At 73.3% G+C, this 115,343-nt stretch carries 101 protein-coding genes (1 of these 101 only partly in view); 61 read left to right on the top strand and 40 right to left on the bottom strand.

Going from position 1 to position 115,343, the window contains the following annotated elements:
• The first annotated feature begins 443 nt into the window (after positions 1-443).
• Positions 444-1,499 carry a DNA cytosine methyltransferase gene (locus tag F0L17_RS02970; RefSeq protein WP_338017933.1) on the top strand — a complete coding sequence of 352 codons (1,056 nt, stop codon included), beginning with the start codon at positions 444-446 and terminating at the stop codon, positions 1,497-1,499.
• Positions 1,500-1,607: 108 nt separating this feature from the next.
• On the opposite strand, the gene F0L17_RS02965 is transcribed toward F0L17_RS02970, so the two are convergent.
• A complete protein-coding gene (locus F0L17_RS02965) occupies positions 1,608-2,039 on the bottom strand; it encodes a DNA mismatch endonuclease Vsr (protein ID WP_162465708.1) in 432 nt (143 codons plus the stop codon).
• 399 nt (positions 2,040-2,438) lie between these two features.
• Between F0L17_RS02965 and F0L17_RS02960 the strand changes: the two genes are divergently transcribed.
• The 7 genes from F0L17_RS02960 (at position 2,439) to F0L17_RS02930 (ending at position 7,620) form a co-directional block, all read left to right on the top strand.
• Positions 2,439-3,056: a DUF6230 family protein gene (locus F0L17_RS02960; protein ID WP_155069842.1), complete on the top strand. Its 618-nt coding sequence runs from the start codon at positions 2,439-2,441 to the stop codon at positions 3,054-3,056.
• Positions 3,047-3,433, top strand: coding sequence for a DUF6114 domain-containing protein (locus tag F0L17_RS02955; RefSeq protein ID WP_155069840.1), 387 nt, complete (start codon positions 3,047-3,049; stop codon positions 3,431-3,433). The genes F0L17_RS02960 and F0L17_RS02955 overlap by 10 nt, the downstream gene beginning before the upstream one ends.
• Entirely contained in the window at positions 3,430-4,149 is a 720-nt protein-coding gene (locus F0L17_RS02950; RefSeq protein ID WP_162465707.1) for a hypothetical protein, read from the top strand. The genes F0L17_RS02955 and F0L17_RS02950 overlap by 4 nt, the downstream gene beginning before the upstream one ends.
• A 445-nt stretch (positions 4,150-4,594) precedes the next feature.
• Positions 4,595-4,849 carry a DUF1876 domain-containing protein gene (locus F0L17_RS02945; RefSeq protein ID WP_155069839.1) on the top strand — a complete coding sequence of 85 codons (255 nt, stop codon included), beginning with the start codon at positions 4,595-4,597 and terminating at the stop codon, positions 4,847-4,849.
• A 312-nt stretch (positions 4,850-5,161) separates the two neighbouring features.
• Positions 5,162-6,022 (top strand): universal stress protein, encoded by an 861-nt coding sequence (locus tag F0L17_RS02940; protein WP_155069837.1) that lies wholly within the window; start codon positions 5,162-5,164, stop codon positions 6,020-6,022.
• 127 nt (positions 6,023-6,149) lie between these two features.
• Positions 6,150-7,142, top strand: a complete 993-nt coding sequence (locus tag F0L17_RS02935; RefSeq protein WP_155069835.1) for a universal stress protein — start codon at positions 6,150-6,152, stop codon at positions 7,140-7,142.
• 97 nt (positions 7,143-7,239) lie between these two features.
• Complete coding sequence (locus F0L17_RS02930; protein WP_155069833.1) at positions 7,240-7,620, top strand: hypothetical protein; 381 nt, start codon at positions 7,240-7,242, stop codon at positions 7,618-7,620.
• Between the two features lie 34 nt (positions 7,621-7,654).
• Here F0L17_RS02930 and F0L17_RS02925 read toward each other — a convergent pair whose 3' ends face one another.
• The 3 genes from F0L17_RS02925 to F0L17_RS02915 form a co-directional block, all read right to left on the bottom strand.
• Positions 7,655-8,659: an NAD(P)-dependent oxidoreductase gene (locus tag F0L17_RS02925; RefSeq protein ID WP_162466728.1), complete on the bottom strand. Its 1,005-nt coding sequence runs from the start codon at positions 8,657-8,659 to the stop codon at positions 7,655-7,657.
• 205 nt (positions 8,660-8,864) lie between these two features.
• Positions 8,865-9,602 (bottom strand): peptidoglycan-binding domain-containing protein, encoded by a 738-nt coding sequence (locus tag F0L17_RS02920; RefSeq protein ID WP_155069830.1) that lies wholly within the window; start codon positions 9,600-9,602, stop codon positions 8,865-8,867.
• A complete protein-coding gene (locus tag F0L17_RS02915; protein WP_155069827.1) occupies positions 9,599-9,850 on the bottom strand; it encodes a hypothetical protein in 252 nt (83 codons plus the stop codon). The genes F0L17_RS02920 and F0L17_RS02915 overlap by 4 nt, the downstream gene beginning before the upstream one ends.
• A 231-nt stretch (positions 9,851-10,081) precedes the next feature.
• Here F0L17_RS02915 and F0L17_RS02910 point away from each other — a divergent pair, with 231 nt between their 5' ends.
• Entirely contained in the window at positions 10,082-10,477 is a 396-nt protein-coding gene (locus tag F0L17_RS02910) for a DUF1330 domain-containing protein (RefSeq protein ID WP_155069825.1), read from the top strand.
• A 219-nt stretch (positions 10,478-10,696) separates the two neighbouring features.
• On the top strand, positions 10,697-10,909 hold the full coding sequence (locus F0L17_RS02905) for a hypothetical protein (protein ID WP_155069823.1): 213 nt from the start codon (positions 10,697-10,699) through the stop codon (positions 10,907-10,909).
• Positions 10,910-11,035: 126 nt separating this feature from the next.
• On the opposite strand, the gene F0L17_RS02900 is transcribed toward F0L17_RS02905, so the two are convergent.
• The 4 genes from F0L17_RS02900 to F0L17_RS02885 all read right to left on the bottom strand — a co-directional run bounded on the left by F0L17_RS02900 (position 11,036) and on the right by F0L17_RS02885 (position 14,812).
• Entirely contained in the window at positions 11,036-11,233 is a 198-nt protein-coding gene (locus tag F0L17_RS02900) for a DUF2795 domain-containing protein (RefSeq protein ID WP_155069821.1), read from the bottom strand.
• Positions 11,234-11,334: 101 nt separating this feature from the next.
• Positions 11,335-12,828, bottom strand: coding sequence for a DEAD/DEAH box helicase (locus tag F0L17_RS02895; RefSeq protein WP_155069818.1), 1,494 nt, complete (start codon positions 12,826-12,828; stop codon positions 11,335-11,337).
• A gap of 292 nt (positions 12,829-13,120) precedes the next feature.
• Positions 13,121-13,324 (bottom strand): cold-shock protein, encoded by a 204-nt coding sequence (locus F0L17_RS02890; protein ID WP_009715709.1) that lies wholly within the window; start codon positions 13,322-13,324, stop codon positions 13,121-13,123.
• Positions 13,325-13,648: 324 nt separating this feature from the next.
• Complete coding sequence (locus F0L17_RS02885) at positions 13,649-14,812, bottom strand: S1 family peptidase (RefSeq protein ID WP_155069816.1); 1,164 nt, start codon at positions 14,810-14,812, stop codon at positions 13,649-13,651.
• A gap of 556 nt (positions 14,813-15,368) precedes the next feature.
• Between F0L17_RS02885 and F0L17_RS02880 the strand changes: the two genes are divergently transcribed.
• Genes F0L17_RS02880 through F0L17_RS02870 form a run of 3 tightly spaced genes read left to right on the top strand, consistent with a single transcriptional unit; the run spans position 15,369 to position 18,996 of the window.
• Positions 15,369-16,571: an IS701 family transposase gene (locus F0L17_RS02880; protein WP_338017932.1), complete on the top strand. Its 1,203-nt coding sequence runs from the start codon at positions 15,369-15,371 to the stop codon at positions 16,569-16,571.
• Between the two features lie 53 nt (positions 16,572-16,624).
• The gene (locus F0L17_RS02875) at positions 16,625-18,214 is read left to right on the top strand and encodes an FAD-dependent monooxygenase (RefSeq protein ID WP_338017931.1); all 1,590 of its coding nucleotides are present in this window, start codon (positions 16,625-16,627) and stop codon (positions 18,212-18,214) included.
• Positions 18,215-18,225: 11 nt separating this feature from the next.
• Positions 18,226-18,996, top strand: coding sequence for a glucose 1-dehydrogenase (locus tag F0L17_RS02870; RefSeq protein WP_162466727.1), 771 nt, complete (start codon positions 18,226-18,228; stop codon positions 18,994-18,996).
• Positions 18,997-19,097: 101 nt separating this feature from the next.
• Here F0L17_RS02870 and F0L17_RS02865 read toward each other — a convergent pair whose 3' ends face one another.
• Positions 19,098-20,072: a ScbA/BarX family gamma-butyrolactone biosynthesis protein gene (locus tag F0L17_RS02865; protein WP_155069814.1), complete on the bottom strand. Its 975-nt coding sequence runs from the start codon at positions 20,070-20,072 to the stop codon at positions 19,098-19,100.
• 137 nt (positions 20,073-20,209) lie between these two features.
• Here F0L17_RS02865 and F0L17_RS02860 point away from each other — a divergent pair, with 137 nt between their 5' ends.
• Positions 20,210-20,830 (top strand): ScbR family autoregulator-binding transcription factor, encoded by a 621-nt coding sequence (locus F0L17_RS02860; protein WP_155069812.1) that lies wholly within the window; start codon positions 20,210-20,212, stop codon positions 20,828-20,830.
• A 47-nt stretch (positions 20,831-20,877) separates the two neighbouring features.
• Here the strand turns inward: F0L17_RS02860 and F0L17_RS02855 are convergent, their stop codons facing one another.
• From F0L17_RS02855 to F0L17_RS02840, 4 genes are all read right to left on the bottom strand, one after another.
• On the bottom strand, positions 20,878-21,459 hold the full coding sequence (locus tag F0L17_RS02855; protein WP_155069810.1) for a TetR/AcrR family transcriptional regulator: 582 nt from the start codon (positions 21,457-21,459) through the stop codon (positions 20,878-20,880).
• A gap of 144 nt (positions 21,460-21,603) precedes the next feature.
• Complete coding sequence (locus tag F0L17_RS02850) at positions 21,604-23,265, bottom strand: FAD-binding oxidoreductase (RefSeq protein ID WP_155073065.1); 1,662 nt, start codon at positions 23,263-23,265, stop codon at positions 21,604-21,606.
• A gap of 81 nt (positions 23,266-23,346) precedes the next feature.
• Positions 23,347-24,987, bottom strand: coding sequence for an FAD-binding oxidoreductase (locus F0L17_RS02845; protein ID WP_155069808.1), 1,641 nt, complete (start codon positions 24,985-24,987; stop codon positions 23,347-23,349).
• Positions 24,988-25,121: 134 nt separating this feature from the next.
• A complete protein-coding gene (locus F0L17_RS02840; protein ID WP_162465705.1) occupies positions 25,122-25,580 on the bottom strand; it encodes an AtaL-like protein in 459 nt (152 codons plus the stop codon).
• Between the two features lie 301 nt (positions 25,581-25,881).
• Here F0L17_RS02840 and F0L17_RS02835 point away from each other — a divergent pair, with 301 nt between their 5' ends.
• From F0L17_RS02835 to F0L17_RS02770, 14 genes are all read left to right on the top strand, one after another.
• Positions 25,882-27,312: an MFS transporter gene (locus tag F0L17_RS02835; RefSeq protein ID WP_155069804.1), complete on the top strand. Its 1,431-nt coding sequence runs from the start codon at positions 25,882-25,884 to the stop codon at positions 27,310-27,312.
• A gap of 89 nt (positions 27,313-27,401) precedes the next feature.
• The gene (locus tag F0L17_RS02830) at positions 27,402-28,163 is read left to right on the top strand and encodes an SDR family NAD(P)-dependent oxidoreductase (protein WP_155069802.1); all 762 of its coding nucleotides are present in this window, start codon (positions 27,402-27,404) and stop codon (positions 28,161-28,163) included.
• 479 nt (positions 28,164-28,642) lie between these two features.
• The gene (locus F0L17_RS02825; protein ID WP_155069784.1) at positions 28,643-28,924 is read left to right on the top strand and encodes a helix-turn-helix domain-containing protein; all 282 of its coding nucleotides are present in this window, start codon (positions 28,643-28,645) and stop codon (positions 28,922-28,924) included.
• 6 nt (positions 28,925-28,930) lie between these two features.
• Positions 28,931-30,781: an asparagine synthase (glutamine-hydrolyzing) gene (asnB, locus tag F0L17_RS02820; RefSeq protein WP_155069782.1), complete on the top strand. Its 1,851-nt coding sequence runs from the start codon at positions 28,931-28,933 to the stop codon at positions 30,779-30,781.
• A gap of 176 nt (positions 30,782-30,957) precedes the next feature.
• Positions 30,958-32,118 carry a 3-deoxy-7-phosphoheptulonate synthase gene (locus tag F0L17_RS02815; protein WP_155073064.1) on the top strand — a complete coding sequence of 387 codons (1,161 nt, stop codon included), beginning with the start codon at positions 30,958-30,960 and terminating at the stop codon, positions 32,116-32,118.
• 62 nt (positions 32,119-32,180) lie between these two features.
• Positions 32,181-32,954, top strand: coding sequence for a 2,3-dihydro-2,3-dihydroxybenzoate dehydrogenase (locus tag F0L17_RS02810; RefSeq protein WP_155069780.1), 774 nt, complete (start codon positions 32,181-32,183; stop codon positions 32,952-32,954).
• Between the two features lie 55 nt (positions 32,955-33,009).
• Complete coding sequence (locus F0L17_RS02805) at positions 33,010-33,624, top strand: isochorismatase family protein (RefSeq protein WP_155073063.1); 615 nt, start codon at positions 33,010-33,012, stop codon at positions 33,622-33,624.
• Positions 33,621-35,531, top strand: coding sequence for a chorismate-binding protein (locus F0L17_RS02800; protein ID WP_162465704.1), 1,911 nt, complete (start codon positions 33,621-33,623; stop codon positions 35,529-35,531). The genes F0L17_RS02805 and F0L17_RS02800 overlap by 4 nt, the downstream gene beginning before the upstream one ends.
• A complete protein-coding gene (locus F0L17_RS02795) occupies positions 35,519-35,851 on the top strand; it encodes a YdhR family protein (RefSeq protein WP_162465703.1) in 333 nt (110 codons plus the stop codon). Before F0L17_RS02800 ends, F0L17_RS02795 begins: the two co-directional genes overlap by 13 nt.
• 7 nt (positions 35,852-35,858) lie before the next feature.
• On the top strand, positions 35,859-37,166 hold the full coding sequence (aroA, locus tag F0L17_RS02790; protein ID WP_338017930.1) for a 3-phosphoshikimate 1-carboxyvinyltransferase: 1,308 nt from the start codon (positions 35,859-35,861) through the stop codon (positions 37,164-37,166).
• 88 nt (positions 37,167-37,254) lie between these two features.
• Complete coding sequence (locus F0L17_RS02785) at positions 37,255-38,454, top strand: 3-hydroxybenzoate 6-monooxygenase (protein WP_155069779.1); 1,200 nt, start codon at positions 37,255-37,257, stop codon at positions 38,452-38,454.
• Positions 38,451-39,635 carry a chorismate synthase gene (gene aroC, locus F0L17_RS02780; RefSeq protein WP_155069778.1) on the top strand — a complete coding sequence of 395 codons (1,185 nt, stop codon included), beginning with the start codon at positions 38,451-38,453 and terminating at the stop codon, positions 39,633-39,635. Before F0L17_RS02785 ends, aroC begins: the two co-directional genes overlap by 4 nt.
• Positions 39,632-40,156, top strand: coding sequence for a shikimate kinase (locus F0L17_RS02775; RefSeq protein WP_162465702.1), 525 nt, complete (start codon positions 39,632-39,634; stop codon positions 40,154-40,156). Before aroC ends, F0L17_RS02775 begins: the two co-directional genes overlap by 4 nt.
• Before the next feature lie 132 nt (positions 40,157-40,288).
• A complete protein-coding gene (locus F0L17_RS02770; RefSeq protein WP_162465701.1) occupies positions 40,289-41,155 on the top strand; it encodes an alpha/beta fold hydrolase in 867 nt (288 codons plus the stop codon).
• Positions 41,156-41,163: 8 nt separating this feature from the next.
• On the opposite strand, the gene F0L17_RS02765 is transcribed toward F0L17_RS02770, so the two are convergent.
• The gene (locus F0L17_RS02765; RefSeq protein WP_155069777.1) at positions 41,164-42,924 is read right to left on the bottom strand and encodes a bifunctional 3'-5' exonuclease/DNA polymerase; all 1,761 of its coding nucleotides are present in this window, start codon (positions 42,922-42,924) and stop codon (positions 41,164-41,166) included.
• A 256-nt stretch (positions 42,925-43,180) separates the two neighbouring features.
• Here F0L17_RS02765 and F0L17_RS02760 point away from each other — a divergent pair, with 256 nt between their 5' ends.
• Entirely contained in the window at positions 43,181-44,353 is a 1,173-nt protein-coding gene (locus F0L17_RS02760) for an acyl-CoA dehydrogenase family protein (protein ID WP_155069776.1), read from the top strand.
• 228 nt (positions 44,354-44,581) lie between these two features.
• Here the strand turns inward: F0L17_RS02760 and F0L17_RS02755 are convergent, their stop codons facing one another.
• A complete protein-coding gene (locus tag F0L17_RS02755) occupies positions 44,582-44,983 on the bottom strand; it encodes a hypothetical protein (RefSeq protein ID WP_155069775.1) in 402 nt (133 codons plus the stop codon).
• Positions 44,984-45,190: 207 nt separating this feature from the next.
• Between F0L17_RS02755 and F0L17_RS02750 the strand changes: the two genes are divergently transcribed.
• From F0L17_RS02750 to fxsA, 5 genes are all read left to right on the top strand, one after another.
• Positions 45,191-45,631: an AsnC family transcriptional regulator gene (locus F0L17_RS02750; RefSeq protein ID WP_162465700.1), complete on the top strand. Its 441-nt coding sequence runs from the start codon at positions 45,191-45,193 to the stop codon at positions 45,629-45,631.
• A gap of 125 nt (positions 45,632-45,756) precedes the next feature.
• Positions 45,757-47,397, top strand: coding sequence for an amidohydrolase (locus tag F0L17_RS02745; RefSeq protein WP_155069773.1), 1,641 nt, complete (start codon positions 45,757-45,759; stop codon positions 47,395-47,397).
• A 563-nt stretch (positions 47,398-47,960) separates the two neighbouring features.
• Positions 47,961-49,643 (top strand): apolipoprotein N-acyltransferase, encoded by a 1,683-nt coding sequence (gene lnt, locus F0L17_RS02740; protein WP_162465699.1) that lies wholly within the window; start codon positions 47,961-47,963, stop codon positions 49,641-49,643.
• Positions 49,640-50,410, top strand: a complete 771-nt coding sequence (locus F0L17_RS02735) for a glycosyltransferase (protein ID WP_162465698.1) — start codon at positions 49,640-49,642, stop codon at positions 50,408-50,410. The genes lnt and F0L17_RS02735 overlap by 4 nt, the downstream gene beginning before the upstream one ends.
• A 1-nt stretch (position 50,411) precedes the next feature.
• Entirely contained in the window at positions 50,412-51,104 is a 693-nt protein-coding gene (fxsA, locus tag F0L17_RS02730; RefSeq protein ID WP_155069772.1) for an FxsA family membrane protein, read from the top strand.
• Positions 51,105-51,268: 164 nt separating this feature from the next.
• On the opposite strand, the gene F0L17_RS02725 is transcribed toward fxsA, so the two are convergent.
• The 4 genes from F0L17_RS02725 to yczE form a co-directional block, all read right to left on the bottom strand.
• Entirely contained in the window at positions 51,269-51,649 is a 381-nt protein-coding gene (locus F0L17_RS02725; RefSeq protein WP_155069771.1) for an RNA polymerase-binding protein RbpA, read from the bottom strand.
• A gap of 265 nt (positions 51,650-51,914) precedes the next feature.
• Positions 51,915-53,408, bottom strand: coding sequence for an MFS transporter (locus F0L17_RS02720; RefSeq protein ID WP_338017929.1), 1,494 nt, complete (start codon positions 53,406-53,408; stop codon positions 51,915-51,917).
• A gap of 77 nt (positions 53,409-53,485) precedes the next feature.
• Positions 53,486-54,271: a glycerophosphodiester phosphodiesterase family protein gene (locus tag F0L17_RS02715; protein ID WP_155069769.1), complete on the bottom strand. Its 786-nt coding sequence runs from the start codon at positions 54,269-54,271 to the stop codon at positions 53,486-53,488.
• Positions 54,268-54,930 (bottom strand): membrane protein YczE, encoded by a 663-nt coding sequence (gene yczE, locus F0L17_RS02710; protein ID WP_476691286.1) that lies wholly within the window; start codon positions 54,928-54,930, stop codon positions 54,268-54,270. Before yczE ends, F0L17_RS02715 begins: the two co-directional genes overlap by 4 nt.
• A 209-nt stretch (positions 54,931-55,139) precedes the next feature.
• Here yczE and yczR point away from each other — a divergent pair, with 209 nt between their 5' ends.
• Complete coding sequence (gene yczR / locus F0L17_RS02705) at positions 55,140-56,711, top strand: MocR-like transcription factor YczR (protein ID WP_155069767.1); 1,572 nt, start codon at positions 55,140-55,142, stop codon at positions 56,709-56,711.
• 65 nt (positions 56,712-56,776) lie between these two features.
• Here the strand turns inward: yczR and F0L17_RS02700 are convergent, their stop codons facing one another.
• A complete protein-coding gene (locus F0L17_RS02700; protein WP_155069765.1) occupies positions 56,777-58,363 on the bottom strand; it encodes a hypothetical protein in 1,587 nt (528 codons plus the stop codon).
• A 146-nt stretch (positions 58,364-58,509) separates the two neighbouring features.
• Positions 58,510-58,704, bottom strand: a complete 195-nt coding sequence (locus F0L17_RS02695) for a hypothetical protein (protein ID WP_155069762.1) — start codon at positions 58,702-58,704, stop codon at positions 58,510-58,512.
• Positions 58,705-58,904: 200 nt separating this feature from the next.
• Between F0L17_RS02695 and F0L17_RS02690 the strand changes: the two genes are divergently transcribed.
• Complete coding sequence (locus tag F0L17_RS02690) at positions 58,905-59,735, top strand: hypothetical protein (protein WP_155069760.1); 831 nt, start codon at positions 58,905-58,907, stop codon at positions 59,733-59,735.
• 85 nt (positions 59,736-59,820) lie between these two features.
• Here F0L17_RS02690 and F0L17_RS02685 read toward each other — a convergent pair whose 3' ends face one another.
• Complete coding sequence (locus F0L17_RS02685; protein WP_155069758.1) at positions 59,821-60,048, bottom strand: DUF2277 domain-containing protein; 228 nt, start codon at positions 60,046-60,048, stop codon at positions 59,821-59,823.
• A 185-nt stretch (positions 60,049-60,233) separates the two neighbouring features.
• Here F0L17_RS02685 and F0L17_RS02680 point away from each other — a divergent pair, with 185 nt between their 5' ends.
• On the top strand, positions 60,234-61,289 hold the full coding sequence (locus tag F0L17_RS02680; protein ID WP_162465697.1) for an alcohol dehydrogenase catalytic domain-containing protein: 1,056 nt from the start codon (positions 60,234-60,236) through the stop codon (positions 61,287-61,289).
• On the opposite strand, the gene F0L17_RS02675 is transcribed toward F0L17_RS02680, so the two are convergent.
• Entirely contained in the window at positions 61,283-63,151 is a 1,869-nt protein-coding gene (locus F0L17_RS02675) for a glycoside hydrolase family 15 protein (protein ID WP_162465696.1), read from the bottom strand. The two genes, F0L17_RS02680 and F0L17_RS02675, sit on opposite strands and share 7 nt — an antisense overlap.
• Before the next feature lie 200 nt (positions 63,152-63,351).
• Here F0L17_RS02675 and F0L17_RS02670 point away from each other — a divergent pair, with 200 nt between their 5' ends.
• The 10 genes from F0L17_RS02670 (at position 63,352) to F0L17_RS02625 (ending at position 71,328) form a co-directional block, all read left to right on the top strand.
• Complete coding sequence (locus F0L17_RS02670) at positions 63,352-64,158, top strand: DUF2382 domain-containing protein (protein WP_155069756.1); 807 nt, start codon at positions 63,352-63,354, stop codon at positions 64,156-64,158.
• A 218-nt stretch (positions 64,159-64,376) separates the two neighbouring features.
• Complete coding sequence (locus F0L17_RS02665; RefSeq protein ID WP_155069754.1) at positions 64,377-65,114, top strand: hypothetical protein; 738 nt, start codon at positions 64,377-64,379, stop codon at positions 65,112-65,114.
• 1 nt (position 65,115) lies between these two features.
• Entirely contained in the window at positions 65,116-65,550 is a 435-nt protein-coding gene (locus tag F0L17_RS02660) for a phage holin family protein (protein ID WP_155069752.1), read from the top strand.
• On the top strand, positions 65,526-66,176 hold the full coding sequence (locus F0L17_RS02655; protein ID WP_155069750.1) for a DUF3618 domain-containing protein: 651 nt from the start codon (positions 65,526-65,528) through the stop codon (positions 66,174-66,176). Before F0L17_RS02660 ends, F0L17_RS02655 begins: the two co-directional genes overlap by 25 nt.
• Before the next feature lie 271 nt (positions 66,177-66,447).
• The gene (locus F0L17_RS02650) at positions 66,448-67,491 is read left to right on the top strand and encodes a YihY/virulence factor BrkB family protein (RefSeq protein WP_155069747.1); all 1,044 of its coding nucleotides are present in this window, start codon (positions 66,448-66,450) and stop codon (positions 67,489-67,491) included.
• Between the two features lie 234 nt (positions 67,492-67,725).
• On the top strand, positions 67,726-68,076 hold the full coding sequence (locus tag F0L17_RS02645; RefSeq protein ID WP_155069745.1) for a phage holin family protein: 351 nt from the start codon (positions 67,726-67,728) through the stop codon (positions 68,074-68,076).
• A 130-nt stretch (positions 68,077-68,206) separates the two neighbouring features.
• The gene (locus tag F0L17_RS02640; protein WP_155069743.1) at positions 68,207-68,401 is read left to right on the top strand and encodes a hypothetical protein; all 195 of its coding nucleotides are present in this window, start codon (positions 68,207-68,209) and stop codon (positions 68,399-68,401) included.
• A gap of 247 nt (positions 68,402-68,648) precedes the next feature.
• Positions 68,649-69,398, top strand: a complete 750-nt coding sequence (locus tag F0L17_RS02635) for a VTT domain-containing protein (protein WP_162465695.1) — start codon at positions 68,649-68,651, stop codon at positions 69,396-69,398.
• A 253-nt stretch (positions 69,399-69,651) separates the two neighbouring features.
• Positions 69,652-70,536 (top strand): RNA polymerase sigma factor SigF, encoded by an 885-nt coding sequence (locus tag F0L17_RS02630; protein WP_155069739.1) that lies wholly within the window; start codon positions 69,652-69,654, stop codon positions 70,534-70,536.
• Between the two features lie 228 nt (positions 70,537-70,764).
• Complete coding sequence (locus F0L17_RS02625) at positions 70,765-71,328, top strand: hemerythrin domain-containing protein (RefSeq protein WP_155069737.1); 564 nt, start codon at positions 70,765-70,767, stop codon at positions 71,326-71,328.
• A gap of 151 nt (positions 71,329-71,479) precedes the next feature.
• On the opposite strand, the gene F0L17_RS02620 is transcribed toward F0L17_RS02625, so the two are convergent.
• A complete protein-coding gene (locus F0L17_RS02620; protein ID WP_155069735.1) occupies positions 71,480-74,053 on the bottom strand; it encodes an ATP-dependent Clp protease ATP-binding subunit in 2,574 nt (857 codons plus the stop codon).
• A gap of 284 nt (positions 74,054-74,337) precedes the next feature.
• On the opposite strand from F0L17_RS02620, the gene F0L17_RS02615 reads away from it, so the two are divergent.
• Positions 74,338-78,873 carry a cation-translocating P-type ATPase gene (locus F0L17_RS02615; RefSeq protein ID WP_155069733.1) on the top strand — a complete coding sequence of 1,512 codons (4,536 nt, stop codon included), beginning with the start codon at positions 74,338-74,340 and terminating at the stop codon, positions 78,871-78,873.
• A 159-nt stretch (positions 78,874-79,032) separates the two neighbouring features.
• Here the strand turns inward: F0L17_RS02615 and F0L17_RS02610 are convergent, their stop codons facing one another.
• The 7 genes from F0L17_RS02610 to F0L17_RS02580 all read right to left on the bottom strand — a co-directional run bounded on the left by F0L17_RS02610 (position 79,033) and on the right by F0L17_RS02580 (position 88,670).
• On the bottom strand, positions 79,033-79,482 hold the full coding sequence (locus F0L17_RS02610) for an SRPBCC family protein (protein ID WP_155069731.1): 450 nt from the start codon (positions 79,480-79,482) through the stop codon (positions 79,033-79,035).
• A 97-nt stretch (positions 79,483-79,579) separates the two neighbouring features.
• The gene (locus tag F0L17_RS02605) at positions 79,580-80,464 is read right to left on the bottom strand and encodes an SDR family oxidoreductase (protein WP_155069729.1); all 885 of its coding nucleotides are present in this window, start codon (positions 80,462-80,464) and stop codon (positions 79,580-79,582) included.
• Positions 80,465-80,708: 244 nt separating this feature from the next.
• Entirely contained in the window at positions 80,709-81,128 is a 420-nt protein-coding gene (locus tag F0L17_RS02600) for a DUF2795 domain-containing protein (protein WP_155069726.1), read from the bottom strand.
• 132 nt (positions 81,129-81,260) lie between these two features.
• Positions 81,261-82,973, bottom strand: coding sequence for an aa3-type cytochrome oxidase subunit I (gene ctaD, locus F0L17_RS02595; RefSeq protein WP_155069724.1), 1,713 nt, complete (start codon positions 82,971-82,973; stop codon positions 81,261-81,263).
• A gap of 274 nt (positions 82,974-83,247) precedes the next feature.
• Positions 83,248-84,357, bottom strand: a complete 1,110-nt coding sequence (locus tag F0L17_RS02590; RefSeq protein WP_155069722.1) for a CPBP family glutamic-type intramembrane protease — start codon at positions 84,355-84,357, stop codon at positions 83,248-83,250.
• A gap of 264 nt (positions 84,358-84,621) precedes the next feature.
• Positions 84,622-87,081, bottom strand: coding sequence for a SpoIIE family protein phosphatase (locus tag F0L17_RS02585; protein WP_162465694.1), 2,460 nt, complete (start codon positions 87,079-87,081; stop codon positions 84,622-84,624).
• Between the two features lie 164 nt (positions 87,082-87,245).
• Complete coding sequence (locus F0L17_RS02580; protein ID WP_162465693.1) at positions 87,246-88,670, bottom strand: GntT/GntP/DsdX family permease; 1,425 nt, start codon at positions 88,668-88,670, stop codon at positions 87,246-87,248.
• Between the two features lie 792 nt (positions 88,671-89,462).
• Between F0L17_RS02580 and F0L17_RS02575 the strand changes: the two genes are divergently transcribed.
• Together F0L17_RS02575 and F0L17_RS02570 are read left to right on the top strand one after the other, a co-directional pair.
• Positions 89,463-90,449 (top strand): glycoside hydrolase family 6 protein, encoded by a 987-nt coding sequence (locus tag F0L17_RS02575; RefSeq protein WP_155069717.1) that lies wholly within the window; start codon positions 89,463-89,465, stop codon positions 90,447-90,449.
• Positions 90,450-90,481: 32 nt separating this feature from the next.
• Complete coding sequence (locus tag F0L17_RS02570) at positions 90,482-90,922, top strand: DoxX family protein (RefSeq protein WP_155069715.1); 441 nt, start codon at positions 90,482-90,484, stop codon at positions 90,920-90,922.
• A 75-nt stretch (positions 90,923-90,997) separates the two neighbouring features.
• Here F0L17_RS02570 and F0L17_RS02565 read toward each other — a convergent pair whose 3' ends face one another.
• Positions 90,998-92,284: an ROK family protein gene (locus F0L17_RS02565; RefSeq protein WP_162465692.1), complete on the bottom strand. Its 1,287-nt coding sequence runs from the start codon at positions 92,282-92,284 to the stop codon at positions 90,998-91,000.
• 394 nt (positions 92,285-92,678) lie between these two features.
• On the opposite strand from F0L17_RS02565, the gene F0L17_RS02560 reads away from it, so the two are divergent.
• From F0L17_RS02560 to F0L17_RS02545, 5 genes are all read left to right on the top strand, one after another.
• Positions 92,679-94,364, top strand: a complete 1,686-nt coding sequence (locus tag F0L17_RS02560) for an ABC transporter substrate-binding protein (RefSeq protein ID WP_155069713.1) — start codon at positions 92,679-92,681, stop codon at positions 94,362-94,364.
• A 90-nt stretch (positions 94,365-94,454) separates the two neighbouring features.
• Positions 94,455-95,444: an ABC transporter permease subunit gene (locus tag F0L17_RS02555; protein WP_162465691.1), complete on the top strand. Its 990-nt coding sequence runs from the start codon at positions 94,455-94,457 to the stop codon at positions 95,442-95,444.
• An 18-nt stretch (positions 95,445-95,462) separates the two neighbouring features.
• Positions 95,463-96,539, top strand: coding sequence for an ABC transporter permease (locus F0L17_RS26950; protein WP_338017927.1), 1,077 nt, complete (start codon positions 95,463-95,465; stop codon positions 96,537-96,539).
• 17 nt (positions 96,540-96,556) lie between these two features.
• The gene (locus F0L17_RS26945) at positions 96,557-97,423 is read left to right on the top strand and encodes an ABC transporter ATP-binding protein (protein ID WP_338017926.1); all 867 of its coding nucleotides are present in this window, start codon (positions 96,557-96,559) and stop codon (positions 97,421-97,423) included.
• A complete protein-coding gene (locus F0L17_RS02545; RefSeq protein ID WP_155069711.1) occupies positions 97,420-98,427 on the top strand; it encodes an ABC transporter ATP-binding protein in 1,008 nt (335 codons plus the stop codon). Before F0L17_RS26945 ends, F0L17_RS02545 begins: the two co-directional genes overlap by 4 nt.
• Before the next feature lie 679 nt (positions 98,428-99,106).
• On the opposite strand, the gene F0L17_RS02540 is transcribed toward F0L17_RS02545, so the two are convergent.
• Complete coding sequence (locus F0L17_RS02540; RefSeq protein ID WP_155069707.1) at positions 99,107-101,302, bottom strand: alpha-galactosidase; 2,196 nt, start codon at positions 101,300-101,302, stop codon at positions 99,107-99,109.
• 216 nt (positions 101,303-101,518) lie between these two features.
• Here F0L17_RS02540 and F0L17_RS02535 point away from each other — a divergent pair, with 216 nt between their 5' ends.
• Both F0L17_RS02535 and F0L17_RS02530 read left to right on the top strand, forming a co-directional pair.
• Positions 101,519-104,005 carry a glycoside hydrolase family 2 protein gene (locus tag F0L17_RS02535; protein ID WP_155069705.1) on the top strand — a complete coding sequence of 829 codons (2,487 nt, stop codon included), beginning with the start codon at positions 101,519-101,521 and terminating at the stop codon, positions 104,003-104,005.
• A gap of 24 nt (positions 104,006-104,029) precedes the next feature.
• A complete protein-coding gene (locus F0L17_RS02530; RefSeq protein WP_162465690.1) occupies positions 104,030-104,929 on the top strand; it encodes a substrate-binding domain-containing protein in 900 nt (299 codons plus the stop codon).
• A 105-nt stretch (positions 104,930-105,034) separates the two neighbouring features.
• Here the strand turns inward: F0L17_RS02530 and F0L17_RS02525 are convergent, their stop codons facing one another.
• Positions 105,035-105,406: a chaplin gene (locus F0L17_RS02525; RefSeq protein WP_155069702.1), complete on the bottom strand. Its 372-nt coding sequence runs from the start codon at positions 105,404-105,406 to the stop codon at positions 105,035-105,037.
• Between the two features lie 206 nt (positions 105,407-105,612).
• Here F0L17_RS02525 and F0L17_RS02520 point away from each other — a divergent pair, with 206 nt between their 5' ends.
• Both F0L17_RS02520 and F0L17_RS02515 read left to right on the top strand, forming a co-directional pair.
• Positions 105,613-106,422, top strand: coding sequence for an SDR family oxidoreductase (locus tag F0L17_RS02520; protein ID WP_155069700.1), 810 nt, complete (start codon positions 105,613-105,615; stop codon positions 106,420-106,422).
• 183 nt (positions 106,423-106,605) lie between these two features.
• Complete coding sequence (locus tag F0L17_RS02515) at positions 106,606-107,391, top strand: VOC family protein (RefSeq protein WP_338017925.1); 786 nt, start codon at positions 106,606-106,608, stop codon at positions 107,389-107,391.
• Between the two features lie 56 nt (positions 107,392-107,447).
• On the opposite strand, the gene F0L17_RS02510 is transcribed toward F0L17_RS02515, so the two are convergent.
• The 6 genes from F0L17_RS02510 to F0L17_RS02485 form a co-directional block, all read right to left on the bottom strand.
• Positions 107,448-109,226, bottom strand: a complete 1,779-nt coding sequence (locus F0L17_RS02510) for a RecQ family ATP-dependent DNA helicase (protein WP_155069697.1) — start codon at positions 109,224-109,226, stop codon at positions 107,448-107,450.
• A 40-nt stretch (positions 109,227-109,266) separates the two neighbouring features.
• Positions 109,267-110,049, bottom strand: coding sequence for a metallophosphoesterase family protein (locus F0L17_RS02505; protein WP_155069695.1), 783 nt, complete (start codon positions 110,047-110,049; stop codon positions 109,267-109,269).
• On the bottom strand, positions 110,046-110,369 hold the full coding sequence (locus tag F0L17_RS02500; RefSeq protein ID WP_155069693.1) for a BON domain-containing protein: 324 nt from the start codon (positions 110,367-110,369) through the stop codon (positions 110,046-110,048). Before F0L17_RS02500 ends, F0L17_RS02505 begins: the two co-directional genes overlap by 4 nt.
• The gene (locus tag F0L17_RS02495; RefSeq protein ID WP_420802461.1) at positions 110,356-111,072 is read right to left on the bottom strand and encodes a hypothetical protein; all 717 of its coding nucleotides are present in this window, start codon (positions 111,070-111,072) and stop codon (positions 110,356-110,358) included. Before F0L17_RS02495 ends, F0L17_RS02500 begins: the two co-directional genes overlap by 14 nt.
• 294 nt (positions 111,073-111,366) lie before the next feature.
• On the bottom strand, positions 111,367-112,041 hold the full coding sequence (locus F0L17_RS02490) for a DUF4360 domain-containing protein (protein ID WP_155069691.1): 675 nt from the start codon (positions 112,039-112,041) through the stop codon (positions 111,367-111,369).
• Between the two features lie 353 nt (positions 112,042-112,394).
• Positions 112,395-113,045, bottom strand: coding sequence for a DUF4360 domain-containing protein (locus tag F0L17_RS02485; RefSeq protein WP_155069689.1), 651 nt, complete (start codon positions 113,043-113,045; stop codon positions 112,395-112,397).
• 995 nt (positions 113,046-114,040) lie between these two features.
• Between F0L17_RS02485 and F0L17_RS02480 the strand changes: the two genes are divergently transcribed.
• Together F0L17_RS02480 and F0L17_RS02475 are read left to right on the top strand one after the other, a co-directional pair.
• Positions 114,041-114,715 carry a DUF4230 domain-containing protein gene (locus tag F0L17_RS02480; protein WP_155069687.1) on the top strand — a complete coding sequence of 225 codons (675 nt, stop codon included), beginning with the start codon at positions 114,041-114,043 and terminating at the stop codon, positions 114,713-114,715.
• Between the two features lie 139 nt (positions 114,716-114,854).
• Positions 114,855-115,343, top strand: the 5' portion of a protein-coding gene (locus tag F0L17_RS02475; RefSeq protein ID WP_155069685.1) for an alpha/beta fold hydrolase. 405 nt of this gene lie beyond the right edge of the window; only the first 489 of its 894 coding nucleotides appear in the window; its start codon is at positions 114,855-114,857; the stop codon falls past the right edge of the window.

Genomic DNA, 115,343 nt, shown 5'->3' with positions numbered 1-115,343 from the left:
GCACACGCGTGTCCGGCGGGGGGCCGAACAGCCGGTCCAGATCACCGGCCGCCGCGGACTGCTGTCGCGCCGAGGCCGGCCGAGCAGCGCGGTCTCGTGACGGCGCACCAGTTGTTCGCCGACCGGAGCGACACCCCACCGGAGGCCGACGCCGTCCACAGGGTCGTGACCGCGGTCGTCGCCGGCGTCGTGCGGGAGTCGGGCCGTGAACGGCCCCGGTGCCGGCCGGCTTCCCGCGGGAGCCGCGCCGCCGTCGCGCACATCCGACGGTGGCCGGTCGCCGTCCGCGGGTGCAGTAGCATGACGGCGCTCGGGCGCGGTGGGCCGCGGGTGGTCCGCGCGGCCGGCGCGGTGATGTTCGAGACGGAGCCACGGAGACCGACGACACGATGCCCTCCCGTCAACCGCCTCCGTCCCGACGACCGGGAGCCCGCGCCGGGATCGTGGACCTCTTCGCCGGTCCCGGTGGACTGGACGTGGCGGCCCACCGGTTGGGCGTGCCCGTCGTCGGCGTCGAGTGGGACGAGGACGCGTGCGCCACCCGCCGAGCGGCGGGGCTGCCGACGGTCGAGGGCGATGTGCGACGCCCGCACGAGGCGAGGTCCTGGTACCGGTGCGAGCCCGCGGACCTGGCGGACGCCACCGTCCTGGCGGGCGGGCCGCCGTGCCAGACCTACACCGTCGCGGGGACCGGCGCCGGGCGTCGGGCCCTGGAGGAACTGCGCGGTCTCGTCAAGCGCATGGCCGTGCGCGAGGACATCACCGCCGAGCTGGCCGGGCTGGACGACGAACGCACCGGGCTGGTGCTCGAACCCCTCAGGTGGGCCCTCGCCGCGATCGACGACGGTCGTGCCTACGAGGCGGTCGTACTGGAGCAGGTGCCGGCCGCGCTGCCGGTGTGGGAGGCGGTCGGCGAGGTCCTGACCGGCGAGGGGTACTCGGTGGCCCACGGTGTGTTGCGGGCGGAGGAGTTCGGGGTGCCGCAGACCCGGCGCCGTGCCATCCTGATCGCCCGCCGCGACGGCACGGCCGCGCTGCCCGAGGCGACGCACCGCCCGTACCGCAAGGGCGTTCCCCGCTCGGACGGGGCTTCCGCCCGGAAGCCGTGGGTGTCGATGGGCGAGGTCCTCGACCGGCCCGGTCCGTTCGTGGTGGTCTCCAACTACGGCACCGGCGGCGACCCCAGGGCCCGGGGGCGGCGCCGGTCGACCGAACCGGCCGCCACCGTCACGGGGAAGATCTCCCGCAACCGTGTGGTGGGCCCCGACGGCGTCGAGGAGCCCCGGTTCAGCTTCTCCGAGGCGGGGCGGTTGCAGACCTTCCCGGCGGACTACCCGTGGCGGGGCCGCGCCGTCGCCCAGCAGATAGGCAACGCCATTCCGCCGCGCCTGGCCCTGCACGTCCTGTCCGCAGCACTGGGGCTGGGCGAGGAGGAACGGGACGGGCACCTGGCGGCGTTGGACTCGGCCACGCGCGGCGAGACCTCCTGGGCGACCTGACGGTCCCACCGGGTGGGAGCGGCGGCGGGACGGGCGGGCCCGTGCGGGGGCGTGCCGCCTCCACCGGGTCCCGGCCGGACGGGGGCGTGCCGACGCTCCGACGGGTTCTCAGGCTCCGGGCCCGCCGCCGCGTCTCTCCGCCACCAGCGCGGCGATCCTCGCCGCGGCCTCCGCCGGGTCCTCGTGCTCCCAGACCCGCACCGCGGCCCAACCGGCGTCCGCCAGCCGGGCGTCGGTGTCGAGGTCCCGGGTGCGGTTCCCCTCGATCTTCCGGCGCCAGAACTCGGCGTTGTTCTTCGGCCAGGTCGCGTGCTGCGGGCAGCCGTGCCAGAAGCAGCCGTCCACGAACACCGCGACGCGGGCCGGCCCGAACACGATGTCGGCCTCCCGCCGCACGCCCTTCACCGGCCGCCGGTGGACCCGGTACCTCAGGCCGGAGGCGTGCAGGGCCCGTCGCAGTGCCAGTTCCACCTCGGTGTCGCGGCTCCGCTGCCGGCTCATGCGGGCACGGGTCCGCGCGGTCGTCTCCAAGCGCCTCACGCGCCCATTCTGCCGATCCGCTCCGGCCCCGGGGGCACGGGCCGCGACCGTCTCCGCGTCCCGGCGGGCTGCCGGTCCGCGTGGCGTGGATCCGTCGGCCCCGACAGGTCGGCGACGGGGCGGGCCTGTCGGAGCTCCTCGGTTCTCCGGAGACGCGGGACGGGCTCCGAATGGCCGAAAAGGAGCTGTGAGGATTCTTGCCGGTGACCACCGGCACACCTACAGTCATGCTACTCGCCGGTATTGACATGTCCACTAATACCGGATGGCCCCCGTGCGCGATCCACGGCCGCGGGTGGAGCCGCACCACCGAGCACAGATCCGACGAGCCACCGATCCGTCGCAGTTCGATGCCAGAGGCGCGTCCGCGGGCGTCGCGGACCGCCGGAGGGGTGTGTGATGAAGGACGTTCAGGAAAGACCCGTCACCGGCCGTGTCGGATGGCGCCGGTTCGCCGCCGTGTCCGTGCCCGGCTTCGCCGTCACCGGAGCGCTGGCCGTCGCCCTGGCCCAGGGCGCGCTCGCGGCGTCGTTCGCGGTCTCCGGGCAGCAGTTCAAGGTCTCCGCGGAGCGGCTTGAGGGAACCGGTTTCGTCCAGTACGGAAGTGTGGACGTCAACGCCCGCGAGGACCTGCTCCCCGTGGCCGTGACCGGCATCAAGGAAGCGGACCTCCACGGCCTGTGCCAGTCGGTCGTCACCACCCTGCCCCTCCTCGGGGACATCTCGCTGAACCTGACCGCCGGCAAGAAGAAGCCGGTCGAGGCCACCGACCTGTTCGTGGACGCCACCCAGCTCTCCGGCGACGCGTCCTTCGAGAACATCGAGATCGGCCGTGACGCCTCCACGCTCGACAAGGGCCCCGAAGGCGCCCAGGGCATGCAGGACGCCTTCTCCCAGCAGGCCGACACCATCGAGATCTCCGACCTGAGGCAGGTCGCCTGGGCCACCAACGCCGGGACCTTCAAGCTCCCCGGCCTGAGCATGAAGATCACCCGGGGCAAGCGCGAATGCTTCTGAGGTGGCGGCGCTGGCGTCGCGGCAGGCCCTTCTGGGGCGGACTGATCACCGTCGTCGCGGGCGTGGAGATCGCCGTCATCCCCCTGGCGCCGATGAAGGTGATGCTGCATCAGGGGGTGGCGGGGGCCGGGTCCGTCCTCCTGGGCGCCGTCATGGTCGTGATGGGACTGTCGGCCTGGTTCGCGCCCCAGTACCGCTCGCTCGCCGGAATCCTCACCGCCATGGTCGCCGCGACGGCCCTGGTGCTCTCCAATCTCGGCGGCTTCCTGATCGGGACGGTCGCCGGTGTCATCGGCGGCGCGATGCTCTTCGGCTGGCAGCCGGACGCACCGCCGTCCCCCCACCCCTCGCCCCAACCATCAGAGGAGACAGTGTGACGCACCGTTCGCCAACCCCCTCCACCCTCCGCCGTGCCGCCCGCGGAACGGTCGCGGCCGGCGCCGGACTGGCCGCCGCGGCCGCCCTGGCGCTGGCCGGGACCGGGACCGCGACGGCTCGGCAGGCCGTCGCGGGCTCCACCACGGTCGGCCCCGCCGGCCACTACTTCGCGGCCGACCTGACCGGCAACGCCACCTTCAAGGCGGGCAGCGTGACCGTGACCTGCACGGTCTCCAGTTCCCGGCCCACCTCGCCGACGGGCACCGACGACGCCAACCGGATTCCGGACGCTCCGGACAACAGCAACGCCGCGGGCCCGGTCGGCGGTCCGCTCAACGCGCCCACCTACGGTTCGTGCCGGACCAGCATGCCGGGCGTGTGGGCCACCATCACCACCTCCGGCTCCTGGGGCGTCTCCGTCCGACACGGCGACCCCTCCACCGCGAGCCTGGCCATGCCGCGGGGCGGCTTCGTCCTGAAGACCAGCGGGCTGGCCAACTGCACGGTGACCGCGGCCCCCGACGGCGGTGCCACCGTGGCGGGCGGCTGGACCAACGGATCGCCCTCCAAGCTGTCCTTCGTCAACGCCGCCGTGCCGGTGGACGTCGTCGGCGGGTTCGGCTGCCCGACCAGCGCCACCAGCTCCATCTTCAACGCCGTCTACGACATCACGGACGTGACCGACCCCGCGTCGCAGATCACCGTGACCGAGTAGTCCGGCGGAGCACGGCCCCACAGGAGGGCCCCGGACGGTGACCAGGCTGCCGCCCGGGGCCCGTGCCGTGCCCTCGCGCGCTCCCGTGCGATGGAACCCCGACGACCCCGGGGTTACGGTGGAATCGAGGAGCCCAAGGCGCGTCGACGCCGAGGAGGTGCCGTCGATGCCGGACGCGGCGACGGCCGAAGCGGCCCGGACGGTCGGCATCCACGCGGATGTCGGACCCGAACCGGTCGGTCGCGCGTCCACGCGGCGATCGGCGCGTTCCCGCCGCCGCGGGCCGCTTCGGTCTTCCCCGCGGGTCCGGGCCCGGTCGGCGGATCCCCGTCCCCGTCCCGTCTCGACCCGGTCTCCGTCGCCCTTCCCGGAGGGAGGGGTCCGGCCGTACCGGCCCGTCGAGCTCCGGACCGCGTCGGCCCCACGTCACCACAGGGAGCAGACGATGACGCACACACAGGACTGGAAGGTACGCCTCCACCTCTTCGAGGACGGCGGGACGACCAAGGCGCGCGCGGTGTTGGACATCGGCGACACGGCGATCACCGGACAGGGCGTCGCACGGCGCAACCCGCACGACCGGGACATCCCGGAGATCGGCGACGAACTCGCCGCGGGTCGGGCCATGAACGATCTGGCGCGAAAGCTGCTGAGCGTCGCGCAGAGCGACATCGAGGGCATCTCGCACCCCGGTCCCTGAGCTCCGGGGTCCGGCGTTCCCCGAGCGGTCGCCGGTGTCCGGCCGTGGGGCGTCGGGGTCGAGTGTCTTCCCCCGCCCGAACGGAGGCGGGGGAGAGGGAGGACGACACCGTCGAAATAATGTGCCAAGCAGATCATATGGCGAACCAGGGAGGGCGGAACGCCGCCTCCTGAAGAAAGCGACCCCACGAACGCCGGGCGAGGGCGGAGGGTTCTCCCGCCCCGCCCGTATCCCCCACCCACCGGGGTACCCGGCATCGGCCCGGAGTCGGGGCGGACCACCGCTCCCGGGAGTGTTGGAGGTGCATGGCCCATGACCCGCACCGTCACCGTGGGGCTGGACGGATCACGCGAGAGTCTGGCCGCGGCGCGCTGGGCGGCCCTGGAGGCGACGCGCCGCGGACTGCCGCTGCGGATCGCACAGGTGTGGGAGACCCGCGCCCACCCGCCTGTGGACCCCCGGGCGCAGGAGCGGTGGGAGCGGATCCCGGACGAGGTGACGGCCGAGCTCGTGCGCCGGCATCCAGGGCTGGAGGTGGTGGTCGACCGCCTGGCCGGGCGTCCGGCGGAGGTGTTGCGGGACTCCGTGGACGAGGCCGAGGTGCTGGTGCTGGGGAGCCGCGGCAGGGGGGCGCTCGCGGGTTTCCTGGTCGGTTCCGTGGCGTTGTCGACGGTGGCCCACGTCGCGTGTCCGGTGGTGCTGGTGCGGGCCGGCGCCGAGGGCGAGGAGATTTCCGCCGAGCCGGCGGGGGACGTGGTGGTGGGGGTGGACCTGACCAGGCCGCACGAGGAGGTCGCGGCGTTCGCGTTCGGCGCGGCCGATCGGCGCGGGGTGGTGCTGGAGGTCCTCCACGGTTGGGACCCGCCGCCGGTCTACGGCATCAGCCCGGTGGCGGTCGGCCCGCACCTGCTGGACGACCTGGCCGAGGAGAAGGCTCTGGCGCTGGAGAACGCGGTGCGGCCCTGGCGGGAGCGGTACCCGGACGTGGAGGTCAGGACCCGGGCGGTGATCGGACGGGTCTCGCACCACCTGCTGGACGCGTCGGAGCACGCCTGCCTGGTGGTCGTGGGTCGTCGCGGCCGCCGTTCGCCGCTGGGCTTCCACACCGGGCCGGTCACCCACGCGGTGATGCACCACTGCGCGGCACCCGTGGCGGTGGTCCCGCACGCCTGACCGGCTCACCGGTCCGGGGGCCAAGGGGCCGGCAGATCAGGCGGAAAGTGGATTTACCGGTCAGTCTGGTGGAGTGGGACGCGCACCCGCGTTCCGCCGCCGTGCGGCCGGACGGGAGGTGAGGACGATGGACGCCGGCCCCGACACCGGTGCCCGACTTCGAGGTCACGTGGCCGTCGGGGTGGACGGTTCCCGGCGCTCCGGGCTCGCCCTGGAGGAGGCGGTGACGCAGGCCGGGCGCCGCGGGGTGCCCTTGGAGGTGGTGCACGGTCGGCCCTGGTCGGTCCCCCCGAAGGGCGGGCCGGTCGGCTCGGGCGGCTGGGAGGACGGGACGCCGGACACCGCCGTGCACACCCGCTCCCCCGAGGAGGCGCGGGAGCTGGCGGAGGCGGCCGTGGCCCGGGTGCGGGAGCTGGCGCCGGGGTTGGAGGTGACGGCCTCGGTGGTGGTGGAGGACGCCGCCGACGCCCTGGTGGAGCTGAGCCGTCGGGCGGCGTTGACGGTGGTCGGCTCCCGGGGGCTGGGCGGTTTCCGGGGGCTGCTGCTGGGCTCGGTGAGCCTGCGGGCCGCCGCCCACGTGGTGGGGCCGCTGATGGTCGTGCGCGGCGAGCTGCCGCCGGAGCACGAGCGCGTTCCCCGCGGCACCGTCCTGCTGGGGCTGGAGGGCGAGGACGACCACGCCGCGGTGGAGGCGGCCTTCGAGGAGGCCAGGACCCGGGACGCCGCGTTGACGGTGCTGCACGCCTGGATCTACCACCGTCTGGCGCCGCCCGGCGAGCCGCTGATGCCCACCGGTCCGCTCCGGCAGGACATGGCCCGGATCGGGCGGAGCGAGGAGGTGCTGGTGGAGCAGGTGTTGGATCCGTTCCGCGAGCGGTACCCGGAGGTGACCGTCCGGGCCAGGACGGTCACCGGCGGTGCCGCTCGCCTCCTGGTGGAGGCGAGCGGGGAGGCGGACGTGGCGGTCGTGGCCGCCCACCGCGGACGCGGCAGGGCGGCGCTGCGGCTGGGACCGGTGGTGCACTCGCTGCTCCACCACGCCCACTGTCCGGTGCTGCTGGTGCCGGCCGTGCGCGGGGGCGGCGGTGTCGGCGGTGTAGGCGGCGGTGGAGTGCGGTGACGGTCGCGCCGACGGCGTCGCCCGCGCCCCGTCTCCGGCCGGAGCGGGGCGGCACCGAACCGGGGGGAGACGGACGGGAGCGGAAGGGGGCGACGGTGTGATCAGAGCCCTGGTGGTCGTCCTGTTGCTCGCCCACGCCCTGGTGCACCTGAGGGTCTGGGCGACGCCGGCGGATCCCGAGCATCCTCCCCTCTTCGTGCCCGGCCACTCCTGGGCGCTGGCCGTGGCCCACCTGAGCGAGGAGACCGCCAGGGCGGGTGCGGTGGGCCTGGCCTCGATCACGGCCCTGCTGTACGCCGCGGCGGGCGTGGCGCTGGCGGCGGGCCTGGGCTGGTGGGCGCCGGCGGCGGTGTTGGCGGCGGCGAGCGGGCTGGTGCTGAAGACGCTCTGGTTCAACCCCTGGTTGTCGGTGGGCGTCGCCGTCGACGCGGGGGTCGTCCTGGCGGTGACGGTGGGGTGGCCCGCCTCCCTGTACTGAGTCCCCGTGCCGAGTCCCCGGCGGCGCCGTTCGGTCAGTGGGGGGCGGGCGGGGGCACCAGGAAGTTCTCGCTCACGCGTCCCGCCAGGTGGTCCTCGACGGTGCGCGCGGTGGCGTCGACGATCTGTCCCACCGCGTCGCGGGTGAAGTACGCCTGGTGGGAGCTGACCAGGACGTTGCGGAAGGTCATCAGGCGGGCGAGGGTGTCGTCGGTCATCACCTCCAGGGAGCGGTCGAAGAAGAAGACCCCGGCCTCCTCCTCGTAGACGTCCAGGCCCACCCCGTCCAGGCGGCCCGCCCGCAGGGTCTCCACCAGGGCCTGGGCGTCGATCAGGCCGCCGCGGCTGGTGTTGACCAGGATCGCGTCGTCCTTCATCCGGCGCAGGGCGGCGGCGTCGACCACGTGGTGGGTGTCGGGCAGCAGCGGCAGGTGCAGGCTGACCAGGTCGGCTTCGGCGAACAGTCGGTCGCGGTCGACGTACTCCACGCCCAGGGCCTCGCACTCGGGGTTGCGGGCGACGTCGGCGCCGAGCAGGCGCATGCCGAAGCCCGCGGCGATCCGGGCGAAGGCGGCACCGATCCTCCCCGTGCCCAGGATCCCGGCGGTGCGTCCGTGGAAGTCGCGTCCCAGCAGTCCGTCGAGCCGGAAGTCGAAGTCGCGGGTGCGGGACACCGCTCGGGGCACCCTGCGGTTGACCGCCAGGGCCAGGGCCCAGGCGAACTCGGCCACCGAGTGGGGGGAGTAGGACGAGACGCGGGCCACCGACAGGCCCAGCCTCCGTGCCGCCTCCAGGTCGATGTTGTTGTGGCCGGTGGCGCGCTGGGTCACCAGGCGGGTGCCGCCGTCGGCCAGGGCGGTCAGCACCCGTTCGTCCAGCACGTCGTTGACGCTGCTGCACACCACCGCGCACCCGGCGGCCGTGGTGGCGGTGTCCCGGTCCAGGACCAGGTCCAGGCAGCGCAGTCGGTGTCGGCCGCGGAACGCGTTCTCCAGCAGGGGGCGCTCGTCGGCCACGACTCCGTAGGCGACGACGTCCACCGTCGTGGGCGTCCCACCGTCCGCCGTACCGCCCGTGGGTCTCTCCATCGTGCCTCCTCGTGTCCGGTCGTCCGGTCGTCCGCTCTTCCGGTCGTCCGGTCGTTCGGTTCCGGTCCGGGCGTGGGCCGTCGCCGTTGGGGGCCGGGCGCTGTGCGGACCGTTCCGCGTCCGGCCCCGGACGTCGGCGGGGAGCGGTCGGGTCCGGTCAGGCGAAGGCGGCTTCCCAGGTGTGCGGCCCGACGACGCCGTCGACCACCAGCCCGTGCCGGGTCTGGAAGCTCTCGCACACGCTCCGGGAGCGGGCGCCGTACCGTCCGTCCACCCCGATGGACCAGCCGCGGTCGCGCAGCCGCGACTGCCACACGCGCACTCCGGGGTGTTCGGTGGTCGGCGGGTGGGAGAAGTGGACGCCCGGCCAGGCGGGCGGTCCCGCGCCGGGTTCCAGCGAACCGTCCAGTACGTGGGAGGAGAGTCCGCCCGGACAGGAGGTGGGCAGGTGGTCGGCGTGCCGGTTGATCCCGTGTCCCGCGCCGCCGATGTCGCGCAGGTTGCCGATCGACCAGCGCAGGGCGTCCAGGAGTCGGTCGGTGACGGGGTCGTAGTCGGAGGGCGAGCCGCCGGTGAGCGCGCACACCGCGTACCAGTTCTGGTTCCCGGCGTCGGTGCCGTTGGCCGCGGTCCGCACTCCCGGCCCCCGACCCTCGAAGACGTGCCCGTGGACGCAGACCAGGTAGGTGTAGGCGATGTCGGCCCAGCCGTTGCCGTCCATGTGGTGGTTCTGGATGCCGCGCACCTGTCCGGCGCACGAGCCGTGGTCGGTCTGGGCGGTGCGGGAGCCGCCCACGTGGTGGACGGTGGTGCCACCGTTGCCGGGCGTGATGTTGGCGGATCGGTTGCGGGGGGCTCGGGCGCCCCACTCCGAACGGGGGACGAAGACCGTCATCGGACCTCCGTCGGGTCCGCGCCGCACCGCACTCCGGCGTTCAGGGGTTCGGTGTCGTCGTCGCAGTCCTCGGGGTAGAGGGCGGTGGGGTGGTGGGGGTGGGTGGCCGCCGGGAAGCGGTGACCGGCGGGTCCGGCCGTGAGGGCGCCCAGGGTGGGGAGGGCCGCGGCGCAGGCGGCCAGCGCCGCCGTGGTGCCGGTGATGCCGAGGAAGCCGCGTCGGTTCGGTCTGGGTGGGGTGGGGGACAACGTGTTCTCCTGCCGCCGAAGGGGTGTACCGGCGCTGGTTCGCCGCGGTGCGGGGAGGGGCCTACCCGGTCGGGGAGCGGGCAGGCTCGGCCGTCGCGGTGAACAGTGCGGGGCTCGATGCGGACCGACCGGACGGTATGCAAGAGGCGGGTCGCGGGGTTAGGCTCCTGCCGGATGTCCGGTCCGCCGCAGTCGGCTGCGGCACATCGACATGACGACAAGGAGTCACCCATGGCCGTCGACCCCTCGGGAGCCGACCTCAAGCGCATGTTGGACGAGGACCCGGGCGGTCCGGTCGTCATGCTCAACCTGCTGCGGTTCGCCCCGGACGGCAGGGCCTCGTACGAGGAGTACGGGCGTCTGCTCCAGGAGCGTTTCCTGGGTCGCTACGGGGCCCGGGTCCTGTACGCGGGGGACGGCGCGACCGCTCTGGTCGCCGAGGACGGGCAGGCGTGGGACGCGGTGCTGCTGGTGCGCTACCCCAGTCGGGAGGCGTTCAGCCGCATGGTCGCCGATCCCGAGTACCAGGAGGTCACGGCCCTGCGGACCCGGGCGTTGAGTGAGGCCGTGCTCCAGCCGACCACACCGTGGCCGGCCTACCGCGGCTCGGACGCCGAGCGGCCCTGACGTCCGCTCGGTCGCCCTCGTGCGGAGGCGGGGCGTGGGAGCGGTGTCCTCCGCGGCGGGGGTCGGGCACACCGGTCGGGGACATCGGTTCCCCCGCCGGCCCGCATGCGTCGTCCACAAACGGGTACGGCGTCCTCCTGTCACCAACGATCACAATCGATCGCGACCGACCGGATCGGGTGGACCGATCACGGACGTCGCGGAGCCGAGGAGGCCGACATGACCACGCCCGAGGAGAACCGGCCCAAGACCGAGAAGACCGACCAGGTCGTCTTCGACGAGCAGGGGCAGGAGTCCGCGCGTCGGGCCGAGGCCGCCAACAAGGACCGGGGGAACGTCGGGCGGCAACTGGAGGACGCCATGTCCGAGGCCGGTGTGGACCGCGAGGACCTCACCGGCGAGCGCGAGGACGAGGAGGGCCGGGACCGGTGACCGGCGAGAGGTGACGGACGGCCGGGGCGGGACCGCGCCTGCGGCCGTCCGTCGACACGGCTTCGGGGCGCGGCCGCAGGGGCGGCCGCGCCCCGGACGGCTGCCTCGGCGGCCGTCCGGTGGGGCTCAGCCCTTGCCGAAGACCGCCTTGCTGACGTCGTCCGGACCGTCGAAGCGGTCCTCCTTCAGCGAGGAGAGCTCCTTGACCACCTCTTCCTTCGCGCCCTTCTTCTTGGCGTGCTCCACCAGCGACGCGCGGTCGGTGGGATAGTCCACGCCGCCCAGTGCCTTCTGCAGTTCGATGGGGTTGTCGAGCTTGCCCATGGAACACCTCCCGGTTCTCGTGTGGGCCGTCTGGGTACCCGGCGGCCCCGGGAGGCATTCACGGTGGAACGGTGGACGCGGAGGGTCGGGGAGGAGCGGTGTCACGAGGCGCCGCGCGAGCCCTTGGCCGAACGGGGGGTCCGGCCGCGTCCGTGTCGCTCGGCGCCGGGGGCGGGCGTACGGCGGCCGCGCGCGGGACGACGGGAACGGCCCCGGGCACCGGACGCCTCGCGCCGGTTCCGCTCGGGTTCCGGCGCGGGAAGGGTGACGGGGACGCCGGAGGGCTCCCTCGCCCCGGTGATGAGGACGAGTTCCTCGCCGGTGGAGCGGACCGGGGTGACCCGCGGCGACACACCGGCGGCGGCCACCATGCGGTCGACCTCCCGGCGCTGGTCGGGCAGGACGAGGGTGACGACCCGGCCGGACTCGCCGGCCCGGGCGGTGCGACCGCCGCGGTGCAGGTAGTCCTTGTGGTCGACGGGCGGATCCACGTTGACGACCAGGTCGAGGCTGTCGACGTGGATGCCGCGGGCGGCGACGTTGGTGGCCACCAGGACGGTGGCCTGTCCGGCTCTGAACTGTTCCAGCGTGCGGTTGCGCTGGTTCTGCGACTTGCCGCCGTGCAGCGCGCCGGCCCGCACACCACTGGCCAGCAGGCGCCTGACCAGGCGGTCGACGGCGCGCTTGGTGTGCACGAACATGATCACGCGACCGTCACGGGCGGCGATGCGCGCGGTGGTGGCGTTCTTGTCGTCGACGCTCACCCGCAGGATGTGGTGTTCCATCGTGGTGACGGCACCCGCCGGAGGGTCCACCGAGTGGACCACCGGGTCGGACAGGAAGCGCCGCACCAGCCGGTCCACGTCGCGGTCCAAGGTGGCGGAGAACAACATCCGCTGGCCGTCGGGGCGCACCCGGTCCAGCAGATCGGTGACCTGCGGAAGGAAGCCCATGTCGGCCATCTGGTCGGCCTCGTCCAGGACGGTGGTCCGCACCTCGTCCAGCCGGCAGTGACGGCGCTCGACCAGGTCCCGCAGCCGTCCGGGGGTGGCGACGACCACCTCGGCGCCGTCCTTGAGCACGGCGGCCTGGCGGCCGATCGACAGGCCGCCCACGACGGTGGCCACCCGCAGGCGCACGGCCCGGGCGTACGGCGTCAGGGCTTCGGTGACCTGCTGGGCCAGCTCCCGGGTGGGCACCAGCACCAGGGCCAGCGGGCGACCCGGCTCGGCGCGCTGGCCGGCGGTGCGGGCGAGCAGGGCCAGCCCGAAGGCGAGGGTCTTGCCCGAGCCGGTCCGTCCACGGCCCAGCACGTCGCGGCCGGTCAACGAGTCGGGCAGGGTGGCCGCCTGGATGGGGAACGGCACGGTGACGCCCTGCCGACCGAGCGTCTCCAGCAGGGCGGCGGGCATGTCGAGCTCGGCGAACGAGGTTACCGGGGGCAGACCGGGCGTTCCGGTCGGTGTGGTGGGTTCCTCGCGCCGCGGGGCGCCGGAGCGGCCGCGGTTCCGGGACGGCGCGGACTGCCGCGCGGGGGCGCCGGAGCGGGCCGGGCGACGGCGGGGGGAACGGGGGGAGCGGACGGGGGATGTCATGGGGAAGAACCTTCCTCGGGGCGGCGCGTGCCGAGGAAGACCCCGCGGTGGAACCGGGCGGAGCATCGTGGGAACGAGCCGGGGAGATGAATCGGGTCCCGCCGCCGGGCGGCGGGGAAGCCGTGCGGTCGTCGTCGGGGCCGCGTGCGCCGGGCCGCGGTGCGGCACGGGGAGTCCGTGTGCGCGAAACGGCGGTGCGCCGGTGTCCGCGGACACGGCACAGAGCCGGGGCCCGCACCCATGGTGCGGGCCCCGGCTCTGTGGTGCTGTGTGTTCAGGAGCGTCGCGGCGTTCAGGCCGGGACGATGTTCTCCGCCTGCGGGCCCTTCTGGCCCTGCGTGACGTCGAAGGTGACCTTCTGGCCCTCCTGGAGCTCACGGAAGCCCTGGGTGGCGATGTTCGAGTAGTGGGCGAAGACGTCGGCGCCGCCGCCGTCCTGCTCGATGAAGCCGAAGCCCTTTTCGCTGTTGAACCACTTCACGGTACCGGTGGCCATGTCTTTCTCCTCCATACAGGGGCAGTGCGGGAGATCCGCACCGTGCGGATCTCCGTGTCGCCGCGTTGAGACCCCGCCGGAAGAGCCGGAAAAAACAAAGACGCCTGAAGGTCACTACCGTCAGGCGCACACAGGTTCATGGGTACCAAAACTGCAACGTGATCCAACCTAGCACACTCCCGCTCCGGAGGGGCCCCGGACGTGAGCGGTCGGACGTGGGCGCGCTCGGGTGGGGCCGAGCGCGCCCACGTCCGAGGCGGGCCGCCCGGTCGCACCGGGCGGCCCACCGGGTGCGCACCCCCCGGTGCGCGGTGCGGGGAGGCGTCAGGCGGTGTGCAGCGTCAGGCCGTACACCGACAGGATCTCGTTGACCGGCTGGAACCAGGTCTCGCCGCCGCCGGAGCAGTTGCCCCAGCCGCCCGACGTCACGCCCTGGGCCTGGTCGCCGCTGATGAACGAGCCACCGGAGTCGCCGGGCTCGGCGCAGACGCTGGTCTTGGTCATCTGGTGGACGGCGCCCTGGCTGTAGTTGACCGTCTCGTTCTTGGCCAGCACCTGACCGCAGTGCCACTGGGTGGTGGAGCCCGAACGGCAGATCGAGGCGCCCACCGGGGCCTCGGCCGAGCCGCGCACCAGCACATCGGAGGTCTTCCCCCAGCCCAGCACCACCGGCACCGTCCACCAGCCGTGGCCGGTGCTCACGAAGGCGTAGTCGTTGCCGGGGAAGGACGAACCCTGGAAGTGCCCCATCTGGGAGCCGTCCCAGCCGCGCACCGAGTCGCCGGCCCGGCCGCAGTGCCCGGCGGTGACGAAGCCGCCGTGCACCGAGAAGCCTATGGAGCACCGGGCGTTGCCGGTGTAGTACGGGTCGCCGCCGACGACACCGGCGGCGAAGGTGCGCGGCGCCTCGCCGGCGCTCTCGCGGACGGTCACCGGGCCGGCCTCGCGCGCTTCGTCGAGGAAGGCGCGCACGGCGCCGTCGCGTTCGGTCCCCTCGACCAGGTTGACCACCACGCTGTTGGACCGGGGGTCGACATGCCAACTGCTCACCCCGGAGGGGGCGGACTCCTCCTCGGCGTGGGCGTCGAGCCGCTCCTTGGCGGCTTCCAGCTCCTTCTCGCTGTGCTCGACGACCCGGGGGGCGGCCCCGGTCCGACGCACCTCGTCGGCCTTGTCGCGGCTGGTCACGCCGACGACCAGCTCTCCGGACCGGGTGTCGAACCAGGAACCGCCGAAGGCGGCGCCGGCCGCCTTCTCGGCCCGGGGCGCGATCTCGGCGGCCCGCGCCTCCCGGCGCAGCCGCTCCCGGGCCTCGTGCTCGGTCAGGCCCAGGTCGCGTTCCATGGCGTCCACCAGGGCGGGGGCGGGTTCGGCGGAGGGGGAGGAGGGGGCCGCGACGGCGGTGGACAGGCCGGTGCCCGCGGCGGTCAGGGTGCCGAGCACCAGGAGCGCGGACAGGGCGGTGCGCACACCGGAAGTACGTCTCATGACGGTTTCTCCGTTCACTGTCGCCCGGCCGGAGGGGCCGGGGTGGGGTCGGTCGACGGAGGGGCGCTGAGAGGGACGAGGTAGTGAGAGCGCTCTCAGCGGGTTCGGGGAGACTCTAGGGGCGCCGCCGAGGTCATGTCCATACCAACAGGGAGGGGCGGAGCCGGGCTCCATCCCCTCGCGGTGGTCGATTCTCCGAGGCGGAGTTGGCTGGATTATGAACCTGTTGTGAATTGAACGGTCGGTTTGGTACCGGCCGCGGTCGGTACGCTTCCCGCGCTCGACACGGGAGCGCTCCCATGAGGTCGTCGACCTGTGGGCGACAGGCGAAAACATCGCGGGAAAGCGCTCTCACCAGCAGGTACGCACGCACCGGACGGCCATGGGAGACGGTCCCGCCCGGGACCCGAGGCCGCCCCGGAGGGGCGCGTGAAGCGGATGACCGTGGTCAAAATCCAAAACGTATGTTCAACTAGAGCCCGCCAACGGACAAGGGGGCTCCTGATCCAGCGTGGTGGGACGACTGGATCCGGTGTCCGGGGGAGGGATTCTCGTCGTGGTCTTAGACCGCTTCCACAGAACGCACGAGATCGTCTGGAGCGAGGTCGCCGACGACTTCGTCACCGAGTACAGCCGGCGGATGCTGATATCGCTGCCACGCCGCGACCAGCGGGAGAACGGCGAGCTGTACATCTCCGGGTTGCTGTCGCTCACCAGTCGCAAGTCGATGCGCTCGATAGCGGCGACGGCCGGAGGCGGCGCGGCCGAGCAGCGACTGCAGCACTTCATCAGCAAGTCGTCGTGGGACTGGGGACCGGTGCGCAAGGCACTGGCCGCGGATCTGGACCGGGCGCTCGACCCGCTGGGGTGGGTGGTGAAGCCGATGGTGGTCCTCAAGACGGGCGAACACACCGTCGGAGTGACCGAATCGCTCGTCCCACGCCTCGGACGCGTCGTCAACAGCCAGCGTTCGTACGGCGTCTGGCTGACCGGTGACACACAGAGCGCCCCGGTCAACTGGCGGCTGCGGTTGTCCGGGGAGTGGCTCACCGATGCCGGGCGCAGGCGGCGCGCGGAGATCCCGGAGTGGGTCGACGCCGACGAAGGGGAGGTCCCGTCCGCGGCGGCGGTGGCGCTGGAGTTGACGCGGGGGTGGTCGCTGCGGCCCCGTCCGGTGATCGTGGACGCCCGTGAGGAGGACGCGGGGGCGTTGGCCCGGACCCTGTCGGCGGCGGAGATCCCCTTCGTGCTGCGGATCGGTGGTGCCACGCGGCTGATCTCGTGGAGTGCCGCGCGGGAGGGCAGGGCGGTCCGGTTGATAACGGCGCAGCACCTCGCCGAGGGGGCGATCCGCGGCGGGCGTCCGGCCCGGTGGGTCGGCCGTGTCGGCCCGGCCGACCGGGGCGCCCGGATCACCGGCACCGACGTCGTGCTGCCGCCCGGAGCCGGGACCCCGCCGCTGCGGCTGGTCGGCGTCCGGCGGCCGGGGGAGCGCAGGGCGCGGGAGCTGTGGCTGTCGAACATGACCGAGGTGCCGTTCGAGCTCGTCGTGCGCCTGGGCCGCCTCAGCGAACGCGTCGACCGGGACTTCGCGGAGATCAGCACCAAGGTCGGTGCGATGGACTTCGAGGGGCGCACCTTCGGAGGCTGGCACCGGCACATCACCCTCAGCGCCGTGGCGCAGGGCATCGTGACCCTGTCCGCCGCGCACGACCAGGCGGTCGACCGGCCGAGCGACGACCACCTGCAGATCGTCTGACGGCGCCGGCCCGACCACAGGAACAGCTCGACAGGGAGAGGAGTCCGGCGGCAGTGGACGCGGACGTGGTGATCGTGGGGGGCGGGCCGGTCGGCATGCTGCTGGCCGGCGAACTGGCCCTGCACGGGGTCCGTACGACCGTACTGGAGAAGGAGGTGAAGCCCTCGGGCGAGTCGAAGGCGGGGACCCTGCACGCCAGGACCGCGCAGTCGTTGCACCGGCGCGGGCTGCTGGAGGCCGTGCAACCGGGCCGGTACGTGGCCGGGCGGGCGCCGCAACGGCACGTGCCGTTCCACTTCGGTGGTCTACCGCACCTCGATCTGGCCCCGGTGGTCGAGGAGTTCCCCGCGCTGGTCGGCAGCCCGCAGGCCTACGCGGAGGCGGTCTTCGCCCAGCGCGCCGTCCGGTTGGGCGCGCAGGTGGTGCGGGGCGCCGAGGTGACCGACGTACGGGAGGACGACCGGCACGTCGAGGTGACGGTTCGCCGCGGGCGGCACGAGGAGCGGCCGGTACGGGCGAGCTGGGTGGTGGGCTGCGACGGGGCCCGCAGCGTGGTGCGGCAGAAGGCCGGCATCGCCTTCACCGGCACGCTGCCGACGATCTCCTGCCTGATGGGGGACGTCCGGCTGGCCGACCCCCACGGCGCGCCGCGCGGCTGGAACCGCACCCCGCGCGGCTGGACCATCTTCTGGGTCGACCCCGCGGGCCACAGCCGCATCGGCACCTACGACTTCCGCGGCCCGCACCCCGACCGCGGGTCCCCGGTCACCTTCGAGGAGTTCAGGTCCGAGGTCGAGCGGATCACCGGCCACCCCGTCGAGATGGACGCGCCCCGTCACCTCTCCCGGTTCGGTGACGCCGCTTTGCAGGCGGAGCACTACCGCGTCGGACGCGTCCTGTTGGCCGGGGACAGCGCGCACGTGCACTTCCCCGCCGGCGGCCAGGGACTCAACACCGGTCTGCAGGACGCCGTCAACCTGGGGTGGAAGCTGGCCGCCCGGGTGCGGGGGGACGCGCCGACCGGGCTGCTCGACACCTACCACACGGAACGGCACCCCGTCGGGGCACGGGTGTTGGAGAACGTCCGCGCCCAGGTGGCGCTGATGCGTCCCGATCCGTCCACCGACGCGCTGCGTCGACTGTTCACCGACCTCATGGGCGTCGACGAGGTCAACGCGTACCTGGCCGGCATGGTCAGCGGGTCGGACATCGTCTACGACGTCGGGCGGCCCGCGGACGCGCTGGCGGGGCGTTTCGTCCCGGAGACACCGCTGAGGACGGCCGAGGGCACGACCGGTCTGGCGGCGCTGCTGCGTCCCGGACGGCCGGTGCTGCTCGACCTGGCGGACCGGGCGGATGTGCGGCGGGCCGCCGAGGGCTGGGCCGGGCGGGTGGACGTCGTGACGGCCCGCGCGGAGGGGGGACCGCCCGCGGACGCGATCCTGCTGCGCCCCGACGGCTACGCGGCCTGGAGCGCGCCGGTCGGCGGGTCCGGCACCGAGGGACTGCACGCGGCGCTGCGGCTCTGGTTCGGCGAACCGGCCGAGGGCGCGCGGGAGGAGGCGCTCCGGGGCGGCGCCGCTCCTCCCGGCCGGCGGAGCACACCGGCCGCGCGGGGTTCCGACGCGTCCCCGGGAGTGTGACCGTGACGGACATCCACCGGTCGCACCGACTGCTGAGCGACAAAGTGGCCCTCGTCACCGGGGCCAGCAGTGGCATAGGTGCCGCCGCCGCCCACGTCTTCGCCCGCGAGGGGGCCGCCGTCGTCCTCGCCGCCCGTCGGGAGGAGCGGCTGGCCGGGCTCGTGCGGGACCTGCGCGACGACGGACACGAAGCCTCGTACGTGGTGACGGACGTGACGCGCCCCGAGGACACCGCGCGCGCCGTGCGGCACGCCGTCGAACGGTACGGACGGCTGGACGCGGCGTTCAACAACGCGGGCGTGGGCGGTGACCAGACGCCGCTCCACCTCATGGACGACGTCGTGTACGACACGGTGATGGACACCAACGTGCGCGGGCTCTGGAACTGCCTGCGGCACGAGATCGCCGCGATGCTGGACGGCGGTGGCGGGGCCGTGGTCAACACGGCCAGCGTGGGAGGGTTGGTGGCGATCCCCGCCGCGGCGCCCTACGTGGCCGCGAAGCACGCCGTCGTGGGACTGACCAGGGCGGCGGCGGGCGAGTACGCGGCGCGCGGCATCCGGGTCAACGCGGTCGCGCCCGGGGCCACCCGCAGCGAGATCACCGAGGACTGGTTCGGCCGCAACCCGGGTCTGCGGGACGCGGTCGTCGGTGTCACACCGCAGGGCAGGATCGCGGCGCCCGAGGAGATCGCCCAGGCGGCCGCCTGGCTGTGCAGTGACCGCTCCCCCTTCCTGACCGGCGCCGTGGTGCCCGTCGACGGCGGCTTCACCAACGGCTGAGCGAAGGTGTGGACCCTGTCGTGGGGAGAGCGCGGTCGGGCGGGGCGGGGGGCGGCCGCGGTCGCCTGACGGCGACCGGGCCGCTTCCCGGGCGGCTCCGGTCAGCTCGCCGGTCGGCCGGACACGGTGCCGCGGAAGCACACCCGTCCGGTCTGTCGGCCCACCACGTCCACGATGACGGTGCCGCCCCCGTCCGCCGGCCGGGCCGTCGCCTCGACCAGACAGGGCGCGTCCAGTTCGACGTAGTTGTCGAAGGTGTTGGCGGCGGACACCGGCCGGAAACCCGGACCGGCCAGGGCACGGGCGGCCTGCTGGACGGCCTCGACCAGGACCAGGCCGGGGACGTGATCGACCCGGTGGTCGAACAGCAGTGGGTTGCGCGTCTCGTTGCGCAGCCGCCAGCGTCCCGGCGCGGCGGGGGCGAGCAGGACGTCGCGGGCGGTGGCGCGGCCGACCGACGCCGGGTCCACGGGCTCGGGCGGCGGTGTCGGGTCCCAGGCCGCGTCGGCCTTGTCGCCGCGGAGCCGGCGGTAGACGGCCCGCGACATCCAGGAGAAGTCGGAGTCGATCCGGGCGAGCAGCGCCCCGTCGGCGTGCCGGATCTCCGCCTCGATGTGCAGCCCGGTCGGTGCGCCGCCGCGGCGACCGAGTTCGGCGCACCGGGCGAGGACGTCCAGCGCGACGGGACCGTGGGCCGGCAGCGGCCGGTCCGGGTCGACGGTGAGGTTCAGGTTCTGCAGCAGGGTCTCGTTGGCGCGGGGCACCGCGTACGCGGAGTGCGCGATGAGCAGGCCGGCCTGCCGGTAGGTGGCGGCCACGAGCATCGGGTCGGGGCCGGCGTGGCGCGCGGGGACGGGCGCGCGGCCGCCGCGCGCGTCGGGCCAGACGGCGGTGAACCGGAACTCCGCCGGTCCGGTCCTGGTCCAGCGTCTCAGGTGGACCGAGGAGCGGTGGGTGAGGTGCAGGTGGTCCATGGGTATGTCACCGGACCACCGGGGCCCGGGAGCGTCGTGCGGTTCGGTTCCGGTGCTCTCTCGCCCCCACCGGTCGCCGTGCGCGGACAGCAGCTCAGGCACGTCCTTGTTCCCCCCATACGCCGAATCCGGGGCGGGGACCTGGCCGGGTCGTGCCCCGGAGTAGATTGCATAATCAACGTTCCATTATTCCATCCCAAGCCGAAGACGAGGATGCAGTGGCATCGCAAGCACGTGGCATGCGTACCCGCAGGCAGCTGCTGACCGCGGCCGCTTCGACGTTCCTGGAGCGCGGGTACGAGGGCGCGAGCATCGGTGAGATCACCCATCGGGCCGGACTCACCAGGGGCGCCGTCTACTTCCACTTCGCCTCGAAGGAGGAACTGGCGCAGGGGGTGCTGGACCAGGCCGTCACCACCGAGGGGGTGCGGCCGCAGACCCTCAAGCTCCAGGAGCTGGTCGACACCGCGATGGCGCTGGCCTACCGGCTGCCGCGGGAGCCGGTGCTCGCCGCGGCTCTGCGGCTCGCGGTGGACAACGGGGTGCGTCGGAACGTGCGTACGGCGTGGCCGGACTGGATCGCGCTGCTCACCGGCATCCTGGACGACGCCAAGTGCCGCGGGGAGACGTTGCCGCACGTGGACACGGGCCAGACGGCGCGGCTGGTGATGAGCGGTTGGACCGGGGCCGCGCTCGTCCTGGACGGTGTGCCCGACGGGCACGACCTGGAGTACCACGTCGGCACGCTGCTCGACCACCTGCTGCCGTCGATCGCGGTGCCGGCGGTGCTCGCCCGGCTGGACACCGCGGCCGGGCGCGGCGCCCGGGTGGTCGCCGCGGCGGCACGGGAGACCTCTTGACGAGGCCCTCCCGCGGCGACCGCGGTGGGAGGGCTCGTCGGGAGCGGTCAGTCCAGCGCGGCCAGCGCGAGCCGGGCGGCGGCCCGCAGCCGCTCGGCCTCCGGCGCGGCCCGCGCGATCACCCGCACCCCCTGCATCACCACGAGCAGGAAGTGCGCGATCTCGTGCGGGTCCTTGTCGGCGGCCAGCTCGCCCTGGGCCTGGGCCCGCAGCAGGGAGGAGACCAGCGCCGTCTCCACCACGCTCCAGCTCACCTCCACCTGGCGGGCGACCTCGGGGTCGCGCGGGGACAGCTCCACCGCCGCGTTCACCACCAGGCAGCCCCGGCGGTTCGGGTCGGTCAGGGCCTCGGTGACCCAGCTCTCCACGAAGGCGCGCACGGCCGGCAGGGCCGGTCCGGGCTGGGCGAGCGCGGTGACGAAGCCCGCCTCGCTGCCCCGCAGGTACCGCCGCATGGCGGCCAGGTACAGGTCGTGCTTGCTGCCGAAGGTGCCGTACAGACTGGCCCGGCCGATGCCCAGGTGCTCGACGAGGTCGGCCATCGAGGTCGCCTCGTAGCCCCGTTCCCAGAACAGGTCCATCGCGCGCTGGAGCACCACGTCCGGGTCGAATTCCTTGGTCCTGGCCATACCACGAGGCTAGCAACAAACAGACCGAGCAATCCAGAAAAGCCCGCCCCAGGGGAGTTGGGCGGGCTTTTCGGGTACCGGGCGCCGGGGGTGTTCCGTCCCGTTTGCGGTCCGGCTCCCGCTCCGGCACCGGAGCGTGGGGACTCAGTGCCCCGGCAGCCGGACGGACTGGGCGTGTCGGAAGAAGTCGGTCGGGTCCCAGGCGGCCTTCACCCGTTGGAGGCGCGGGTAGTTCTCGCCGTAGTAGAGCGTGGTCCAGGGCACTCCCGACCGGTTGCGGCGCGGGTCGTTCAGGTCGATGTCCGGGTAGTTGACGTAGCAGCCGTCGGTGTTCTCGTCGGAGACCGGCACACCGCCGGTCCCGGCGTACACGTCCTCGTAGATGTCGCGCAGCCAGGCGATGTTGGCGGCGTCCTCGTCGGCCGAGTGCCAGTACGTCTGGTACAGCAGCTTGAACGCCGAGTCGCGGTGGACGGAGGCGGTCGCGCCCCGCGGCACCGAGTTGACGGCCGCGCCGTAGGAGCTGAGCAGCACCATGGCGTTCGGGTTGGCGAAGTCGGTGCGGACCAGGTGCCGGTACATCGTGGCGATCTGCCGCGGGGGGATGGCGCGACGCAGGTAGGCCGACTTGTGGTCGCCGCGCAGGGTCGGGTCGACCAGGACCGAGTTGGTGACCCCCAGGTAGCGGGTGGCCTGGAGCCAGGGCAGCCGCCGCGGGGTGGCGAACTCCGGCATCGGCCCGTGCTCGCCCATCGCGTTGGTCACCGCGCCGTGGGGCACGTCCACACCGTCGGAGACGGCTCGCAGGAAGGAGTCCAGCAAATCGCGCGCGTTCGGGACCGTCGCGTCCATCTGGGTCAGCAGGCCGATCTGGCCGTTGGAGCGGTGGTTCAGGCTCAGGTTGGCGACCAACCCGTCGTACGGGCCGCCGGCCGTGGCGTGCTCCTCGTGCCAGGCGCCGTAGTTGCGCACCAGGCGGGTGACGGACTGCTCCGTCATCTGCTCCCAGGGCCACGAGACCGCGCTGAGCAGCACCTCGGCCGGCGGCCTGGGCAGCAGCGATTCGGGTGTGGTGCCCGTCGCGTCCGGGGAGCGGAACCAGTACCGCGTGACCACGCCGAAGGTGCCGCCGCCACCGCCGGTGTGGGCCCACCACAGCTCACGGTTGGGGTCGTCGGCCTCTCGGGTGGCGACCACCACGTGGGCCCGGCGCCGGGCGTCCACGACGACCACCTCGACGGCGTACAGGTGGTCCACGATCAGGCCGTCCCGACGGCAGAGCATGCCCCAGCCGCCGCCACTGACGTGCCCGCCCACCCCGACCGAGTAGCACACGCCGCCCGGGACGACGACTCCGTACGCCTTGTGGAGGCGCTCGTAGACGTCGGTGAGCGTGGCGCCGGCCTGGACCTCGAAGGCGCCGCGCTGTTCGTCGTAGCGCACCGCGGTCATCTCGGAGAGGTCGACGACCGTCTCGACGGCGTCGTTGAAGACGAAGTCCTCGTAGCAGTGGCCGCCACCGCGCACGGTGAGCCGCTTGCCCGCGTCGACCGCCTGCTGGACCGCGCTGCGCACCTGTTCGGTGGAGGAGACCAACCGCACGCTCTCCGGCCGGGCCGTCCAGCGCTGGTTCATCCCGCGCACCAGGTCGGGGTAGCGGGCGTCGTCGGGGCGGACGGAGACGGCCGGGAACGGGGCCGCCCCCGCCGCTTCCGCCGAGGAGGCGGAAGTGGCGGAAGTGGCGGAAGCGGTGGGGGCGGTGGCGACCGGCACCGCGGTGCCGGCCAGGACGGCGGCGCCCGCCATCAGGCGCCGCCGCGACCAGCCGGCGGCCGAGGGGTCCTGGGCGCTGTCGTCGGGGGAGGAGGGGGGACGGGGAGGCATGGTTCACACCGCCTTGATCGAAAGCGAGTGGTTGAAGAGGTCCTTCGGGTCCCACTGGGCCTTGACCGTCTGCAGGCGCCGGTAGCCGGACTTGAAGTACAGCTCGTGCCACGGGACGCCCGAGGCGTTGTACCGGGAGTCCGCGAGGTCCGCGTCGGCGTAGTTGATGAAGCAGCCGTCGGTGTCGGCGTTGGACGCGGGCACGCCGCCGGAGGCCGCGTACACGTCCTGGTACAGGGACCGGATCCAGGCCAGGTGGGTGGCGTCCTCGGCGGGGTCGGTCCAGAAGCTCACGTAGTGGAGCTTGAGGATCGAGTCGCGCTGTGGAACGGCCGTGTCCGCCGCCGGGACGGTGTTCACCTTGCCCCCGTAGGCGGTGATCATGACGAGTGACGCGGGATGCGCGTAGTCGGTGCGCGTCATGTGCTTCCAGAACGCCTTGAGGTTGGCGTCGGTGAATCCGCGCCGCATGTACGCCGACTTCCCCTTGAAGCGCGTGGTGGTGTCGGTGCCGGTGAAGCCGGGCCACTGGGTGACCGCGTGCAGCCAGGAGATCTTGCGACGGTCGTCCACCCGGAAGTCGACGTTGGTGCCCTCGTTGACGGCGGCCAGGTAGGAGTCGAGCAGCTCGGCGGCGTTCGGTACCGACGCGTCGATCTGCGTCGTCATGGAGAACGAGCCGGCCGACCGGTGCTGCGGCTTGAGCTGGCTGAAGAGCGTGGCGTACGGCGAGTCGGGCGAGCTGTGGGTCTCGTACCACTCGCCGTAGTTGCGCAGCAGGCGGGTGAAGGCCGCCTCGGTCATGTCGCTCCAGGACCAGGTGACGTTCGAGACGAGGATCTCGGACGGCGGCTTGGGCAGCCGGTCCTCCGGAGCGGTGCCGGTGACGCCGGGCGAACGGAACAGGTAGCGCGTGACCACGCCGAAGGTGCCGCCGCCGCCACCGGTGTGGGCCCACCACAGGTCACGGTTGGGGTCGTCCCGCTCCCGGGTGGCGACCACCTTCGACGCCCTGCCGGAGGAGTCGACGACGACCAGCTCCACGCCCCACAGGTGGTCGACGATGAGACCGTGCTGCCGGGACAGCGGGCCGTACCCGCCGCCGGCCACGTGCCCGCCGACGCCCACGGTCGGGCAACTGCCGCCGGGCAGGGTGACGCCCCACTGGCGGTACAGGGTCCGGTACACGTCGCCCAGACGGGCACCGGGCTCGACGTAGAACACCCCGCGGGCGCTGTCGTACCCGATCCCGTTCAGGTTGGACAGGTCGATGACCGTGCGGACGCGGTCGTTGGTGACGAAGTCCTCGTAGCAGTGGCCGCCGCTGCGCACCGCGAAGCCCCTGCGGCCGTTGACGGCCCGCTGGACGGCGGCCAGGACCTGGCTCGACGTGCCGACCAGGTGCACGTCGTCCGGGGTGCCCACCCAGCGCCGGTTGCTGCCCCAGGTCAGGTCGGGGTAGCGGCGGTCCCCCGGCCCGATCGTGACGACGGTGGACCCGGCCCCCTCGGTCGCGGCCGCGACGGTGGCCTTCGAGGACTCGGTGGCGGCCGCCGGTGCGGCGGTGACGGCGGGCAGGGCGGCCGTCGCACCACCTATCAGCGCGACATCTCTGACGAACGCGCGACGGGAGTGGCCTGGCATGGTGATGTGCTCCTCTTTCGGGTACCTGGCGGATCGGGCGGAGGGCGTGCAGTACCCGGGGGTACGCGATGTGGGGGGCGCATGCTCCGATGCCCTGTGGGGGGAGAGGGTGGGTGAGTCGGTCGGCGCGGCGGTCAGCGCGTGTGGCGCTGGACGAGGCCGTCGACGATGAACTGCAGCGCGTCCGAGAAGTAGCGCTTCGTCTCGTGCAGGAAGTAACGGGTCTGCTCGGCCTTCTCGACCCCGGCGGGGGTGAGGGTGACGCGCAGGGTCAGGGTGGGCCGACCCGTCTCGTCCGTGCCGAGTTCGTTGACGATCCGCTCGATGCAGGGGTCGTCGACCGGCCGGAAGACCACGCGCTCGTGCTCCTCGAAGGTCACGCGTTCCTGCACCCGCTCGGTGTCGCGGACGGTGATCTCACGGAGGAAGCCGTCGTCGTAGCGTTCCAGAACCCGGCAGGCCGTCACCGCCGGGACGTACGGGCTGGGGTTCTCCGACTTGTGGACCAATCCCTCCCACACCTGGCCGGCGTCCGGCCTGACCGGGTTCTCGCCGGTGCCGGCGACGGGGAGCGTCCAGCTGAACGTGGCCATATGACTGTGCCTTCCTGATCGCGGGTCACCTCGGAGTCTGGCCGGTTCGCGGTGCCGGGGCATCGCATGAACGTGCGATCTCCCGCGCTTCGCGGCCGTGTGGCAGAGGGCCGTTCGTGTCCCGCGGCTCGTCTCGCCACCGGCTCGTCGCCGGCCGGAAAGTGACTGTTCGTATCGAGTTCCGCGCGGGGCGTCGAAGTCAAACTAGACCGTACGTTCAAGAGCGTGGTAGCTTCTGATCACCGTACTGACAAGGGCGTTCCGCAGCAATGCGCTCATATAGTGGAATGAGTATTCAAGTATGGGTACCGTCCCCGTGGACACCTCACCCGACGACGTCTCACCCGAAACGGCCCCGACGCGGCTGCGGCCCGGACTGTCCTTCGTGCTCCTGGGCGCCGTCCAGGTCACCCTGATCGCGACGATCACCGTGATCACGGTGGCCCTGCCGGTGATCCAGCGAGACCTGCGGCTGACCGACACCGACCTCGTCTTCGCCACCTCCGCCTACAGCCTGTCGTTCGGCGGGCTGCTGGTCCTGGGCGGCCGGCTCGCCGACCTGCTCGGTCACCGGACGGTGTTCGTCACCGGGACGGTCGCCTTCGGTGCCGCCTCGCTCGTCGCCGCGGCGGCCACCACGCTGTGGGTCCTGGTGGCCGCCCGGTTCGCGCAGGGCGTGGGCGCGGCCCTCGCGGCCCCCGCCGCGATGGCGCTGCTCGGCTCGGTCTTCCCGGACGCGGCGCGGCGCACCCGGGCACTGGCGGTCTGGGGAGTGCTGGCCAGTGTCGGCGCTTCCTCCGGCAACATCGTGTCGGGAGTGATCCTGTCCTGGGGCCAGTGGCGCTGGGTGTTCATCGTGCCGGCCGCCGTCTCCGCGGTGATCGTGCTGTGCTCGCCGCTGCTGCCGACGGGGCCCGCGCGCCGGCCCGAACGGCTCGACGTGCCGGGCGCCCTGCTCATCACCGCGGGACTGACCGCGTTCATCTTCGGCCTGGGCGAGTCGGACTGGCTGTGGATCGGTATCGGCGCCCTGGGTCTGGCCCTGTTCGCGGTGACCCAGGCCCGGTCGTCCCGGCCGCTGGTGCCGCCGGCGTTGCTGGCGTCGGTCCGGAGGCTGGCGGCGCTGCTCGCCATCGGGCTGACGGCCGCGGCGATGGCGGCGTACTTCTTCATCCTGGCGCTCTACTTCCAGAAGACGCTGGGCTACTCGCCGCTGCGCACCTCGGCGGCGTTCCTCCCGCCCGTAGTCGCGGTGCTGTTCACCGCGGCGGCCGGCGGCCGGGCCGCGCGCCGGTTCGGAGCCGGTCTCCTGACGGCCGCCGGGCTCGCCCTGGGAGCGGTCGGAATGGGGCTGCTGAGCAGGCTCGACGCGGATTCGTCGTACTGGGGGCTGCTCGTGGTCGGGGTCACGCTCTTCCCGGTCGGCGCGGGCTTCACCTTCTCCGGGGCGACCGTGTGGGCCGTGGAGGGCACCGCCTCCGAGGAGGCCGGCCTGGTGGGAGGGGTCGTGAACACGGCCATGGAGGTCGGGCCTCCGGTCGGTCTGGCCGTCCTCGTGCCGCTCGCCGTCTCACACGCCGCCGGACACGGGGGCGGAGGCGGGGCCGCGGCGGACGCGGGCGGATACGCCTTCGCCTTCGGGGCGGCGGCCGTCGCGCTGGCCGCCGCCGCGGGTCTCGTACTGCTCCAGCGCGCGGTGCGGCCCTCGACGCCCCCGCCGCGCACCCCGTGACCGGCCTGGGCCACCGCGCAAGCCGGCGCACAAGTCGGCGCACAAGCCAACGCACAACGCAACATCACCACCAAGAAGAGGAGTTCATCATGAACGCACGTTTCACCGACAAGGTCGTCCTCGTCACCGGCGCCGGCGGCGTGCTGGGTCGGACCGCGGCGCTGTCCTTCGCCGGGGAGGGCGCGACCGTGGTCGTGGCCGACGTCAACGAGAGCGGCGTCGACGAGACGGTCAAGCTGATCGAGACCGAGGGCGGCAAGGCCTCCGGCGTCGTCGTCGACGTCACCAGCTCCGAGAGCGTCAAGGCGATGGTGGACACCGCGGTCTCCCGCCACGGCGGTCTGCACGTCGCCTTCAACAACGCGGGCATCCTCGGCGGCGGCACGCCGGTCGGCGAGCACGACGAGGAGGTGTGGAACAAGGTGCTCGCCGTCAACCTCACGGGTGTCTTCCTCGCCCTGAAGCACGAGACCGCGCACATGGCGGCCAACGGCGGCGGTGTCATCGTCAACACCGCCTCCAACCTCGGCGCGCACTGGCGCCTGGCCGGCATGAGCGCCTACTCGACCTCCAAGGCCGGCGTCAGCTTCCTGACCCGTACCGCCGCGCTCGAGTACATCCAGCAGGGGGTGCGCATCAACTCCATCAGCCCCGGCCCGATCGACACCCCCATGTCCTACCTCCCGGGCGAGACCCGCGAGCAGCGTGACGCCCGTCTGGCCCCGACCGTGCCGTTGGGTCGGGTCGCCGATCCGCAGGAGGTCGCCAACGCCGTCCTGTGGCTGGCGTCGGAGGAGTCCAGCTACGTCGTCGGACACGACCACGTGATCGACGGCGGTGCCACCGCCTGACGACCGCGCCGGCCCGACGGCCGGACGGCGTACGGCGCGGTGACGCGCCGCGAGGAGGGAGTCGCGAACGCCGCGGCTCCCTCCTCGCTCTACCCGCCCACCGGACCTCCTCCATCGGAAAGGGGGCGGGCGCGCCGGCCGGCGCGCCCGCCGGCGCCTCTTCTCGCGTACGGGGCGGGGCTCCCCCGGCGCCGCGCTCGTTCCGATCGCCGGACCTGACGGAGTCTGCCGGACCTGACGGGATGTGGTCGACCTGACGCCGTGAGACGGAACTGACGGAATTCCCCGCACCTGACGCTTTGCTCGGCCCCTGACTTTATCCGTCGCTTCTGACGATGTAGTGCATTCCGCTTTGCCGCCGGCTCGGGCGGCAGGGCAGTCTTGTTCCCGTAACCGCCCGGAAAAAACGCGGATACACGCGCCCGCAGGGCCCGGGAACCATGCCGACCTCGTAGGAAAGTGACACGGAAAGCGAGTCGATGCAGACGCTCAAGGTGACGAGGAGAGCCCGCCCGAGCAGGCCCCGGTCGGGTTGGAATTCACTGACACCGGCCGAATTGCAGGTGGCTCGCCTGGTGGCGATAGGGCTGAGCAACCGTGCCGTGGCAGAAGAACTGATGGTGTCCCCGCACACGGTCAACACGCATGTGAGAAACGCGTTCCTGAAACTCGACGTATCCAGCCGAGTCCAGTTGACGCGGCATGTGCTGCTCCATGACGCAGAGGGTTTCCGACCGCCTACGTTCGACGAAAGGAACTGAATTCCCATGTGCGGACTGGCCGGATGGGTGAGCTACGGACGCGATCTGACCGGGGCGGCCGAGGTCGCCTCGGCGATGACCGAGACCATGGTCTGTCGAGGCCCCGACGCGGGCGGCCTGTGGACGTCGGAACACGCGGTGCTCGGTCACCGCCGGCTCGCGGTCATCGACCCGGAGGGCGGCCGGCAGCCGATGGCCGCCTCGGACGACGACAGCCTTCCGGTCATCACGTACACCGGTGAGGTGTACAACTTCCGGGAGCTGCGGGAGGAACTGACCGCGTCGGGGCACGAGTTCCGCACCTCCAGCGACACCGAGGTGGTGCTGCGGGCCTACCTGGAGTGGGGAACCTCGTTCGCCGAGCGCCTCAACGGCATCTACGCGTTCGCCATCTGGGACCCGCGCACCGAGGAACTCCTCCTGGTCCGCGACCGGATGGGGGTCAAGCCCCTCTACTACTACCCGACCGCGGACGGTGTGATCTTCGGCTCCGAGCCCAAGGCCGTCCTCGCCCACGACGAGGCCGAGGCGGTCGTCGACGCGGAGGGGCTGCGGGAGATCTTCAGCATCGTCAAGACGCCCGGTCACGCGGTGTTCAAGGGCATGCGCGAGGTGCTGCCGGCCACCGTGGTGCGGTTCTCGCGCCGCGGTGAGGACGTCCTGACGTACTGGAAGCTGGAGGCCCGCGAGCACACCGACGACCTGGAGACCACGGTGGCCCGGGTGCGCTCCCTGCTGGAGGACATCGTCGAGCGGCAGCTCGTCGCGGACGTCACCGTCGGCACCCTGCTCTCCGGCGGGCTGGACTCCAGCGCCGTCACCGCGCTCGCCGCGGCCTCCCGTGCCCGGCGCGGCGTCACCGAGCCGATCCGCGCCTTCTCCGTGGACTTCGTGGGACACGAGCAGCGCTTCGAGTCCAACGTCCAGTGGGAGGACCCGGACACCCCGTTCGCCATCGAGGTGGCCGAGCGGGTCGGCGCCGAGCACATCATCGTCGAACTGGACAACGACGACATCCTCGACCCCGAGGTCCGGGACGCGGTGCTGCGGGCGCAGGACCTGCCGGTGTCCACCGGCGACATGGAGTACTCCCTGTACCTGCTGTGTCGCGCGCTCAAGGAGCGCATGACGGTGGCGCTCTCGGGCGAGGCGGCCGACGAACTGTTCGGCGGCTACACCTGGTTCCACGACAAGGAGGCCGTGGAACTCGACAGCTTCCCCTGGCACCACCCGTTCGAGAAGGCCGGCGGCATCGGCGCGCTGCGCGACGTCGGGCTGTGGGACCGCCTCGAACTCACCAACTACGTCAAGCAACGCTACGCGGAGGCGCTGGAGGAGGTTCCGCGGCTGCCCGGCGAGAGCGGCCACGAGGCCCGGATGCGCGAGCTGACCTACCTCAACGTCACCCGGTGGGAGAACTTCCTGCTGGACCGGAAGGACCGCATCAGCATGGCGGTCAGCCTGGAGGTCCGGGTGCCGTTCACCGACCACCGGCTGGTCGAGTACGTCTACAACACCCCCTGGGCGATGAAGAACTTCGACGGGCGGGAGAAGAGCCTGCTGCGCGAGGCGATGCGCGGCGTGCTCCCCGACTCGGTCCTGGACCGGAAGAAGAACCCGTACCCCTCCACCCAGGACGGCACGTACGAGATCGCCCTGCGGCAGAAGGTCGAGGAGATCCTCACCGAGGGGGCCCCGGTGCTGCGCATCGTCTCCGAGGAAGACGTGCGCCGACTGCTCGACCGGCCGGTGGGCTCCTTCGGCGTCGGTGGTCCCTGGAGCGCCCGTGCCGTCCTCGAGCGCCTGATCGAGTTCAACGCCTGGGTCTTCGAGTACGACGTCCGCGTCGAGTTCTGACCGGCGCCGGCACCCGCGCGGGCACGACGACCGGTACGGGAGTCGGTCGTCCGCCGACCGGTGCCGCGCCCGCACCCGCACCCGCACCCGCACCCGCACCCGCACCGCACTCGCATGCCCGATGCCGTCCCGTGACGGTGTACCGGCCTACCAACCGTGGGGTTCCCGTGACCGACATGTCATCGCACCTGCGTACCCTGCCCGCGCTCCAACAGCCCGATTGGTCAGACGAACGGCACGTGTCCCGGGTCCGCGACGAGCTGGCGCACATGCCGCCGCTGGTCGACGCCGAGGCGGTGCACCGGCTCGGCGAGCTCCTGATGGAGGTGGCCGCCGGGCACGTCCAGGTCCTGCAGGCCGGCGACTGCGCCGAGGATCCGGCCGAGTGCACCCCGCCGGACATCGCCCGCAAGACCGCCCTGCTGGACGTGCTGGCGGGCACCATGAAGCTGGCCTCGCTGAAGCCGGTGCTGCGGGTGGGCCGGCTGGCCGGCCAGTTCGGCAAGCCGCGCTCCCGGCCCACCGAGATCGTCGGCGACGTGGAACTGCCCGTCTACCGGGGCCACATGGTCAACCGCCCCGAGCCGGACCCGGAGGGCCGCCGCCCCAACCCCGCGCACCTGCTGTCCGGTTACCGTGCCGCCAGCGACGCGATGCACCACCTCGGCTGGCGCACGCCCCGGCGACGCCGCCTCGAACTGCCCGTGTGGACCAGCCACGAGGCACTGCTGCTGGACTACGAGATCCCCCTGCTGCGCCGCGAGCCGGACGGCTCCCTGATGCTGGCCTCCACCCACTGGCCGTGGATCGGGGAGCGCACCCGACAGGTCGACGGCGCGCACGTCGCGCTGCTCGCCGCCGTCAGCAACCCGGTCGCCTGCAAGGTCGGTCCCGGTATCTCGGCGGACGAACTGCTCGCCCTGTGCGAGAGGCTGGACCCCGGACGGCGCCCCGGCCGGCTCACCCTGATCGCCCGGATGGGCGCGGCGGCCGCGGCCGAGCGGCTGCCGGAGCTGGTCCGGGCCGTCGCCTCGGCGGGACACCCCGTCATCTGGCTCTGCGACCCCATGCACGGCAACACCGTCAGCGGCCCGAACGGGCTGAAGACCCGGTTCCTGGAGACCGTCGTGCAGGAGATCGACGGCTTCCAGCAAGCGGTGCGCGAGAACGGCGGCACGGCCGGTGGCCTGCACCTGGAGACGACGCCGGAGACGGTCACCGAGTGCGTGCACAACGCCTCGTACCTCGAGCGCGTCGGCGAGAAGTACCTGAGCTTCTGCGACCCGCGGCTCAACCCCGCGCAGGCCGTCGAGGTGGTCTCGGCCTGGTGCGGCTGACCGGGACCGACGTCCCGGCCCGGCTCCGAACGCACTGCCAAGTTCCCCACTACGGAGGAAACATGGAAGACAGGATCGCCCTGGTCACCGGGGCGGCCGGCGGTATCGGCGAAGCCGTCGCGCGCACCCTCGCGGGGCGCGGCGCCCGGGTCGCCGCCGTGGACCGGGATCCCGCCCGCCTGGCGGAGTCCGTGGGCCGGCTGACGGCCCGGGGGCTGCGTGTCACCGCCGTACCCGCCGACGTCACGTCGAGCGCGGACGTCGAACGGGCCGTCGGCTCCGTCGAGGACACCGTGGGACCGGTGGACTACCTGGTCAACGCCGCGGGCGTGCTGCGGCTCGGCGAGGCGCGCAAGCTCACCGACCGGGACTGGGCCGACACCCTCGCGGTCAACGCCACCGGCGTCTTCCACGTCTCCCGCGCGGTGGTGGACCGCATGGTGGCCCGGGGCGGCGGGGCCGTCGTCACGATCGCCTCCAACGCGGCCGGCACCGCACGTACCGAGATGGCCGCGTACGCCGCCTCCAAGGCCGCGGCGACCGCGTTCACCAAGTGCCTGGGCCTGGAGGTGGCCCCCTACGGCATCCGCTGCAACGTGGTCGCTCCCGGCTCCACGGACACGCCGATGCTGCGCGGCATGCACCAGGGCGACACCGCCGTCCACACCTCGGTGGCCGGAACGCCCTCGGCCTTCAAGGTCGGCATCCCCCTCGGCAAGGTCGCCCGCCCCCAGGACGTCGCCGAGGCGGTCGCCTTCCTGCTGTCGGACGAGGCCGGCCACATCACTCTGCACAGCCTGACCGTGGACGGCGGGGCGACGCTCGGTGTCCAGTGAGGAGAGTACGGTGACCAAGCCGACCCCGGGCATACCGCCCATCGAGTCCTACCCCATGCCCGCCGAGGGCGACCTGCCGTCCGGCGCGGCCCCCTGGACCCCCGATCCGCGCCGGGCCGTTCTGCTCGTCCACGACATGCAGCGCTACTTCCTGCGGCCGTTCGCGGACGGCGACACTCCCGGCGGCCCGCTGGTGCGCAACGCGGCCCTGCTGCGCGAGCGGTGCGTCGCCGCCGGCATCCCGGTGGCGTACACCGCCCAACCCGGCGATATGAGCGTCGAACAACGCGGTCTGCTGCGCGACTTCTGGGGACCGGGCATGCGCACCTCCCCCGAGGACCGCGAGGTGATCGACGAGTTGGCGCCCGCCCCCGGGGACTGGCTGCTCACCAAGTGGCGCTACAGCGCCTTCGCGCGCACCGACCTGCTGGACCGGATGCGCGCGGCGGGCCGCGACCAGCTCGTCCTCTGCGGCGTCTACGCCCACGTCGGCGTGCTGATGAGCGCGGTGGACGCCTTCACCCACGACATCCAACCGTTCCTGGCCGCGGACGCGGTGGCCGACTTCTCCGCCGCCTACCACCGGCTGGCCCTGACGTACGCGGCCGAGCGCTGTGCCCGCGTGGCCACCACCAAGCAGCTGCTGACCGAGCTGGAGGACGCCCGGTGACCGCCCCGCCCCCCGCCGACCCGCTGGCGCGGGTCCTCGACGGCCACCCGTCCGCCTTCGCCCTCGTGTACCGGCCGCACACCACCGGTCCCGGAGTCGTCGACCTCGTGCTCGGCGACATCGCCGAGTGCGCCTCGCTGGCGGACGTGCCGCTGACGGACGCACCGACCGGGGACGGGACCGGCGGCCCGAGCGGCGGGCACGAGGTACTCGTCCTGGTGCCCTACCGGCAGCTCGCCGAACGCGGGTTCACCGCCGTCGACAGCGGTGACCCCCTGCTCGCCCTGAAGGTGAACGAGCAGGACACGCTGCCGCTCGGCGAGATCCTGCGCCGGCTGCCCGACGTGCCCGTGACCCTGACGGACGGCCACTTCGACACCGACGACGACACCTACGCGTCGGTGGTGCGCCGGGTGGTGGCCGACGAGATCGGCACCGGCCGGGGCGCCAACTTCGTCATCAAACGGTCGTTCACCGCGGACATCACCGGCTACACCCCCGCCGCCGCGCTGTCGTTCTTCCGGCGGCTGCTGGAACGCGAGACCGGCGCCTACTGGACGTTCCTGATCCACACCGGCGAGCGCACGTTCGTCGGCGCGACGCCCGAGCGGCACGTCAGCCTGCGCGACGGCACCGCCGTGATGAACCCCATCAGCGGCACCTACCGTTACCCGGCCGACGGCCCCACCCTCGGCGGCGTACTCGACTTCCTCGGCGATCCCAAGGAGACCGAGGAGCTGTACATGGTCGTCGACGAGGAACTGAAGATGATGGCCCGGATCTGCGAGACCGGCGGCCGGGTGACCGGCCCCCACCTCAAGGAGATGGCGCGGCTGGCGCACACCGAGTACTTCATCGAGGGCCGCACCACCCGCGATGTGCGCGACATCCTGCGCGAGACGCTGTTCGCGCCGACCGTCACCGGCTCCCCGCTGGAGAGCGCCGCCGAGGTCATCAGCAGGTACGAGCCCGCCGGTCGCGGCTACTACAGCGGGATCGTCGCCCTCGTCGGCCGGGACGCCTCCGGTACGCGCACCATGGACTCCGCCATCCTCATCCGCACCGCGGACATCGACCGTTCCGGCCGGCTGCGGATCGGCGTCGGGGCGACGCTGGTGCGCCACTCCGACCCGGTCTCCGAGGTCGCCGAGACCCGGGCGAAGGCAGCCGGGCTGCTCGCGGCGCTGGAAGGCCCCGGCTCCGCCCGCCTCGCCACCGAACCGCGGGTCCTCGACGCGCTCGCGCGGCGCAACGAGACCATCGCCGACTTCTGGCTGGCGGAAGGGAGCGAGGACACCACCGCGCGGGCCGCCGAACTGACCGGCCGCAGCGTGCTGGTGGTCGACGCGGAGGACACCTTCACTTCCATGATCGGCCACCAGCTCGCCTCGCTCGGCCTCACGGTGACGGTGCGGCGGTTCGACGAGCCGTACGACACCGACGCCCACGACCTGGTCGTGATGGGGCCCGGACCGGGCGATCCCCGCGCCGTGAACGACCCGAAGATCGCGCACCTGCGCGGCACCGTCGGCCGGCTGCTGGAGAGCCGACGGCCGTTCATGGCGGTCTGCCTGAGCCACCAGGTGCTCGCCACCCTCCTCGGCCTGCCGCTGGTCCGGCGGAAGGTGCCCAACCAGGGCGTGCAGCGCGAGATCGACCTCTTCGGGCAGCGGGAGCGCGTCGGTTTCTACAACACCTTCGCCGCGCGCTCCGACTCCGACAAGACCGAGCACCCCGTCCGCGGCGTCGTGGAGATCTGCCGCGACCCCGAGAACGGCGAGGTCCACACCCTGCGCGGCAGCGGGTTCGCCTCCGTGCAGTTCCACGCCGAGTCGGTGCTCTCCCAGAACGGCGTGGCCATCACCGCGTCCCTGCTGACGGAGGTGCTGCGCTCGTGCACGCGGTGATCGTGTGGTGGGACCTGGCCGCCTCCGCGCAGACGGTGGAGTCCCTGCGGTCGTTCCTGCGGGAGGAGGCCGTGGACCGTTTCGCCCGGGTGCCCGGCCTGCGGCTGAAGTTCTGGATCTCAAACGCGGCACGGCAGCGTTGGGGCGCGGTGCTGCTGTGGGAGTCCGCCGAGGCCGCCGCGGTGCCGTTGGCGCCGCGGGCCGCCGAACTCATCGGCTACCCCCCGACCTCCGTGTCCGCCTTCGACGTCGAGGCCACCGTCGAGGGCTCGTTCGCCACGGCGGCCCTCGCCGGCCGCGGGCTCGCGCTGGAGGGGTGAGACGACGGTGACCGACGACACCACCCCCCGCCCGAAGGCCCTGACCGCGCACATCCCGGGCTCCAAGAGCATCACCAACCGGGCCCTGCTGCTGGCCGCGTGCGCCGCCGGCACCAGCAGGCTGCGGTCCCCCCTGGTCAGCGACGACACCCGAGCGTTCCGCGACGCGGTCGTGGCCCTGGGCACCCCCGTGGCGGCCGCGCCCGACGACGCCGTGTGGGAGGTGACCGGGAGCGGCCGCGGACCCGTCGGCGGCGCCGAGGTGTGGTGCGCCGACGCGGGCACCGCCGCCCGGTTCCTGCCGCCGTTCGCGGCGACCGGACACGGCGAGTACCTCTTCGACGGCTCCGACCGGCTGCGGGTCCGGCCCCTCGGCCCACTGACCGAAGCCCTGGCCCGGCTCGGCGCCCGGATCACCGCCGCGCCCGGCGGCGGGCTGCCGCTGAACCTGGCGGCGGACGGCCTCCGGGGCGGGGAACTGACACTGGACGGCACCCTCAGCAGCCAGCACCTGAGCGGTCTGCTGATGGCGGCGCCACTGATGCGCACGCCGCTGACCGTCCGGGTCCGGGGACTGGTCAGCCGGCCCTACCTGGACCTCACGGTCGCGCTGATGCGGCGCTTCGGCGCGCGGGTGCGCCACGAGACGCCCGCCGGGCCCGCCGCGGACGGCACCGCGGAGGAGGTCCTGCACGTCACGCCCGGTGGCTACCGGCCGGCCGACCTGACCGTGGAACCGGACGCCTCCACCGCCTCCTACGTCCTCGCCGCCGCCGCCGTCACCGGACGTTCGGTGACCGTGCCCGGCCTGGGCCGCGGCAGCCTCCAGGGCGACCTGCGGTTCGTGGAGGTGCTGCGCCGCATGGGCTCCCGAGTGGAGATCACCGACACGGCGACGACGGTGACCGGGACGGGACCGCTGCGCGGCGGGTTCGACGTCGACATGGGCGACATCTCGGACACGTTCATGACGCTGGCCGCGATCGCCCCACTGGCCGACGCCCCGGTGACGGTGCACGGCGTCGGGCACGCCCGGCTCAAGGAGTCCGACCGGGTCGCGGCCGTCGCCGAGAACCTGCGGGCCTGCGGAGTGCGCACGGACAGTGGCCGGGACCGGCTCACGGTCCACCCGGCCGCACCGCGCCCGGCCCGGATCGCCTGCCACCGCGACCACCGGATCGCCATGGCCTTCTCGGTGCTCGGACTGCGCGTCCCCGGGATCACCCTCGACGACCCGGGGTGCGTGACCAAGACGTTCCCCGGCTTCCACGGTGAACTGCGACGACTGGGGTTCGCCACCACCCCACCCGCGTGACCACCCACTCCCGGAAACGACGCGTCCGCACCGCACCGCGCCGGGCCGTCGTCCGTCCGTACGACATGGAAGGGACTGCGAACACATCATGGCGAGGATCATCGTCGCCGGGGGCGGCATCGGCGGACTGGCAGCAGCGCTGAGCGTCGAACGGCAGGGGCACGACGTCGTCGTGCTGGAGCGCCGCCGGGCCTTCGAGGAACTTGGCGCCGGCATCCAGCTGGGGCCCAACGCCTTCTGGGCCCTGGACCGCCTCGGCGTGGGCGCGGACGTCCGCGACAAGGCCGTCTTCATCGACGAACTGCGCTTCATGGACGGCACGTCGGGCGAGTGCGTGGCCCGCATGCCGCTCACCGAGTCCTACCGCGCGCGGTTCGGCAACCCGTACGTCGTCGTGCACCGCGGCGACCTGTACGAGCCGCTCCTGCGGGCCTGCCGTGCCGCATCCCGCGTCGAACTGGTCACCGGCGCGTCGGTGGTCGGCTACACGCAGGACGCCGGCGGGGTCACGGTCGCCCTGGCGGACGGCACCTCGGTCACCGGTGACGCGCTGGTCGGCGCGGACGGCATCCGCTCGGCGGTCCGAGCCCAACTCGTCGGCGACGGCGAGCCCCGGGTCTCCGGCCACACCATCTACCGCTCCGTGATCCCGATGGAGAAGGTCCCCGAGGACCTGCGCTGGAACACGGTCACCCTGTGGGCCGGACCCAGGTGGCACTTCGTCCACTACGCCATCGGCGGCGGCAGGTACCTGAACCTCGCCGCCACCCGCGACGACGAGGCGACCACCGCCGTCGCGGGGGAGCCCGTCGAGCGCGCTCACGTGCTGTCGGAGTTCCCCGGCCTGGGCGACACCACCCGCCGCCTGCTGGAGCTCGGCGAGGAGTGGCGGACCTGGGTCCTGTGCGACCGCGACCCCGTCGGCAACTGGACCGACGGCCGGGTGGCGCTGCTCGGCGACGCCGCCCACCCCATGCTCCAGTACGCCGCCCAGGGCGCCTGCATGGCCCTGGAGGACGCCGTCGTCCTCGGCGGGCTCCTCGACTGTGACGCCGACAGCATCGCCCCGCGCCTGGAGAAGTACGCCGCCGAGCGCCACGACCGCACGGCCAGGGCGCAGCTCGTCGCCCGTGAGATGGGGACCCGGCTGTACCACCCCGCCGGTGCGGAGGCGAAGGCCCGCAACACCATGCTGGCCGCCTTCTCCGAGACCGACCTGTACGACAAGGTCGACTGGCTGCACGGCTTCTCGCCCTCGGGCGGCCTCACCGACGGAGCGGTCCGTTGAGCAGGTTGCGTTGGCTGACCGCGGGGGAGTCGCACGGTCCCGCGTTGGTGGCGACGTTGGAGGGGCTGCCGTTCGGTGTGCCGGTCACCACCGGCATGGTGGCGGACGCGTTGGCGCGGCGCCGGTTGGGCTACGGGCGTGGCGCGCGGATGAGGTTCGAGCGTGACGAGGTCACCTTCCTCGGTGGGGTCCGGCACGGTCTGACCCTGGGGTCGCCGGTCGCGGTCATGATCGGCAACACCGAGTGGCCCAAGTGGGAGAAGGTCATGGCGGCCGATCCGGTCGATGCGGCCGAGTTGGCCGAGTTGGCTCGCAACGCGCCCCTGACCCGTCCTCGTCCCGGTCACGCGGATCTGGCCGGTATGCAGAAGTACGGGGTGGGGGATGCGCGGCCGATCCTGGAGCGGGCCTCGGCGCGGGAGACCGCGGCGCGGGTGGCGTTGGGCGCGGTGGCGCGCTCCTATCTGCGGGAGACGGCCGGTGTCGAGATCGTCAGCCATGTCGTGGAGCTGGGCGGTGTGGGGGCTCCGGCCGGGTTGGTGCCGGTGCCGGGGGACGTGGCGCGGTTGGATGCCGATCCGGTCCGTTGTCTGGACGCCGAGGCGAGTCGGGCGATGGTGGAGGTGATCGATGCCGCGCACAAGGACGGTGACACCCTCGGTGGTGTGGTCGAGGTCGTCGCTCATGGTGTGCCGGTCGGTCTGGGCTCTCATGTGCACTGGGATCGTCGGCTCGATGCCCGGTTGGCCGGGGCGTTGATGGGGATCCAGGCGATCAAGGGGGTGGAGGTCGGCGATGGTTTCGAGTTGGCTCGGGTGCCCGGGTCGGAGGCGCACGACGAGATCGTTGCCACCGGGGAGGGTATCCGTCGCTCCTCGGGGCGGTCGGGGGGGACGGAGGGTGGGTTGTCGACCGGTGAGTTGTTGCGGGTGCGGGCGGCGATGAAGCCCATCGCCACGGTGCCGCGGGCGTTGGCGACCGTGGATGTCGGCACCGGTGAGCCTGCTCGGGCCCATCATCAGCGGTCGGATGTGTGCGCGGTGCCGGCCGCGGGCATCGTGGCCGAGGCGATGGTGGCGTTGGTGTTGGCCGATGCGGTGGCGGAGAAGTTCGGTGGTGACAATGTGGCCGAGACCCGCCGTAATGTGGCCGGTTACCTTGACGGGTTGGAGATCCGGTGAGGGCCGGGTCGGGGCCGGTCGTGGTTTTGGTGGGGCCGCCGGGTGCGGGCAAGTCCACCGTGGGTGCTCTTGTCGCTCGGCGGTTGGGGGTGGGGTTGCGTGACACCGATGCGGACATCGAGGCCGCGGTGGGCAGGCCTGTTGCGGAGATCTTCGTCCAGGAGGGTGAGGAGTGGTTCCGGGAGGTGGAGCGGCGGGTCGTGCGTGCGGCTTTGACCGGGCATGACGGGGTGGTCTCGCTCGGTGGTGGCGCCGTGATGGATCCGGACACCCGCGGGCTGCTGGCCGGGTTGCCGGTGGTGTTCTTGGACGTGCCGCTCGCGGACGCGGTCCGGCGGGTCGGGTTGGATGCTCCGCGGCCTTTGTTGGCGGTCAATCCTCGGCAGCAGTGGCGCATGTTGATGGAGCGGCGTCGTCCGTTGTACGAGGAGGTGGCGCGTGTGGTCGTCGATACCGGTGGCCGTGATCCGCAGCAGACCGCGCAGGCGGTCTTGGACGCACTCGACCCGAAGGACACCTGAACCACGCGGGCCCGCGCGGGGCGCCCCGAACGGTCGGGTGTCCGGCGGGGATGGACGGGCGGTCCGGGGGAAGCCGCAGAGCCAGGAGGGGCGGCACGAGCGGCATGGCCGGGAAGGGCGGAGGAGTCGGGCGTGTTCGACGGATTCGCGCTGGAGCACATCGACACGGGGGAGGCGACCCTGCGGGTGCGGCACGGCGGCTCCGGCCCGCCCGTGCTGCTGCTCCACGGCCACCCCCGGACCCACGCCACCTGGCACCGCGTCGCGCCCCTGCTCGCGGCGGACCACACCGTCGTCTGCCCCGACCTGCGCGGCTACGGGCGCTCCTCCAAGCCGCCCACCACCGCCGACCACGCGCCGTACGCCAAGCGCGCCATGGCCCGCGACTGCCTGGCGCTGATGCGGCACCTGGGACACGACCGCTTCGCCGTCTTCGGCCACGACCGCGGCTCCTGTGTCGCCTACCGGCTCGCCCTGGACGCGCCCGGGGCCGTGACCCGGCTCGCGGTGGGCGACTGCGTCCCCATCGCCGAACACCTGGCCCGCTGCGACGAGCGCTTCGCGCGCGCCTGGTACCACTGGTTCTTCTTCGCCGTCCCCGACAAGCCCGAACGCGCCATCCTCGCCGATCCCGCCGCCTGGTACGGCGGATCGAAGGAGGCGATGGGCGCCGAGGCGTGGGAGGACTACCAGCGGGCCGTCCACGACCCGGCCACCGTACGCGCCATGCTGGAGGACTACCGGGCCGGCCTGACCGTGGACCGACGGAACGACGAGGCCGACCGGGCCGCGGGGCGCCGCATCGCCTGCCCGACGCTGGTGCTGTGGTCCGAACACGACGACCTCGGCGACCTCTACCCGGACATCCCCGGCATCTGGCGCGCCTGGGCGGACGACGTCACCTGCGGCACGATCGACAGCGGCCACCACATGGCCGAGGAGGCCCCCGAGCAACTGGCGGGGGCGCTGCGCGCCTTCCTCGCCCCGGAGCGGGGCTGACCCCGCCCCTACCTCGCGTCCGCGTAGCACTCCACCACGGCCGTGGTGAACGGGAAGCGCACCGGCGTCGCGCCGAAGACGGTGCGCCCCGCGAGCTCGCCCGCCGCGCGGACCGCCTCGACCACCGCCTCCGCCTCCTCCTTCGGACAGTGCACGATCACCTCGTCGTGCTGGAAGAACACCAACTCCGCCCGCGTCCCGACCAGGGCCCGGCGCAGCGCCGCCAGGACCAGCAGCATCCAGTCCGCCCCGCTGCCCTGCACCACGAAGTTCCGGGTGAACCGACCCCGGGCCCGGGCGCCGGCCGTCGTGCCCGGCCGGCCCGGTTCCGCCGCGCCCGCCCCGTCCGGAACCGCCGCCCCGCCCTCTCCGTCCTCCGGGCCGGGCGTGTGCGCCGGAGGACAGGTGCGCCCCAGCCAGGTGCGCACCAGACGGCCCGCCTCGCCGGCGCGTGCCGCCTCGTCCACGTACGCCACCGCCGCCGGGAAGCGGCGCCGCAGCTCCGCCAGGTGCCGCAGACCGTCTCCCGAGGTCTGGCCGTACACCGCGCCCAGCAGCGCCAGCTTGGCCCGCTGCCGGTCGCCGCCGAAGGCCCGGTCCGACAGCACCGAGTACAGGTCGCGACCGCTGCCGGCCACCTCCATCAGCCCCCGGTCGCGGGAGATCGCCGCCAGCACCCGCGGCTCCATCTGGTCGGCGTCGGCGACCACCAGCCGCCACCCCGGGTCGGCCACCACCGCCCGCCGCACCACCTTCGGGATCTGCAACGCGCCCCCGCCGTTGGTCGTCCAGCGCCCCGAGACCGAACCGCCGGGCACGTACTCGGGGTGGAAGCGGCCGTCGCGCACCCAGGTGCGCAGCCAGGACTCGCCGTGCGCGGTGTGCAGCCGGTACAGCGTCTTGTGGCGCAGCAGCGGCGCGACGGCCGGGTGGTCGATCGTCCGCAGCTCCCACGCCCGGGTCGAGGCCAGTCGGATCCCGGCCCGTGCGAACGCCCTGACGACCTCGGCCGGCACCTCGGGCCGCACCCGCACCCCCGGTCCGAAGGCCCGCGAGACCTCCTCGGCCAGCTCCACCAGCCGCCTCGGCTCCCCGCCCGGATAGCGTTCACCGAGCAGCTCGCGCAGCAGACCGCGGTGGACGTCGACCCGCCAGGGCACCCCGGCCCGGCCCATCTCCGCCGCCACCAGCGTCCCCGCCGACTCCGCCGCGAGCAGCAACCACATCCGGTCGGGACGCTCGGCCGCCTCGACGCGCCTCACCTGTTCGGCGTAGACCTCCAGCAGCACCCGCAGCGGATCCGTGCCGGGCGGCAGCGGCGCGGGACCCGGGGCGAACAGCGAGGGCTGCCGGTCGGCCCCGGGCAGCGGAGGGTCCGGCGGCACCGGAAGCCGGTGCAGACGTGCCCAGGCCGCGGCCGGCGACCGGGGCTCGCCCCAGCGCCCCTCGTGCCCCAACAGCAGCGCCTCGGCTGCCTCCACGTCGTGGCACCGCTCCACCCGCACCCCGGCGTCCAGCAGGCGCGGGTACACCTCGGCCGTGGACGGCCACACCCACCGGACGACCTCCGGGCGGGCCCGGACGGCCTCCGCCACGTCCGGCTCGGCCACCACCGGCCCGGCCGGGCGCCCCCGGGCGTCCAGCGGACACAGCAGGGCCCCGCCCTCGGCGGTCACCGTCACCGCCCAGCGCCCCGGCCGGCCGGGGTCGTCCGCCGGCCGTTCCCCGGCCGTGCCGCTCCCGCCGTCCCGTCCCCGTTCCCCACGCATGGGGCGAGTGTGGCAGCGGCCGCCGACATCCGCCGCCACATCCGCTGCCGCCGGCGGCCTCGGACCGGCGCGGACGGTCCTCGTTCCGCCGTGACGCCGCGCCCCCGATCGGGCATACTCCCATCACCACGGCCGCCGACCAGCCGCTCCCGCGACCCGGGACGGCCCCCATCGGCTGTGACGATCACATTCCGGCGGCGCCGCCACACCCCGAGCGCCCGCCGCCGTAGCGCCCGACAGGGAGGAGAGCGCCGCGATGACCGACCACGGCCCCCAGCCGGTGGAACGCCGGATGCCCACCGAGGAGGCCCGCGATCTCCTCACACTGGTGCGCGAGCTGGCCCAGCGCGAGATCCGGCCGACCGCGGCCGAGGAGGAGGAAGCCGGGCGCTTCCCCCGTGAGACGTTCACCCTCCTGTCGGAGTCCGGGCTGCTCTCGCTGCCCTACGACGAGGAGTTCGGCGGCGGCGGTCAGCCCTACGAGGTCTACCTCCAGGTCCTGGAGGAGTTGGCCGCGGCCCGGCTCACCGTCGGCCTCGGCGTCAGCGTCCACACCCTCGCCTGCCACGCCCTGGCGCGTTACGGCACCAAGGAGCAGTGCGCCGAGCACCTGCCGGCCATGTTCGGCGGGGGTCTGCTGGGCGCCTACTGCCTCTCCGAGCCCTCCTCCGGCTCCGACGCCGCCTCGCTGCGCACCCGTGCCGTCCGCGACGGGGACGGCTGGGTCGTCGACGGCACCAAGGCGTGGATCACCCACGGCGGCATCGCCGACTTCTACACCGTCATGGCCCGCACCGGAGGCGAGGGTCCCCGCGGCGTCACCGCCTTCCTCGTCCCCGGTGACGCCGAGGGGCTGGGCGCCGCCGCCCCCGAGCGGAAGATGGGGATGAACGGCTCGCCGACGGCCCAGGTCCACTTCGACGGGGTGCGCGTGCCCGACAGCCGTCGGATCGGCGAGGAGGGTCAGGGCTTCGCCATCGCCCTGGACGCGCTCGAATCCGGACGGCTGGGCATAGCCGCCTGTGCGGTCGGGGTCGCCCAGGCCGCCCTGGACGAGGCGCTGGTCCACACCGCGGGGCGCGAGCAGTTCGGCCGTCCCGTCTCCGACTTCCAGGGCGTGCGGTTCATGCTCGCCGACATGGCCACCCGGATCGAGGCCGGGCGGGCCCTGTACCTGGCCGCCGCCCGGCTGCGCGACGCGGGGGAGCCGTTCGGCCGGCAGGCCGCGATGGCCAAGTTGTTCTGCACGGACGCCGCGATGCGGATCACCACCGACGCGGTGCAGTTGCTGGGTGGGTACGGTTACACCCGCGACTATCCGGTCGAGCGGCTGATGCGGGAGGCGAAGGTGCTCCAGATCGTCGAGGGCACCAACCAGGTCCAGCGGATGGTGATCGCCCGCCATCTCGCGGGTCCCGAGCGCCGCTGAGGCGTCGCCGGAGCACCGACCGCGCCCGGGGCGGAGTCCGGCCCGCCGTCTCCTCGCCGTTCTCGGTGACGGGATCTCACCACCCGTCCCGGCCGCGTCCGTCGGCGTCTTCGGGACCGGCGTCACCGGTGAACCGGGACACGGCGGCGGGTTCGGCGCGGGCCGGCGGTGGGCGGGTGGTGGTCCGCCGGTGGCCCGCGGTGGTGGACCGGTGACGGACGCCCGGCCTCAGTGCCGGGGGTGCCGCCCGTGCGGCACGCGCATCGGGTGCGCGCCCGGGCCGCCCGCGTGGGAGAACGGCTGCATCCGCCAGTCCAGCCCCTCGGGCAGGGTCAGCAGCGTCGCGGCGTCCTGCTCCTGGGCCCCGTCCGCCGAGCCCTCGGGCGCGGCGTCCTCCACCGAACGCCCCGAACCCCGGCACACCGTCAGACCGAAGGGCTTCCACGGTGTCGGGCACATCGCGTGCTCGGGGAGCGTCTCCTCGTCGGCCAACAGCGCGATCGGCCGCGCGCAGTCCGGGCAGACCACCCGGAAGATCTCGTAGGTCTCGTAGACGTCGTACGCCTCGGTGTTCTCCTCCTGGGCCTCGGTCTCCGGGTGACCGGCGTGGAACGACTTCACAGTGCGCATGCAATCCCCCTAGGACGGGCCGCCGGGCGTCCGTGCTCTCGGGAGCCCCGGCCACAGCAAGCATTTCCCGTCGTGTCCCGTTCGTAATCTCTTCGCTCTTGCGGACACCGGGGCGTTGGTGTGGCGTTCGTCACACGGGCGCTCCTCGCGGCCCGTGTCCGCGCATCCGGTGTGCCGTGGTGCGCCGGGCGCAGTAGGTTGCCTGGTGTGGAGGAGCTGGACCGTCGCATCGTGGAATTGCTCGTCAAGGACGGGCGGATGAGCTACACCGACCTGGGCAAGGCCACCGGCCTGTCCACCTCGGCGGTGCACCAGCGCGTCCGCAGGCTGGAGCAGCGCGGGGTCATCCGCGGCTATACCGCCATCGTCGACGCCGAGGCCGTCGGGCTGCCGATGACGGCCTTCATCTCGGTGAAGCCGTTCGACCCCAGCGCGCCGGACGACATCGCCGACCGCCTCGCCGAGGTGCCGGAGATCGAGGCGTGCCACAGCGTCGCGGGGGACGAGAACTACATCCTCAAGGTCCGGGTCGCCACCCCCATCGAGTTGGAGCACCTCCTGGCGCGCATCCGCTCGCTGGCCGGTGTCTCCACCCGCACGACCGTCGTGCTGTCCACCCCCTACGAGGCCAGGCCGCCCCGGGTGTAGGCGGCGCGGGCCGGCCCCCGACCACCCCGGCCCGTGACGGGGACCTTCGCGCCCGAGCCCCCGGAAAGGCCCCTTCGGGCGACCCGGGCGGCCGTCCGCCACCGCGGAGGGGGAGACTTGCGGTCATGAGCGACAGCACGGCCTCCCCCGACCGTCCCCGCACCGTCCTGCTGCGCGGCGGAACGGTCCACAGTCCCGCCGACCCCTTCGCCACCGCCATGGTCGTCGACGGAGACAGCGTCGCGTGGCTCGGTTCGGAAGGCGCCGCGGACTCCTTCGCCGACGGCGTCGACGAGGTGATCCACCTCGACGGCGCACTCGTCACCCCCGCCTTCACCGACGCCCACGTCCACACCACCGCCACCGGTCTGGCCCTGACCGGCCTCGACCTGTCCGACGCCCGCTCCCGCGAGGACGTCCTCGCCCGCGTCCGCGCCCACGCCGCCGCCCGGCCCACCGACCGGATCCTGCTCGGGCACGGCTGGGACGCCTCCGCCTGGCCCGACCGGCGCCCGCCCTCCCGCGCCGAACTCGACGAGGCCACCGGGGGGCGACCGCTGTACCTCACCCGCGTCGACGTCCACTCCGCACTGGTCACCACCGCCCTGCTCGACCTGGTGCCCGGCGTCGCCGAACTGCCCGGCCACGTCCCCGACGCCCCGTTGACCGGCGACGCCCACCACGCCGTGCGGTCCGTCGCCCACGCCTCGATCACCCCCGCCCAGCGCACCGAGGCCCAGCGCGCCGCCCTGCGCCACGCCGCCGCCCGCGGCATCGGCACCCTCCACGAGTGCGCGGGTCCGGACATCTCGAGCGAGGACGACCTGACCGGCCTGCTGGAGCTGGCCGCGTCCGAACCCGGACCCCGGGTCTTCGGCTACTGGGCCGAACACATCACCTCCGCCAAGGGCGCCGAGCGGGTGCGGGAGCTGGGCGCCCTCGGCGCCGCCGGGGACCTCTTCGCCGACGGCTCCCTCGGCTCCCACACCGCCCACCTGCACGAGCCCTACGCCGACGCCGACCACCGGGGCACCGGTCTGCTGGACGCCGACGCCGTCGCCGCCCACGTCGTCGCCTGCACCGAGGCCGGGCTCCAGGCCGGGTTCCACGCCATCGGGGACGCCGCCCTGACGGCCGTCACCGACGGGGTGCGGTCGGCCGCCGAGCGGATCGGCACCGACCGGGTGCGTGCCGCCCGACACCGGATCGAGCACGCCGAGATGTTGACCGAGGCCACCGTCGCGGCCTTCGCCGAGTACGCCCTGACCGCCTCCGTGCAGCCCGCCTTCGACGCCGCCTGGGGCGGCGAGGAGGGCATGTACGCCGAACGCCTGGGCCGCGAGCGCGCCCGCACCCTCAACCCGTACGCCGCCCTGCTGCGCGCCGGCGTGCCCCTCGCCCTCGGCTCCGACAGTCCCGTCACCCCGCTCGACCCCTGGGGCACCCTGCGGGCCGCCGCCTTCCACCACGTCCCCGAGCACCGGATCTCCGCGCGGGCCGCCTTCACCGCCCACACCCGCGGTGGCTGGCGGGCCGTGGGACGCGACGACGCCGGGGTCCTCGTTCCCGGCGCTCCGGCCGACTACGCGATCTGGCGCACCGGGGACCTGGTGGTGCAGGTGCCCGACGGCCGCATCGCCGCCTGGTCCACCGACCCGCGCTCGGGCACTCCGGGGCTGCCCGACCTCGCCCCCGGCCGCGAGCTGCCCGTCTGCCTGCGGACGGTGGTCGCCGGTCGGACCGTCCACCGATGCCCGAACGAGTGACGGGGCAAGGGGGCATACGGCCGAACGACGTGCCCGACAGCCGGCGACCGCCGCCACACGCACCGCTGTGACCTGCGGTTTTCCTGAAGCGTCGCAGGTCATGGGGGTGTTGACAGGCGGAGGTCGCCGGCCGGTAGGTTCGGCCGGGTCCACCACAGGACGTCCGACCGGGGATCCTCCGCGCGCAGTCGTCGAACGAGCTGGGTCATGGGCGGTGCGTCGCACCGGCGTACGGCCGGGAGCCAGGTCCAGCGCCCGCGGCACGGGGACGGAAGGTCCGGCCGGTCGGCAGGTGCGACCCGGGAGGGGCCCGGACGCTCAGTAGACAACGGCTCTGGGCCGATCCGCAGCCGGCGGATCCCCGGCCGGCCCGAAGGGCACCGGGCCCCCCTCCCGCGACGGTCCCCGACGGGGGCCGCCCGCGCACGCCACGCGTCCGGTCCGCCGGACCGCGCCCCTTCCGTGTTCCCGCGCCTCCACCGGAGCCGACCCCCGGCCCACCGGGGCCTCCCGGCGTTGTACGGTCGGGCTCGTCCCGCAGACCCGCAAGGAAGGCCGCGACCGTGCCATCGGGCCCCGATCCCATAGATCCCGCCACCGGCGAGCGCGCCGGTCGCCCCCGTCTCCCGGCGCGCCTGGCGCGGGCGGTCCGCCGTGAGGCACGGCGCACGGCGGCGGCCGCCGCGAGCGGCGTCGTCCTGGCCGCGGCCTTCCCACCGTACGACCTGTGGCCACTGGCGCTCGTCGCCGTCGCCGCGCTCGGTCTGCTGACCCGGGGGCGCACCGTGCGCCAAGGCGCCTGGCTCGGCCTCGCCGCGGGTCTGCCGTTCTTCCTCGTCCTGTTGAAGTGGCTCAACGTCATCGGCTGGGACGCGGTGTTCGGCCTGGCCCTGGTCGAGGCGCTGTTCTTCGTCCCGTTGGGCGCCGGCCTGGCTCTGTCCTCGCGGCTGCCGCTGTGGCCGCTGTGGGGCGCCTGCCTGTGGGTCGCCGAGGAGTGGGCGCGCGATCGGGTGCCCTTCGGGGGCTTCCCCTGGGGACGGTTGGCCTTCGCCGTCACCGACTCGCCCTTCCTGCCGCTGGCCGCCCTGGGCGGCGCGCCCCTGGTCACCTTCGCCGTCGCGTTGACCGCCGGCCTGCTCGCGGTGGTGGCGGGGGCCGCGGCGCGCGCCGTGCCGCTCGCCCGCCGCGGCACCGGTCGGAACGACGGGGACGGGACGGGCGGGGCGCGCCCCGCCCGTCCCGCCGCGGCGGCCGGTGCGCTCGCCGCCGCCACCGTCGTCTCCGGATACGCCGTGCCGGTCCCCACCGAGGCCGCCGACACCGTCCGCATCGCCGTCGTCCAGGGCAACGTCCAACAGCCCGGCATGGACTTCCTCGGCCGTCCGATGCTGATCCTGAGCAACCACGTCGAGGCCACCTTGGAGCTGGCCGAGGACGTGGACGAGGGCCGGGTGGAGCGACCGGATCTGGTCATCTGGCCCGAGAACGCCTCCGACCTCGACCCCCACCGCCATCCGCAGGCGTACGCGGCCATCGACCGGGCCGCCGGGGCCGTCGGCGTCCCGATCCTCGTCGGAGCCCTCGTCGACCACCGCGAGCACGAGGGGTACGTGGAGAACCAGGGCATCGTCTGGGACCCCGAGACCGGTCCCGGCGCCTCCTACACCAAGCAGCACCCGGTGCCCTTCGGCGAGTACGTGCCCTACCGCGAGCAGCTCAGCAAGGTGATCACCCGTCTCCAGCGCGTGCCCCGGGACTTCTGGCCCGGCGAGAGCACCGGGGTGCTGGACGTCGGTCCGGCCCGTCTCGGCGACGTCATCTGCTTCGAGGTCGCCTACGACGAGATCGTGCGCGACACCGTCAACGACGGCGCCCGCGCCCTGGTGATCCAGACCAACAACGCCACCTACGGCCGCACCGGCCAGCCCGAGCAGCAGCTCGTCATGTCGCGACTGCGGGCCGTCGAGCACGGCCGGGCCGTCGTCACCGCGGCCACCAGCGGCATCAGCGCCGTCGTGGCCCCCGACGGCACGATCGAGCAGCGCACGGAGGAGTTCACCCAGGACGTGCTCACCGCCGACCTCCCGCTGCGCGACGAGACCACACTCGCCGACCGGATCGGCTCGGCTCCGGAGTGGGCTCTCGCTATCGTGGGCGTCCTGTCCTGCGCCGTGGCACACGTGCTCGGCCGACGGGGGCGGGCGTACGGGGGGATCGGGACGGACGAGAAGAGGCAGCAGCAGTGAACGACGCGCGACAGCGCCGGAAGGACCCGCTGGGCAGGGTCCTGGTGATCATCCCGACCTACAACGAGGTCGACAACATCCGGCCGGTCGTCTCCAGAGTGCGCACCGCCGTTCCCGAGGCCGACGTCCTCGTCGCCGACGACAACAGCCCCGACGGCACGGGGAAGGTCGCCGACGAGATCGCCTCCGAGGACGACCACGTCCACGTGCTCCACCGGAAGGGCAAGGAGGGGCTCGGCGCCGCCTACCTGGCCGGTTTCCGCTGGGGCCTGGACAACGACTACGACGTCCTGGTCGAGATGGACGCCGACGGCTCCCACCAGCCCGAGGAGCTGCCGCGGTTGCTCACCGCGCTCAAGGGCGCCGACCTGGTGCTCGGCTCGCGCTGGGTGCCCGGCGGGCGCGTGGTCAACTGGCCCCGGTACCGGGAGTTCCTCTCCCGCGGCGGAAGCACCTACTCCCGACTGATGCTGGGCGTGCCGCTGAAGGACGTCACCGGCGGCTACCGGGCCTTCCGCAGGGAGACGTTGTTGGGCTTGGGCATGGACGACGTGGCCTCCCAGGGGTACTGCTTCCAGGTCGACCTCGCCCACCGCGCCGTACGGGCCGGATTCCAGGTGGTGGAGGTGCCCATCACCTTCGTCGAACGCGAGTACGGTGACAGCAAGATGAGTCGGGACATCGTCGCCGAGGCGCTCTGGCGGGTCACGGCCTGGGGAGTGCGCTCCCGGGTCGGCCAGGCGCTCGGGCGCAGGCACACTGGATGACATGACGACCGGCGCACCGTATCCGTACCAGCCACCGTCCGAGGGCCCCGGAGGCGAGGGGCCCGGGAGCGGGGCGCGGCCCCCTGGCGGAGCCCGACCGCCGCGCCGCCGCCCTCCCCGGGCGCTGCCGCTGGGGGTGGCCGTCTTCGCGGTGCTGGAGATCTGGCTGCTGACCCTGCTCGCCGACGCCACCGACGGGTTGGTCGTCCTCGCCGTGCAGGTTGCGGGCGTCGTGCTGGGCGCCGCGGTGGTCAAGCGGGCGGGACGACGGGCCTGGCACGGCCTGGTGGAGACCCTGGAGGGCCTCCAGCCCGGCACCGTGCCGGACGCGGAGGCCCGCCGGGAGACCGCCGCCCGGTCGGAGTCCGGGCGCGGCGGACACGGCCTGGCGATGCTCGGCGGCCTGCTGCTGATGGTGCCCGGCCTGCTCTCCGACGCGGTCGGCCTGCTGTGCCTCTTCCCGCCGACGGCCACCCTGCTGCGCCGGGGCGTCGAGCGTCGGCTCCTCCACCGCGCGCGCCGGGCCGCCCCCGGCTCGTTCGACGACGTGCTGCGGCAGGCCCGCACGGCCGAGGAACAGGCCCGCATCCACCGCCCCGGCGGTCGGATCGTCCAGGGCGAGGTCGTGCGCGACGACGCCACCGACACCACCGAGGACGGCCACCCGGGGGGCGGCGGGCGCCCCCCGAGGTGACGGGCGGGGGCCTGGCGCGGAAGAAGTCCGCCCCCCTTCCCCGGCGGGAAACCCGGGGGAGGGGGGCGGAGGCGGACACGGGTGAGGGCCCGGTCACCGATCGGTGACCGGGCCCTCACCCGTGGGTGCTCACGCGTACCCGGCGCGCCACCGTGCGCGGACCGTCAGGCGGACTTCCGCTTGTTGTTGTCCCGCGGGTGTACGGCGATGTTCATCGTGCCGGAGCGCAGGACCGCCAGCCTCTCGGCCAGTACCTCCTCCAGCTCCTCGCGGGTACGCCGCTCCATGAGCATGTCCCAGTGCGTGCGCGCGGGCTTGCCCTTCTTCTCCTCAGGCCCCTCGCCGTCGACCAGGAGGGCCTGGGCGCCGCAGACCTTGCACTCCCACTCCGGTGGAATCTCGGCCTCAACCGAGAACGGCATCTCGAAACGATGGCCGTTCTGGCATGCGTACTCCACGGCCTGGCGCGGGGCCAGGTCGATGCCGCGGTCGGTCTCGTAGCTGGTCACCACGAGTCGCGTGCCGCGAAGAGCTCGCTCACTCATGAATCGTGCCTCCCGGGCTTGTCGCCCACAGGACAGGTGTCGCTGTCGTCGTCATCCGGTCAACGTCCGGTCGGCGGTGAAGATTCCCGATCCGGGACATGCGTCGCCCGTCGTGCCGCTGCCTCGTCGGATATCCGGTACCCGCCCTCGCCCGCTTTGTCACCTCCGGAAGGAGATGTGACGTGACGTTTTCTTGTCATTGGCGTGCAGTAACGGTCCACCCGCCGAGTTGCAGGCGTACACTACCCGCCCTTCGCCTCTCGTCCTAAATCCGCTCCGGCGCGGGAGCGCCCACCGCCGCCACGGCTCGTGCCACCGGTACCCGCGTCAGCAGGACGAAACCCAGGACGAAGAAGACCACCAGCGAGACGATCGCGTCCCGGTAGCTCCCGGTGAACTGGTACGCCAGGCCGAAGACCAGGGGCCCCAGCCAGCTCGTCCCCCGGTCGCTGACCTCGTACAGCGAGAAGTACTCCGCCTCCTTGCCGGGCGGAACCAGCTGGGCGAAGAGCGACCGCGACAGCGCCTGGGTGCCGCCCAGCACCATTCCGATCGCCGCGGCCAGCACGAAGAACCACACCGGTGCCCCGGCGGGCAGCACGTACCCGGCCCCCACCGTCGCCGTCCAGGCCACCAGCGACCCCAGGATCGTCCGCTTGGCGCCGTACCGCGCGGCCAGCCGGCCCATCGACAGCGCTCCCACCACCGCCAGCACCTGCACCAGCAGGATCGCGCCGATCAGTGTGGTCTGGTCCATGCCCAGCTCCCTGGAACCGAACACCGACGCCTGGGTGATCACCGTCTGGACACCGTCGTTGTAGAGCAGGTAGGCCGCCAGGAACAGCAGGGTGAGCGGATACCGCCGCAGGTCCCGAAGCGTCCGCACCAGTTGTCGCAGGCCGCCCCGCAGGGGGGCGCTCGCGGACGGGACGGCGTCCGGCTCGACCCCGTCCGCACCGCCGGTCGGGAACCGACGGGCGAGCACCGGACGGTCCCGCAGCCGCCGCAACGGGACGATGGTGAACACCGCCCACCACAGACCGGCCGACGCCAGACAGATGCGCACCGCCGTGCCCTCGGTCACGCCCAACGACTCGTGCCCCAGGAAGAGCGCCAGATTGGCCACCAGCACCAGCGAGCCGGCCGCGTAGCCGAAGGCCCAGCCGCGGGAGGAGACCGCGTCCCGCTCGTCGGGCGTGGCGATCTGCGGCAGGAAGGAGTTGTAGACCACCGCGGCCGTGGCGAAGCAGACGTTCGCCACCACCAGCAGGGCTCCGCCCAGCAGATAGCGGTCGCCGTCCAGGAAGAACATCCCGGTGGTGGCCGCCGCGCCCAGGTAGGCGAACGCGCCCAGCATCGGCTTCTTGCGGCCCGACCGGTCGGCCATCGCCCCGGCCAGCGGCATCACCAGCACCGACAGCAGCACCGAGGCGGAGACGGCGTAGGCGAAGTACGAGCCGGCCCGCACCGGGATGCCCAGCGGGTGCACGTAGCCGGAGGCGTCCGCGGCGGCCTCGGCCACCGAGGTCAGGTACGGGCCGAGGAAGACGGTGAGCACGCTGGTGGAGAAGACGGAGTTGGCCCAGTCGTAGAAGTACCAGCCGCGCTGCTCGCGGCGCCGCGCGGCCCGTTCGGCCGCCGGGCCGAGGGCGCCGCCCGGCTCCGTCGCGCCGTCCCCCTCCGGGCCGGCGCTCGCCGACGCCCGGGGGCCTCCCGGCCCTTCGGCGCCGCCCGCTCCCGTCACGGTTCCGGTGTCCACCCGCGCCCCCTCGGCGTTGTGCGCGCGGGTGGGACGCGGGCGGGGCGGGCCCGCCGGGCACCGCCGACGCGGGTCCGTCAGGCCCAGGCCCCCCGCTCGGCCAACACCGTGCGCAGTGTCTCGATGTGGTCGGTCATGATGCCATCAACGCCCAGGTCCAACAGCGCCCGCATCCGCTCCGCGTCGTTGACCGTCCACACGTGCACCTGGAGGCCCCGGGCGTGGGCGTGGCGGACGAAGGCCCGGTCCACCACCCGGATCCCGCCGTGCCGCACGGGGACCTGCGCGCACAGCGCGCCGCGGACCGCCGGACCCGGCAGCCGCCACGAACGGAGCCGCAGGCCCAGCACGCCGCGGGTGCCCAGCGAGGTGGCCAGGCGCGCCCCGGCCAGCGCGCGGGCCCGGGCCACCCGGGACTCGCCGAAGGCCCCCACGCACACCCGGTCCCAGGCCCCGGCCGTGTCCACCGCCTCCAACAGCGGGACCAGCGCGGCGTCCGACTTGACGTCGACGTTCCAGCGGACGCCGGGGAAGGCCCGCAGCAGTTCGGCGAAGAGCGGCACCGGTTCGGTGCCGCCCACCCGCACTCGCCGTACCTCCGCCCACGGCAGGGCGGCGATCGGGCCGCTGCCGTCGGTCACCCGGTCCAGCGTGGCGTCGTGGAAGGCCACCAGGTGTCCGTCCGCCGTGGCGTGCACATCGGTCTCGATGTAGCGGTAACCGAGCTCCACCGCTCGCGCGAAGGCGGCGCGGGTGTTCTCCAGGCCCGCCGCGGCGCCGCCCCGGTGGGCGAAGGCGAGCGGGGCGGGGTGGTCGAAGAAGGGGTGGGCGGGACGCGGGCGGGAGGGGGCGGGAGCCGTCATGGACGCAGTATGGCGCGTCGCCGCCGGCGCCGTTCGGGGCGGCCCTCCGCGCCGTCGGCGGTGTCGTCCGCGGTGCCGTCCGAGGTGTCGCCGGGGCCGTCGCCGTCCGTCCCGGTGGGGCCGTCAGCGGCGAGGACCCGCAGGAAGAACTGGGAGAGCGGCCCGATCGCCAGGGCGTAGAGCACCGTGCCCGCGCCCACCGTGCCGCCCAACAGGAAACCGACGGCCAGGACGACCAGTTCGATCCCCGTCCGCACCAGCCGCACCGACCGCCCGGTGACCCGGTGCAGGCCGGTCATCAGGCCGTCGCGCGGCCCCGGGCCGAAGCGCGCCGTGATGTACAGGCCGGTCGCCACCCCGTTCAGCGCCACCGCGGCCACCAGCAGCGGCGCCCGTACCGCGAGGGCGCCCGGTTCGGGCAGTGCGGCCAGGGTGCCGTCCATGGCCAGGCCCACCACGATCACATTGGAGACGGTGCCCAGACCGGGCCGTTCCCGCAGCGGTATCCACAGCAGCAGCACCGCCGCTCCGGTGATGATCACCACGGTGCCGATCGTCAGCCCGGAGTGCCCCGCGATGCCTTGGTGGAAGACGTCCCACGGGCCGAGCCCGAGGTCGGCGCGGACCATCAGCGCCAGGCTGGCCCCGTAGAGCACCAGCCCTCCGTAGAGCCGGCCGAGGCGGCGGGCGAGGCGTTCCGGGGGAACCTCGACAGAGCCGGGGGTCCGGGGCTCTCCCGGGTCCCGGGGCGACTTCCTGGAAGCGGGCACCGATCCTTCCTTTCTGGCGTAGTGGACCGATGCGTGACACCCTGTGGCATGCAATCGTTCCGTGGCCATGGCCAATTTTGGGAAGGTGGACTTGAAGGATGGCCGAGTGGACTTCCGCAGTGGGGGCACCTCAGCTCGCCCGTCTCCTGGCTTCCCAACGGGCCACCGGCCCGGTCGGCGGCCGGACCGGAGCCGGAGCCCGACGGGTGCCCGCCTACCGGGCGTTGGCCGACGGCGTGCGGCTGCTGGTCCTGGAGGGCCGGATCCCCGTCGCCGCCCGGCTGCCCGCCGAACGCGAGCTGGCCGCCGCCCTGTCGGTCAGCCGCACCACCGTCGCCGCCGCCTACGAGGCGCTGCGCGCCGACGGCTTCCTCGCCTCCCGGCGTGGTGCCGGCAGCTGGACGGCGCTGCCCGCCGGGAACCCCCTGCCCTCGGGCGGGCTCAGCCCGCTGCCGCCCGAGGCCGCCGGTTCCCTGATCGACCTGGGGTGCGCCGCCCTGCCCGCCCCCGAGCCCTGGCTCACCCGCGCCTTCCAGGCCGCCCTGGCCGATCTGCCGCCCTATGCCCACACCCACGGCGACTACCCGGCCGGACTGCCCGTGCTGCGCCGGGCCGTCGCCGACCGCTACACCGCCCGCGGTGTCCCGACGATGCCCGAGCAGATCATGATCACCACCGGGGCCATGGGCGCGGTGGCCGCCATCCGCGCCCTGTTCGCGCCGCGCGGTGAGCGCGTCGCCGTCGAGCACCCCTCGTACGCCAACGTGCTGCAACTGCTGCGCGAGGCGGGCGCCCGGCTGGTGCCCGTCGCCATGGGCGAGGGGCTGTCCGGCTGGGACCTGCCGGCCTGGCGGCGGGTGCTGCGCGACGCCGCGCCCCGGATGGCCTACGTCATGGCCGACTACCACAACCCCACCGGAGTCCTGGCCGACGACGGGCAGCGCCGCGAGCTGGTCGCCGCCGCCCGCGCCGCGGGCACCGTGCTGGTGGCGGACGAGACGATGTCCGGCCTCGACCTCGACCCCGCGCCGGGGGAGGAGGCGCCCGACCGGCCGGCGTCCCGTCCGGTCGCGGCGTTCGACCCCGGCGGCTCCACCGTCGTCACCCTCGGTTCGGTCAGCAAGGCCATCTGGGCGGGGCTGCGCATCGGGTGGATCCGCGCCGCGCCCGAGACCATCCGCAGCCTGGTCGCCGCCCGCGTCTCCGCGGACCTGGGCAGTCCCGTGCTGGAGCAGCTCGCCGTCGCCTGGCTGCTGAGCGGCGGCGAAGGGGGCGTCGGGGACGGCGGGGAGCGTCTCTCCGGCTGGGACCGGGCCGTGGCCGTGCGCCGCGAGCGGGCCGGGGAGAACCGCGACGCGCTCGTCGCGGCCCTCCGGCTGCACCTGCCCGACTGGGAGTTCGACGTCCCGCGCGGCGGCCTCACGCTGTGGGTGCGCACCGGGGGCCTGTCGGGATCGCGGATCGCGGAGGTGGGGGAGCGGCTGGGGGTGCGGGTCCCGGCGGGCACCCGCTTCGGCGTGGACGGCGCCTTCGAGGGCTATGTGCGGCTGCCGTTCACCGTCTCCGGCCCGGTGGCGGGGGAGGCCGCCGCCCGACTGGCCGCCGCCGCCCGCCTGGTGGCCGGCGGGCGGGACACGGGGGAGGACACCCCGCGCTCCTTCGTCGCCTGAACCGCCCGGCGGCCCGAGCCCGGCGGCCCCGGATCCGGGGCCGCCGAGCTCGGGCCGCCGCGCCGTCAGAAGCCCGCGCGGCGGCCCGGCACCGCCGCCGGCTCCGGCAGCAGCTCCAGGACGGCCAGCCGCCGGGACTCGGGCGCCTCCTCGTCGTACGGGTCCGGCGCGGCGGGCACCTGGAGGCGGTGGACCGGCCCGGAGCCCAGCCGGGCGTAGCCGCGCCCCGGCGGCACCTCGGGCGGCGGAGTGGTGGTGGGCGCCTCGCCGAGCACCGCCCGCACCTGCTCCGGGGTGACGTCGCCGAGCACGATCCGGGCCCGGGTGTGGGCCCGCACGGTCTCGGTCAGGGCGGCGGCGCCCTCGAACTGGTCGGCCAGCGCCACGGTGATCCGCACCGCGCGCCCGTACCGCAGGGGCACCTGGAGCAGGTCCTGCGGATCGCGCTGCCCCTCGGAGCGGGCCAGGTGACCGAGCACCGACGGCCGGTCCACCAGGACCCACAGCGGGCGGCAGACGTCCTCGGGCGCGTCCCGGCCGGTCTGCCGGGCCCGGTTGGCGGCCAGCAGCCTGCGCTCGGTCTCCCGGACCACCCACTCCAACGACGACAGCGCGCCGCCCGGAGTCGTCTCCACCCCCACCACGCGGTCGCGGCCGGCCAGGAAGGAGAACTCGGCGCCGCCCCCGCCGTCCACGACCAGCACCTCGCCGTGCCGCAGCGCCTGGAGGGCGATCGACCGCAGCAGCGTCGTCGTCCCCGAGCCCGCCCGGCCCAGCGCCAGCAGGTGCGGCTCGGTGGAGCGCGGACCGGTGCGCCACACCACGGGGGGCAGGTCCCGCCGTTCCCCGCCCTCCTCGACCACGGGCACCGTACGGGGGGCGGCGTGGAGGTCGGTGAACCCCAGCACGGTCTCACCGGGGGCGGTGACGAAGTGCTGCACGGGGACACCGCAGGGGAGCGGTTCCAGCGCGGTCAGCTCCAGCTCGCCCGCCTCCTCGTCCCAGACGAAGCGGTACTCGCGGCCCCGTCCGGCCCTGGCGCGCAGCAACCGCTCCAACCGTGCCCGGCACTCCGGCTCCCCGTCGCCGAAGTGCGGCGGGTAGCGCAGCCGCAGCCGAGCCAACCGGCCGTCCTCGGTGAACGCGAAGTCGGTGAACGCCCGCCGCCAGTCGCCGTCGTGGGAGTACAGCGGCCGGGGGCGGGGATCGTCGGCGAGGGCCAGGCGGGGGACGAGCGCCTCGTAGAGGGTCTGCAGTCGGGCGCGCTCCGCCTCGCCGGGCCCGCCGTCGGACGCGCTCCCGGACCGGTCGCGCCCCTGCCAGGCCACCGTGCCCGCCAGCGCGACGGCCCCCAGCAGCGGCCCGTACGGGGTGAGCCACAGGGCGAGCAGACAGGCGGCCGTGGTGAACAGCACCGGCCCGCGGCGCTCCGGGGGCATGTGCTCCCACCGCCGCCGCAGGGCGGCGACGAGGCGGCCGGCGCCGCGGGCGAGCACGGTCGCCGGGCGCAGCGCGCCGAGGACGCCGTTCGCCGTCGTCCGCAGCGCGGCCCGGCGGCGGGCCGGGGACAGGCCGCTCGGGGCCGCGTGGCGGGAGGGGGACGCGTGCGGTGGGACGAGTGCGTGGGGGAAGGGGAAGGGCCGCGAGGCCACGCCGATCTCCTGCCGTCCGGAGCCCGTCGGGCTCGAAGTCCTGGAGTGCTGGGGTTCCCGGAGCCCGTGGGGCCGGGGAGGGAGGGGAACGAGATGGAACGGGATGGAACGAGTGGGGCGCGAGGAGGGGTGGGGCGGGGGCCGCCTCAGAAGGGGATGTTCCCGATGAGGTTGGCGAGTGTCGCGCCGCCCGCCTCGATGCCCGGGGCGATGGCCGACCCCGCCAGGTAGAAGCCGAACAGCGCGCACACGATCGCGTGGGAGAGCTTGAGGTTGTCCTTGCGGAAGAACAGGAAGACGATCACTCCGAACAGCAGGACACCGGAGATGGACAGCACCATGGGTACTCCCTGCGTGGCGATGGGGTGGTCACCGTGCGTACCTCAAGCTTCACAGAGCGTTGGGAGGCTCGAAAGCGGCACAAGGGTGATTTAACACATTTCTTCTGCTTCTTTCGGGGGAGCCGGGCCGTGTCCGCCGCGGTCGGGCCGCGCGCGGAGCGGTGTACGGTGCGCGTACGCACACCACCAGGGACGGGGTCATGCACCGCAGGCACGCGCTCCTCTACGTCACCGACCTCGGCTACCGAGCCCGGGGGCGCCGCTACGGCGACGAGGACGTACACCTGTCGGCACGGCTCCGCGAGGAGTTCCACATCGCGCTCTGCCACCCCTCGGACGTCGTGGCCCTCATGGACGACTTCGACGCGGTCGTCGTCCGCAACAGCGGGCCCGTCCTGCACCACCGCGAGGCGTGGGAGTCCTTCCGGGCCCGTGCCCTGGAGCGCGGTACCAAGGTCTTCAACCAGCTCTCCGGCCGGGGCGACATGGCGGGCAAGCGCTACCTGGTCGAGTTGACCGAGGCGGGCGAGCCGGTCATCCCGACCGTCGACCGCCGCGAGCGCCTGGACCGCCTGCCGCGGGCGGCCGAGTACGTCGTCAAACCGGAGCTGGGCGCGGACTCCATCGGCATGGAGACCGTCCCGGCGGAACGGTTGGGCGAGATCGCCCTCGACCTGGACCCGGACCTGTTGGTGCAGCCGAAGGTCGACTTCCGGTACGAGGTGTCGTTCTACTTCGTCGACCGCGACTTCCGGTACGCCCTGTACGCCCCCGACCCCGCCCGACGGTGGGAACTGGAGCGGTACGAGCCCACGACGGCCGACCTCGCCTTCGCGCGGCGCTTCGTGGAGTGGAACGCCGTCGACCACGGCATCCAGCGCGTGGACGCCTGCCGCACGGTCGAGGGGGAGTTGCTGCTGGTGGAGCTGGAGGACCTCAACCCCTACCTCTCGCTGGACCGGGTGGACGCCGCGACCGGCGACGCCTTCGCGACCGCCGTGATCGCCTCGCTGCGCGCGCTCCTGGCCTGAGAGCGACCCGGCGGGCACACGGGTGGCGCCCTGCCGGCCACGCTCGCACGGTCGCGCCCCCGCGAGCTCCGCCGGCCGAGACGGGTCAGGGGCGGGGGCCGGGTCCGGACCCCCGCACCTCCAGGCCGTCGAGCAGGTGCCGGGTCGCTTCGGCCACCGCCTCGACGGCCTGTTCGAACACGGCGCGGTTGTGGGCGGCGGGGGTGCGGAAGCCCGACACCTTGCGGACGTACTGCAGGGCGGCGGCCCGGACGTCCTCGTCGGTCACCTCGGGGGCCATGGGCGGACGGAGCGTCCTGATGCTGCGACACATGCCACCAGTGTGGCGCGGAGCGGCCCGCGGCGGGGCCGGTTCGAACGCGTCGGCCGCCCGCGCCGGGCGGGACCGGCCCCGGCGGCGCCCCGCGAGGGGGGGCGTGCCGGACCCCGGCCGGGGTACCCGCGAGGGGCGCCCCGAGGCGCTCGGACCGTGTCGGACGACCCCGTGAGGGAGTGGATGTGGAAGCGCTGACCGTGGCCCCGGACCGGAAGAACTCCCTGCGGCTCGACACCCTCCCCGACCCCGTGCCGGGCGAGGGCGAGTTGCTGGTGGACGGCCTGGCGGTCGGTGTGTGCGGCACCGACCGGGAGATCCTGTCCGGGGACCACGGCGCGCCGCCGCCCGGCCGCGAGCGCCTGGTCGTCGGCCACGAGTCCCTGGGGCGGGTGCGGCAGGCACCGCCCGACAGCGGTTGGGTCCCCGGAGACCTGGTGGTCGGCGTCGTCCGCCGCCCCGACCCCGTGCCCTGCGGGGCCTGCGCCCACGGCCGGTTCGACATGTGCCGCAACGGTCGCTTCACCGAGCGCGGCATCAAGGAACTGGACGGGTACGCCGCGACCTCCTGGACGGTCGAGGCCGACTACGCCGTGCGCCTGGACCCGGGGCTGGAGCACGTCGGCGTGCTCCTGGAACCCGCCACCGTGGTGGCCAAGGCGTGGGAACAGGTGGAGCTGATCGGGGCCCGCTCCTGGTTCGCGCCGCACTCGGTGCTGGTCACGGGGGCCGGGCCGATCGGGTTGTTGGCCGCGCTGCTCGGCCGGCAGCGCGGGTTGGAGGTCCACGTCCTGGACCGGGTCGAGAGCGGCCCCAAGCCCGAGCTGGTGCGGCGGTTGGGCGCCGAGTACCACAGCGACGACGTCGAGCGGGTCATGGAACGGGTGCGCCCGGACGTGGTGATCGAGGCGACGGGCGCGGCGTCGGTCGTCTTCGGGGTGATGTCGACGATGGGCCCCTACGGGATGCTGTGCCTGACCGGGCTCTCCCCGTCCGGACGGACGCTGGAGGTCGACGCCGGTTACATCAACCGCGAGCTGGTGCTGGACAACTCCGTGGTGGTCGGCACGGTCAACGCCACCCTGCGGCACTACGCGGCCGCCGCCGAGGCCCTGGCCGAGGCGGACCGGGGCTGGCTGGACTCCGTGATCACCCGCCGGGTGCCGCTGGAGTCCTTCGCCGAGGCGTTCGAGCCGGAGCCGGACGACATCAAGACGATCATCGAGCTGGCCCGTCACTGAAGGGCGCCGTCGGGCCCGCTGCCGGGGGCGCCGGGCGGCGGGCCGGAGCGGTCGTCGGTGGCGGAGCGGCGCTGGGCCGGACCCCGGCCGGCCGTCAGGTTCTGCGCGGTGTCCACCAGCGGGATGTGGGAGAGCGCCTGGGGGAAGTTGCCGATCAGCCGCTGGTGGGTGGTGTCGTACTCCTCCGACAGCAGGCCGAGGTCGTTGCGCAGATCCAGCAGCCGCTCGAACAGCTCCCTGCCCTCGCGCACGCGCCCCTGCAGGACGTAGGCGTCGGCCAGCCAGAAGGTGCAGGGCAGGAAGGCGCCCTCGCCCGAGGGCAGCCCGTCCACGGCCTCGCTGCCACGGGTCATCGTGTAGCGCTGGACGAAGCCGTCGCGCAGCAGCTCCCGCTCGACGGCGGCCACCGTGCCCGTCACGCGCGGGTCGTCGGCGGGGAGGAAGCCCACGGTCGGGATGAGCAGCAGTGACGCGTCCAGCCCGGCGGAGCCGTAGTACTGGGTGAAGGTGCCGCGGTCGGCGTCGTAACCGTACGCGCAGACCTCCCGGTGGATCTCCTGCCGCAGGCGCCGCCACCGGTCGGCCGGGCCGTCGAGTCCGAAGCGCTCCACCGCCTTGACGGCCCGGTCGGCGGCGACCCAGGCCATGACCTTGGAGTGGGTGAAGTCGCGGCGGGGGCCGCGCACCTCCCAGATGCCGTTGTCGGGATCCCGCCAGTGGGACTCCAGGAAGTCCATCAGCGCGCGCTGGACCCGCCAGGCGTCCGGGTCCGGTGGGATGCCGTGCGCCCGGGCCTGGTGGAGGGCGTCCATGAGCTCCCCGTGGACGTCGAGCTGGAGCTGTCCGGCGGCGGCGTTGCCGATGCGCACCGGGCGGGAGTGCTCGTACCCCGGCAGCCAGTCCACCTCGACCTCGGGCAGCAACCGCTCGCCCTCGACGCCGTACATGATGTGCATGCGGCGCGGGTCGCCCGCCAGCGCCCGCAGCAGCCACTCGCGCCAGGCGATCGCCTCCTGCTCGTATCCGGCGCCCAGCAGCGTCAGCAGGGTGAAGGTGGCGTCGCGCAGCCAGCAGTAGCGGTAGTCCCAGTTGCGGACCCCGCCCAGCCGTTCGGGCAACGAGGTGGTGGGGGCGGCGACGATCCCCCCGCTGGGGGCGTAGCTCAACGCCTTGAGGGTGATCAGCGAGCGCACCACCGCGTCGCGGTACTCCCCGGTGTACCGGCAGCGGGCCGCCCACTCCCGCCACCACCGTTCGGTGGCCGACGCGGTGTCGACCGTGCGGGCCGGATCCAGGGGGGCGGGATCGGGGTCCCGGGGGCCGCCCCGGACCAGCCGGAAGCAGAACCGGTCGCCCGCGCCGACGGCGAAGTCGGCCACGCAGTCGCCGTGCCCGACGGTGAAGTCCACGTCGGAGTCGAAGGTGACGACGTCGGGCCCGGCGAACGCGCGCAGTCTGCGGCCCTCGGCGCGCAGCCACGGCGGGGTCAGGCCGTAGTCGAAGCGCAGGCTCAGCCGGGAGGTCATCCGCACCCGTCCCGACAGGCCCTCGACGAGGCGCACCACGGTGGGGTGGGAGCCGTCGACGGGCATGAAGTCGACCACGCGCACCCGCCCCTCGGCACTGGCGAACTCGGTCTCCAACACCAGGCTGTCGCCGCGGTAGCGGCGGGCGAGGGGCCGGGCCCGGTCCGAGGGCGCCACCAGCCACCGGCCGTGTTCGGGGCGGCCCAGCAGCGCCGCGAAGCACGCTCCGGAGTCGAAGCGGGGGAGGCACAGCCAGTCCATCGAACCGTCGTGGCCCACCAGCGCGGCGGTGCGCATGTCGCCGATCAGGGCGTAGTCCTCCAGCCGGAGCGGCACGGGCGACTCCTTCCGGTGCGGTCGGAGGGCGGGTGTGGTCGGCCGTCGGAGTACCCGCCGCCGTCCGTGCTACACGGCGTGCCACCCCCCGGACAAGGAGTATCTGGATTGCCCTGTTTTTGCCGGTTTTATAGGTTTTCTGGCTGTTTTGGGTGTTACCCGAGCGGTGGATCGAGAGGAACCGCAACGAGGAGACCCGCATGATCACCAAGGAGCAGATCCCCGCGGTGCTGGACCATCAGGTCTACGACGCGGAGGGCAGGAAGATCGGGGAGGCCGGCCACGTCTTCCTCGACGACGCCACGGGCGAGCCCGAGTGGGCCAGCGTCCGAACAGGGCTCTTCGGCACCAGCGAGACCTTCGTGCCGATCCACGACGCGGCCATGGTGGAGGACCATCTGGAGGTGCCGTACTCGAAGGACGAGGTCAAGGGGGCTCCGCACGTCGATGTGGACCAGGGCGGCCACCTCTCCGAACAGGAGGAGCGGAGGCTGTACCAGTACTACGGCATCGACTGGGACCCCCGCGGCCGGGAGGCCGGCACCACCCGCACCGCCGGCGCGGCGGGCGCCGGGGAACGGACCGGCGCCGGCAGGGGCACCCGCGGGCGCGACGACGCGATGACCCGCTCCGAGGAGGAGATGCGCGTCGGCGTCGAGCGCCATGAGGCCGGTAGGGCGCGGCTGCGCAAGTACGTCGTCACCGAGGAGGTCCAGAAGACCGTTCCCGTGCGGCACGAGGAGGTCCGCGTCGAGCGCGAGCCCATCACCGAGGGGAACGTCGACGAGGCCATGAGCGGCCCGGAGATCACCGAGGGCGAGTACGAGGTGACGCTGCACGAGGAGCGTCCGGTGGTCGACACCGAGGTCCACCCGGTGGAGCGGGTGCGCCTGACGACCGACGAGCGCACGGACCAGGAGACCGTCAGGGGAGAGGTGCGCAAGGAGCGCATCGAGGAGGAGGAGGCCGGCGCGTCCGACGACGAACGGCGGCGCCGTCGCCGTTGACCGACCGTCCTCCCGGTTCCGAGGCCCGTGTGGAGACCCCTCCGCACGGGCCTCGACCGCCTCGGGTGGGGGCCGGGGCGGTCGGCGGGTGTTCGGAAAAGGGCTCCGGTGGACATGGCGTGTGAATGCCACGCGAAAGGTCGGGTACTTCGCCCGTTGTGAGCTGTTAGCCACAAAAGCCGCAAAGGTCAAATTTCGTAGACCAACTGGAGGCACCGGTGAGTGAAGCTCCGAACACAGGCCACAGCCCCGGCGGACAGACGGGCCAGGCCGCGAAGCAGGAGACCCGAGCCACGGCCGACCGGGCCAAGGACGCGGCCGGCACCGTGGCCGGCAGCGCCAGGGAGCAGGCGCGCCACGTGACCGGCGACGCCCGCGAACAGGTCGTCAACATGGCCGGGCACCTGAAGGAGCGCGCCTCCAAGGAGGCGGACACGCAGACCAGGAGGACGGCCGACACCATACGACAGTGGGCCGACGACCTGGCGGGCATGGCCGAGAGCGCCCGGTCCGACTCCCCGGTGCGGAACCTGGCCTCCCAGGCCGCCGACAGCAGCCGCCGCGCCGCGGACCTCCTGGAGGAGAAGGGCGCGGGCGGTCTGGTCGGTGAGGTGGAGTCGTTCGCGCGCCGCCGTCCCGGAGCCTTCCTGGCGGGCGCGGCGCTGGCCGGATTCGCCCTGGGCCGCGCGGCCAAGGCGGGCAAGGCCGCCCACCACGGCCCGGACGGCCGGAGCGGGGAACACGCGCGACCCGCACCGTCCCCGGACCTGCCGGTCACCACGGGCGGTGGCGAGGTCCGACAGATGCCGGACCGCGGGGAGCCGCCCTACGGCGGCACCGCACCCGGCACGGGCACGGGCACCGGTGCCTACGGGACCACCGGCACCTACGGCGGGGGAACCACTCCCGGCCCCTATCCCGGCACGGACACCCCGCGCCGTCCGGAGGTGGGCTGACATGGCGTACACCACCCAGCGGCCGACCGACGAGGGGACGGCCCGGCGCGTCGACGGTGACGAGAGGTCGATCGGCGAGCTGCTCTCCGCGGTGACGGCGGACGCCCAGAAGCTCCTCAGGCAGGAGATCGAACTGGCCAAGGCCGAGGTCCGCGAGGAGGCGACCAAGGCCGGCAAGGCCGCCGGCATGTACGGCGGCGCCGGCTTCGCCGGCTACATGACGGCCCTGTTCGCCTCCCTGGCCGCGGTCTTCGGACTGGCCAACGTCATGGACTGGGGCTGGGCGGCGCTCATCATCACCGCCCTGTGGGCGGTGGCGGCCCTCGTCCTGTACTCGATGGGCCGCTCCCGGATGCGGCAGGTCCACCCCAAGCCGGAACGCACCGTCCAGACTCTCAAGGAGGATGCCGAATGGGCGCGTCACCCGACGAGCTGAGGGCTCGGATCGACACCACGCGGCAGGAGCTGTCCGACGACGTCGGCAGGCTCGCCGACCACGCCAACCCCCGCCACGCGGTGCACCGCCGCAAGGAGCGGATGCGCAGCAGGATGACCGTAGTTCGGGAGCGAGTCATGGGAACCACCTCGGACGGTGGGCGACACACGGCCCGGTCGGTGCGCGACACCGCGGGACAGACCGCCGACAAGGCACGCGAGGGCGCCGAACAGGCGGGTGAGGCGGTGAAGTCCGCCCCCCACCACGCGGCGCGACGCACCCAGGGCAACCCGCTGGCCGCCGGAGTCGTGGCCTTCGGCGCCGGGCTGCTGGCCGCCTCCATGGCGCGCAGCTCGCACGCCGAGGAGGAGGCCGTGGAGCGGCTCGCGGAGAAGGCCGGCCCCGTCAAGGAGGCGGCCGCCGAATCGGCCGGGCGTCTGAAGGAGGAGGCGACGCACTCGGCGCAGGAGGCGGGCCGACACGTCAAGGAGACCGCCACCGAGGCCGCCCGCGCCACCACCGAAGAGGCGCGCGGTCAGGCGGGGCAGGTGAAGGAACAGACACAGCAGTCCGGCCGGAGCGTGGCCGAAGGGGCCCGCGGCCAAAACCCCGGATCGGCGCACTGACGCGTCGACCGCCCCGGACGGCCGCCCGCCCGCGACGTACGCGGCGTTCGGGCCGTCCCGCGGCCGCTCCCGCCCGCGGGGGAGCGGCCGCCGGGGGCGGAGCCGTCGGCGCGGCGGCTCCGCCCCTCCCCCCGGGCCCGGAAGGCGGGCCCGAGCCCGAAGCCACCTCCCGGGCGTGAGCCGGCCCACCGCACGGTGAAGAGAAACCACCACAAGCCAGGGGAGTGATTCCCCCGCCGGCCGGAGCCGGTGGTCCCTCGCTAGGAGTTCGATGGCCAAGCACAGGTTCGAAGAGCGGGGGGAGCGGACGGTGGACTCGGGACGCTCCCCCGATGAACCGTCCGACCTGCCGAAGAGGTCCTGGAAAGGGGTCCTCAAACGCACGGTCGCCGAGTTCAAGGACGACAACCTCACCGACTGGGCGGCCGCGCTGACCTACTACGCGGTCCTGTCGATCTTCCCCGCGTTGCTGGCGCTGGTGTCGGTCCTGGGCGTGATCGGCAGCTCCGCCATCCAACCCCTGGTCGACAACGTCGGAAGCCTGGCGCCCGGCGCCGCGCGGGACATCCTCCAGAGCATGCTGACCCAGCTCCAGAACAACCAGGGCGGCGCGGGAATCGCGCTGATCATCGGTGTCGCCCTGGCGGTGTGGTCGGCCTCCGGGTACGTCGCGGCCTTCATGCGCGCCTCCAACGCCGTCTACGACATCGGTGAGGGGCGCCCGATCTGGAAGAAGCTGCCCGTGCGGGTGGGCGTCACGCTCGCCCTGCTGGTGATGCTGGCGCTGAGTTCGATCGCGGTCGTCTTCACCGGCGGCCTGGCGCAGCGGGCCGGCGATCTCATCGGCCTGGGCGAGACCTTCCTGACCGTGTGGAGCATCGCGAAGTGGCCGGCCCTGGTCCTCCTGGTCAGCCTGATGATCGCGTTGCTGTACTGGGCCGCGCCCAACGTTCGGCACGGCGGCTTCCGCTGGATCAGCCCCGGCAGCCTGCTCGCCGTCCTGCTGTGGATCGTCGCCTCGCTCGGCTTCGCCCTCTACGTCGCCAACTTCGGCAACTACAACAAGACGTACGGCAGCCTGGCCGGTGTGATCATCTTCCTGATCTGGCTGTGGATCTCCAACATCGTGATCCTGCTGGGTCTGGAGCTCGACGCCGAGATGCAGCGCGGACGGGCCATGCGGGCCGGTCATCCGGAGGACGAGGAGCCCTACGTCGAACCGCGTGACACCCGCAAGCTCCCGCCGGAGGAGACGCCCGGCACGGACGGCGGGGCGGGGTCGGACGGCCGCGGAGAGGAGCGCCGACCCGACTGACACCCCCACACCGTGCGGGAGGGCACCGGTGCCCCGGCGGAGGAGACCGCCGGGGCACCGCGGCGTTTCCCGGCGTTCCCGGCGCTTCCCGCCTCCGGCCCCGAGGACGCCACCCGCCCGCCGCGGGGGCATCCTCGGGGCCGGACGCGGGTACGGGGGACCCGTCGACGGCGCCGGGGCCGGCGCGGCGGGAACCACGACACCGGGCGGACGCCCGGGGAGACGAGGAGGACGATGGCGAGCGGCACGTCGGGGGAGCAGGTCGCGGAGGCGGTCGAGCAGATGGCCCACGAGGCGTCCGAGCTGCTCCGCGACCGGCTGCGGGGAGCGGGCGACGGGCTCCGGGGCACCGCGCGGCGGATGGGCGTGGGCGGCGCCCTCCTCGGTGGTGCCGGGGTGTGCGGAGCGCTGGCGGTGGGCACCGCGCACCGGGCGGCGTTGAACGCGTTGGAGACGGCCCTGCCCCGGGCGCAGGCGGCCGCCGTGCTCTCCGTCGCGTACGCGGTGGGCGCGGGGGCCCTGGCGAGACTGGGGCGGGACCGGCTCCGCGGCGCCGGGCGCGCCTCGGGGGCACGCCCGCGGTGAGCGGGACGGCCGGCTCCGCGGGCCGGGGCGCGGCACCGGCCGCACGCCCCGAGGGCATCAGCCCGAGATGTGCGGGTACGCACCAGATAACCCCGTCCGCCGGGAACGAACCGAGCAGAGGAGGCTCGTTGTGAAGGGTGAACAGGGCAAGGAGGAGTCCTCCGCGCGGAGCCGGCCGCAGCTGCGCACCGGCGGCGATCAGCCGGTGGATCCCGAGGACCTGGTCAGGCTCTCCGGGCGCGAGCCCACGCCGGAGCGTGTGGAGGAGGCCAGGAAGCAGTTGGAGGAGCACGGGGCCGCGGCCGTCGAGAGGTACCTCCCCTGAGGTTCCGGCCCGAGTGCGGTCTCCGTGAGGTCGGACGGCACCATCCGCGTCGATCGGCGGGTGGTGCCGTTCCTCTTGTCGTCCCCTCGGCGGCGCGGAAGGGGAAAGTCGGGAACGGAACCGGAACGCGGCCGATCGCGTTGTAGGTTCTGCTCGTGCGTGCCGACCGGCACCCCGACGCCCGGGCGCCACATGAGCCCGCGGCCTCGCCCCAGGCGCACGTCGCCTTCCCAGGAGCATGCCTCACGTGACGAACCTCGCCCTCGGTCCCGGCTGGCTGGATCCGGACCACCTCATCCAGACCTTCGGTCTGATCGGCATCCTCTGCATCGTCTTCGCCGAGTCGGGCCTGCTCATCGGTTTCTTCCTGCCCGGTGACTCGCTGCTGTTCACCACCGGGCTGCTGGTCGTCACCGACCAGTACCTGCACCATCCGCTGTGGCTGGTCTGCACCCTGGTGGTGATCTCCGCGGTCCTCGGCGACCAAGTGGGCTACATGTTCGGTCGGAAGGTCGGGCCGGCCCTCTTCCGGCGCCCGGACTCCCGCCTCTTCAAGCAGGAGAACGTGGAGAAGGCCCACGAGTTCTTCGAAAAACACGGCCCCAAGTCCCTGGTGCTGGCCCGCTTCGTGCCGATCGTGCGGACCTTCACGCCGATCGTCGCCGGCGTCAGTCGGATGAACTACCGCAGCTTCCTGGTCTTCAACGTCCTCGGTGGCGTGCTGTGGGGCGCGGGCGTGACCCTCCTGGGCGCCGCGCTGGGCCAGGTGGAGTTCGTCCGCGACAACATCGACTTCATCCTGGTCGGCATCGTGCTGCTGTCGGTGCTGCCGATCGCCGTCGAGTACCTGCGTGCCCGCGGCCGATCCCGCGCGGCGGGGGTCGGCCGGCCGGCGGTCCCGGTCGCGGCGTCCGCCGAGCCCGTCGGCGGCGCGGTGGGCGGCCCGGCCCGTCCCCCTGCCCGGGGGCGGAGGCGGGGGCGTCACGCCAAACGCTGAACCGGGGCCGTGGGCCCGCGCCGGCGTGTTCGGGCGGGGTCGAGGGGACGGCCTCGGAGGATGTTCGAGCGCCGGGAGCGCCCCTCCCGTCTCCACGAGTCATAATAAGTAAATCCGATATGATCAATTTTGTCTCATGTGGCCGGCGACCCACGTGTGCGCGCGGGCGAGCCCTCACCCGGATGGGCGTGTGAGCCGCTCGGAGGCGGGTACGCGCCGTGCTGCACATGACAGGTCAAAAGAGGAGGGCATGATGCGTAGCCTGAGCCCGGAGGTTCAGCCGACGAGCGGTGACGTCTTGCCGGACCAGGAGCAGGAGACGGTCGCCCCCGATCTTCCGGACCTGCCCAGAATCGAGGACGCGGGCAAGGTGGCGCCCCGGGACGCCCGGCAGCTGTCGAAGCTCTTCTTCGAGCGGCTGAGGGTGCTGGAGGAGGGGACGCACGAGTACCAGTACGCGCGCAACACCCTCATCGAACTCAACCTGACCCTGGTGAACTACGTCGCCTCCCGTTTCCGGCACCGTGCCGAGCCGATGGACGACATCGTGCAGGTCGGGACCATCGGCCTGATCAAGGCCATCGACCGGTTCGACCTCGACCGGGAGGTGGAGTTCACCTCGTTCGCCGTCCCGTACATCGTGGGGGAGATCAAGCGCTTCTTCCGGGACACCAGCTGGGCCGTGCGCGTCCCGCGCCGGCTCCAGGAACTGCGCATCGAACTGGCCCGCGCCAACGAGGAGCTGGGCCGCAGGCTGGGGCGCTCCGCCACCACCGAGGAGTTGGCGGAGTTCATGAACGTCACGGTGGAGGAGGTCATCGAGGGGCAGGTGGCCAGCAACGGCTACGTCGCCGGTTCCCTCGACCTGCCCGTGGGCGACGAGGGCAAGGACACCCCCCTGGCCGACCAGATCGGCGACGTCGACCCGGCCCTGGAGAAGGTGGAGAACCTCCACGCCCTCAAGCCGCTGATGGAACAGTTGGACGAGCGGGACCGCCGCATCCTGCAGATGCGCTTCGGCGGGGACATGACGCAGTCGGAGATCGGGGCCGAGCTGGGCATCTCGCAGATGCACGTCTCACGGCTGCTGAGCCGGGCGCTGGCACGGCTGCGGGAGGGCATGCTCTCGCAGAAGTGAGCGAACCCCGGCGTCCGGACGTCGACGCGGGGCCCGGCGGCGCGAGCCGGGTCCCGCGTCGACGCGTCCGCGTCTCCCCGTGCGCCCCCTCCGGCCGGGTGGGGCAACCATCCGTCGTCCCGTCAGGGGGAGTCAACCGCAACGGACTCGGGAACACGTGGCAGCGTCCGCCCCCGCGGCGGGCGAGCAACGACAGTGACGTCACGGGACGACGAGGAAGGCACCGACATGGGACACGGCGGGAACGTCATCGACGAGTTGACCACGGACCACCGGGAGGTCGAGGAACTCTTCGGCAGGATCGAGGCCCTGCCCGCGGGCGACGAGCGGCGCAAGGAGCTCGCCGACCAGGCCGTCATCGAGCTGGTGCGGCACTCCGTCGCCGAGGAGCAGTACCTCTACCCGGCGGTGCGCGAGTTCCTGCCGGACGGTGACGAGGTCGCCGACAAGGAACTCCGGGACCACGCCGAGGCCGAGCGCACCATGAAGGACTTGGAGGGCCGCAGCGCGGCCGATCCCGAGTTCGACCGGCTCGTCGGCCTGCTGATGCGCGAGATCCGCACCCACGTCGAGGACGAGGAGCAGAACCTCTTCCCGCGACTGCGCCGGGCGACGAGTGAGCAGCGGCTCGACGAGCTCGGGGAGAAGGTGCGCACGGCGAAGAAGACGGCCCCGACCCGTCCCCACCCCTCCGCGCCCGACACCCCTCCGGCGAACAAGGTGATGGACCGGGGAGCGGGCATGGTGGACCGGGTCCGCGACGCCCTCACCGGGCGCAGCGAGAAGCACTGACCCCGCGGCCGCCCCTCGGCACGAGCCCCACCGGCCGCCCGCACCGGCCGAGGGGCCCCGCGGAGCACGAACGGAACGCGGGAGCGGCCGCCGGATGCCGGACGAGGCATCCGGCGGCCGCTCCCGCGTTCGTCCGCCCCGCCGGGGCGCCCTACCCCGCGGGGGCGGCCGGTGCCGGGGCCCGGTGGAAGACGAGGCCGCCCTCGCCCACGTCCACCCGCAGTCGGGTGTGCGGCACCAGTTCGCCGCCGAGCAGCATCCGCGAGAGGGGGTTGTCCACCTCCCGCTGGATGGTGCGGCGCAGCGGCCGGGCACCGTACTCGGGCTGGTAGCCGTGCCGGGCGAGCCAGTCGACGGCCTCCGGGGCGAACTCGATCTCCACGTCCTGCGCGTGGACCCGCCGCCGCGTCTCGTCCAGCAGCATGTCGGTGATCCGACGCAGCTGCTCGTCGGAGAGCCGGCGGAACACCACGATCTCGTCGATGCGGTTGAGGAACTCCGGCCGGAAGTGCTCCCGCAACGGCCGCAGCACCCTCTCGCGCCGAGCCTCCTCGTCCGCCTCGCCACCCGCGCCGCCGGGGGTGAAGCCCAGCGTGCCGCCGCGCCCGGTGATGGCCTCCGAGCCGAGGTTGCTGGTCATCACGACGACGGTGTTGGTGAAGTCGACCGTGCGGCCCTGGGAGTCCGTCAACCGCCCGTCGTCCAACACCTGCAGCAGGATGTTGAAGACGTCCGGGTGCGCCTTCTCCACCTCGTCCAGGAGCAGCAGCGAGTACGGGTGGCGGCGCACCGCCTCCGTCAGTTGCCCGGCCTCCTCGTGGCCGACGTACCCGGGCGGGGCGCCCACCAGCCGGCTGACGGTGTGCCGCTCCTGGTACTCGCTCATGTCCAGGCGGACCATCCGGTCGTCGGTGCCGAACAGCGCCTCCGCCAGCGCGCGGGCCAGTTCCGTCTTGCCGACGCCGGTGGGGCCGAGGAAGAGGAAGCTGCCGATCGGCCGGTTGGCGCTGGCCAGTCCGGCGCGCGAGCGCAGCACGGCGTCGGCGACGACGGAGACCGCCTCGTCCTGGCCGACGACCCGCCGGTGCAGGTGTTCCTCCAGGCCCAGCAGACGGCTCTTCTCCTCCTGGGTGAGGCTGCTGACGGGGATGCCGGTCTGCCGGGAGACGATGTCGGCGATGTCCTCGACGTCGACCTCGGCGATGCGGTCCCCCACCGGCTGCTTCCCGTCCCCCTCGGCGATCTGCCGCTCCGTGTCGGCCAGCCGGTCGCGCAGCTCCTTGGCCCGCTCGTAGTCCTCGTCGGCCACGGCCTGGTCCTTGTCCCGGCGCAGTTGCTCGGCCTCGCGCTCCAGGACGCGCACGTCGGTGCCGCGGGTGGCCGAGCGCAGCATCACCCGCGCGCCCGCCTGGTCCATCAGGTCGATCGCCTTGTCGGGCAGGTAGCGGTCGGTGAGGTAGCGGTCGGACAGTTCGACGGCGGCCAGCAGCGCCTCGTCGCTGTAGCGGACCTGGTGGTGGGCCTCGTAGCGGTCCCGCAGACCGCGCAGGATCTCCACGGCGTCGGCCGTGGACGGCTCGGGCACCAGGACGGGCTGGAAGCGGCGGGCCAGCGCGGCGTCCTTCTCGATGTGGCGGCGGTGCTCCTCCAGCGTGGTGGCGCCGATGACGTGCAGTTCGCCGCGGGCCAGGGCGGGCTTGAGCATGTTGCTCGCGTCCATCGAGCCGCTCTCGCCGCCACCGCCGGCGCCCACCACGGTGTGCAGTTCGTCGATGAAGACGATCAGCTCGTCGGTGCGCTCGCGGATCTCGTCGATCAGGCCGCTGAGCCGCTCCTCGAAGTCGCCCCGGTAGCGGGTGCCGGCCACCAGACCTCCGATGTCGAGCTGGACGACGCGGCGTCCCAGCAGGTTGTCGGGCACGTCGCCGTCGACGATGCGCTGGGCCAGTCCCTCGACGATGGCGGTCTTGCCCACGCCCGCCTCGCCGATCAGCACCGGGTTGTTCTTGCCCCGCCGGGCCAGGATCTCGATGGTCTGCTCGATCTGCTCGTCACGGCCGATCACCGGGTCGATGCGCCCCTCACGGGCGAGTTCGGTCAGATCGCGTCCGAACCGGTCCAGGTTGGGCGTGCTGCCCCCGCCGCCGCGTCCGCTCGGGGCGGGCGGGCGCTCGCCCGGCCCCGGGGGACCGGGCTGGTAGCCCTCGGGGAGTCCGGAGGAGCGCGCGTCGAAGTGGGCGGCGTTGAGGATCTGCCCCGCCGCGGAGTCCCGGTTGGCGGCCAGTGCCACCAGCACGTGCTCGGGCCCGATGTAGGACGCGCCCGAGGAACGGGCGACGTTGTGGGCGTCCATCAGGGCCCGCTTCACGGCGGGACTGACGGCGATCGAGCTGCGCCGCGGGCCGTCACCGGCGTGCCGGTCGATCTCGGCGACGATCGTGTCGGGGTCGCCCCCGGCGCGGGAGACCATGGACCGGGTCGGATCGGTGGTGAGGGCCGCCCGCAGCAGATGCTCGGTGTTGAGGTCGGCGCTGCCGTGCTGGGCCGCGTACGACGCCGCGTCGGTGACGAGCCGGCGGGCGGGCTCGCTCATCAGCCGGACGAAGTCGAAGTACCGGGGCCCGGGACGCTGCCCACCGGAGGGCGCGGCGCCCAGGAAACGCGCGAGGAACTCTCCGAGCGGGTCCCGACCGTAGTCGTCGGGACCCATGTACCCGCTGGTCATAGATGTCCTCCCGCCGGCCCGGCCGGCCGGCCGGCCGGGCCGCGCTGCTCGTCTCGGTCCGTCACTCTCGACGCTCCGGAGTTCCCGCTCGCGGCGCGGCGACACGTGAACCGGACGGCCGACTTGCCCGTGGGCTCGTCGAGATCGGTGGGGTGGCGCGGGTGTGAACCGGGCCGAAGGGGTGAACTCGGGAGCGTGCCGATCCGTGAGGAAATCCGCTGTGGTCCCGGACCGGGGAGGGCGAGCGCTCGCCCTCCCCGGTCCGGGATCGGAAAGGGCCGCCGATGTCACCGTTGCCGGGTCTGAACGCTCTGGTGCCGCCCGTGTCCGGGCTGCTCCCGCGGGGGGTGACGGCCGGGCTGCGGGAGGCGGTGGACGTCGCGGGTGGGATGGCCGGGCACCTCGTGGGGCTGCCCCGCAGGGGCGTGTGGTCCCGACCGGGGCGCTGTCACATCGTCGTCCACGGGGTCCACACGCCGGACGGCGAGCGGATCGCCCGGCGTGTGGAGCGCGCGCTGGAGAGGCACCCCGGAGTGCTGTGGGCGCGGGTGAACGCCCCCTCGGGTCGGGTGGTGGTGGCGCTGGCCTCGCCTCCTCCGCCCGAGCGGGAGCTGATCGACCTGGTGGAGCGCGCCGAGAGCGGCACCGGGCACGAGCCCTGCGAGGGGGACGAGCACGGGGAGTGGTGCCTGGAGCCCCACCACCCCTGTGAGGGACCGCGCACCGGCCAGTCGGTCTCGGCGCTGGCGGCGGACGTGGCGGGGCTGGCGCTGTCCACCCTCAACCGGGTGGCCCCCTGGACCCCGCTGCCACCGGAGGTGGCCGCCCTCACGGGAGCCGTCGCCCGGCACCCGAGGCTGCGGGAGCTGGTCTCCAGGGGGCTGCACGACCCCGAGCAGGCCGAGTCGCTGCTGCCGGTGGCCACCGCGCTGGCCCAGGGCGTGGCGACCCGCGGCGGAGGGCTCGTGCTGGACGTGGTCCAGCGCCTGGCCCAGTGGCGGGAGGCGGACGCCCACCGCCGGGCGTGGGAGGCGGCCGAGCCGCGGCTGGTGCGCGGCCCGGAGGACGCCGCGGCCGACCCGATCGCGGTGGAGCGCCCCGTCCCGGCCCCCGGCGACGCCGCCGACCGCTACGCCGAGCGGTCGATGGCGTTGGGGGCCCTCGCCGGAGCGGCCGCGGCGCCGTTCGCCGGTCCGCGGCGCGGGCTGGCGGTGGCTCTCTCCGGGGTGCCCAAGGCCCCCGACGCGGGGCGGGAGGGGTTCGCCACCGCGCTCGGCCGGGCCCTGGCCCTGCGTGGCGCCACCGTCATGGACCGGGGCGTGCTGCGGCGGCTGGGGCAGATCGACACCGTCCTGCTGGACGAGGAGGCCCTCAGCGGCAGTCGTCTGGAGCCGTTCGACCTGGTCCCGCTCGGGGGCGCGGATCCGAAGGAGACGGCCGAACGGCTCTTCGCCCTCCGGAGTGCCGAGGGTGCAAAGGGCCCGGGGGACTCGGAGGAGCCCCCGTCGGACGGGGACGCGACCGGGGTGCGCCGCGACGGGGACGGCTGGGTGCTGGGGCCGCTGGAGGAGCTGGAGCTGACCGGCCGCAAGGGCGTCCGGGCCGCGCGCCGGCTGCGGGAGCAGGGCGCCGAGCGGGTGCTGGGCCTGGCCCGGAACGGGCGCCTGGCGGCTGTGGCGGGCCTGGCCCGGCAGAAGGCGCCCGGCGCGGACGCGGTGGCGGCCGCCGCGCGGCGCGCCGGGGCGCGTGTGGTGCTCGCCAGCGATCGTCCCGAACCGCTGTTCGGCTTCGCCGACGCCGTCGTTCCCGGTGGGAGCCGTCTCACCGCCTCCCTGCGCGGCATGCAGACGGACGGCGCGGTGGTGCTGTTGGTCTCCGGCGACCGGCGCGCGCTGGCCGCCGCCGACTGCGGCCTCGGCGTGCACCGGGAGGACGAACCGACGGCGTGGGGCGCGCACATCCTGGTGGGCACGGACCTGGAGTCGGTCGGGCTGGTCGTGGACGCGGTGGGCGTGGCCGCCCAGGTCGACCACGAGAGCCGTTTCCTGGCCGCGGGCGGCAGCGGGGTCGGCGCCGTCGCGGCCCTCCAGGCCCGCGGCGGACAGTCGACGGCCCGGGGCGCCGCCGCGGGCACCGCCGCCGGGACCGCGGCGTTCTGCCTGGGCACCTGGCGCGCCCGGCAGTTGCTGGCCCGCCCCGTCACCCCGCCGGTGGAGACCACGCCGTGGCATCTGATGCCCGCCGACCGCGTCCTCGGACGGTTGGGCGTCACCGAGGAGGGGCTGAGCCGCGAGGAGGCCGAGGAACGGGCCGGGCGGGACACCACCTCCGAGCAACCGACGCGCATCGGACTGCCCGCGGCGTTCGTCGAGGAGCTGGCCAACCCCCTCACCCCGGTGCTCGCGGCGGGCGCCGCCCTGTCGGCGGCCGTGGGCTCGCGGACCGACGCCGTGCTGGTGGCCGGGATCACCGGGACGTCCGCGCTGGTGGGCGCCGTACAGCGGGTGCGGACCGACCGGGCCCTGGAGGAGCTGTTCGCCCGTTCCGCGATCGGCGCGCGGGTGCGCAGGGGCGGCGTCGAGCGTCTGGTGGCCGCCGGGGACCTGGTCGTCGGGGACGTCGTCGTGCTGCGCTCCCAGGAGGTGGTGCCCGCGGACTGCCGGCTGCTGCGGGCCGAGGGGCTGGAGGTCGACGAGTCCTCCCTGACGGGCGAGTCCCTGCCGGTCGCCAAGGACCCGGCACCGGTGGTCGCCGCGCAGATCGCCGACCGCCGCTCCATGCTCTACGAGGGCACCACCGTCTCGGCGGGCACCGCGGTGGCCGTGGTGGTGGCCACCGGGTCGGCCACCGAGGTCGGCCGCAGCCTGGCCACCGCCCGGCAGAAGGCCCCGACGACCGGAGTGGAGTCCCGGCTGACCGGCCTGACCAAGACCAGCCTGCCGCTGGCGCTCGGCTCGGCGGCGGCGGTCGCCGGGGCCGGCCTGCTGCACGGCCACCGGCTGGCCGACACCCTCGCCTCCGCGGTGAACCTGGCCGTCGCCTCCGTGCCCGAGGGGCTGCCGCTGCTGGTCAACGCCGCGCAGCTGGCCGCCGCCCGGCGGCTGGCCGACCACGGCGCCCTGGTCCGCAACCCCCGCACGATCGAGGCGCTCGGCCGCGCCGACGTGCTGTGCTTCGACAAGACCGGAACCCTCACCGAGGGCGACCTCCAACTCGCCACCGTCAGCGACGGCGAACGCGATCTGCCCGCCGACCGGCTCGACGCTCCCTGCAAGCAGGTGCTGGGCGCCGCGCTGCGTGCCACCCCGCCCGCCCGCGCCTCCGAGCCCATGGAGCACCAGACCGACCGGGCGGTGGTGGTCGGGGCCCGACGCGCGAAGGTCGCCGTGCGTCAGGGCGCGCCGCAGTGGCGGCGCACCGACGCCCTGCCGTTCGAGTCGTCCCGCGCCTACCACGCCACCGCCGGTCGCACCTCGCGCGGGCCGCTGCTCAGCGTCAAGGGCGCGCCCGAGAACGTGCTGGAGCGCTGCGCCCGGCGGCGCGGCGGGGGAAGGGAGGAGGAACTCGACGCCTCGGCCCGGCGGCGGCTGACGGAGACCGCCGAGGAGTTGGCCGGTGCCGGCCGGCGTGTCCTGGCCGTGGCCGAGCGTCCGCTGCGCGAGGACGAGGACCTCACCGACGAGGCCGTCGACGACCTGACCTTCCTGGGCTTCGTCACCCTGGCCGACCCGGTGCGCTCCGGCGCCGCGCCGGCGACCGCGCGGCTGCGCGCGGCCGGGGTGCAGACGGTCATGCTCACCGGCGACCACCCCGCCACCGCCGACGCCATCGCCGCGACCGTCAGCGAGGACCCCGACCAGAAGGTGTGCACGGGCGCCGAGATCGACGCGTTGGACGACGACGCGCTCGACGAGCTGCTGCCCACCCTGGACGTCATCGCCCGGTGCAGCCCCCACCACAAGGTCCGCATCGTCCAGGCGTACCAGCGCATCGGTCGGGTGGTGGCGATGACCGGCGACGGCGCCAACGACGCCCCCGCCATCCGGCTGGCCGACGTCGGCATCGCCCTGGGGCGCCGCGGCACTCCCGCCGCCACCGCCGCCGCCGACCTGGTGGTCGGCGACGACCGGCTGGAGACGATCATCGCCGCGCTGCTGGAGGGCCGTGCGATGTGGGGCTCGGTCCGCGACGCGCTGGCCATCCTGGTCGGCGGCAACCTCGGCGAGGTCGCCTTCAGCGTGCTGGCCGCCTCCCTGACCGGCTCCTCGCCCCTCAACGCCCGGCAGATCATGCTCGTCAACCTCCTCACCGACCTCGCCCCGGCGCTGGCCATCGCGGTGCGCGAACCCGCGGCGCAGGAGGCCGGCGAGCGGCTGTTGAGCGAGGGGCCCGACCGTTCCCTGGGGGCCGGGCTGAACCAGGAGGTGCTGCTGCGCGGCGCCACCACCACGCTCGGCGCCGGACTGGCCTGGGGGGCCGCCCGGCTCACCGGGCGGCGGCGGCGGGCGAGCACGGTCGCCCTGGCGTCGGTGGTCGGCACCCAGCTCGCCCAGACGCTGCTGACCGGCGGCCTGGACCGCAACGTGTTGCTGGCCGGGGTCGGGTCGGCCGCGGCCCTGGTGGGCGTCATCCAGACGCCCGGGGTGAGCCAGTTCTTCGGCTGCACTCCGCTGGGGCCCGTCGGCTGGGGCATCACCCTCGGCTCGATCACCACGGCCACGGTGCTGGGTACCGCCGCGACGCCGTTGGTGCGCCGGTTGGTGCCGGACGTGCCGGACGTGCCGGACGAGCGGGGGAGCGGGCCCGACGGGGCGGAGTGACCCGGTGGCCCGGTGTGGCCGCCCCCTCCCGGGAGGGGGCGGCCACACCGGGCCGCATGGGGTGCGTGACGCACGAAGCGGCGGTCCGGACGCCCTTGACGTCCGGACCGCCGCCTCACGGGGGTGGGGCGAGGAGAGGAACCCCGCCCCCGGGTCGGGTCAGACCTGACCCCGCCAGGCGCCCGTCTCCCTGCCGCGCTCCTCGATGAACTCCTTGAACCGCTCCAGGTCGCCCTTGACGCGGTGGCGGACCACACCGAGCTTGTCGCCGACGGTGTCGGTGAGGCCCTTTGGGTCGTGCTCCATCTGGAGCATCACCTTGGTCCGGCTGTCGTCGAGGCGGTGGAAGGTGACCACACCGGCCTGCTTGGCCTCGCCGTCGACCGTCGTCCAGGCCACCCGCTCGTCGGGGATCTGCTCGGTGACGCGGGCGTCGAACTCCCGCTGGGCACCGCCGACCTTCGTCACCCAGTGGGTCAGCGTGTCCGTCTTCTGCTCGACCCGCTCGACGCCCTCCATGAACTCGGGGAAGGTCTCGAACTGCGTCCACTGGTCGTACGCGGTGCGCACCGGGACGTGAACCTCGATCGACTCCTCGACCTTGGACATCCGGCATCCCTTCTCTCGCTGTTGGGGATGTTTCGTGCTACTTCGTTCCGTAGGCTTCCGCTTACCCGGGTGGGCGGCGGCCATGCGGGTGAACTCGCTACGGCAGGGGGGTGCCGCCGGTGGCGTTGACGATCTCGGCGGTGATGTAGCTCGCCTCCTGGGAGGCCAGGAAGACGTAGGCGGGGGCCAGTTCGGCGGGCTGGGCCGGCCGGCCCAGCGGGGACTGCTTGCCGAACTCCGAGGTGTCGGGCAGCGTCGAGGGGATCAGCGGCGTCCACACCGGTCCCGGGGCCACGGCGTTGACCCGGATGCCCCGCTCGGCCAGGTTCTGCGCGAGCCCCTGGGTGAAGGCGGTGATGGCGCCCTTGGTGGTGGCGTAGTCCAACAGGTGGGCGCTGGGCTTGTACCCCTGCACGGAGGTGGTGTTGATGATGCTGCCGCCCGCGGGGATGTGCGGCAGGGCCATCTTGCACAGCCAGAACATGCCGTACAGGTTGGTGCGCATCGTCCGGTCGAACTGCTCGGTGCTGATGCCCTCGATGCCCTCGGACTGCGCCATCTGGAAGGCCGCGTTGTTCACCAGGACGTCGACGCGGCCGAACTCCGCCACCGCCCGGTCGACCAGACGGCGGCACTCGGACTCCTCGCGGATGTCGCACAGCAGGGGCACCGCCTTCCGCCCCGCCTCCTCCACCAGCCGCGCCGTCTCGCGGGCGTCCTTCTCCTCCTCGGCGAGGTAGGTGAACAGCACGTCGGCGCCCTCCCTGGCGAAGGCGAGCGCCACGGCGCGGCCGATGCCCGAGTCGCCGCCGGTGACGATGGTCTTGCGGTCCGTCAGGCGCCCGCTGCCCCGGTAGGACGACTCGCCGTGGTCGGGCTCCGGGTCCATGCGTTCGGTCAGGCCCGGGTGCGGCTGGTCCTGCTGGGGGAAGTCGGGGCGCGGCTGTGCCTGGGTCGGGTCCTGCTGTCCGTGGTCGTTCATGTGGGTCCTTCTTCTCCCTGTCCTCGTGTCCTCGTGGGTGGTGGGTCCGTGCTCGCGGGTGACCGGGGGCGCGGGTCCGCGCGGCCTTCCGTGTCCCGGGGGCCGCGCCACCCGCCGCCTCCGCTCCGGCTCCCTGGGGAGGGCCGAAGACGGGTGTCCGCCCGGAGCCGGGGGCTCCGGGCGGACACCCGTCCGGGCGCAGGAGGAACGGGGCGGTGCCGTCCCGGTGGCCGTCGCGTCCGCGTCAGGTGCGGTGGGTGACGTCCTCGGTGCCCAGGCCGAGCGCCCGGGCGATGTCCTGGACGTTCCGGAACTCCTGGCCGGCCGGAAGCCGTCCGGCCAGGGACAGCAGCCGGTCGGGTGCGTTGTTCTCGCGCAGCGTGTCCAGTACCGCGTCACGGTCGGCCGGGTAGAGCTCCTTGCCCAGGTGTCGGGCCAGTTCGCTGCGCAGTTCCACGTCGTCCTGGTCCATGCCCGGAGGGGTGCCGCCGGTCAACACGGTGTTCGGCGCGCGGTCCACGTCGGGCTGGTCCTCGGCCGAGGGCTGGAGTTCGTGGTCCTCCTCCATGCGGAGCGACCGGCCCGCGCGGAGCTCGCCCTCCATCTCCTGCTTGAGCTCGTCGTCCCGGGCGGCGCCGGTCTTGTTCTTGCCGTGCGTGGCCATGTCGTCCTCCCGAAGGTTCTGGGCCGTGGTCGACGGAGTGCGTCCACGTCCGTGCACGTCGGGGCGTGTTCCCGGAGGTGACTCGGTTACACCGTTTGCGGACGGTTTGCGATCATTGCTCCGGGTGTCGAGTCACCCCATGTCGCCCTTCCGCTCCGGAGCGGTGTCGGTGATGTCCCTGCGGCCCACGTTCTCCGCCTGGTCGATGGCCGCGACGTCCGGGTGGTGCAGGTCGAAGGCGGGAGCCTCGGAGCGGATGCGGGGGAGGGTGACGAAGTTGTGCCGCGGCGGCGGGCAGGAAGTGGCCCACTCCAGCGAACGGCCGTAGCCCCACGGGTCGTCGACCTCGACCTTCGGCGCGTGCTTCGTCGTCCACCAGATGTTGTACCAGAAGGGCAGGAAGGACATGCCCAGCAGGAAGGCCCCGATGGTGGAGACGGTGTTGAGGGTGGTGAAGCCGTCGGCCGCCAGATAGTCGACGTACCGGCGCGGCATCCCCTCGGCACCCAGCCAGTGCTGGACCAGGAACGTCGTGTGGAAGCCGACGAACAGCGTCCAGAAGGTGATCTTGCCCAGCCGCTCGTCGAGCATCTGACCGGTGAACTTCGGCCACCAGAAGTGGAAGCCGGCGAACATCGCGAAGACCACGGTGCCGAAGACGACGTAGTGGAAGTGCGCCACCACGAAATAGGTGTCCGTCACGTGCCAGTCCATCGGCGGGGAGGCCAGGACGACGCCGGTCAGACCACCGAAGAGGAAGGTGACCAGGAAGCCGATCGCCCAGAGCATCGGCGTCTCGAAGGAGAGCGACCCCTTCCACATGGTGCCGATCCAGTTGAAGAACTTCACCCCGGTGGGAATCGCGATCAGGAAGGAGAGGAAGGAGAAGAACGGCAGCAGCACCGCGCCGGTGGCGAACATGTGGTGCGCCCAGACGGTGAGCGACAGACCGGTGATGGCGATGGTCGCGCCGATCAGGCCGATGTAGCCGAAGATCGGCTTGCGGCTGAAGACCGGGACGACCTCCGTGATGATGCCGAAGAACGGCAGCGCGATGATGTAGACCTCGGGGTGGCCGAAGAACCAGAACAGGTGCTGCCACAGCAGCGCGCCGCCGTTGGACGGGTCGAAGATGTGCGAGCCGAAGGTGCGGTCGGACTGGAGCGCGAAGAGCGCGGCGGCCAGCACCGGGAAGGCCAGCAGCACCAGCACGCTGGTCAGCAGCACGTTCCAGGTGAAGATCGGCATGCGGAACATCGTCATGCCCGGGGCGCGCATGCAGATGATCGTGGTGATGAAGTTGACCGCGCCCAGGATGGTGCCGAAGCCGGAGAGCGCCAGGCCCATGATCACCAGGTCGCCGCCGACCTGGGGGGTGCGGGTGTCGTCGGACAACGGTGTGTACGCCGTCCAGCCGAAGTCGGCGGCCCCGTCGGGGGTGAAGAAGCCGCTCACCACGATCAGCCCGCCGAAGAGGTAGAGCCAGTAGGCGAGCATGTTCAGCCGAGGGAACGCCACGTCGGGCGCGCCGATCTGCAGCGGCATCACCGCGTTGGCGAACCCGGCGAACAGCGGGGTGGCGAAGAGCAACAGCATGATCAGGCCGTGCATGGTGAAGGCCTGGTTGTACTGGTAGTTGGAGAGGATCTGGGTGCCCGGGCGGGCCAATTCGGCGCGAATCACCAGCGCCAGCACACCGGCCAGGGTGAAGAAGGCGAACGACGTGATCAGGTAGAGAGCGCCGATCTTCTTGTGGTCGGTGGTGATCATCCAGTCGACCATCACCTGTCCCAGGGTCTTCTTGCGCTCTTCCTTCTTCTTGAGTTGGTCGGTCTGCACTGTCATGGCCCGTGTCCTCTCGACCCGCCGGGTCGCGCCGGCTCCCCAGCGTGCTCCCAGTCCGTGCCCCGCTGTCCGCTCGGCGCACCCGCCGCGGCGGGTGCGCCGAGCGGCATGTGATGGTTTCCCGGCTCTTGGGTGGGTGTGTAAAGGTATCGATGTTTCTGTTGCCTTCTGTCTTACGCGTGGGAGACGCGTGTGGCAACGGCAGCGACCGTGTGTCCGCATCCCCGACCGCGCCGCATCGGCCGAAGCACCGGGAAACCGGCGGGCCCGCCCCTCACACCCGCCGCGCGCCGTCGTCCCGCGCGCGGCCGCTCTCCGCGCGGCCCTCCGCCCCGGCCGCCGGCGCGAATCGTCCGAACCACACCACGAACGCCGCCCCGGCGCAGATCAGGGCGGCGAGGACGAGGGAGCCCAGAGCCTCGGGGGAGGGAACCAGGGACGCCGCCAGGTCGTAGGCGACGTGCCCGGCGACCAGCGGGGTGAGCCTGCCGGAGCGCAGGTACACCAGGAGGGCGCAGGCCCCCAGCAGGACCAGGGCGACGCCGGGCACCCCCAGGTACAGGTGCGCCGCCACCCTCAACAGCAGGCTGAGCGCGCACAGTACCCACAGCGGCCGTCGGGCGGCCCGTCCCAACACGACCACGGCACCGACCAGCACCATTTCCTCGGCGACCCCCGTGAACAACACGTTGGCCACCATGTCCGCGGGGCCGTTCCACCCCAACGCCGCGCTCTGCGCCCGGTCCAGGACGGGCAGCCAGGGGGCGGTCTCGGGCAGCCCCAACCGGAGCCGAGCCATCCAGGTGACGGTGGTGGAGGCGAGGACGACCACGGCTCCGAACACCGCCACCGCCATCAGCCGCCCGGCGGCGGTGCGCGCACCGTGCGGAGCGACGCCCAACCCCCGCCACCCCACGCCGTGCCGCACGGCCGACTCCCCGCAGAGCCAGGCCAGCGAGGCGGTGGTGGCCAGGCTTCCCACCACCCCCCACGTTCCGCCGGGCCACACCAGGGCGGCGACGCGGCCCGTGACGGCGACGGCCGCCAGGGCGGGGGCCGCGCCCCGGCGGACCGCGCCCCACCGGGACGGACGTGCCCGCACCAGGGTGACCAGCCACCATCCGGCGGCCAGGGAACACAGCAACCGCAGCCAGGGGAGGACGGCGGCGGACCAGGCGTGCACCGGCGCGCCGCAGAGCCGGGCGAAGTCGAGCAGCGAACCGGTGAGCGGCACGGCACAGGTCACCAACAGCAGGAACCACAGGTCGCGTTCCGCCGACCGGGGGTCGGGGCTCCGGGCCCGGAGCGCGGCGGACACCCCCGAGGAAGCACGGGCGGCGCGGTGCGGGGGAACGGCGGCGGTGGCCGGTGGGCTGTGGACCACGGGGGCTCCCGTACGTCGGTGGCGGGTCGGCCGCACTCGGCGGAGCGGCCGTGCCGAGCGGACGGCTCTCCTTGCGCATAGCCGGTCTCGGGCGGACGACACCTTCGGTGACGGTTCCGGCACATGCCGGCGTCCGGTGACGGCGCGTCAGCGGCCCGTACGGGCCCCTCGGGGGCCCGTGGCCGGCACCGTGAGCCGGCGTCAGGGGGAGCGACACGCCGCCCGCGACCGACCGGCGGGCGCGGGCGGCGTGCGCGGGGCTGCTCAGAAGACGCCCAACGGAATCTCCGGCGGCGCGCCCAGCGCCTGCTCGGTCCAGATCGTCTTGCCCGACGGCGTGTAGCGGCTGCCCCAGCGGCGGGCGAGCTGGGCGATGAGGAACAGGCCGCGCCCGCCCTCGTCCGTCAGCCGGGCGCGGCGCAGGTGCGGCTGGGTCTGGCTGGGGTCGGAGACCTCGCAGATCAGGGTCTTGTCCTTGATCAACCGCAACCCGATGGGGGGACCGGCGTAGCGGATGGCGTTGGTGACCAGCTCGCTGACGATCAGTTCGGTGGTGAAGGCCATCTCCTCCAGGCCCCACTCGGCCAACTGGGCGGTGACCAGTTCGCGAGCCTGACGCACCACGGAGGGGTCGGCGGTGAACCGCCACGCCACGGTGGCCCCCTCCGGCAGGGCCTTGACCCGGGCCACCAGCAGGGCCACGTCGTCGGCCGGCGCCTCGGACAGCACGTGGTCGACGGCGGCGCGGCCGATGTCGGCGGGGGAGCCGCCGGCCGCCACGGCGGCGTCCAGGCCGTCGCGCAACAGTCTGAGCTGGCCGTCCTCGGCCCCGTCCTCGGCGTGGGCCAGCAACTCGTTGGTGTAGAAGGCCAACACGCTGCCCGGACCGAGGTGCAGTTCGACGGGTTCGAAGGGCATGCCCCCCACGCCCAGGGCCGGTCCGGGCTTGAGGTCCACGCTGCGGGTGTGCCCCTCGGGGCTGGTCAGCACCGGCGTCGGGTGGCCGGCACTGGCCATCACGCATCGGCCGGTGACCGGGTCGTACACGCAGTACAGGCAGGTGGCCCCGACCACGCCGGAGCCACCGCTGCCGGTGGAGGCCGGCTCGGTGTAGGCCAGCCGGATGACCAGGTCGTCCAGGTGGGTGAGCAGCTCCTCCGGAGGGAGGTCCAGGTCGGCGAGGGTCTGCACGGCCGTGCGCAACCGGCCCATGGTGGCCGTCGCGCCCAGTCCGTGCCCGGCCACGTCGCCGACGACGAAGGCGACCCGGGTGGAGGAGAGCTGGATGACGTCGTACCAGCTTCCGCCCACCCCCGCGGCGGTGCCGGCCGGCACGTACGTCCCGGCGGTCTCCGCCGCGCTGATCTCCATGCCCGCCGGGGGCAGCAGGCTGCGTTGCAGGGTCTCCACGGTGCGCAGCTCGGAGGTGTAGCGCCGGGCGTTCTCCACGCTCAGCGCGGCCCGCGAGGCGATCTCCTCCGCCAGGGGCACGTCGTTGGGACTGAAGGGCACGCGGTCACCCTCCCGCCACATGCCCAGCACGCCCAGGACCCGCCCCCGGGCGTGCAACGGGACGATCAGAGCGGAGGTCGCCGACCGGGGGAACATCAGTCGCTGCCGTTCCGGGTCCGGGTCCAACTGTTCCCGCAGGCTCTCCAGGTCGGGTGCCAGGACGGCCTGGCCGTCGCGGAGTGCCTCGCTCTCCATGTCCCGGGCGCGCAGGACCTCGCCGCGCTGGTACACGCCGGCCGGCCAGGCGCCCCCGGCCGAGGCGGTCGCGATCCGCCGCAGCGGCGTCCCGGAGCTGAAGGGGCCGGGCTCCTGCCCCTGGAGGACCGCCTCGACCAGGTCCACACACGCCAGGTCCGCCAGGTCGGGGACGAGGGTCCCGGTCAACTCCTCGGCGTTGTCGGTGACGTCCAGGGTCTGGCCCAGCCGTCCGGCCGCGGTGTGGAGGAGGGCCAGCCGCCGCCGCGCGATGTGCTGCTCGGTGATGTCGGTGAAGACGGTGGCGACGCCGATGACGCGTCCCTGCGGGTCCTCCAGTCGGAAGCCGGAGGAGGACAGCACCCGTTCCAGCTCCGGGGCGCTCAGCCGCCGCGCCGAGTGCTCCCAGTCGATCAGCGGCTCGCCGGTCTCCAACACCCGCTTCAGCCGTTCGTTGACGGCCGCGGCGTCCTCGGGGACGAGGATCTCCTCGAACCTGGCGCCCCGGGGGGACCGGGAGGCGAGCTCCTCGGCGGACAGGCCGAAGAAGCCGGGGTTGAGGTTGGCACGGGTCACCAGCAGGTCGGCGTCGACGACGAGGAGGCCGATGCGGGTCTGGGTGAACAGCGCGCGGATCAGGGCCTGGTCCTCGGACCAGCGTCGCCCCGCCGCCGAGGGGACGGCGCAGACCAGCAGGCGGGCCCTGCCGTCGGGGGGCAGGAACATCACCTCGGCGTCCACCTCGACCGGCAGTCCGTCCCGGTGCCGCACGAACGTGCGGACCTCCACGGGGTCGGGCCGCCAGGAGTCCTCCTCGTCGATTCTGTCCCACGGGCCGGGGCCGATGACCAGTTCGGCCATCCGTCGACCGTGGAGTTCGTGGACGGGGTGACCGGTCAGGTTCAGCGCCGAGGCCGTGCACTGCAGTACGACTCCGTGTCCGTCCAGCACGAACGCGGCCGCCCCGCTCCGCGGGGAGCCGGGATCGGCGTCGTAGTGGTGCGTGGTCGGATTCACTCGGCTGCCTCGCTCCGGGGAGTGCGACGCTGTTGGGGCCATTCAACCCCGACCGGGATCCGTGCGCATGGCGACGGCGGTCGCGTGCCGGTCCGGTCGGCGCGTGCCGTGGGGACCGGGTACCCCCGAAGCCGGCGCCGCGGGGGTGACGAGCGGGGCACGGCTCAGGTGACCACCCACAGGCCGAGCGCGATCAGGAAGGCCGACAGCCCGAGGGTCGTCTCCATCACCGTCCAGGTCCGCAGGGTGGTCTTGACGTCCATGCCGAAGAAGCGGCTCACCAGCCAGAAGCCGGAGTCGTTCACGTGCGAGAGCACGGTGGCGCCGGCCGCGATGGCCACCACCAGCAGAGCCAGCCGGAAGTCGCTCAGGTTCGCGTCACCGGCCGCTCCCGCGATCAGTCCGGAGGCGGTGGTCAGGGCGACGGTGGCCGAACCCTGGGCGACTCGCAGCAGAGTGGCGATCAAGAAGGCCTGGACGATGAGGGAGATGCCCAGGCCGGACAGGGATCCGCTGAGGGCGGCCCCGATTCCGGAGAGTTCCAGCACACCGCCGAACATGCCACCCGCGCCGGTGATCAGGATGATGGAGCAGATGGGGCCGAGGGCGCTGTCGACGATCTTGCCGACCCTCTCCATCGAGGTCCGCGGCCGTCCCAGCACCAGGATCGCGGTGATGACGGTGATCATCAGGGCCACCGGGGTGAAGCCCAGCAGGGCCAGGAACTCCGCCCAGTCCGTCCCCTCGTCGATGACCCCGGCGGTGATGAGCGTGTTCAGGACGGTGTCGAAGGAGATCAGGACCAGGGGAACCAGCAGCAGCCCCAGGACGGTGCCGAAGGAGGGCGGTCGGTCGCCCAGCCGCTGCGCGTCGGACTCGTCCGCGCGCTCCCCCTCGCTGCGGCCCCGGCCGTCGCGGACCTCGCCGAAGACGGCGTCGGGCAGTGACACCATGACACGGGCTCCCAGGAACCGGGAGACCAGCAGGACACCGACGTACCACGCCACCACCACGACGGGGAGGCCCACCAGGAGGGTGGTGCCGATCTCGCCGCCGAGCACCTCGGTGGCGGCGACCGGACCGGGGTGGGGCGGGACGATGGCGTGCATGGCGGCGAAGGCGCCCGCCGCGGGCAGCGCGTACAACAGCAGCGAACCGCCGAAGCGCCGTGCCACGGTCAGGATGATCGGCAGGAACACCACCAGACCGGCGTCGAAGAAGATGGGGAAGCCGAAGATGAGCGCGGCCACGCCGAGGGCCAGGGGCGCCCGGTGCTCCCCGAACCGGGTGATCAGGGTGTCGGCCAGCACCTGGGCCCCGCCGGTGACCTCCAGCAGCCGGCCGAGCATCACGCCGAAGGCGACCAGGAGGGCAACCGATCCGATGGTGTCGGCGAACCCGAACATCAGCACGTCGGGGATGTCGGCCAGCGGGAAGCCGACCACGAGCGCGGTCACCACGCTCACCAGGACCAGCGACACGAAGGCGTGCAGCTTCACCTTCATGATGAGGAACAGCAACAGGGCCACGGCGCCCGCCGCCATCAGCAGCAGCGTCGTCGTTCCGTAGGCCGGGTCGATCGCTTCCACGAAACCCACTCCATCGGTCTTCGGCGGGGACCACCGGCCGCGGCCGGTGGCGGGGTCGCCCTGGCGTGGCCAGGGGGGGAGTCGTTCCCCAGGTCTGTGACGTTCTGCGGTTGTCCCGCGAGGGAGCGGTTCGGGCAGGACCGCGCCCCCTCGGGGCGGGCCCCCTGCGGGGAGCGGAGTCGTCCACCTCCACATCGGCGGCGGTCCGTCCCGGGGACCACCGGCGGTCGGGGGCACCAGCCACCCTGCCCGGGACCGTCACCCCCTGACAAGCGATGGAGCGGGGAGGGACCGGGGAAGGGCGGTGTGTGGGTGAACACCTCTCCTCCTCGGCTCCGATCAATCCTCCGTCCCGGACCGTTCCCCCACCGTTCTCCCGGACCGGCGCCGGGCGGGGGCCGGGGCCGGTGGCGAGGGGGAACGGTCCGCGCCCCCGGCGTGCCGCTCCGGGGCCCGTCGTTTTCCGCCGTGCGGTTTCCCTTGACGGAACGGGCGGCGTGACTACTCTCGATGGGAGCGCTCCCATGCTGTGTTCCGGGTCACAGGCTCCGGATCGGCGGACGGCGGTCGACGGTCGGCGTCCACCGTGGCCCCGCACCGCCGATCCGGTGATCCGTCCCTCCGGCTCCCCGCGGTCGCGATCCGCTCGCCCGTGTGACATGGGCACACCCTGTCCGGTGCGGTCCGGTCCGATGCGGCCCGGTGCGGCGGCGGACCGGACCGTACGGCTCGGAGCCGTGCCGCCCCGCCGACGCGGGCGGCGTACCACCTTCCCCCCACCGAGGAGTACACATGCTCCGCAAGACCCTTCCGTCGGCGGGCCGCGCGCTCGCGTGGGCGGTCGCCCTGACCGCGGCCGTCGGCGCGGCGCTCGTCGCGCCGAACGACACGGCCCGCGCGGCCGACTCGCCCTACTACGTCAACCCCGACACCCAGGCGGCCCGCTGGGTGGCGGCCAACCCGAACGACCCGCGCGCGGGGGTGATCCGGGACCGGATCGCGAGCGTCCCGCAGGGGCAGTGGTTCACCACGACCAACACCGCCACGGTCCGCGCGGAGGTGGACTCCCTGGTCACCGCCGCCGCGGAGGAGGGCGGGATCCCCATCCTGGTGGTCTACAACATGCCCAACCGCGACTGCGGCGGAGCCAGCGGCGGCGGCGCCGACAGTCACTCTGCCTACCGGCAGTGGATCGACGAGTTGGCCGCCGGTCTGGAGGGCCGCCCGGCCGCCGTCGTCGTGGAGCCGGACGTCCTGGCGCTGATGTCCAACTGCCAGAGCGCGGACCAGCAGGCCCGGACCCGGGAGTCGATGGCCTACGCGGGCAGGGCGCTGAAGGCCGCCTCCTCCCGGGCGAAGGTCTACTTCGACGCCGCCCACTCCAACTGGCACCCCCCGGCCGAGATGGCCGCCCGGTTGAGGGCCGCCGGCATCACCGAGAACGCCGACGGGATCTCCACCAACGTCTCCAACTACAACCGCACGGCCGACGAGGTCGCCTACGCCAAGGCCGTCCTGAACGCGATCGGCTCGCCGGACCTGAACGCGGTGGTCGACACCAGCCGCAACGGCAACGGTCCCGCAGGCGGCCAGTGGTGCGACCCGTCGGGACGGGCGATCGGGACCCCCAGCACCGACCGGACCGGCGACGCGCGGATCGACGCCTTCCTGTGGGTCAAGCTCCCCGGCGAGGCGGACGGGTGCGCGGGCCCGGCCGGCCGGTTCATGCCACAGCTCGCCTACGACATGGCCGTCGCGGCGCCGACAGGGGCTCGGTGAGCGACGGATCGATCGACCGGAGAGGACGACCCATGGGATTACTGGACAGGTGCAGGGACCACGTGCTCGGGCTCTACCGCATGGTGGTGGGTCTGTTGTTCGCCTGCCACGGCGTGGCGACCCTGTTCGACGTGCTCGGCGGACCCGGCGGCGGAGGGGTGCCCGAGGTGGGGCAGTGGCCCTCCTGGTGGGCCGCGGCCATCCAACTCGTCGGCGGTGGCCTGGTGATGCTGGGAGTCGGCACCCGGAGCGCCGCGGTGGTCTGTTCCGGCTCGATGGCGTACGCCTACTTCGTCAGGCACCAGCCCGACGCCCTCTTCCCGATCGAGAACGGAGGGGAGGCGGCCGCGATGTTCTGCTGGTCCTTCCTCCTCGTCGCGGCCCTCGGCCCCGGCGCCTGGGCGCTGGGTTCCCTGTTCGGCCGCAGGGAGCGGGCGGGTGGCGGAGAGCGGGTGCGGGTCATCGCCGCGTGAGCCCCGGCGTCCGCGGTGGGCCGGGGCGAGGGAGGCGCGGGGCGGACCGGCCGCCCCGCGCCGGCCCCGGGTCCCTCAGGCGCCGGCCTGCCGCACGGTGACGGGTTCGGAGTCCGCCAGGTTCTCCGGCAGTCGCGGCCCTTGGCGCAGTGGCACGAGCTCGGACTGCAGCACCATGGCCGCCGCGCCGATCGCGGGAGCGGTGGCGGCGGAACGGGAGAGTCGGACGTCGACGGAGTGGGTCGCGCGGGAGAAGAAGGCCCGGTCCAGCTCCTCCTGCACCACCGGCAGGTACACCGATCCGGCGATCGCCAGGCCGGGACCGGTGAGCACCAGGAGCTCCAGGTCCATGACGTTGGCGAGGGTGCGGGCGGCCACCGCGAGGTAGCGCGCCGAGCGTTCCAGGAGGGCGCGCGCCCCCGGTTCGCCGCGGCGGGCGGCCCGGGTGACGGCGGCGAAGTCCGCGGTCACCGACGCCCGCCGCGGCGAACCGGGGGATCCGTCCAGCCCGGCGGCACGGGCCAGCACCTCGTCGGCGCGGGCCGCGGCGACGACCGCCGCCGGACCGGCCAGCGCCTCCACGCAGCCCCGCGCCCCGCACCAGCACTCCGGGCCGTCCACGGCCAGGCAACTGTGGCCGATCTCGCCGGCGTTGCCGCCGGCGCCGCGGTAGGTCATCCCGTCGATCATCAGGCCCGCGCCGATGCCGGTGCCCATGTACAGGGCGGCGAAGGTGGAGGCGCCTCCGACGCCTCCGGACCAGTGCTCGCCCAGCGCCGCCGCGGTGGCGTCGTTGTCGAACACCACCGGCAGTCCGGTCGCGTCCCGGAGCGCCTCGTCGAGCGGGAAGTCCTCCCAGCGCCGCATCATGGGCGGGGTCAGCCGCATCCCGCTGGCGGGGGAGAGGGGGCCGGGGGAGACCAGGCCCAGTCCGAGCACCCGGTCGCGGCCGACGCCGACGCCGTCGATGAGCGCGTCGACCTCGGCCGCCATGCGCGCGACGACGGTGGGCGGGTCCTCGGCGCCCGCGCCCGCCCGGGTCATCCGGGCGACGACCGAGCCACCGAGGTTGGTGAGGACGTAGGTGAGACCGGCGTGGTCGAGGTGGACCCCGACCGCGTACCGGGACGACTGGTTGAGTTGGAGCAGTACGCGGCGCTTGCCGCCGGTGGACTCGGCCCGCCCGGTCTCCACCACCAGTCCGTCGTCGATGAGGCGGCGCACGACGGTGGAGATCGTCGCCCCCGTGAAACCGGTCGCGTTGACGAGGCCGACCCGGCTGATGGTACCCGCCGCGCGGATCACGTCGAGCACGGCCGCCCTGCTGCTCGCGTGGGCCGTCGCCCGCGCTGGTCCGCTCACTGGTCCTCCGCCCACCCCCGGTCGGGGCGTTCACGCTGTCGCCTGCGGTCCGCGCGGACCGCGCCGCGCCCGTACGGACCGTTAGTTTATTTCCCTATCGAAACGGGGCAAGCGTCCGCCCCGCGCCGCCCCGCACCACGCTCCGTGTCCCCCGTGGTTCCCTCGCGGCTCTCCTCCGGTCCCCTCGGGCCCTCCAGGGCCCTGCGGAGTGCCCGGGTCGGCTCCGGTCGCTCCCGGACGTCGCGTTCGTCTCTGTGACGCGGGGGTGACGCACGAGTATTGACTTTCTTTCTTCGGCGACTTAACAATCGCCCCACATGAGCGACCCGGCCACCGTCGAGGTGGCCGAACGGCACACCGAGGTGCCCCTGCCGCACGAGAGGATCCTTCCACTATGTTCCAGCAAGCAAGACGCCGTCGTACGCGCGTCGCGGCGGCCGGGATGGCCGCGCTCGCCCTGCTGGCCACGGCCTGTTCGCAGTCGGGCGGCAGCGGCGGAGGCAAGGACGAGACCCTCGTGGTCTTCACGGGGCAGGCGGGCGACTACCAGGCCAACTTCAACCCCTTCTCGCCGACCCTCAACGAGGGGCCGGGCACCATCTTCGAGTCGCTCTTCTACTTCAACCAGGTCCGCGACGAACCCGCCAAGCCGCTGCTGGGGACGGAGTACTCCTGGAACGACGACGGCACCGAGCTGTCGATCACCCTCCGGGACGGGGTCACGTGGTCGGACGGCGAGAAGTTCACCGCCGACGACGTCGTCTTCACGCTGAACATGATCACCAAGCACAAGGCGATGAACGGCACCGGCTACGAGGGCAGGGCCGAGGCCGTCGACGACACCCACGTCAAGATCACCTTCGACGAGCCCTCCTACATGGAGGGCCCACAGATCCTCGGCAAGGTCTTCATCGTCCCCGAGCACATCTGGAAGGACTTCGAGAACCCCGCCACGAACACCGTCACCAAGCCCGTCGGCACCGGGCCGTACACGCTGGCCGACTTCAAGGGACAGGCCTTCACCCTCAGGTCCAACCCCGACTACTGGGACGGTGAGCCCGCCCTCAAGCAGGTCCGCTACATCGCCCTGTCGGGCAACCAGGCCGGCGCCGACGCCCTGAAGGCGAAGAAGATCGACTGGCAGACCGGCCCCGTCCCGGACATGAGGAACGTCGAGGAGAACTACCCCGGCTACAAGGCCGTCACGGTCCCGCTGAACCAGACGGTCCTGATCACCTGCTCCAACGCCGAACTGGGCTGTGAGGGACCGCAGACGGACCCGGCGGTGCGCAGGGCGATCTACTACGCCCTGGACCGCACCCAGATCAACTCCCTGGCCTTCCAGGACACCGGCAGCCAGATCTCCCCCGGGTTCGTGCCGGTGGAGAGCGGCAAGGAGATCATCTCCGGCAAGCTGAAGGAGAGCCTGGCCCCGATGGAGCCCGACGTCTCCGAGGCCACGCGGATCCTGGAGGAGGCCGGCTACACCAAGGGCTCGGACGGCGTCTACGCCAAGGACGGCCGGAAGCTCGCGCTGACGGTCCGGGTCGTCTCCGGTTGGACCGACTACATCACCGCCGTCGACACCATGGCCGAGCAGTTGAAGAAGGCCGGCATCAAGCTGACCGCCCAGCAGTCCTCCTGGAACGAGTGGTCCGAGGCCCGCGGCCAGGGCGACTACGAGCTGGTGATCGACGCGCTGTACCCGGGCCCCACCCCCGACCCGTACTACACCTACAGCTACTTCTTCGGCACCGAGACCACCGCCAGGGTCGGGGAGGCGGCGAACCCGAACTTCGCCCGCTACAGCAACCCCGAGGTCGACAAGGCGCTCCGGGAGCTCAAGAAGGCCTCCCCCGAGGCGACCGGCAAGCGGCAGGCGCAGTACGACGTCATCCAGACCGAGCTGGAGGAGGACATGCCCTACATCCCCGTCCTCACCGCCGGCACCACCAGCCAGTACCACGACGCGAAGTTCGACGGCTGGCCGACGGAGTACAACCTCCACGCCGTACCGGCGGTGTGGAGCCGCCCCGACCAGGCGCAGATCTACAAGGCGTTGAAGCCGGCCGGCGAGTGACCGGTCCCGCCGTGGCGGCCGGGGCGGCCGCCCCGGCGGGACCACAGCGAACGGTTCCCAGGAGAGGCACACAGTGATAGGCGGAAATCGGTGAGGTACTACGCCCGGAAGCTCGGGTTCTACCTCGTCGCCCTCTGGGCGGCGCTGACCCTGAACTTCTTCATCCCGAGGATGATGCCGGGCAATCCGGTGGACACCCTCATGGCGAAGCTGCAACAGCGCGGCGGGGCGACCGACCCGTCGGTCCGCAGATCCTACGAGCTCCTCCTGGGAGCCGACACCGGAGACCCCCTGGTCGTCCAGTACTTCTCGTACCTGGCCAACATGGCCAGGGGCGACCTGGGCATCTCGGTCAGCGTCTTCCCCGCCGAGGTGTCGACCGTCATCGGTGACGCGCTGCCCTGGACGATCGTGCTGGTGGGGATCGCGACCCTGCTCTCCTTCCTGCTCGGCGTCGGTCTCGGTGCCCTCGTCGGCTGGAAGCGCGGCTCCTGGCTCGACTCGCTCATCCCCGCCACCACCGTCCTGGCCGCGGTGCCGTACTTCTGGCTGGCGCTGATCCTGGTCGCGATCTTCGCCTCCGCACTGGCCTGGTTCCCGATCAGCGGCGGTTACGACGTGATCCTGGACCCGGGCTGGAACGGCGAGTTCATCGCGTCCGCCGTCCACCACGGCACCCTCCCCGCCCTGACCATCGTGATCTCCTCGGTCGGCGGCTGGCTGCTGGGGATGCGGAACATGATGGTCTCGACGGTCTCGGAGGACTACGTCCTCACCGCCCAGGCCAAGGGGCTGCGCGAGCGGCGCATCATGACCCGCTACGCCGCGCGCAACGCGGTCCTGCCGTCGGTCGCCGGATTCGCCATCTCCCTCGGCTTCGTGGTCTCCGGTTCGGTCATCACCGAGCAGGTCTTCTCCTACCCGGGCATCGGATCCAGGCTCCTCCAGGCGGTGGAGAACAACGACTACGCCCTGATGCAGGGGATCTTCCTGGTCATCACGGTGGCCGTGCTGGGCGCCAACCTGGTGGTCGACCTGCTGTACGGCCTCATCGACCCCCGTACCCGCGCCGGCCACTGAGAGCGAGGAAACGACACCGTGACGAACATCGACCCGTCCGTCGAGGACACCGGCAGCGCGCCCCCCGACACCCCCGCCGGCACCACGGGTACCGGGCCCGCCCCCCGACGCGCCGAGAGCAGCGGCTGGCGTTCCCTGGTGCCGCGCTGGTCCCCCAAGCTCGGCGTCGGCCTCGGCCTCGTCGTCTCCATCGCCCTCTTCGGCGTCCTCGGACCGATGCTGGTGGGCGATCCCGACACCGTCCGCGACATCGGCATGACCCCGCCCAGCGGCGAGTTCTGGCTGGGGACCACCCAGATCGGCCAGGACGTCCTGGCCCAACTGGCCCACTCCACCCGCGGCTCCCTCCAGATCGGCCTGTTGGTCGGCGTCCTGGCCACCCTGCTGTCCGCGGTCTTCGGCGTCATCGGCGGTTACGTCGGTGGGGCGGTGGACGAGGGCTTCTCCCTGTTCTCCAACGTGATGCTGGTCATCCCCGGCCTGCCGCTGGTCATCGTCATCGCGGGGTTCGTCCCCGTCGAGCAGCGCGGCTGGTGGACCGTCGCGGTGGTGCTGGCGATCACCGGCTGGGCGGCCTCCGCGCGGGTGCTGCGCGCCCAGACCCTCTCCCTGCGCAACCGCGACTACGTCGCCGCGGCGAAGGTGGCGGGCGAGAAGCCCTGGCGCATCGTCTCGGTGGAGATCCTGCCCAACCTCCTGCCCCTGATGGCCTCGCAGTTCGTGTTCGCCGTGATCCTGGCGATCCTCAGCGAGGCCGGCCTGTCGTTCCTGGGACTGGGCGCGTCCAACTCCTCCACGCTGGGCAAGATGCTCTTCTACGCCCAGAACGGCTTCGCCCTCCAGCACGAGGCATGGTGGTGGTTCGGCCCGCCCGGTCTGGTCATCGCGCTGTTCGGCTGCGGCCTCTCTCTGATCAACTTCAGCATCGACGAGATCATCAACCCCAAGCTGCGCACCGTCCCGGCGTCCACCCGCCGCACCCGCCGCGCCCACCGCGCGGCGAGGGCGCGGCGGGCCGCGGGGCCGCGCCGCGTCCGGCCGCCGCGGACCGCGAGCCCGCCGCCCCCGGAGCCGCGGACCGCGAGGCCGTCCTGACGGTCGAGAACCTCAACGTGGTCTACCGGGGCGACAGGCCCACCCACGCCGTGAAGGACGTCTCGCTCACCCTCGGCCGCGGCGAGATCCTCGGACTGGCCGGCGAGTCCGGCTGCGGCAAGACCACCCTGGCGTACGCGATCAACCGGCTGCACCGGCCCCCGGCCGAGGTGACCTCCGGATCGGTCGTCTTCCACGACCGCGACGGGAAGGACATCGACCTGCTCGCGCTGGAGAAGGAGGAACTGCGCGCCTTCCGCTGGGCGAAGCTGTCGATGGTCTTCCAGGGCGCGATGAACGCCCTGAACCCGGTCGTCTCCGTCGGGGCGCAGTTGGAGGACGTCCTCACCACCCACCGCCCCGGCATGTCCGCCCAGGAGCGCCGCGAGCGGTGCGAGGAGGTGCTCCGCCTGGTCGGCGTCGATCCGCGACGGCTGGACTCCTTCCCGCACGAGCTCTCCGGCGGCATGCGGCAGCGCGTCATGATCGCCATGGCGCTGCTGCTCGACCCCCAGGTGATGATCATGGACGAGCCCACCACCGCGCTCGACGTGGTCGTCCAGCGCGGCATCCTCAAGGAGATCGTGCGCTTCCGCGACGAACTCGGCTTCGCGGTCGTCTTCATCACCCACGACCTGCCGCTGCTGCTGGAGCTGAGCGACCGGATCGCCGTCATGCGCGACGGCGAGGTGGTCGAGTACGCCACCGCCGAGGAGATCCACCGGCGACCGCGGCACCCCTACACGCGCAAGCTGCTCGACTCCTTCCCCAGCCTCACCGGCGAGCGCGGGGCGTTCATCCGCACCGGGGAGTCCAGTGCCCGCGAGCATGTCGAGCCCACCGAGCCCACCGAGCACACCGCGAAGGAGGCGGGCACGCGATGACGGCCCTCGAAGTACGCGACCTGGTCAAGGACTTCACCATCCGCTCCGGACTGCGGCACTCCAGATTCCGCGCCGTTGACAACGTTTCCTTCACCCTGACGCCCGGCCGGACCGTCGCCCTGGTCGGCGAGTCCGGCTCGGGGAAGTCCACGGTCGCGAGGATGATCGCCCGACTGGAGAAGCCCACCGCCGGACGGATCACCCTCACCGGACCCGACGGCGGGCGGATCGCCGACCGCGTCTACCGCGACCACGTGCAGATGGTCTTCCAGGACCCCTTCGCCTCGCTCAACCCCTTCCACACCGTCGAGCACCACCTGGCCCGTCCGCTGAAGCTGCACGGTCGCGCCAAGGGCGGGGAGGACACCCGGCGCAAGGTCGAACAGTTGCTGGAACGCGTCAACCTCACCCCGGCCGCCGACATCGCCCGACGCCGCCCCCACGAGCTCTCCGGCGGCCAGCGCCAGCGTGTGGCGATCGCCCGCGCCCTGGCGCCGGGCGCCCGGATCGTCATCGCCGACGAACCGGTCTCCATGCTGGACGTCTCCATCCGGTTGGGGGTGCTCAACCTCCTCGCCCGTCTCCAGCGCGAGGACGACCTCGCCGTCCTCTACATCACCCACGACCTCGCCACCGCACGGCACTTCTCCGACGACATCCTGGTGATGTACCGGGGGCGCGTGGTCGAGCGGGGGCCGGCGGACGACGTCATCCTCGACCCCCGGCACCCCTACACCCGGATCCTGGCCGCCGCGGCGCCCGACCCCGACGCCGGGGGCCGCGGCCGACTCGCCCGGGAGCCGCGCATCGAGCCGGCGGGCAACTCGAAGCTCCCCGGCGACGACCCCGGATGCACCTTCCGGGACCGCTGCCCCTCGGCGATGGACGTCTGCTCCCGGCTGCCGGAGGACTTCGCGGTGGCCTACGACCACTACGCCAAGTGCTGGCTGCACGCCGATGGCGAGCGCGGTACGAACCCGGCGACCGAGGGCGCGAACGCCTGAGCCGTCGGAGGAGCGGTCGGAGGACCGGAACCCCACCACCCCGGAACCCCCGGCACGAGGAGGCAACCCCACGTCCCGATCCCCGCTGACCTGGTCGGGCGGCGGAACGCACCTGGCGCTGGGGGTGGGCGGGGACGAGTCGGGTCCGGAGGGCGGGGGGAGGGGTGCGCGTCCAGGCCGTCACCTCGGCGGTCACCGGAGCCTTCCTCACCGACTCCGGACTCCCGGTGGAGGAGTTCGACCCGCTGTACGGCGACAGCGACTGGGTGGCCGAGTCCCGCCGGCACCGCGTCCCGCCGCGCGCGGCCGGGCTGCCGGCGATGGACCCGGCCGCCCACCACCACGCCCCCCGCAGCCGTTCCGCGCTGACCTCGCGCAGCTCCTGGTCGACGGGAGCTGCCCACCGGGGCGGTCGTCGCCCGCGACGACTCCTGGGCGCCGGCCTGGCAGGTCGAACACAACGGTGCCCGGCACCGGGGGACCGTCTTCCCCGCACCGGGCGCGGCGGGGCCATGGGAGTGGTCCCCGGAGCGGGACGCGGACGCGGACGCGGGCGTGCCGCGGGCGGCCTGTCCCGTTCCCGCGCCCGCCGCCCGGGGGGCAGGCTGCTCCGCCGACGGTCCGTCGGCGCCGCCTTTCGGGGGTTCCGGTTCGGGCCGGAACCCCCGAAAGGCGCGGCTCACACCCGTGTGGCGCGCAGCAGTACCAGCCGCTCGGGGTAGAGCACCGGCGCCTGGAGCCCGGCACCGTCCAGCACTCGGCCCGGCAGCCGGACCCCCTCGGGCGTCCACCACGGGAGGTGGGCGCCCCAGTGGTGGGCGTTGCCGTCCGGCAGGTCACCGGGCGGCTGCGGCCGTACGCGGTAGACGGCGTCGGGGTCGAGTCCCGGCAACCTGACCGGTCCCGGCGGGTACAGCTCGGAGGAGGCCGTGGCGACCAGCGCGTACACCGCATCGGAGCCGTCCTCGGCGACCACGCCGTGCAGGTGGTAGGCCGGGTCCGGGTGGTCGGCGTGGACGGACGTGCCCGTGTGGAGCAGGCCGCGCAACTCCTTGTGGAGCGCCACCCACTCGGTCAGCCGGGCCAGGTCCTCGGGGCTCGCCTCGGTCAGGTCCCACTCGATGCCGAAGTGGCCGAAGAGGGCGGTGCCCGCCCGGAAGTCGATCGGATGGCGACGTCCGGTGGTGTGCGAGGTGCCGGAGCCCACGTGGGTGCCCATCAGCTCCGGCGGGATCAGCGCGCCCGTCCAGCGTTGGATCTGTTGCCGCTCCAGGGCGTCGATGCAGTCCGAGACCCACACCCGGTCGGTCCGCTGGAGGATCTCCAGGTCGACCCGGCCGCCACCGGAGGAGCACGACTCGATCTCGACGCCGGGGTGCCGCCGGCGCAGCTCGTCCATCAGCCGGTAGACCGCCAGCGTCTGCCCGTGCACGCCCGCGCGGCCGGTGGGCCGGTGGCCGGCCTCGACCAGGTCCCGGTTGTGGTCCCACTTCAGGTAGGAGATCGGGTACGCGTCCAGCAGCTCGTCCAGGCGTCGGAGGATGTGCGCGAACGCCTCGGGACGGGCGAGGTCGAGGACCTGCTGGGACCGGGCGGCGCCGGGCAGTCGGTCGCCGGTGGCCATGATCCAGTCGGGGTGGGCGCGGGCGAGCTCGGAGTCCTCGTTGATCATCTCCGGCTCCACCCAGATGCCGAACTGCATGCCCAGCCCGGTCACGTGGTCGGTCAGCGGCCCCAGGCCGTCGGGCCACACCTCGTCCGAGACGTACCAGTCGCCCAGGCCGCGCCGGTCGTCGCGGCGCGATCCGAACCAGCCGTCGTCCAGGACGAAGCGCTCGGCGCCCACCGCCGCGGCGGCGTCGGCCAGCCTGCGGAGCCGGTCGAGGTCGTGGTCGAAGTAGACGGCCTCCCAGGTGTTGAGGGTGACCGGGCGGGGCGGGGAGGGATGGTTCGGGCGGGCGCGCAGCCAGCGGTGGAAGCGCGCGGACACCTCGTCCAGACCCTTCCCGTACGAGCCGTACTGCCACGGGGAGGTGTAGGACTCGCCGGGGGCGAGTTCCACCTCGCCGGAGAGCAGCAGTTCCCCGGAGCCCAGCAGGGAGACGGAGTGGAAGGTGCGCTCGGCGAAGGTGCGGTGGTTGCCGGACCAGGCGGTGTGCACGGCCCAGATCTCCCCGGAGCGGTTGCCGAAGCCCGCGGTGCCGGCGGCGAGCAGGTGGGCGCTGTCGTAGCCGGTGCGGCCGGTGCGGTTCTCCCGCACCCGCAGTCCCTGGGTGAAGGCGGTGCGTTGTGGGCTGCGTTCCCGCAGGTGGTGCCCGGTGAAGTCCAGCAGTTCGGTGGCGACGGCGGGCACCGGCAGGGTGAGGTTCACGGCGTCGAGCGCGAAGGGGGAGGAGCCGCGGTTGGTGACGGTGGCGCGCTGGCGCACCAGCCCGGAGACGGTCAGTTCGATCACCAGCTCCAGGTCCAGTTCGGCTCCGGTGTCGTGGGCGAGGACGGTGACGGTTCCGCCCGCCGGGGCGCCGGAGGCGGGAGGCGTCCGTGTCGCCGCCGAGAGCGTCGCCCCGTGGACGGTGAAGGCCGTGGAGAAGTCCCGCCCGCCGCGGTTGCCCACCAGGCCGGGGGTGCCGAGCCAGCCCGCCGACTGCTCGGGGAGCACGGCCACCTCCACGGGGGCGTCCACCGAGAAGCCGATGGGCTGCGGTCGCCGGGCCAGCCGGAGGTCCCGCAGTTCCTCGGGGCCGAGGTCGCCGAGGTCGGCGCCCCAGTGCAGCACCCGGGGGAGGGTGCCCCCGGTCGGATCGAGCACGAGACTGACGCCGCCCGCCCGCAGGTGCGTCACCTCGGGAGGGAGGGGAGCGGAAGGTGGTGCCATGGTGATGTCTCCGTCCTGGCCGCGGGTGCGCCGAAGGCGCCGTTGACTTACTTAATTCGGTGGCGTAAGAATCTCGGGCGACGATACTCGGCTCGCGAGGGGGAATCCACCGGCGGCGTCCCCCTTCCTCACGCGGCCCGGACCCCACCCCCCACCGAACCGCCGCGCGTCCGGCGGAGCGACCGATCCAAGCGACCGATCTAGGAGTGAACGCCGATGATCCGCCAAACCCTGCACGACGGCTGGCAGTTGTCGGCGACCGCCGGGCCGGTGCCCGCGCACGTGGCGGGTCGGACCGTTTCGGCCACCGTCCCCGGCAGCGCCCACCTGGACCTGTTGGCGGCCGGACTGATCCCGGACCCCTACCTGGACCGCGCCGAGGAGGAACTGGTCTGGGCCCACCGCACCGACTGGCGCTACGACCTCGTCTTCGAGACCGAGCCGGCCGCCCCCGACGAGCGCGTGGATCTGGTCTTCGACGGCCTGGACACCGTGGCCACGGTGGAGCTGGACGGGGCGGTGCTGGGCAGCACCGCCAACATGCACCGCGGCTACCGCTTCGACGTCCGCGCGGCCCTGGGGTCCGGCTCCCGCGAGCACCGGCTCACCGTCTCCTTCCGCTCCGCCCTGGAGTACGCCGAGGAGGTCGAACGGCGCCTCGGCCGACGCGACCACGTCTACCCGCACCCCTTCAACATGGTGCGCAAGATGGCGTGCAGCTTCGGCTGGGACTGGGGCCCGGACCTCCAGACGGCCGGCATCTGGAAGCCGGTCCGCCTGGAACGGTGGCACACCGCCCGCCTGGCGACGGTGCGCCCGTTGGTGACGGTGGACGCCGACGGCACCGGCCGGGTCGAGGTCCATGTGGACGTCGAGCGCTCCGACCCGGCGGGAGGCGCCGGGCTGGAACTGGCCGCCACCGTGGCCGGCCGCGTCGAGCGCGTCGCCGTCCCGGCGGGGGAGACGTCCGCGACGGTCACCGTCACCGTCCCCGACGCCCGGCTGTGGTGGCCCGTCGGCCACGGCGAACAGCCCCTGTACGACCTCGCGGTCACCCTGACGGCGGCCGGGGACGGCGAGCCGTTGGACGTCCACGAGTGCCGCGTCGGCTTCCGCACCGTCACGGTGGACACCACCCCCGACGAGATCGGCACCCCCTTCACGATCGTCGTCAACGGCGAGCCGATCTTCGCCAAGGGAGCCAACTGGATCCCCGACGACCACTTCCTCACCCGCGTCACCCGCGAACGCGTCGAACGCCGCGTCGACCAGGCCGTCGGCGCCCACATGAACCTGCTGCGGGTGTGGGGCGGCGGCATCTACGAGACCGAGGACTTCTACGACGTCTGCGACGAGCGCGGTGTCCTGGTCTGGCAGGACTTCCCCTTCGCCTGCGCCTCCTACCCGGAGGAGGAGCCCCTGTGGAGCGAGGTCGAGGCCGAGGCCCGCGAGAACGTCGCCCGCCTCACCCCACACCCCTCCCTGGCGTTGTGGAACGGGGCCAACGAGAACATGTGGGGCTTCCGCGACTGGGGCTGGCCCGACCAGCTCCGGGGCCGCACCTGGGGGCTGCGCTACTACACCGAACTGCTGCCGTCCATCGTGGCCGAACTCGACCCGACCCGCTTCTACTCCGCCAACAGCCCCTACAACCCCGACATGCCGGTCGACGGGGTCCACCCCAACGACGAGCGGCACGGCACCCGGCACGAGTGGGAGGTGTGGAACCGGGTCGACTACACCCACTACCGCGACCACGTCCCGCGGTTCTGTTCGGAGTTCGGCTTCCAGGCTCCCCCGACCTGGGCGACCCTGACGCGGTGGATCCACGACGAGCCGCTCACCCCCACCTCGCCCGCCTTCCTGCTCCACCAGAAGGCCGAGGAGGGCAACGAGAAGCTGGACCGCGGCATGGCCCCCCACCTGCCCGCTCCGAGGACGTTCGAGGACTGGCACTGGGCCACCCAGCTCAACCAGGCCCGCGCGGTCGCCTTCGGCATCGAGCACTTCCGCTCCTGGTGGCCGCGGACCGCCGGCGCGGTCGTCTGGCAGCTCAACGACTGCTGGCCGGTCACCTCCTGGGCGGCGGTCGACGGCGACGAGCGCCCCAAGCCGCTGTGGTACGGGCTGCGCCACGCCTACGCGCCCCGGCTGCTGACCGTCCAGCCCCGCGACGGCCGTCCCGTCCTGATCGCGGTCAACGACCACGACGAGCCCTGGCGGTGCGAGCTGCGCCTGGAGCGGCAGACGTTCTCCGGCGCCGTGCTGCGGAGCGTTAAGCTTTCCCTCGACGTGCCGGCCCGTTCGGTCGAGCGCGTCGAACCGGCCCCCTCACTGGTCGGTCCGGAGAACGCCCACGAGGAGATGCTGGTGGCGACCGCGCAGGACGTACGCACCGTCCACCTCTTCGCCGAGGACCGCGACCTGGCCTACGACCCCGAGCCGCTGGAGGCCGAGGCCGTCGCGGTGGAGGGCGGCTACCGGGTGGACGTCACCGCCTCCTCCTTCGCCCGCGACGTGGCCGTCCTGGCCGACCGGGTCGCCCCCGACGCGGTGGTGGACGAGATGCTGGTACCGATGTTGGCGGGCGAGACCCGGTCCTTCACCGTGCGGACCGCCGCCGACATCGATCCCGCCGCGCTGACGGATCCGTTGGTGCTGCGCTCCGCCAACTCCCTGAGCGCCCGGGTGGTGCGGTCCTGAGTGGGCGCGTCCGGTAACAGCGGAGTGAACGGGGCAGGCTCGGGCGTCGGCTTCTCGGGAGCCGTCGGACTGGTCCTCGCGCGCCCCGCACGGCTGCTGGGCATCGAACCGTTCTTCATGGAGTTCATCGCCGGGATCGAGGAACGCCTGGCGGAGCGCGGGCTGTCCGTCCTGCTGCACGTCGTGGCCGCCCAGGACGCGGAGATCGCCGCCTACCGGCGGTGGGCCGAACGGGGGTTGGTCGAGGCGGTCGTGGTGGTCAACCGCACCGTCGACGATCGCCGGCTGCCCGTCCTGCGCGAACTGGGACTGCCCGCCGTCCTGGTGGGGACGGGGGCCGAGGGGAGCGACGGGGGCGAGGGAGGCCGTCCGGCCGTGCCCGCCGTCCGCACCGACGACGCCGGGCCGGTGCGCGAGGCGCTGGCCCACCTGCTCGACCTCGGGCACCGGCGTATCGCCCGGGTCAGCGGGCCCGCCGACCTGCTGCACACCCGGGCCCGCACCAAGGCGCTCGTCGAGGGCTGCCGCGAGGTCGGGATCGAACCGGTGATCGTCGAGGGCGACTACTCCGACGAGGCGGGCGCCGGGCTCACCCGGACGTTGTTGAACGGCCCGGAGCCGCCCACCGCGATCCTCTACGACAACGACGTGATGGCGGTGGCGGGGCTGGGCGCGGCCAAGGAACTGGGCGTGGCCGTGCCGGAACAACTCAGTCTGATCGCCTGGGACGACTCCACGATGTGCCGATTGGCGTCCCCGCCGCTCACCACCATGAGCGTGGACGTGCACCGGTACGGCGTGCTGGTCGCCGAGTCGGTGCTGGAACTGGTCGACGGGCGGGAGGTCGCCGAGCGGTGGTCTCCCACCGCCCGGTGCGTGCCCCGGGGCAGCACCGCACGCTGTCCCGTCCGTTCCACCACGTGATGGCGCGTTTCCGCGCCGCGGCGGGGCGTGGGCGACGTACGAGAGACCTCCGGGGGAGGGCCCGCCGGCCGCGGGCCCTCCCCCGGAGGCTCGACACGGGCGACGTCAGCGGGCGCCCTTGTGCTTGTCGTGGCCGCCCTTGCCGGTGTGGCCGCCCTTCTTGTCGTGGCCACCCTTCTTGTCGTGGCCGCCCTTCTTGTCGTGACCCTTGGCGTCGTGGCCCTTCCCGGCCTGGGCGCCTCCGTTGACACAGGTGTTGCCGAAGGCGGGGTTCAGCGCACCGACCAGGTTGACGGTGTTGCCGCAGAGGTTGATGGGAACGTTGACCGGCACCTGGATGACGTTGCCGGAGACGACCCCCGGAGAGCCGATGGCGGCGCCCTGGGCTCCGGCGTCGGCGGCGGCGGAGCCGGCGGTCCCGGCCAGTGCGGCACCGGCGGCGACCGTCACGGCGGCAGCCTTGGCGAAACGCGACATGAAAAGTCACTCCTTGGTTGCGGACATTCGCCCGGCCGCTCAGTCGACGGCGGCCGGTGTCGTGATCAACGGCCGATCCGTCCGGAGGTCACAGCGATTAGGCCGAACGGTGGTCGATCGCCTCCGGTCCACCCGGACGGGCCACCCGTTTCGAAGCGGGGCGTCCGGGTACCGGAACCCGGCCCGGTCGCAGACGAGGAGGTTCGATGAACGCGCACAGCGCATCCGCCGGACGTGTCGCCGTGATCACGGGGGCGGACTCGGGGATCGGCCGCGCCACCGCCGTGCGGCTGGCCGAGCGGGGGATGGACATCGGCATCACCTGGCACGAGGACGAACAGGGCGCGCGCCGCACGGCCGAGGAGGTGCGCTCCCACGGCCGTCGGGCCGCCGTCGCGCGGATGGACCTCACCGAGCTGCCCGACGCCGCCGACGCGGTCGACCGGCTCGCCGACGAACTGGGCAGGATCGACGTGCTGGTCAACAACGCCGGGACCGGCACCGCCACCCCCTTCCTCGACCTCGACCTCGACACCGTCCGACAGGTCCTCGACGTCGATCTCGTCGGCCCCTTCCTGTGCGGTCAGCGGGCCGCCCGCCGCATGATCCGGCAGGGGGACGGGGGCAGGATCGTCAACGTCACCAGCGTCCACGAGCACCAGCCGAGGGTGGGCGCCGCGCCCTACTGCGCCGCCAAGGGCGGACTCGGGCTCCTCACCCAGGTGATGGCCCTGGAACTGGCCGCCGACGGGATCACCGTCAACGCCGTGGCGCCCGGCGAGATCGCCACCCCGATGACCGGCCAGGAGGACGCCGACGTCCGCGCCGAGCGGCGGCCCGGCATCCCCGCCGGACGGCCGGGCGACGCCCGTGAGGTGGCCGCCGTGATCGCCTTCCTGACGAGCGGGGACGCCTCCTACGTCACCGGCGCCTCGTGGTCGGTGGACGGCGGAATGCTGCGGATGGGGCCGCAGGCCGGCTCCCACCTGGAGAGCGACTCCTGGCGCAGGCCCTGACCCGGACGGCGCGGCGTGGCCGCCCGGCTGCTCCGATCGGTGGGTCCCGGTTTCCCCCGTCGGTGCGAGCGGGCAGCATCGGTGTTCCGGGGAGGGAGCCGTCGGGCCGTCGCGGAACGGACCGACCCGCCGCGAGCCGACGGTTCGAGCGAGACACGACGAGGAACGGTGTGGTGATCGGCCGTGACGGAGACCGTGCGTGCGCCGCAGGGCGCGCCCTGCTGGGTCACCCTGCTGGCCCCCGACCCGGAGGCCGCGCAGCACTTCTACGGCGAACTCCTGGGCTGGCGGTACCGACCGGGCTCGCAGAAGCTGGGCCACTACGTGGTCGCGCTCGCCGACGGCGTTCCGGTCGCCGGTCTGGGGGAGGCCAGGGACAGCCTGCGCGTCCTCACCGCCTGGACCCCGTACTTCGCCATCGACAGCGTCGACACCGCGGCCGGACGGGTGCGGGAGCGCGGCGCCACCGTCGCCGTGGGCCCGGTGGGCTTCGGCGCCGGTCGGGTGGCGTGGGCGGCCGACCCGGCCGGCGCCCTCTTCGGGATCTGGGAGGGGGGCGTGGACCCACAGTGGCGGGCGGGAAGCCGCCCCAACGCCCCCTCCTGGCTGGAACTGCGCACCCACGACGCCTTCGCCGCCGCCCTCTTCTACGGCGAGGTGTTCGGATGGGACAAGGGCGACCCGGAACGCTACGACATCGGTTACGAGCACGACCGGGTGGTGCTGCGCATCGACGGCCGGACCGTGGCCGGGCTGAGCGGTGGCGCGGTGGAGGACGCCCCCGACCCGCGGGTGCGCCCCCACTGGCACGTCCACTTCGGTGTCGAGGAGGTCGACGCCGCGGCGGCCAGGGCGGCGGACCTGGGGGCGGAGGTGGTCTCGGCACCCGCCGACACCCCGACGGGGCGGATCGCGGTCGTCCGCGACCCGCAGGGCGCCCTGTTCTCCCTCGAGAGCGTGGGGTCCTGAGGACGCCGGGAAGCCGGCAGGGGCGGGAGGCCGGTAGGGGCCGGGGGCCGGACGGGTCAGCCCCCGGCCTCCTCGTTCCCGTCCCCGGCCCCCTCCTCCCCGGTCCCGTCCTCGGCGAGGGTGAGGAGGTCCTGCCCGACCACGGCCTCCAGCGACAGGGCGCGGTAACCGACCGTGTCGAACAGGACGGTGATCCGATCCTCCTCCTCGCTCATCACCAGACCCTCGCCCCACTCCTGGTGGAGCACCCGCGCTCCGGCGCGGAACCGGCCCGCGTCCGGCCGCGGGGCGTCCTCGGCGTGGTCGCCGCGCTCCCGCGCGAGGTGCTCGAACTCCTCCCGACCCGCGTCGCGCCGCCGTCGTGCCAGGCAGTTGTCGCAGTTGTCGCAGGGCGGCTCGTAGGCCTCCCCGAAGTAGCCGAGCAGGAAACGGCGCCGACATCCGGTGGCCTCGGCGTAGCCGCGCATCATCTCCACCCGGGACCGCTCCAGCCTGCGCCGCGCCTCGGCCACCTCGGCCGCGCGGTCGGCGGCCTCCCGCGGACGGTGGGCGCCGGCGGGCACCAACTCGCCGTCGGGGGTGGTGCCCACCACCCCCGCCTCCTCCAGGAGGTTGACGGCCGTGGTGAGACGGTTGGCCGACAGCCCGGTCAGCTCGCGCAGCCGGGCGGTGGACAGTGGGGAGCCGTGGCGCCGGACCCGTGCGGCGACATCGGTCAGCGCCTCGGTGTCGGGACGCCCACCGGAGAAGAACCTCTGCAGCCCCAGGTCCTCGGGCCGGTAGTGCAGTACGGCCAGGGCCGGGGCACCGTCCCGGCCCGCCCGGCCGATCTCCTGGTAGTAGGCGTCGGGGGAGCCGGGGACGGAGGCGTGCAGCACGAACCGTACGTCGGGCTTGTCGATGCCCATGCCGAAGGCGGAGGTGGCGACCACCACGTCCAACTCGCCGTCGAGGAAGGCGTCGTGCGCCCGGGAGCGCTCGGCCGAGCGCAGGCCCGCGTGGTAGGCGACGGCCGACAGGCCGAGTTCCGCCAACCGCGCCGCGTACTCCTCCGTCTCCCTGCGGGTGGCCGTGTAGACGATGCCGGGACCGGGCTCCGCGGCGGCCCGCTCCACCACGGCCCGGCGCTTCTCCTCGTCGTCCTGGAACCGGCGCGCCTCCAGCCGGAGGTTGGGCCGGTCGAAGCCGGCGACGATCCGGACGGGATCGTCCATGCCCAGGCGTTCGACGATCTCCTCCCGAACCGGAGGGGCCGCCGTGGCGGTCAGGGCCAGGACGGGGGGATGGCCCAGCCGCTCCACCACGTGCCCCAGACGCAGGTAGTCGGGGCGGAAGTCGTGGCCCCAGGAGGAGACGCACTGGGCCTCGTCGACGACGAACAGCGACGGCTCGGTGCGGGCCAGTCGCTCCACCACCTCGTCCTTGGCGAGTTGCTCGGGGGAGAGCAGGAGGTACTCGGCGTCGCCCTCACGGACGGCGCGCCACGCCTCGGCCGCCTCACCGGCGGCCTGGTCCGAGTTGACCGCGACCGCGTCGGGGGCGTCGCTCTCCGCCAGTCCCTCGACCTGGTCCCGCTGGAGCGCGATGAGGGGCGAGACGACCACGGAAGGGCCGGGCAGCAGCACCGCGGGCACCTGGTACACGGCGGACTTTCCCGCACCGGTGGGCATCACCACCAGGGTGTCCCGGCCGCGCAGGAGCTGCCGCATGGCCTCGGCCTGCCCCGGGCGCAGCCCGTCCCAGCCGAAGACGTCGGTGGCGACCCGTCCGAGCCGGGCGAGGGTGGCGTCGTCGTCGCTCGTGCCGGTGCCGGCCGGCTCGAAGGTGTCGGACATGCTCGGTCGTCCTTCCATGGGGCCGTCGCGGCGCCGGACCTCAGCGGGACGCCTCGGCCAGCGCACCGGCACCGCTGCCGTGTTCCTCCTCTCCGGCTGCCCCGGCCCGCAGGTGGTAGACCGCGAAGGCGCGACGGATGACCGGCTGGGCGACGTTGCGCACCCGCACCCCACCGCTGGTCATGCCGTGTTCGGTACCGGCGTGGGCGTGTCCGTGGACGGCCAGGTCGGCGCCCGCCTCGTCCACCGCCTCGGCCAGCAGGTAGCTGCCCAGGAAGGGGTAGATCTCCAGCGGCTCCCCGGCGAGGGTGTCGGGCACGGGGGAGAAGTGCGTCAGGGCGACGCGCACGGCGCACCCCCGCCCCTCCAGCTCCTCCAGGGAGGCCCGCAGGCCGTCCGCGCAGCGCCGGCTGTAGCGGACGAACTCCTTCATCACCGGTTCGCCGAACTCGCCGCCGCTGCGTCCGGCGAACCCTCCGCCGAAGCCCTTGGTGCCCGCCACCCCGACGGACGTGCCGTCGACGTCGACGACCGTCCCCGCGCCCTCCAGGACGGTGACGCCCGCGTCCCGCAGCAGGGCGGTGACCTCCTCGGGCCGCTCGTCGTGGTGGTCGTGGTTGCCCAGCACGGCGATCACCGGCACGCCCAGGCCGGCGACCTCGTCGGCGACCACCCGAGCCTCCTCGGGCGTGCCGTGCCGGGTCAGGTCTCCGGCGAGCAACAGGAGGTCGGCGCACTCGGGCAGGGACTCGAAGGCCGGCCGCAACACGCCCCTGCTGTCCGGCCCCATGTGGATGTCGCCGACGGCTGCGATGCGGATCATGCGAGTTCCTCCGGACGGTCGGGGGCCGTGGTGTCGGCCACGACGATGTCGGTCCGTACCGGTACGCCGGCCAGCTCCTCCTCCGCGATGCGCGTGATGGTGTCACGGCACTCGGAGGAGGGCGCGGTGCCGCTGACGAGGACGGTGCCGCCACGGACCTCGACGCGCATGCCCAGTTCGGCGATCTCCTCGCGGACGAGTCGTTCCTGGAGGTGGGCGATGCGGTACTCGATGTTCTCGACGGGGTCTCCGGTGGCGCCGCCGGCGCTCGTCTCCGGTGCCCGTGTCCCGCCGGTCCGACGGGTGTCACGGTCGGTCATGGGACTCCTCCTCCGGTTCCTCCGGTTCGATGACCTGCAGACGCTCCAGCAGGTAGAGAAAGGCGTCGGGCATCGGCGCCGCGCCGCACTCGCGGCGTACCCGGGACCAGTCGACCTTCTCCCGCAGGGCCCGTGCGATCGGCAGGACGGCGCCGAAGTCGCAGTGGTGTTCGGTGAAGGCGTTCAGCAGGCTCGCGATCAGGTCGGTCACGGCCAGGACGGGCATGCGGACCGACTCCACCGGCAGCATCTCGGCCCGCTCCAGCAGTTCGCGGGAGACCGGCTGCCTGGCCAGTTCGAAGATCAGGTCGATGTCCTGCCCCAGGCACCGGGCCTTGAGCAGCCAGTCCTCCGGCGGGGTGTAGACCTCGAGCCCGGCATCGCGGAGGGTGGCGGCCACCGCGTCGGCGTCCTCCGGAAGGATGCAGAAGTCGGCGTCGTGCTGGAGGTTCCCCGGACCGCCGTGCGCGTACATCGCGACGCTGCCGGCCAGTGCGAAGGGGTGGCCGGCGGCCTTCAGCAGGGAGGCGACCTGCTTGGTGGCCTCCAGGATGGCCTGGGTCAGGTTGGGAGGCAGTTCCTCGGGGCCGGGACCCTCGCCCGCCCCGCGCCGCCCGCGCGCCCCTTCCGATCCGTCCGCCGGGCGTGGGCCGGCCGGTGCGTTCCGTTCGACCGTCGTCGCCTCGCCCGGGTGCTCGGTCACAGTCACTCCGCTCTCCACGTCGTCGTCTCCTCACCCCGCCGACGGGCCGCGAGCCCGCGGGCAGGGCGGCCGGACGGCGCGGTCCCGCGGTGTCGCGGGCACCGACCCGGGCCGGTCGGCCGCACAGGTGCGGAGCGGGCCCGGGAGCCTCTCACGGGACCACCGGTACCCGCCGTCGTCCGTTCGATACCGGTGGACACCGGTCGCGGAGGCGTGGACGGTGCGCCGCGCCGGCCGTGCGCGGCGCACCGGGCGCGTGTCGTTCCGCTCAGCGCGGTGTCGGGGGCGGGAGGGTCACGCGTCGCTCCCGTCGTCGGTCGGGCACTCCTTCCAGGCGAGTCGGTAGGTGGTGTTGACGGCGCCGTCGGCGGAGTCCATCGTGATGAAGCTGGTGGTCCGGGAGGTGTCGGAGGTGCCGCCGCCGACCCTCAGCTCGGTGTTGACGTTGAAGTTCCGGATCTCGCCGCAGGGCGCCCAGACCAGGGCGCCGATCTCGGTCACGTCGCTCGCCTGCCAGTTGTCGTCGAACGGTCCCTCGAACCGGTGGACTCCCTCGTTCGTCTCCTCCTGGCCCTGGAAGTAGTAGTGCGCCTTCTGGGTGGCGGTGGCGCCCTCGGCCAGGTACGCGTACCCGCGGTAGGTGACGCCGGCGATCGCGTAGGTGAAGCCCTGGGGCACCCGCACGGCCAGGTTGAGCTGGCAGTTCTTCCGGAAGTCGGTCGGTTTCGCACCCACGCCCACCTGGGCGAGGTAGTCGCTGTAGGTCACGGTGAAGGCCGTGTTGTCGGGGGAGACGGCCACGGCCGCCGTCCCCAGCGGGCAGCCCGATCCGTTGACCGTGACGACGTCGATCACCATCTTGTCGGTCGGCGCGTCCTCGAAGGTGGGGGTGGGGGCGATGATGTTCGGGGAGAACGTCGAGGCGAACAACGCCGCGATCGCACCGCCCGCTGCAAGGGCTCCGGACATGGGTTCTCCAATCAAGCGTCGGTGGGGGCGCACCGGAGGGGGAGGGCGTCCGGTGCGTGTGCCGAGGGGAGCCGGTGGGCGCGCGGCGAGAACGGGCGTCCACCGGCTCCCGGCCGTGGCCGCCGGGACGGCGGGTGTGGCGGCCTGCGGCCGTCCGGGCCATCGGGGCTCCGCGCCCCGCGGAGGGCCGGGTCCGAGGGGCGGGCACGGAGCGTTGGGGGCCCGGCGGACACCGTTCGGACGTGTCCGGAACGCGACACGTCCGAACGCCGTCCGACCGTTCCCGGTGGGGCGACCTCCCGCCCGCGGACGGGTGGGACGCGGCCACGCGCGGACCGCTCCGCTCGGGCGGGTCAGGACTCGCACTTCCTCCAGGCGAGCCGGTAGACGGTGTTGACGGCACCGTCGGTGGAGTCCATCGCGATGAAACTGGTGGTCCTGTCGGCGGACTCGCCGCCGTCGACCCGCAGTTCGGTGTTGACGTTGAAGTTCCGGGTCTCGCCGCAGGGTGCCCAGACCAGTTCGCCGACCTCGGTCCGGTCCGCGGTCCGCCAGTTGTTGTCGTAGGGGCCCGAGATCCGGTGCGACGACGAGGCCGTGTTCTCCTGGGCCTGGAAGTAGTAGTGCGCCTTCTGGGTGGCGGTGGCGCCCTCGGCCAGGTACGCGTACCCGCGGTAGTCCACGCCGGCGATCGCGTAGGTGAAGCCGTGCGGCACCCGCACACTGAGGTTGAGCTGGCAGTTCTTCCGGAAGTCGGTGGGCTGCGCGCCCACGCCGGCCACGGCGAGGTAGTCGCTGTAGGTCACGGTGAAGGCCGTGTTGTCGGGGGAGACGGCCACGGCCGCCGTCCCCACCGGGCAGCCCGATCCGTTGACCGTGACGACGCCGACCTGGATCTTCTCGTCGGGGACCGTGGAGGTCGGCTCCGAGACCGGTACGGCGCCGGAGAGGGTCGAGACGAACAACGCGGCGGCCGCTCCGCCGGCCAGAAGAGTTCCGGACATGGTTCTCCAATCGATCGTCGTGGACAGGGGAGAGGAAACGGTCCCGGCTCCGCCGGTCCACGGGGACGGGGTGTGCTGTCGGTGTCACCCGGGCTTCCGGAACTCCTCCGTGGGGCCGGACGCGGCGGTACGGTCCGGAACCCGGGGGACGTTCGGCCGGATCACGGCCGAAGCGGTGCACGGTCCGCGCCGACCGCGCGGGAGTTCGGGAGCCCGGGGGGCGCGCCCGGGTACGGGGCGGGGAGGGGCGGCAGCGTGTGACGACCGGGCGGACCGTTCGCGGTCCGGTTCCCCACCGGCCCCGCCGAGGCTGGGGTGGAAGCGCTCCCAAATTAGGGAGCGACCGGGGGCGGGGCAAGACCCCGGGGGATTCCGCGGGAATACGGCCGAAACCGCGCCTCGGTGTGCACGGCAAGCATTCGCCGTCCTGCCGGTCGCGGGTGGAAATTCTCGGGAATTCGGAGAAGCGAGGTCGGTGAGATGATCTCGCCCGTTTCCTCGGAGCGCTGTTCACGCGAATCGGCGACATGCTCGGAGGGGCTCCCCGAGGGGCGTCTCCGCCGTGTCCGGCGGGCCCCTGACTCCGCTGAGCACCGCTTGGGTTGCCGCCTTCCGTCCGTCTTTTCCGCCAAACCGGCCAGGGCGGGAGGGGTGGCGGTGAAACGGGGAGGGCGTGTCGGGCGCGGTTTTCCCCGACCGGCGGAACTCCCGCTGTCGTCCGGCGGGATGCTCGGGAAATCGTGTATTTGCCAAAGGGATGTGTTTCCGAACGTTCCACACCAGTATGCGGACGAGGTGAACAACGCCCCGGGGAGCGCCCTTTCCCCATTCGGCCACCCCGCGGGGTTCCGGAGCCTCCGGCGCCTCGGTTGCCCGACCGGCTCCCTCACCGTCCGATCGGAGCGTGCCGGTACGGCCGACTCCGTGCCATGGAAGGGGAGTTCGGGGGGAAGAGGTTGTGCGGAGACTTTCCGCAGCCGACGGAGGTGCGCCCGATGTCCCGGTCCGACAGGTTCCCCGTCTCCTCCCGATGGCTCGTCCCGCTCCTGGCGTTGGTGCTCGTGCCGGCGGGATTCCTGGTGGCCGGACAGTTGCGGCTGCTGCCGGACCTGGAGAACCCCTTCGCCACCCGCACCGAGGACCGCACCGGTCCCGCGGTGCTCGAGTCCCTGAGGGACATGAGCCGTTACGAGGGTGCCTCCGGCACCTTCCAGGTCGTCGTCGACCTGGAGAAGGACGCGAAGTTCCTGCCGGACGCCGTGCGCGGCAGCCGAACCCTGTTCGTCGGGACGGGAAGCGTGGGCGCGTACGTGGACCTCGGCGGTCTCGACGAGGACGCCGTCACCGTCACCGAGGACCGCGCGGGAGCGACGGTTCGACTGCCGCGCGCCCGCCTGGAGAAGCCCGCGCTGGACGTCGAAGGCTCCTACGCCGTCACCAAGGAACGCGGCCTCCTCGACCGGCTCGGCGACGTCTTCTCCGACAACCCCGGGGACGAGCGGGAGGTGCACCGGATCGCCGTGGAGCGGATCGGCGCGGCCGCGGAGGAGAGCGGTCTGGTGGAACGTGCCGAGCGGAACACCCGGGAGATGTTGGAGAACCTGCTGCGCTCGCTGGGCTTCGAGGAGGTCTCCGTCTCCTTCGCCGGGGGGCGGGAGGGGCGCGGCTGACCCGGGGCCGACGCGGCGGGCCGCGCGGGTCGGCGCGCTCCGGCCCGTTCCGTTCGGGACGAGGCCCGGTTATCGTACCGACTGGCCGGTAGGAAGTGGTGTCCGATCCCCGGCCGAACCGTCCCCGAGGAGGAAGTCGATGCCGCGCACCCCGTCCAACGGGATCGAGCTGGAGTACGACACCTTCGGCGACCCCGACCGTCCGGCGCTACTGCTGATCATGGGGCTGGGCGCGCAGATGACCGCCTGGCGACCGGAGTTCTGCCGGTCCCTCGCCGACCGGGGGTTCCACGTCATCCGCTACGACAACCGTGACAGCGGGCTGTCCACCGCCCTCGACGAGGTGCCGCCTTTGGACATCAGGGCCGTCCTGGCCGGTGACACCTCCACCGTCCCCTACCGCCTGGCCGACATGGCCCGGGACGCCGTCGGGCTGCTCGACGCGCTGGGCGTCGAGGCCGCGCACGTGGTGGGCGCCTCCATGGGCGGCATGATCGCCCAGCAACTCGTGATCGACCATCCGGACCGGGTGCGCTCGCTGTGCTCGATCATGTCCACCACCGGAGACCGCTCGGTCGGCAGGGCCACCCCCGAGGCGCTCGCCGTGCTGGTGGCACCGCCGGCCCGC

It is taken from the genome of Streptomyces taklimakanensis, assembly GCF_009709575.1.
GTDB classification, from domain to species: domain Bacteria; phylum Actinomycetota; class Actinomycetes; order Streptomycetales; family Streptomycetaceae; genus Streptomyces; species Streptomyces taklimakanensis.
This window is presented reverse-complemented; position numbering and strand designations above follow the sequence as displayed.

Bases quoted from the DNA above. Each gene is read 5' to 3' on its own strand.
- F0L17_RS02960 (WP_155069842.1), top strand. From the start codon at position 2,439: ATGAAGGACGTTCAGGAAAGACCCGTCACCGGCCGTGTCGGATGGCGC.
- F0L17_RS02955 (WP_155069840.1), top strand. From the start codon at position 3,047: ATGCTTCTGAGGTGGCGGCGCTGGCGTCGCGGCAGGCCCTTCTGGGGC.
- F0L17_RS02945 (WP_155069839.1), top strand. From the start codon at position 4,595: ATGACGCACACACAGGACTGGAAGGTACGCCTCCACCTCTTCGAGGAC.
- F0L17_RS02940 (WP_155069837.1), top strand. From the start codon at position 5,162: ATGACCCGCACCGTCACCGTGGGGCTGGACGGATCACGCGAGAGTCTG.
- F0L17_RS02935 (WP_155069835.1), top strand. From the start codon at position 6,150: ATGGACGCCGGCCCCGACACCGGTGCCCGACTTCGAGGTCACGTGGCC.
- F0L17_RS02920 (WP_155069830.1), bottom strand. From the start codon at position 9,602: ATGACGGTCTTCGTCCCCCGTTCGGAGTGGGGCGCCCGAGCCCCCCGC.
- F0L17_RS02910 (WP_155069825.1), top strand. From the start codon at position 10,082: ATGGCCGTCGACCCCTCGGGAGCCGACCTCAAGCGCATGTTGGACGAG.
- F0L17_RS02905 (WP_155069823.1), top strand. From the start codon at position 10,697: ATGACCACGCCCGAGGAGAACCGGCCCAAGACCGAGAAGACCGACCAG.
- F0L17_RS02900 (WP_155069821.1), bottom strand. From the start codon at position 11,233: ATGGGCAAGCTCGACAACCCCATCGAACTGCAGAAGGCACTGGGCGGC.
- F0L17_RS02895 (WP_155069818.1), bottom strand. From the start codon at position 12,828: ATGACATCCCCCGTCCGCTCCCCCCGTTCCCCCCGCCGTCGCCCGGCC.
- F0L17_RS02890 (WP_009715709.1), bottom strand. From the start codon at position 13,324: ATGGCCACCGGTACCGTGAAGTGGTTCAACAGCGAAAAGGGCTTCGGC.
- F0L17_RS02885 (WP_155069816.1), bottom strand. From the start codon at position 14,812: ATGAGACGTACTTCCGGTGTGCGCACCGCCCTGTCCGCGCTCCTGGTG.
- F0L17_RS02860 (WP_155069812.1), top strand. From the start codon at position 20,210: ATGCGTACCCGCAGGCAGCTGCTGACCGCGGCCGCTTCGACGTTCCTG.
- F0L17_RS02855 (WP_155069810.1), bottom strand. From the start codon at position 21,459: ATGGCCAGGACCAAGGAATTCGACCCGGACGTGGTGCTCCAGCGCGCG.
- F0L17_RS02850 (WP_155073065.1), bottom strand. From the start codon at position 23,265: ATGGCGGGCGCCGCCGTCCTGGCCGGCACCGCGGTGCCGGTCGCCACC.
- F0L17_RS02845 (WP_155069808.1), bottom strand. From the start codon at position 24,987: ATGCCAGGCCACTCCCGTCGCGCGTTCGTCAGAGATGTCGCGCTGATA.
- F0L17_RS02840 (WP_162465705.1), bottom strand. From the start codon at position 25,580: ATGGCCACGTTCAGCTGGACGCTCCCCGTCGCCGGCACCGGCGAGAAC.
- F0L17_RS02835 (WP_155069804.1), top strand. From the start codon at position 25,882: ATGGGTACCGTCCCCGTGGACACCTCACCCGACGACGTCTCACCCGAA.
- F0L17_RS02830 (WP_155069802.1), top strand. From the start codon at position 27,402: ATGAACGCACGTTTCACCGACAAGGTCGTCCTCGTCACCGGCGCCGGC.
- F0L17_RS02825 (WP_155069784.1), top strand. From the start codon at position 28,643: ATGCAGACGCTCAAGGTGACGAGGAGAGCCCGCCCGAGCAGGCCCCGG.
- asnB (WP_155069782.1), top strand. From the start codon at position 28,931: ATGTGCGGACTGGCCGGATGGGTGAGCTACGGACGCGATCTGACCGGG.
- F0L17_RS02815 (WP_155073064.1), top strand. From the start codon at position 30,958: ATGTCATCGCACCTGCGTACCCTGCCCGCGCTCCAACAGCCCGATTGG.
- F0L17_RS02810 (WP_155069780.1), top strand. From the start codon at position 32,181: ATGGAAGACAGGATCGCCCTGGTCACCGGGGCGGCCGGCGGTATCGGC.
- F0L17_RS02805 (WP_155073063.1), top strand. From the start codon at position 33,010: ATGCCCGCCGAGGGCGACCTGCCGTCCGGCGCGGCCCCCTGGACCCCC.
- F0L17_RS02785 (WP_155069779.1), top strand. From the start codon at position 37,255: ATGGCGAGGATCATCGTCGCCGGGGGCGGCATCGGCGGACTGGCAGCA.
- F0L17_RS02765 (WP_155069777.1), bottom strand. From the start codon at position 42,924: ATGCGTGGGGAACGGGGACGGGACGGCGGGAGCGGCACGGCCGGGGAA.
- F0L17_RS02760 (WP_155069776.1), top strand. From the start codon at position 43,181: ATGACCGACCACGGCCCCCAGCCGGTGGAACGCCGGATGCCCACCGAG.
- F0L17_RS02755 (WP_155069775.1), bottom strand. From the start codon at position 44,983: ATGCGCACTGTGAAGTCGTTCCACGCCGGTCACCCGGAGACCGAGGCC.
- F0L17_RS02745 (WP_155069773.1), top strand. From the start codon at position 45,757: ATGAGCGACAGCACGGCCTCCCCCGACCGTCCCCGCACCGTCCTGCTG.
- fxsA (WP_155069772.1), top strand. From the start codon at position 50,412: ATGACGACCGGCGCACCGTATCCGTACCAGCCACCGTCCGAGGGCCCC.
- F0L17_RS02725 (WP_155069771.1), bottom strand. From the start codon at position 51,649: ATGAGTGAGCGAGCTCTTCGCGGCACGCGACTCGTGGTGACCAGCTAC.
- F0L17_RS02715 (WP_155069769.1), bottom strand. From the start codon at position 54,271: ATGACGGCTCCCGCCCCCTCCCGCCCGCGTCCCGCCCACCCCTTCTTC.
- yczR (WP_155069767.1), top strand. From the start codon at position 55,140: ATGGCCGAGTGGACTTCCGCAGTGGGGGCACCTCAGCTCGCCCGTCTC.
- F0L17_RS02695 (WP_155069762.1), bottom strand. From the start codon at position 58,704: ATGGTGCTGTCCATCTCCGGTGTCCTGCTGTTCGGAGTGATCGTCTTC.
- F0L17_RS02690 (WP_155069760.1), top strand. From the start codon at position 58,905: ATGCACCGCAGGCACGCGCTCCTCTACGTCACCGACCTCGGCTACCGA.
- F0L17_RS02685 (WP_155069758.1), bottom strand. From the start codon at position 60,048: ATGTGTCGCAGCATCAGGACGCTCCGTCCGCCCATGGCCCCCGAGGTG.
- F0L17_RS02670 (WP_155069756.1), top strand. From the start codon at position 63,352: ATGATCACCAAGGAGCAGATCCCCGCGGTGCTGGACCATCAGGTCTAC.
- F0L17_RS02660 (WP_155069752.1), top strand. From the start codon at position 65,116: ATGGCGTACACCACCCAGCGGCCGACCGACGAGGGGACGGCCCGGCGC.
- F0L17_RS02655 (WP_155069750.1), top strand. From the start codon at position 65,526: ATGGGCGCGTCACCCGACGAGCTGAGGGCTCGGATCGACACCACGCGG.
- F0L17_RS02650 (WP_155069747.1), top strand. From the start codon at position 66,448: ATGGCCAAGCACAGGTTCGAAGAGCGGGGGGAGCGGACGGTGGACTCG.
- F0L17_RS02645 (WP_155069745.1), top strand. From the start codon at position 67,726: ATGGCGAGCGGCACGTCGGGGGAGCAGGTCGCGGAGGCGGTCGAGCAG.
- F0L17_RS02630 (WP_155069739.1), top strand. From the start codon at position 69,652: ATGCGTAGCCTGAGCCCGGAGGTTCAGCCGACGAGCGGTGACGTCTTG.
- F0L17_RS02625 (WP_155069737.1), top strand. From the start codon at position 70,765: ATGGGACACGGCGGGAACGTCATCGACGAGTTGACCACGGACCACCGG.
- F0L17_RS02620 (WP_155069735.1), bottom strand. From the start codon at position 74,053: ATGACCAGCGGGTACATGGGTCCCGACGACTACGGTCGGGACCCGCTC.
- F0L17_RS02615 (WP_155069733.1), top strand. From the start codon at position 74,338: ATGTCACCGTTGCCGGGTCTGAACGCTCTGGTGCCGCCCGTGTCCGGG.
- F0L17_RS02610 (WP_155069731.1), bottom strand. From the start codon at position 79,482: ATGTCCAAGGTCGAGGAGTCGATCGAGGTTCACGTCCCGGTGCGCACC.
- F0L17_RS02605 (WP_155069729.1), bottom strand. From the start codon at position 80,464: ATGAACGACCACGGACAGCAGGACCCGACCCAGGCACAGCCGCGCCCC.
- F0L17_RS02600 (WP_155069726.1), bottom strand. From the start codon at position 81,128: ATGGCCACGCACGGCAAGAACAAGACCGGCGCCGCCCGGGACGACGAG.
- ctaD (WP_155069724.1), bottom strand. From the start codon at position 82,973: ATGACAGTGCAGACCGACCAACTCAAGAAGAAGGAAGAGCGCAAGAAG.
- F0L17_RS02575 (WP_155069717.1), top strand. From the start codon at position 89,463: ATGCTCCGCAAGACCCTTCCGTCGGCGGGCCGCGCGCTCGCGTGGGCG.
- F0L17_RS02570 (WP_155069715.1), top strand. From the start codon at position 90,482: ATGGGATTACTGGACAGGTGCAGGGACCACGTGCTCGGGCTCTACCGC.
- F0L17_RS02560 (WP_155069713.1), top strand. From the start codon at position 92,679: ATGTTCCAGCAAGCAAGACGCCGTCGTACGCGCGTCGCGGCGGCCGGG.
- F0L17_RS02545 (WP_155069711.1), top strand. From the start codon at position 97,420: ATGACGGCCCTCGAAGTACGCGACCTGGTCAAGGACTTCACCATCCGC.
- F0L17_RS02540 (WP_155069707.1), bottom strand. From the start codon at position 101,302: ATGGCACCACCTTCCGCTCCCCTCCCTCCCGAGGTGACGCACCTGCGG.
- F0L17_RS02535 (WP_155069705.1), top strand. From the start codon at position 101,519: ATGATCCGCCAAACCCTGCACGACGGCTGGCAGTTGTCGGCGACCGCC.
- F0L17_RS02525 (WP_155069702.1), bottom strand. From the start codon at position 105,406: ATGTCGCGTTTCGCCAAGGCTGCCGCCGTGACGGTCGCCGCCGGTGCC.
- F0L17_RS02520 (WP_155069700.1), top strand. From the start codon at position 105,613: ATGAACGCGCACAGCGCATCCGCCGGACGTGTCGCCGTGATCACGGGG.
- F0L17_RS02510 (WP_155069697.1), bottom strand. From the start codon at position 109,226: ATGTCCGACACCTTCGAGCCGGCCGGCACCGGCACGAGCGACGACGAC.
- F0L17_RS02505 (WP_155069695.1), bottom strand. From the start codon at position 110,049: ATGATCCGCATCGCAGCCGTCGGCGACATCCACATGGGGCCGGACAGC.
- F0L17_RS02500 (WP_155069693.1), bottom strand. From the start codon at position 110,369: ATGACCGACCGTGACACCCGTCGGACCGGCGGGACACGGGCACCGGAG.
- F0L17_RS02490 (WP_155069691.1), bottom strand. From the start codon at position 112,041: ATGTCCGGAGCCCTTGCAGCGGGCGGTGCGATCGCGGCGTTGTTCGCC.
- F0L17_RS02485 (WP_155069689.1), bottom strand. From the start codon at position 113,045: ATGTCCGGAACTCTTCTGGCCGGCGGAGCGGCCGCCGCGTTGTTCGTC.
- F0L17_RS02480 (WP_155069687.1), top strand. From the start codon at position 114,041: ATGTCCCGGTCCGACAGGTTCCCCGTCTCCTCCCGATGGCTCGTCCCG.